At 39.9% G+C, this 115,343-nt stretch carries 113 protein-coding genes (2 of these 113 cut by a window edge); 43 read left to right on the top strand and 70 right to left on the bottom strand.

All coding sequences use genetic code 11. The features are described from left to right. Together ffh and IL356_RS08040 are read right to left on the bottom strand one after the other, a co-directional pair. Positions 1–91, bottom strand: partial view of a signal recognition particle protein gene (ffh, locus tag IL356_RS08045; RefSeq protein ID WP_121849964.1) — the 5' portion only. The gene continues 1,247 nt to the left of window position 1, outside the view; only the first 91 of its 1,338 coding nucleotides appear in the window; its start codon is at positions 89–91; its stop codon lies beyond the left edge, outside the window. A 213-nt stretch (positions 92–304) separates the two neighbouring features. After that, a complete protein-coding gene (locus tag IL356_RS08040; RefSeq protein ID WP_162987937.1) occupies positions 305–1,684 on the bottom strand; it encodes a hypothetical protein in 1,380 nt (459 codons plus the stop codon). 109 nt (positions 1,685–1,793) lie between these two features. Between IL356_RS08040 and IL356_RS08035 the strand changes: the two genes are divergently transcribed. The 4 genes from IL356_RS08035 to IL356_RS08020 all read left to right on the top strand — a co-directional run bounded on the left by IL356_RS08035 (position 1,794) and on the right by IL356_RS08020 (position 6,497). Continuing rightward, a complete protein-coding gene (locus IL356_RS08035) occupies positions 1,794–2,306 on the top strand; it encodes an RNA polymerase sigma factor (RefSeq protein WP_225621412.1) in 513 nt (170 codons plus the stop codon). A gap of 100 nt (positions 2,307–2,406) precedes the next feature. Further along, entirely contained in the window at positions 2,407–3,309 is a 903-nt protein-coding gene (locus tag IL356_RS08030; protein ID WP_121849967.1) for a FecR family protein, read from the top strand. Next, positions 3,299–5,821: a TonB-dependent receptor gene (locus IL356_RS08025; protein WP_121849968.1), complete on the top strand. Its 2,523-nt coding sequence runs from the start codon at positions 3,299–3,301 to the stop codon at positions 5,819–5,821. The genes IL356_RS08030 and IL356_RS08025 overlap by 11 nt, the downstream gene beginning before the upstream one ends. 52 nt (positions 5,822–5,873) lie before the next feature. Further along, positions 5,874–6,497 carry a class I SAM-dependent methyltransferase gene (locus tag IL356_RS08020; protein ID WP_121849969.1) on the top strand — a complete coding sequence of 208 codons (624 nt, stop codon included), beginning with the start codon at positions 5,874–5,876 and terminating at the stop codon, positions 6,495–6,497. 48 nt (positions 6,498–6,545) lie between these two features. Here IL356_RS08020 and argS read toward each other — a convergent pair whose 3' ends face one another. After that, positions 6,546–8,330 carry an arginine--tRNA ligase gene (argS, locus tag IL356_RS08015; RefSeq protein ID WP_121849970.1) on the bottom strand — a complete coding sequence of 595 codons (1,785 nt, stop codon included), beginning with the start codon at positions 8,328–8,330 and terminating at the stop codon, positions 6,546–6,548. A 166-nt stretch (positions 8,331–8,496) separates the two neighbouring features. Between argS and IL356_RS08010 the strand changes: the two genes are divergently transcribed. The 7 genes from IL356_RS08010 (at position 8,497) to IL356_RS07980 (ending at position 14,945) form a co-directional block, all read left to right on the top strand. Then, a complete protein-coding gene (locus IL356_RS08010; RefSeq protein WP_121849971.1) occupies positions 8,497–8,922 on the top strand; it encodes a hypothetical protein in 426 nt (141 codons plus the stop codon). Between the two features lie 36 nt (positions 8,923–8,958). After that, positions 8,959–10,395: an SDR family oxidoreductase gene (locus tag IL356_RS08005; protein WP_121849972.1), complete on the top strand. Its 1,437-nt coding sequence runs from the start codon at positions 8,959–8,961 to the stop codon at positions 10,393–10,395. A gap of 6 nt (positions 10,396–10,401) precedes the next feature. Beyond that, on the top strand, positions 10,402–11,883 hold the full coding sequence (locus IL356_RS08000; protein ID WP_121849973.1) for a BCCT family transporter: 1,482 nt from the start codon (positions 10,402–10,404) through the stop codon (positions 11,881–11,883). 186 nt (positions 11,884–12,069) lie between these two features. Further along, positions 12,070–12,561, top strand: coding sequence for a MarR family winged helix-turn-helix transcriptional regulator (locus IL356_RS07995; protein WP_121849974.1), 492 nt, complete (start codon positions 12,070–12,072; stop codon positions 12,559–12,561). Between the two features lie 4 nt (positions 12,562–12,565). Next, entirely contained in the window at positions 12,566–12,868 is a 303-nt protein-coding gene (locus tag IL356_RS07990) for a CBU_0592 family membrane protein (RefSeq protein WP_192466537.1), read from the top strand. 285 nt (positions 12,869–13,153) lie between these two features. Beyond that, a complete protein-coding gene (locus IL356_RS07985) occupies positions 13,154–13,945 on the top strand; it encodes a DUF3050 domain-containing protein (RefSeq protein WP_121850781.1) in 792 nt (263 codons plus the stop codon). Between the two features lies 1 nt (position 13,946). Continuing rightward, a complete protein-coding gene (locus IL356_RS07980; protein WP_121849975.1) occupies positions 13,947–14,945 on the top strand; it encodes a phosphotriesterase family protein in 999 nt (332 codons plus the stop codon). A 9-nt stretch (positions 14,946–14,954) separates the two neighbouring features. Here IL356_RS07980 and IL356_RS07975 read toward each other — a convergent pair whose 3' ends face one another. From IL356_RS07975 to metE, 4 genes are all read right to left on the bottom strand, one after another. Continuing rightward, positions 14,955–17,120 carry a xanthine dehydrogenase family protein molybdopterin-binding subunit gene (locus IL356_RS07975; RefSeq protein ID WP_121849976.1) on the bottom strand — a complete coding sequence of 722 codons (2,166 nt, stop codon included), beginning with the start codon at positions 17,118–17,120 and terminating at the stop codon, positions 14,955–14,957. 1 nt (position 17,121) lies between these two features. Continuing rightward, on the bottom strand, positions 17,122–17,613 hold the full coding sequence (locus IL356_RS07970) for a (2Fe-2S)-binding protein (protein ID WP_121849977.1): 492 nt from the start codon (positions 17,611–17,613) through the stop codon (positions 17,122–17,124). A 3-nt stretch (positions 17,614–17,616) separates the two neighbouring features. Beyond that, a complete protein-coding gene (locus IL356_RS07965; protein WP_162987938.1) occupies positions 17,617–18,222 on the bottom strand; it encodes a hypothetical protein in 606 nt (201 codons plus the stop codon). Between the two features lie 131 nt (positions 18,223–18,353). Further along, positions 18,354–20,660: a 5-methyltetrahydropteroyltriglutamate--homocysteine S-methyltransferase gene (gene metE, locus IL356_RS07960; protein WP_192466536.1), complete on the bottom strand. Its 2,307-nt coding sequence runs from the start codon at positions 20,658–20,660 to the stop codon at positions 18,354–18,356. Between the two features lie 155 nt (positions 20,661–20,815). On the opposite strand from metE, the gene IL356_RS07955 reads away from it, so the two are divergent. Then, the gene (locus IL356_RS07955; RefSeq protein WP_121849980.1) at positions 20,816–21,277 is read left to right on the top strand and encodes an Lrp/AsnC family transcriptional regulator; all 462 of its coding nucleotides are present in this window, start codon (positions 20,816–20,818) and stop codon (positions 21,275–21,277) included. A 10-nt stretch (positions 21,278–21,287) separates the two neighbouring features. On the opposite strand, the gene ctlX is transcribed toward IL356_RS07955, so the two are convergent. Continuing rightward, the gene (gene ctlX / locus IL356_RS07950; protein ID WP_121849981.1) at positions 21,288–22,223 is read right to left on the bottom strand and encodes a citrulline utilization hydrolase CtlX; all 936 of its coding nucleotides are present in this window, start codon (positions 22,221–22,223) and stop codon (positions 21,288–21,290) included. Positions 22,224–22,320: 97 nt separating this feature from the next. Here ctlX and IL356_RS07945 point away from each other — a divergent pair, with 97 nt between their 5' ends. Beyond that, positions 22,321–22,719 carry an ACT domain-containing protein gene (locus tag IL356_RS07945; RefSeq protein WP_121849982.1) on the top strand — a complete coding sequence of 133 codons (399 nt, stop codon included), beginning with the start codon at positions 22,321–22,323 and terminating at the stop codon, positions 22,717–22,719. A 2-nt stretch (positions 22,720–22,721) separates the two neighbouring features. On the opposite strand, the gene IL356_RS07940 is transcribed toward IL356_RS07945, so the two are convergent. The 37 genes from IL356_RS07940 to rpsL form a co-directional block, all read right to left on the bottom strand. Beyond that, positions 22,722–23,633, bottom strand: a complete 912-nt coding sequence (locus IL356_RS07940; protein WP_121849983.1) for a dimethylarginine dimethylaminohydrolase family protein — start codon at positions 23,631–23,633, stop codon at positions 22,722–22,724. 97 nt (positions 23,634–23,730) lie between these two features. Further along, the gene (locus IL356_RS07935) at positions 23,731–25,017 is read right to left on the bottom strand and encodes a citrate synthase (protein ID WP_121849984.1); all 1,287 of its coding nucleotides are present in this window, start codon (positions 25,015–25,017) and stop codon (positions 23,731–23,733) included. Between the two features lie 120 nt (positions 25,018–25,137). Next, on the bottom strand, positions 25,138–26,673 hold the full coding sequence (locus IL356_RS07930) for a glycogen synthase (protein WP_121849985.1): 1,536 nt from the start codon (positions 26,671–26,673) through the stop codon (positions 25,138–25,140). Between the two features lie 125 nt (positions 26,674–26,798). Then, a complete protein-coding gene (gene eno, locus IL356_RS07925; RefSeq protein ID WP_121850782.1) occupies positions 26,799–28,091 on the bottom strand; it encodes a phosphopyruvate hydratase in 1,293 nt (430 codons plus the stop codon). Between the two features lie 116 nt (positions 28,092–28,207). Beyond that, the gene (carA, locus tag IL356_RS07920; RefSeq protein ID WP_121849986.1) at positions 28,208–29,329 is read right to left on the bottom strand and encodes a glutamine-hydrolyzing carbamoyl-phosphate synthase small subunit; all 1,122 of its coding nucleotides are present in this window, start codon (positions 29,327–29,329) and stop codon (positions 28,208–28,210) included. Positions 29,330–29,423: 94 nt separating this feature from the next. Continuing rightward, on the bottom strand, positions 29,424–29,969 hold the full coding sequence (gene rplQ, locus IL356_RS07915; RefSeq protein ID WP_121849987.1) for a 50S ribosomal protein L17: 546 nt from the start codon (positions 29,967–29,969) through the stop codon (positions 29,424–29,426). Positions 29,970–30,030: 61 nt separating this feature from the next. Continuing rightward, the gene (locus IL356_RS07910; RefSeq protein WP_121849988.1) at positions 30,031–31,023 is read right to left on the bottom strand and encodes a DNA-directed RNA polymerase subunit alpha; all 993 of its coding nucleotides are present in this window, start codon (positions 31,021–31,023) and stop codon (positions 30,031–30,033) included. 18 nt (positions 31,024–31,041) lie between these two features. Next, positions 31,042–31,647 carry a 30S ribosomal protein S4 gene (rpsD, locus tag IL356_RS07905; RefSeq protein WP_121849989.1) on the bottom strand — a complete coding sequence of 202 codons (606 nt, stop codon included), beginning with the start codon at positions 31,645–31,647 and terminating at the stop codon, positions 31,042–31,044. Between the two features lie 95 nt (positions 31,648–31,742). Then, entirely contained in the window at positions 31,743–32,147 is a 405-nt protein-coding gene (rpsK, locus tag IL356_RS07900; protein WP_121849990.1) for a 30S ribosomal protein S11, read from the bottom strand. 13 nt (positions 32,148–32,160) lie between these two features. Beyond that, positions 32,161–32,535, bottom strand: coding sequence for a 30S ribosomal protein S13 (gene rpsM / locus IL356_RS07895; RefSeq protein WP_121849991.1), 375 nt, complete (start codon positions 32,533–32,535; stop codon positions 32,161–32,163). A 2-nt stretch (positions 32,536–32,537) separates the two neighbouring features. Then, positions 32,538–32,654 (bottom strand): type B 50S ribosomal protein L36, encoded by a 117-nt coding sequence (ykgO, locus tag IL356_RS07890; RefSeq protein ID WP_013305171.1) that lies wholly within the window; start codon positions 32,652–32,654, stop codon positions 32,538–32,540. A 20-nt stretch (positions 32,655–32,674) separates the two neighbouring features. Then, on the bottom strand, positions 32,675–32,890 hold the full coding sequence (gene infA / locus IL356_RS07885) for a translation initiation factor IF-1 (RefSeq protein ID WP_013305172.1): 216 nt from the start codon (positions 32,888–32,890) through the stop codon (positions 32,675–32,677). Positions 32,891–32,892: 2 nt separating this feature from the next. Continuing rightward, positions 32,893–34,236 carry a preprotein translocase subunit SecY gene (gene secY / locus IL356_RS07880; RefSeq protein WP_121849992.1) on the bottom strand — a complete coding sequence of 448 codons (1,344 nt, stop codon included), beginning with the start codon at positions 34,234–34,236 and terminating at the stop codon, positions 32,893–32,895. Between the two features lie 12 nt (positions 34,237–34,248). Continuing rightward, a complete protein-coding gene (gene rplO, locus IL356_RS07875) occupies positions 34,249–34,701 on the bottom strand; it encodes a 50S ribosomal protein L15 (RefSeq protein ID WP_121849993.1) in 453 nt (150 codons plus the stop codon). Between the two features lie 14 nt (positions 34,702–34,715). Continuing rightward, positions 34,716–34,898, bottom strand: a complete 183-nt coding sequence (gene rpmD / locus IL356_RS07870; RefSeq protein WP_121849994.1) for a 50S ribosomal protein L30 — start codon at positions 34,896–34,898, stop codon at positions 34,716–34,718. 11 nt (positions 34,899–34,909) lie between these two features. Further along, positions 34,910–35,434 (bottom strand): 30S ribosomal protein S5, encoded by a 525-nt coding sequence (gene rpsE, locus IL356_RS07865; RefSeq protein ID WP_121849995.1) that lies wholly within the window; start codon positions 35,432–35,434, stop codon positions 34,910–34,912. Between the two features lie 8 nt (positions 35,435–35,442). Then, positions 35,443–35,799 carry a 50S ribosomal protein L18 gene (rplR, locus tag IL356_RS07860; protein WP_121849996.1) on the bottom strand — a complete coding sequence of 119 codons (357 nt, stop codon included), beginning with the start codon at positions 35,797–35,799 and terminating at the stop codon, positions 35,443–35,445. A gap of 9 nt (positions 35,800–35,808) precedes the next feature. After that, entirely contained in the window at positions 35,809–36,351 is a 543-nt protein-coding gene (gene rplF, locus IL356_RS07855; protein ID WP_121849997.1) for a 50S ribosomal protein L6, read from the bottom strand. 22 nt (positions 36,352–36,373) lie between these two features. Beyond that, positions 36,374–36,772, bottom strand: a complete 399-nt coding sequence (gene rpsH / locus IL356_RS07850) for a 30S ribosomal protein S8 (protein ID WP_121849998.1) — start codon at positions 36,770–36,772, stop codon at positions 36,374–36,376. Positions 36,773–36,832: 60 nt separating this feature from the next. Then, the gene (gene rpsN, locus IL356_RS07845; RefSeq protein ID WP_121849999.1) at positions 36,833–37,102 is read right to left on the bottom strand and encodes a 30S ribosomal protein S14; all 270 of its coding nucleotides are present in this window, start codon (positions 37,100–37,102) and stop codon (positions 36,833–36,835) included. A 1-nt stretch (position 37,103) separates the two neighbouring features. Beyond that, positions 37,104–37,655 (bottom strand): 50S ribosomal protein L5, encoded by a 552-nt coding sequence (gene rplE, locus IL356_RS07840; protein ID WP_121850000.1) that lies wholly within the window; start codon positions 37,653–37,655, stop codon positions 37,104–37,106. Positions 37,656–37,657: 2 nt separating this feature from the next. Next, positions 37,658–37,972 carry a 50S ribosomal protein L24 gene (gene rplX, locus IL356_RS07835; protein ID WP_225621411.1) on the bottom strand — a complete coding sequence of 105 codons (315 nt, stop codon included), beginning with the start codon at positions 37,970–37,972 and terminating at the stop codon, positions 37,658–37,660. A gap of 11 nt (positions 37,973–37,983) precedes the next feature. After that, a complete protein-coding gene (gene rplN, locus IL356_RS07830) occupies positions 37,984–38,352 on the bottom strand; it encodes a 50S ribosomal protein L14 (protein ID WP_121850001.1) in 369 nt (122 codons plus the stop codon). A 2-nt stretch (positions 38,353–38,354) separates the two neighbouring features. Continuing rightward, positions 38,355–38,615, bottom strand: a complete 261-nt coding sequence (gene rpsQ / locus IL356_RS07825; protein ID WP_121850002.1) for a 30S ribosomal protein S17 — start codon at positions 38,613–38,615, stop codon at positions 38,355–38,357. 13 nt (positions 38,616–38,628) lie between these two features. Continuing rightward, positions 38,629–38,820, bottom strand: a complete 192-nt coding sequence (gene rpmC, locus IL356_RS07820) for a 50S ribosomal protein L29 (RefSeq protein ID WP_121850003.1) — start codon at positions 38,818–38,820, stop codon at positions 38,629–38,631. Positions 38,821–38,828: 8 nt separating this feature from the next. Next, a complete protein-coding gene (rplP, locus tag IL356_RS07815) occupies positions 38,829–39,257 on the bottom strand; it encodes a 50S ribosomal protein L16 (protein WP_121850004.1) in 429 nt (142 codons plus the stop codon). Positions 39,258–39,276: 19 nt separating this feature from the next. Next, entirely contained in the window at positions 39,277–39,996 is a 720-nt protein-coding gene (rpsC, locus tag IL356_RS07810; RefSeq protein ID WP_121850005.1) for a 30S ribosomal protein S3, read from the bottom strand. A gap of 1 nt (position 39,997) precedes the next feature. After that, positions 39,998–40,405: a 50S ribosomal protein L22 gene (gene rplV, locus IL356_RS07805; protein WP_121850006.1), complete on the bottom strand. Its 408-nt coding sequence runs from the start codon at positions 40,403–40,405 to the stop codon at positions 39,998–40,000. A gap of 7 nt (positions 40,406–40,412) precedes the next feature. Then, on the bottom strand, positions 40,413–40,691 hold the full coding sequence (gene rpsS, locus IL356_RS07800; RefSeq protein ID WP_121850007.1) for a 30S ribosomal protein S19: 279 nt from the start codon (positions 40,689–40,691) through the stop codon (positions 40,413–40,415). A gap of 13 nt (positions 40,692–40,704) precedes the next feature. Further along, positions 40,705–41,529, bottom strand: a complete 825-nt coding sequence (gene rplB, locus IL356_RS07795) for a 50S ribosomal protein L2 (protein ID WP_121850008.1) — start codon at positions 41,527–41,529, stop codon at positions 40,705–40,707. Positions 41,530–41,538: 9 nt separating this feature from the next. Beyond that, entirely contained in the window at positions 41,539–41,829 is a 291-nt protein-coding gene (gene rplW / locus IL356_RS07790) for a 50S ribosomal protein L23 (RefSeq protein WP_121850009.1), read from the bottom strand. 3 nt (positions 41,830–41,832) lie between these two features. Then, positions 41,833–42,465, bottom strand: a complete 633-nt coding sequence (gene rplD / locus IL356_RS07785; RefSeq protein ID WP_121850010.1) for a 50S ribosomal protein L4 — start codon at positions 42,463–42,465, stop codon at positions 41,833–41,835. Next, on the bottom strand, positions 42,465–43,088 hold the full coding sequence (gene rplC / locus IL356_RS07780) for a 50S ribosomal protein L3 (RefSeq protein WP_121850011.1): 624 nt from the start codon (positions 43,086–43,088) through the stop codon (positions 42,465–42,467). Before rplC ends, rplD begins: the two co-directional genes overlap by 1 nt. A 201-nt stretch (positions 43,089–43,289) precedes the next feature. Continuing rightward, positions 43,290–43,595, bottom strand: a complete 306-nt coding sequence (gene rpsJ, locus IL356_RS07775; RefSeq protein WP_007094989.1) for a 30S ribosomal protein S10 — start codon at positions 43,593–43,595, stop codon at positions 43,290–43,292. A gap of 11 nt (positions 43,596–43,606) precedes the next feature. Further along, complete coding sequence (fusA, locus tag IL356_RS07770; protein ID WP_121850012.1) at positions 43,607–45,736, bottom strand: elongation factor G; 2,130 nt, start codon at positions 45,734–45,736, stop codon at positions 43,607–43,609. A gap of 6 nt (positions 45,737–45,742) precedes the next feature. Next, complete coding sequence (rpsG, locus tag IL356_RS07765) at positions 45,743–46,219, bottom strand: 30S ribosomal protein S7 (protein ID WP_121850013.1); 477 nt, start codon at positions 46,217–46,219, stop codon at positions 45,743–45,745. A 44-nt stretch (positions 46,220–46,263) separates the two neighbouring features. Then, entirely contained in the window at positions 46,264–46,638 is a 375-nt protein-coding gene (gene rpsL / locus IL356_RS07760) for a 30S ribosomal protein S12 (RefSeq protein ID WP_010519393.1), read from the bottom strand. A 656-nt stretch (positions 46,639–47,294) separates the two neighbouring features. Between rpsL and IL356_RS07755 the strand changes: the two genes are divergently transcribed. The 4 genes from IL356_RS07755 (at position 47,295) to rlmB (ending at position 54,335) form a co-directional block, all read left to right on the top strand. Beyond that, on the top strand, positions 47,295–50,558 hold the full coding sequence (locus IL356_RS07755) for a SusC/RagA family TonB-linked outer membrane protein (RefSeq protein ID WP_121850014.1): 3,264 nt from the start codon (positions 47,295–47,297) through the stop codon (positions 50,556–50,558). 11 nt (positions 50,559–50,569) lie between these two features. Continuing rightward, the gene (locus IL356_RS07750) at positions 50,570–51,988 is read left to right on the top strand and encodes a SusD/RagB family nutrient-binding outer membrane lipoprotein (protein ID WP_121850015.1); all 1,419 of its coding nucleotides are present in this window, start codon (positions 50,570–50,572) and stop codon (positions 51,986–51,988) included. 911 nt (positions 51,989–52,899) lie between these two features. After that, positions 52,900–53,577, top strand: coding sequence for a hypothetical protein (locus tag IL356_RS07745; protein ID WP_121850016.1), 678 nt, complete (start codon positions 52,900–52,902; stop codon positions 53,575–53,577). A gap of 23 nt (positions 53,578–53,600) precedes the next feature. Next, on the top strand, positions 53,601–54,335 hold the full coding sequence (gene rlmB, locus IL356_RS07740; protein WP_121850784.1) for a 23S rRNA (guanosine(2251)-2'-O)-methyltransferase RlmB: 735 nt from the start codon (positions 53,601–53,603) through the stop codon (positions 54,333–54,335). Positions 54,336–54,365: 30 nt separating this feature from the next. Here rlmB and IL356_RS07735 read toward each other — a convergent pair whose 3' ends face one another. Then, positions 54,366–55,112, bottom strand: a complete 747-nt coding sequence (locus tag IL356_RS07735; protein ID WP_121850017.1) for a rhomboid family intramembrane serine protease — start codon at positions 55,110–55,112, stop codon at positions 54,366–54,368. Positions 55,113–55,231: 119 nt separating this feature from the next. Here IL356_RS07735 and IL356_RS07730 point away from each other — a divergent pair, with 119 nt between their 5' ends. Continuing rightward, the gene (locus tag IL356_RS07730) at positions 55,232–56,515 is read left to right on the top strand and encodes a replication-associated recombination protein A (protein ID WP_121850018.1); all 1,284 of its coding nucleotides are present in this window, start codon (positions 55,232–55,234) and stop codon (positions 56,513–56,515) included. Here IL356_RS07730 and IL356_RS07725 read toward each other — a convergent pair. The 8 genes from IL356_RS07725 to IL356_RS07690 form a co-directional block, all read right to left on the bottom strand. Then, positions 56,505–57,452 carry a hypothetical protein gene (locus IL356_RS07725; protein ID WP_162987939.1) on the bottom strand — a complete coding sequence of 316 codons (948 nt, stop codon included), beginning with the start codon at positions 57,450–57,452 and terminating at the stop codon, positions 56,505–56,507. The genes IL356_RS07730 and IL356_RS07725 overlap by 11 nt on opposite strands. An 88-nt stretch (positions 57,453–57,540) precedes the next feature. Beyond that, positions 57,541–58,974: a DUF5723 family protein gene (locus IL356_RS07720; protein WP_121850020.1), complete on the bottom strand. Its 1,434-nt coding sequence runs from the start codon at positions 58,972–58,974 to the stop codon at positions 57,541–57,543. Then, positions 58,971–59,516: a hypothetical protein gene (locus tag IL356_RS07715; RefSeq protein ID WP_121850021.1), complete on the bottom strand. Its 546-nt coding sequence runs from the start codon at positions 59,514–59,516 to the stop codon at positions 58,971–58,973. Before IL356_RS07715 ends, IL356_RS07720 begins: the two co-directional genes overlap by 4 nt. A gap of 52 nt (positions 59,517–59,568) precedes the next feature. Further along, positions 59,569–60,258, bottom strand: a complete 690-nt coding sequence (locus IL356_RS07710; RefSeq protein ID WP_121850022.1) for a YjjG family noncanonical pyrimidine nucleotidase — start codon at positions 60,256–60,258, stop codon at positions 59,569–59,571. Further along, positions 60,251–61,549: a polysaccharide deacetylase family protein gene (locus tag IL356_RS07705; RefSeq protein WP_121850023.1), complete on the bottom strand. Its 1,299-nt coding sequence runs from the start codon at positions 61,547–61,549 to the stop codon at positions 60,251–60,253. The genes IL356_RS07710 and IL356_RS07705 overlap by 8 nt, the downstream gene beginning before the upstream one ends. Positions 61,550–61,582: 33 nt before the next feature. Then, positions 61,583–62,281, bottom strand: coding sequence for a RadC family protein (radC, locus tag IL356_RS07700; RefSeq protein ID WP_121850024.1), 699 nt, complete (start codon positions 62,279–62,281; stop codon positions 61,583–61,585). 76 nt (positions 62,282–62,357) lie between these two features. Beyond that, a complete protein-coding gene (locus tag IL356_RS07695; RefSeq protein WP_162987940.1) occupies positions 62,358–62,498 on the bottom strand; it encodes a hypothetical protein in 141 nt (46 codons plus the stop codon). Positions 62,499–62,578: 80 nt separating this feature from the next. Continuing rightward, the gene (locus IL356_RS07690; RefSeq protein WP_121850026.1) at positions 62,579–63,937 is read right to left on the bottom strand and encodes a UDP-N-acetylmuramate--L-alanine ligase; all 1,359 of its coding nucleotides are present in this window, start codon (positions 63,935–63,937) and stop codon (positions 62,579–62,581) included. A gap of 259 nt (positions 63,938–64,196) precedes the next feature. Here IL356_RS07690 and IL356_RS07685 point away from each other — a divergent pair, with 259 nt between their 5' ends. From IL356_RS07685 to IL356_RS07660, 6 genes are all read left to right on the top strand, one after another. Next, a complete protein-coding gene (locus tag IL356_RS07685; RefSeq protein ID WP_121850027.1) occupies positions 64,197–67,076 on the top strand; it encodes a gliding motility-associated C-terminal domain-containing protein in 2,880 nt (959 codons plus the stop codon). A 20-nt stretch (positions 67,077–67,096) separates the two neighbouring features. Further along, complete coding sequence (locus IL356_RS07680) at positions 67,097–68,041, top strand: PorP/SprF family type IX secretion system membrane protein (RefSeq protein WP_121850028.1); 945 nt, start codon at positions 67,097–67,099, stop codon at positions 68,039–68,041. 1 nt (position 68,042) lies between these two features. Further along, a complete protein-coding gene (locus tag IL356_RS07675; RefSeq protein ID WP_162987941.1) occupies positions 68,043–70,202 on the top strand; it encodes an OmpA family protein in 2,160 nt (719 codons plus the stop codon). Between the two features lie 98 nt (positions 70,203–70,300). Next, entirely contained in the window at positions 70,301–70,618 is a 318-nt protein-coding gene (locus IL356_RS07670; protein ID WP_121850030.1) for a cupin domain-containing protein, read from the top strand. Between the two features lie 15 nt (positions 70,619–70,633). Further along, on the top strand, positions 70,634–71,419 hold the full coding sequence (locus IL356_RS07665) for an SDR family oxidoreductase (RefSeq protein WP_121850031.1): 786 nt from the start codon (positions 70,634–70,636) through the stop codon (positions 71,417–71,419). A 319-nt stretch (positions 71,420–71,738) separates the two neighbouring features. Continuing rightward, positions 71,739–77,777: an alpha-2-macroglobulin family protein gene (locus IL356_RS07660; protein ID WP_121850032.1), complete on the top strand. Its 6,039-nt coding sequence runs from the start codon at positions 71,739–71,741 to the stop codon at positions 77,775–77,777. 25 nt (positions 77,778–77,802) lie between these two features. On the opposite strand, the gene IL356_RS07655 is transcribed toward IL356_RS07660, so the two are convergent. From IL356_RS07655 to IL356_RS07635, 5 genes are all read right to left on the bottom strand, one after another. Next, entirely contained in the window at positions 77,803–78,165 is a 363-nt protein-coding gene (locus tag IL356_RS07655) for a hypothetical protein (protein ID WP_121850033.1), read from the bottom strand. 221 nt (positions 78,166–78,386) lie between these two features. Next, complete coding sequence (locus IL356_RS07650; RefSeq protein WP_121850034.1) at positions 78,387–78,911, bottom strand: DUF4136 domain-containing protein; 525 nt, start codon at positions 78,909–78,911, stop codon at positions 78,387–78,389. Between the two features lie 7 nt (positions 78,912–78,918). Continuing rightward, complete coding sequence (obgE, locus tag IL356_RS07645; protein WP_121850035.1) at positions 78,919–79,938, bottom strand: GTPase ObgE; 1,020 nt, start codon at positions 79,936–79,938, stop codon at positions 78,919–78,921. Positions 79,939–80,055: 117 nt separating this feature from the next. Continuing rightward, a complete protein-coding gene (locus tag IL356_RS07640) occupies positions 80,056–80,766 on the bottom strand; it encodes an SIMPL domain-containing protein (protein ID WP_121850036.1) in 711 nt (236 codons plus the stop codon). A gap of 12 nt (positions 80,767–80,778) precedes the next feature. Then, the gene (locus IL356_RS07635) at positions 80,779–81,885 is read right to left on the bottom strand and encodes an adenylate kinase (protein ID WP_121850785.1); all 1,107 of its coding nucleotides are present in this window, start codon (positions 81,883–81,885) and stop codon (positions 80,779–80,781) included. 108 nt (positions 81,886–81,993) lie between these two features. Between IL356_RS07635 and IL356_RS07630 the strand changes: the two genes are divergently transcribed. From IL356_RS07630 to IL356_RS07600, 7 genes are all read left to right on the top strand, one after another. Continuing rightward, positions 81,994–83,166, top strand: a complete 1,173-nt coding sequence (locus tag IL356_RS07630) for a 5-(carboxyamino)imidazole ribonucleotide synthase (protein WP_121850037.1) — start codon at positions 81,994–81,996, stop codon at positions 83,164–83,166. Between the two features lies 1 nt (position 83,167). Beyond that, a complete protein-coding gene (purE, locus tag IL356_RS07625) occupies positions 83,168–83,656 on the top strand; it encodes a 5-(carboxyamino)imidazole ribonucleotide mutase (protein ID WP_121850038.1) in 489 nt (162 codons plus the stop codon). Positions 83,657–83,679: 23 nt separating this feature from the next. Next, the gene (locus tag IL356_RS07620) at positions 83,680–84,081 is read left to right on the top strand and encodes a hypothetical protein (RefSeq protein WP_121850039.1); all 402 of its coding nucleotides are present in this window, start codon (positions 83,680–83,682) and stop codon (positions 84,079–84,081) included. 18 nt (positions 84,082–84,099) lie between these two features. Further along, positions 84,100–86,127, top strand: coding sequence for a M3 family metallopeptidase (locus tag IL356_RS07615; RefSeq protein WP_121850040.1), 2,028 nt, complete (start codon positions 84,100–84,102; stop codon positions 86,125–86,127). 156 nt (positions 86,128–86,283) lie between these two features. Beyond that, positions 86,284–90,798: a PAS domain-containing protein gene (locus tag IL356_RS07610; RefSeq protein ID WP_121850041.1), complete on the top strand. Its 4,515-nt coding sequence runs from the start codon at positions 86,284–86,286 to the stop codon at positions 90,796–90,798. Between the two features lie 11 nt (positions 90,799–90,809). Beyond that, positions 90,810–91,226, top strand: a complete 417-nt coding sequence (locus IL356_RS07605) for a response regulator (protein ID WP_121850042.1) — start codon at positions 90,810–90,812, stop codon at positions 91,224–91,226. 285 nt (positions 91,227–91,511) lie between these two features. Continuing rightward, the gene (locus IL356_RS07600; protein WP_121850043.1) at positions 91,512–92,033 is read left to right on the top strand and encodes a 5' nucleotidase, NT5C type; all 522 of its coding nucleotides are present in this window, start codon (positions 91,512–91,514) and stop codon (positions 92,031–92,033) included. Here the strand turns inward: IL356_RS07600 and IL356_RS07595 are convergent. Further along, positions 92,025–92,387 carry a rhodanese-like domain-containing protein gene (locus IL356_RS07595; protein ID WP_121850044.1) on the bottom strand — a complete coding sequence of 121 codons (363 nt, stop codon included), beginning with the start codon at positions 92,385–92,387 and terminating at the stop codon, positions 92,025–92,027. The genes IL356_RS07600 and IL356_RS07595 overlap by 9 nt on opposite strands. A 119-nt stretch (positions 92,388–92,506) precedes the next feature. Here IL356_RS07595 and IL356_RS07590 point away from each other — a divergent pair, with 119 nt between their 5' ends. Further along, positions 92,507–93,061 carry a sigma-70 family RNA polymerase sigma factor gene (locus IL356_RS07590; protein ID WP_121850786.1) on the top strand — a complete coding sequence of 185 codons (555 nt, stop codon included), beginning with the start codon at positions 92,507–92,509 and terminating at the stop codon, positions 93,059–93,061. Positions 93,062–93,358: 297 nt separating this feature from the next. Here the strand turns inward: IL356_RS07590 and IL356_RS07585 are convergent, their stop codons facing one another. After that, positions 93,359–94,183 carry a UbiA prenyltransferase family protein gene (locus IL356_RS07585; RefSeq protein ID WP_121850045.1) on the bottom strand — a complete coding sequence of 275 codons (825 nt, stop codon included), beginning with the start codon at positions 94,181–94,183 and terminating at the stop codon, positions 93,359–93,361. 125 nt (positions 94,184–94,308) lie between these two features. Here IL356_RS07585 and gcvP point away from each other — a divergent pair, with 125 nt between their 5' ends. The 3 genes from gcvP (at position 94,309) to IL356_RS07570 (ending at position 98,718) form a co-directional block, all read left to right on the top strand. Beyond that, positions 94,309–97,161, top strand: coding sequence for an aminomethyl-transferring glycine dehydrogenase (gcvP, locus tag IL356_RS07580; protein ID WP_121850788.1), 2,853 nt, complete (start codon positions 94,309–94,311; stop codon positions 97,159–97,161). Between the two features lie 132 nt (positions 97,162–97,293). Beyond that, positions 97,294–97,821 (top strand): methyltransferase domain-containing protein, encoded by a 528-nt coding sequence (locus IL356_RS07575; protein WP_121850046.1) that lies wholly within the window; start codon positions 97,294–97,296, stop codon positions 97,819–97,821. 42 nt (positions 97,822–97,863) lie between these two features. After that, the gene (locus tag IL356_RS07570) at positions 97,864–98,718 is read left to right on the top strand and encodes a glycosyltransferase family 2 protein (protein WP_121850047.1); all 855 of its coding nucleotides are present in this window, start codon (positions 97,864–97,866) and stop codon (positions 98,716–98,718) included. Between the two features lie 49 nt (positions 98,719–98,767). Here IL356_RS07570 and IL356_RS07565 read toward each other — a convergent pair whose 3' ends face one another. From IL356_RS07565 to IL356_RS07535, 7 genes are all read right to left on the bottom strand, one after another. Further along, positions 98,768–99,277 (bottom strand): OmpH family outer membrane protein, encoded by a 510-nt coding sequence (locus tag IL356_RS07565; RefSeq protein ID WP_121850048.1) that lies wholly within the window; start codon positions 99,275–99,277, stop codon positions 98,768–98,770. Between the two features lie 119 nt (positions 99,278–99,396). Next, positions 99,397–100,230 carry an OmpH family outer membrane protein gene (locus IL356_RS07560; protein WP_121850049.1) on the bottom strand — a complete coding sequence of 278 codons (834 nt, stop codon included), beginning with the start codon at positions 100,228–100,230 and terminating at the stop codon, positions 99,397–99,399. Positions 100,231–100,319: 89 nt separating this feature from the next. After that, positions 100,320–102,932: an outer membrane protein assembly factor BamA gene (gene bamA, locus IL356_RS07555; RefSeq protein WP_121850050.1), complete on the bottom strand. Its 2,613-nt coding sequence runs from the start codon at positions 102,930–102,932 to the stop codon at positions 100,320–100,322. A gap of 4 nt (positions 102,933–102,936) precedes the next feature. Continuing rightward, positions 102,937–103,680 carry an isoprenyl transferase gene (locus tag IL356_RS07550; RefSeq protein WP_121850789.1) on the bottom strand — a complete coding sequence of 248 codons (744 nt, stop codon included), beginning with the start codon at positions 103,678–103,680 and terminating at the stop codon, positions 102,937–102,939. 51 nt (positions 103,681–103,731) lie between these two features. Continuing rightward, positions 103,732–104,430 (bottom strand): type IX secretion system protein PorG, encoded by a 699-nt coding sequence (gene porG, locus IL356_RS07545; protein ID WP_121850051.1) that lies wholly within the window; start codon positions 104,428–104,430, stop codon positions 103,732–103,734. 151 nt (positions 104,431–104,581) lie between these two features. Then, positions 104,582–105,463 carry an NAD kinase gene (locus IL356_RS07540; protein WP_121850052.1) on the bottom strand — a complete coding sequence of 294 codons (882 nt, stop codon included), beginning with the start codon at positions 105,461–105,463 and terminating at the stop codon, positions 104,582–104,584. Between the two features lie 103 nt (positions 105,464–105,566). Then, on the bottom strand, positions 105,567–106,223 hold the full coding sequence (locus IL356_RS07535; RefSeq protein ID WP_121850053.1) for a CBS domain-containing protein: 657 nt from the start codon (positions 106,221–106,223) through the stop codon (positions 105,567–105,569). Positions 106,224–106,317: 94 nt separating this feature from the next. Here IL356_RS07535 and IL356_RS07530 point away from each other — a divergent pair, with 94 nt between their 5' ends. The 6 genes from IL356_RS07530 to clpX all read left to right on the top strand — a co-directional run bounded on the left by IL356_RS07530 (position 106,318) and on the right by clpX (position 111,767). Continuing rightward, positions 106,318–107,034 carry a pyridoxine 5'-phosphate synthase gene (locus IL356_RS07530; protein ID WP_121850054.1) on the top strand — a complete coding sequence of 239 codons (717 nt, stop codon included), beginning with the start codon at positions 106,318–106,320 and terminating at the stop codon, positions 107,032–107,034. After that, entirely contained in the window at positions 107,031–107,804 is a 774-nt protein-coding gene (locus IL356_RS07525) for an alpha/beta fold hydrolase (RefSeq protein ID WP_121850055.1), read from the top strand. Before IL356_RS07530 ends, IL356_RS07525 begins: the two co-directional genes overlap by 4 nt. 82 nt (positions 107,805–107,886) lie before the next feature. Continuing rightward, entirely contained in the window at positions 107,887–108,237 is a 351-nt protein-coding gene (locus IL356_RS07520) for a phage holin family protein (RefSeq protein WP_121850056.1), read from the top strand. Between the two features lie 96 nt (positions 108,238–108,333). Further along, entirely contained in the window at positions 108,334–109,656 is a 1,323-nt protein-coding gene (gene tig / locus IL356_RS07515) for a trigger factor (RefSeq protein WP_121850057.1), read from the top strand. A 98-nt stretch (positions 109,657–109,754) separates the two neighbouring features. Beyond that, positions 109,755–110,435 carry an ATP-dependent Clp endopeptidase proteolytic subunit ClpP gene (clpP, locus tag IL356_RS07510; protein WP_121850058.1) on the top strand — a complete coding sequence of 227 codons (681 nt, stop codon included), beginning with the start codon at positions 109,755–109,757 and terminating at the stop codon, positions 110,433–110,435. A 96-nt stretch (positions 110,436–110,531) separates the two neighbouring features. Continuing rightward, positions 110,532–111,767, top strand: a complete 1,236-nt coding sequence (gene clpX, locus IL356_RS07505) for an ATP-dependent Clp protease ATP-binding subunit ClpX (protein WP_121850059.1) — start codon at positions 110,532–110,534, stop codon at positions 111,765–111,767. Between the two features lie 46 nt (positions 111,768–111,813). On the opposite strand, the gene IL356_RS07500 is transcribed toward clpX, so the two are convergent. Together IL356_RS07500 and IL356_RS07495 are read right to left on the bottom strand one after the other, a co-directional pair. Further along, positions 111,814–112,383, bottom strand: coding sequence for a hypothetical protein (locus tag IL356_RS07500; RefSeq protein WP_121850060.1), 570 nt, complete (start codon positions 112,381–112,383; stop codon positions 111,814–111,816). Positions 112,384–112,456: 73 nt separating this feature from the next. Further along, positions 112,457–113,971, bottom strand: coding sequence for a GH3 auxin-responsive promoter family protein (locus IL356_RS07495; protein WP_121850061.1), 1,515 nt, complete (start codon positions 113,969–113,971; stop codon positions 112,457–112,459). 67 nt (positions 113,972–114,038) lie between these two features. On the opposite strand from IL356_RS07495, the gene IL356_RS07490 reads away from it, so the two are divergent. Both IL356_RS07490 and IL356_RS07485 read left to right on the top strand, forming a co-directional pair. Then, entirely contained in the window at positions 114,039–114,833 is a 795-nt protein-coding gene (locus IL356_RS07490) for a DUF2797 domain-containing protein (RefSeq protein ID WP_121850062.1), read from the top strand. 97 nt (positions 114,834–114,930) lie between these two features. Next, positions 114,931–115,343: the 5' end (the start) of an NADP-dependent oxidoreductase gene (locus IL356_RS07485; RefSeq protein ID WP_121850790.1), read on the top strand. The gene runs 583 nt beyond the window's last position; only the first 413 of its 996 coding nucleotides appear in the window; the start codon lies at positions 114,931–114,933; the stop codon falls past the right edge of the window.

Raw genomic sequence — 115,343 nt, 5'->3', positions numbered from 1 at the left:
TAGTCTCGGCGACATTGATTTCTGTAATCTGACCGTGACCACGTAGCGTATGTAAGGCCTTATCTAATTTCTCGCTTAAATTATCGAACATGATTCATGTACATTTTGAAGAAAGGCAAATTTAATAATAACTAGGGGAAAGACAGGAGAATTGGAAGAAAAATAAGCCTCGTTAAAGACCTTTGTTGAACTGCCATAAATAACTAGAGACCATCTATAAAGTAAAAGAGCACCCATTGATCAATGGGCGCTCCTTCGTTTGTGGGGTGAACTACCGGACGCTCCGGCAATTTTTGTAAAAACTCTAGTCCTCACATTGCATAACAAGTAGGATAACTTCAGTATTTCTTTTTAATTTAAATCGTCCTTCGCCGCATTCAATTACCTGCCACTCTCCGATGTAATTGGCCAAGGTCATACTTAGACCTTCAAAAACAACCACATTGCCAGAAATAGACCAGCGACCTTCGTCTACAACGGTTCCATTTGGGTTTTTAACGTACATAACCAATTCCGAATCGAAATCAATGGTCAACTCTTCAAAGAAAGTACCGTCTTCGTTTAGAATTTTATAGGGGCATTCTTTTAGATATTCAGATATATATTCATCTGAGCATTCTATGGGCTTATAATCACAAGCCTTTTCAAGAGTAATCTTGTCTTTGTTCTCATTGAACAGATTAATAATACCCTCTACAATTTCGTAGACATACCAAGTACCATTAAATTCAGCCGAATCTTCGAATTCTAAATCGACTACTACCCTATAATCTGAAATTCTCGTTTGCCATTCACCTTCCATTTTAAAACCGAAAGAGTTCGATGCGGTTACTTTTCCATCCTCAAGAAAGGTAAGGTAATAGTTCTCATATTGCCCGGAATCGTCTTGTTCATTGCGTACTAACCTGCCGATACTCCAAGGGCATTTAACCAAAGTTTCATCTAGACGCTCTTCGGTAAAATCGTCATCATTGTGATCATTATCGTCGTCTTCATCACATTGAGTCTGCGACTTGCGAATGATATCGGTCAGTTCTGAATTGCTGTTGACAGTGACTTGGGTACTATCTTTATATTGAAAGGAAACAGGAAAGTTCAATCCCATCAAATCTTGTTCTGCCAAGCCTGCAAAAAATCTTCTAAACTGAAAATCGTTCTCTACCTCAATGGTGTTCGTAAGCTGAAAATTAGGGTTGTAGGTGAATACCGTCACCGGATAGACAATGTCAACACACTCTATATCATCATCTTCTCCGCCTTCGACACAAGTATCGGCCAGTTCGTATAAAGAATCATAGCTGTCTACGGTTACTTCAGTATAATCGGCCATGGTCACCGTAAGCGGAAAGTTCAATTGAAAGTCATAATCTTCATCTTCCAAAACATCAAGGCTTTCTTCTACCAATAGTAAATCGGCACTTGTCTCGACCATGATTTCGCTATCATTGACTACAACAGAATACGGAAAAGCGATATCAAAACAACTAGCGCCATCAATAATATTATCGCCCGATCCATCGTTCGCCACTACTTTTTTAATCAAAGTAAGCCCCTCGGCATCGGTAGTCAATGTCTGTTCAGGATCAAAGCTCTCTTCCAAAGGGTCTTCATCTTGACAGGACGCCAAGATTAGCGCTGCACCCAGTAGGAAGGCATACAGCGACAGTTTTAAATAATTCTTCATATCGATTTGGATTTTCATGCTTACTTCTAAGCTTAAACAACATTCTTTCAAAATACCCTACTTCACGAATGTCGTAATTTTAAAATATCTTTGGAAAAAACCGACTCTCTTGAATATCGAAAAGACTGATAATGTTTGTAACGAGCAGGTATTCGGCTCAATTTTCACGGCTAATTCAAAAACGATCTTTAACTATATATATTATAAATTCGGTAATGAGGAAAAAGCCTATGATGCAGTTCAAGAGGCTTTTGTAAAACTATGGGAAAACTGTTCAAAGGTACCCCCCGAAAAGGCAAAATCATTCGTTTATAAAGTTGCCAACAATTTATACCTCAACGTTATCAAGGCCGAAAAGATTCGGTTGAAGTATGCTGACAAAAGCGCCAAAACGACCAATGAAACTCCCGAATTTATTATGGAGGAGACTCAATTCAAAGAAAAGCTCGATAGGGCGCTTGAAAGCCTTCCTGAAAACCAAAGAACCACCTTCTTATTGAATCGAATCGATGGAAAAAAGTATGCAGAAATAGCTGAAATGGAAGGCGTTAGCGTGAAAGCAATAGAAAAGAGAATGCATTTGGCACTCAAGACCTTACGAGATAAAATAGATGGTATTTAGACAATGGCTGTAAAGGCCGTCTCTGAAATAAACACATAATAAAATAGCAAAAGTAGGGTTTTATCATAGTTGATTGTTATACAGCATATAAGCTAAAAAAATGCAAGAGAATTATTTGGCAAAATGGTTGAACGGTGAATTAACGCCTTCTGAATTGGAAGAATTTAAGAATTCTGACCAATATGCCACCTATGTGCGAATTTTAGAAGCTTCCGAAAATCTTGAAGGTCCTGATTTTGATAGCGATAAGGCACTAGAGGCCATCAATAACCGAAAGACCTTGACCGAGCCTAGGGTGGTACGACTGAACCCGTTCAAGAATTTCTTACGCGTAGCTGCGGTAGCCGCAATTATTATGTTCGGTGCGTTTTTATACCTAAAAACCCTTGACACTACAATCGATACCGGCTTTGCCCAGAACAAAGAATTGGTGTTGCCCGATGAATCAATAGTAATACTTAATGCCGATTCACATATTTCTTACAGTGAAAGTAATTGGAAAGACAATCGAAAAATTGATTTAAAGGGAGAGGCTTTCTTCAAAGTGGCCAAAGGTCAAAAATTTACGGTGAATACGAAGGCCGGAGATGTATCTGTTCTAGGCACACAGTTTAATGTAATACAACGTGATGGGGTCTTTGAAGTTACTTGCTATGAAGGCATGGTGAACGTAAATTTCAAGAAAGTCGAAAAGAATCTGTCTGCCGGCGATTCATTCAAGGTACTAGAGGGCCAAATAGTTGAGACTGGTAACACCATAACACAAAAACCCTCTTGGCTAAACGATGAAAGCACTTTTAACAGTGTACCGCTAAAATACGTTTTAGCTGAGTTCGAAAGACAGTATAATATTGAAATTGAAGTGAACAATATTGATACCGATCAATTGTTCACCGGCACCTTTACCCATACCGATAAAGACCTTGCCTTAAAAAGCATCAGTGTTCCTTCACAAATAAAGTTTAAATTAGAGGGCGGCAAAGTGCTCTTCTATGGCGAATAAAATCCGTTTATATTTTCTTTTTTGCCTTAGCCTTTTTCTTTTCTTAAATCCAACCTCCTTTTTGGGCCAAGAGGCAGGTGCTCAAATACGCCTGAGTGATTATCTGCAAGAACTCGAGCAGACTTTTGAGGTTAAATTCTCGTATGCCGATGAGCAAATCAACCAAAAGCAAATAGCCCCTTCCAACTTTGAAGATCTTGATGAAATTCTCACCTATATTGAGTCTAAGACCCAACTTAAGATTCAAAAACTCAGTGAGCGCTACTATGCGTTAAGCTTAAAGGAAACGCTTAATATATGTGCCACGGTTTTAGATAATTTTGAGCAGAACACTGTAATGGGAGCAACCGTTGAAGTTCTCAGTAGCAAAATTTTTAAGGTTACTGATGAAAACGGAGGTTTTTATATCGAGAACGTACCAAAAGATGCGGTACTTAGAATATCATATCTTGGTTATAAGAACCTCATCGTAGCTGCTTCAGACCTTACTCACGACCAGCCCTGCAAAACCCTATTATTAAGTCAATTTTATCAACAATTGGAAGAAGTAGTTGTTTACGAATTCTTGACCAAGGGGATTATAAAACAGACCGATGGCAGTTTTCAGATAAACAGTGAAGAATTCGGGGTTTTACCAGGTCTTATCGAACCCGACGTACTTCAAACCGTACAAGCTCTACCAGGCATAGAAAGTGTTGATGAAACCGTATCTGATATAAATATCAGAGGAGGAAGCAACGACCAAAATTTGATTTTATGGGATGGTATAAAAATGTATCAATCGGGGCATTTTTTCGGTCTTATTTCTGCCTTCAACCCTTATCTGACGGATGAAGTAACATTAATAAAAAACGGAACCAGTTCAAGATACGGCGACGGGGTTAGCGGAATTATAGACATACGTACGAAAGACAATATCGAAGACCAGTTATATGGGGGTGCCGGTATCAACCTCATAGGTGGCGACGCCTATGCACATGTTCCTATTTCTGACAAACTGGCCGTTCAGTTTTCGGCCAGAAGGTCGATAACAGACCTTATTTCAACCCCTACTTATGAAAAATTCTTTACTAGGGTTTTTGATGATAATGAAGTTTCGCAAGATGGTAATTTTTACTTCTATGATTTTACGGGAAAATTACTTTATAACCTGAACGACTCACAAAAAATCAGGTTTAGTTTCATTAACATAAATAACTTATTGGACTATTCGGAAACGGAAATGGAGTCGAACGAAAAAACCCAAAGTTCACTTGACCAGACCAACCTTTCTTTCGGTGGTAGCTGGCAGAGTAATTGGAACGATGTTTTGACCAGTAATTTAAGCACCTACTACACACGATATGAATTAGGCGCCAAAAACATAACTTCCAATGCACTTCAAGTACTTTTTCAGAACAACGAGGTAGAAGAATTGTCAGCAAAGCTAAGTGCAGATTATAGCCCGAACGATTTCTTTCAATGGTCAAATGGTGTTCAATATACCGAAACAGGCATTAGTAATACTACCGATGTTACCCAACCGCCATTTCAAAGCAATGTTCGAAATGTGGTTCGAAGCAGTGCCCTGTTCAGTGAGGCTCAGTACCGCTCAGAAAACCAAAAACTATTTTTACGGGGTGGCGTGCGCCTTAATTATCTCGAGAACCCGAATAGTTTTAAAAAGTTTATTCCTGAACCGAGATTCAGCATGAATTATTCCATTACCAGGGAATTTAAAATTCAAGCTTTGGGTGAATTTAAAAGCCAGGCTACCAACCAAATCCTTGATCTTGAGCAAAACTTTTTGGGTATTGAAAAACGAAGATGGATCGTCTCAGATGGAGAAACCTTGCCCGTTACCAAAAGCAAACAAGGGTCTTTCGGTTTTAATTATGATGCTCAAAATTTCTATGTGGGTGCAGAAGCTTTTTATAAGCTGGTCGAAGGCATCAGCACTTCTACACAAGGTTTTCAGAATCAAAACCAGTTTAATGGCGAAATTGGTGAATATGAAGTAAAGGGGTTGGAATTTCTCATTAACAGAAAAACCGACATCTACAGTATCTGGGCAAGCTATACCTACAACCTGAACAATTATAGGTTCGACGAAGTGCTTCCTCCCGAGTTTCCGAACAACCTTGATATACGGCACACAGCCACTTTTGCGGGCACCTACAATCTAAATCAATTGAAATTTGGCGTTGGCCTAAATTATAGAAGTGGCAGACCTTTCACCGAACCCGATGCTTCTGACCCCATAGATTCTACCTTTTTTCCGAATAGAATCAATTATAATACCCCGAATAGCAGCCGACTGCCAGAATATTTAAGGGCCGATGCATCGGTAATCTATCAGTTCGACCTATCTAGATCGCTAAAGGCTTCAGCGGGTATTTCAGTACTCAACATTACCAGTCGTAAAAATATTCTCAATACCTACTATCAATTAAATGAAGAGAACGAAATAGAAACTATCAGTACAACCTCATTGGGTATAACCCCAAATGCCAGTTTTAGAGTAAGGTTTTAGTAATTACGATAACTATGATAATTATAAATTTCAATCAAAAGCAAAAATTATAATGAACGATCCGTGGCAAAAAAAATGGAATGAACGATACAGTCAAAAGGCATATGCCTTTGGCACTGAACCCAATGTTTTTCTAAAAGAACAATTAGATGAACTCAACCCTGGCAGTATATTGTTTGCTGCTGAAGGAGAAGGTCGTAATGCTATATATGCCGCCACGAACGCATGGGAGTCCCATGCTTTTGACATAAGTGAAGAAGGCCAAAAAAAGGCTTTTCATTTGGCTAAAAGTCATGATGTTTCTTTAGACTACCGTTTGGGCCAACTTCCCGATTTGGGATATAAAGAAAATAGTTTTGATGCGGTTGGACTGATATACGCCCATTTTCCTGCGGAAATAAAGTCGGAGTACCATCAAATTATTGGTAATCTGGTCAAAAAGGGTGGGCACATAATTCTGGAGGCCTTTGGAAAAAACCACTTGCCCTATCGGGAAGCCAATCCGAAAGTAGGCGGACCAAGAAATCTTGAATCTCTTTTTTCAATCGAGGAAATAAGGTCTGATTTTCATGACTTCGAAGCAATCATTCTTGAAGAAACAGAAATAGAACTTAGTGAAGGAGCTTATCACAACGGAAAGGGTTCTGTAATTCGGTTTGTGGGCAGAAAGCGTTAAAGTCCCTCTTCCTAACGATAAAATTTGAACATGCTGCCAATGCTCTATTTACATTCTATCAGGCACCCCTATACCGAGTAATTTAAAGGCCGATTCGATTACCTCGCCTACCTTTCTAGATAGTTGAATTCTAAAAAATCTTTGGTTCTCATCAGACTCTCCTAAAATCGAGACTTGCTGATAGAACGAGTTAAACTCTTTCACCAAATCATATGTGTAATTGGCAATCAATGCTGGGCTGTAATTTTCAGCGGCCAATTGAATCGTTTCCGGGTAAAGCATCAATTGTTTGATAAGCTCCTTTTCTTTGGGATGGAGGTCTGTAATCTTTGCAGCACCTTCACCCGAGGCCCCAATTTCTTCCGCCTTTCGCAAAATTGATTGAATGCGGGCATAGGTGTATTGAATAAAGGGCCCTGTATTACCTTGAAAATCTACAGATTCTTCAGGGTTGAACAAAATGCGTTTTTTAGGGTCTACTTTCAGAATGTAATATTTCAATGCCCCCAGACCTATCATGTGGTAAAGCCCTAGTTTTTGTTCTTCAGAATAGTCTTCGAGTTTACCCAGTTCTTCGGCTATTTCTCCAGCGGTCTGGGCCATTTCATTCATTAAATCGTCGGCATCAACCACGGTACCTTCTCTACTCTTCATCTTTCCGCTAGGCAAATCGACCATGCCATAGCTAAGATGAAATAGATTACTAGACCAAGAATAACCCAACTTCTTTAAAATTAAGAACAGAACCTTGAAGTGATAATCTTGTTCGTTACCAACGGTATAAACCATACCGCCGACATCTGGATAATCTTTGACTCTCTGAATTGCTGTTCCGATATCTTGGGTCATATATACGGCAGTGCCATCTGACCTTAAGACAATTTTTTCATCAAGCCCCTCATCAGTAAGGTCGATCCAAACACTACCATCTTCCTTTTTGAAGAAGACCCCTCTAGTAAGTCCGTCTGCAACGACATCCTTTCCTAAAAGATACGTATCACTTTCATAATAGAGCGTATCGAAATCGACTCCCATATTTTTATAGGTTTCGGCAAAGCCTTCATAAACCCACGAGTTCATCGTTTTCCAAAGTGAGACGACTTCTTCATCACCAGCTTCCCATTTCTGAAGCATTTCTTGGGCTTCCAAAAGAATAGGCGCTTCTTTTTCCGCCATTTTTTTATCGACCCCTTGGGTGACCAAATCTTCAATTTGCTTTTTATAGGCCTTATCAAAAGCAACATAATAATTGCCTACGAGTTTATCTCCCTTCAGACCAGATGTTTCCGGCGTTTCCTGATTTCCAAAACGTTTCCAGGCGAGCATACTTTTGCAAATATGAATGCCCCTATCATTGATAATTTGAGTTTTATATACTTTTTTACCGGCAGCCTTTAATATTTCGGCCACGGAATAGCCCAAAAGATTGTTCCTGACATGCCCAAGGTGCAAAGGTTTATTGGTATTTGGCGAAGAATATTCTACCATAACCGCCTCGTTACTCAATTTTGAGGCAATACCATAGTTTTCGGAAGAGGCTATCTCATCAAATTGATTGGTGTAAAATTGATTACCGATGACAAGGTTTAAAAATCCTTTAATGACATTGAATCCTGAGACCTCATCTACTTTCTCCTTTAGATACTCCCCTATCTGCTCTCCAATTTGCGCCGGGTTTCCCTTAACATAACGCAGCATCGGAAAAACCACCACGGTCACATCTCCCTCAAAATCTTTACGGGTAGGCTGAAATTCTACTTGAGGTAGTTCAGTTGAAAATAATTCGGCCACAGCCTCTTTAACCTTTATCTCTAAAATTGATTCAATGCCCATTTGACTTTGCGTATATAAGGCTGCAAAATTAATCAAATTTTATACTTTACAGGTGCGTAAGCGTTCATATATATTGCCAAACAGTCAACCGATTAAGAAGCCTTTTGAGTAATTTTGTACTGTAATTTTTCAAATTGCCCATAAACACCAAATAAAGGTTCTAACTATGCTTCTCAACGTTTCTTACTCGGATAAGGAAATGACCCGCAAGATTGATCTGTTGGTGGGCAAACCTTTTTCTTTGAAACAACGTTGGGCGTTGGGCGGAATCGGATCACCTCGACTTTTCATTACCGAAACAAGCACAGGCATTAGAAACCTGTTGATTTTAGATAATAACCGTGACCAGTGCAACATTGAATTGAGACCCTCCGGAATCATAGTGCGTTTCCGTTCTTTGTTAGAAACCTATGCCCTGGTCATTCCTTTTTACAAATTAACCGTCTATAAAGGCGATTTAGGTATTTATTCAATTCATAAAGACCATCACTTTATAAAGGTAAATGCCGAAACTAAAGCTGTTCAAAAGTTTTTCAAAAAGCTTTTAGATTACAAAGTTGATAATGCCCCTACTACTATAGAAGACCTCTAGAAATGTTGTGCGTTTAATAAGGTAGCACGATAGAAAATGAAAATACTGCTTACCGGCGCAAACGGTTATATAGGTATGCGACTGCTTCCGCAACTGTTGGAAGACGGGCACGACGTTATTTGTACGGTACGTGATGAGAGCCGTTTTTCAGTCGCCCCAGAAATAAGGTCTCAAATTGAAGTATTAGAAATTGATTTTCTTCAAGAAGTCATTCCCAAAAAGATTCCGAAAGATATTGATGTCGCTTACTTTCTCATTCATTCGATGAGTGCCTCGACCAAAGATTTTAGCGACATGGAGGCCAAAACGGCTAGAAATTTCAATAAATACATGTCGCAGACCCAGGTCAAACAGGTCATTTATCTAAGTGGCATCGTAAATGAGGATAAGTTATCGAGGCATTTAGAATCCCGTAAAAATGTAGAGAACATTTTATACAAGGGCCCTTTCGCATTAACAGTTCTAAGAGCCGGTATTATAGTGGGTTCGGGCAGTTCAAGTTTTGAAATTATCAGGGACCTATGCGAAAAACTACCTGTAATGATAACACCTAAATGGGTGCTTACGAAAACGCAACCCATCGCCATACGAGATATCATCGTATTCTTAGTGGGGGTCTTGGGCAATGAAGAAACGTATGACGATTCCTTTGATATTGCTGGCCCAGATGTTCTCAGTTATAAAGACATGCTAGAACAATATGCAGAGGTACGGGGTTTTAAGAATTATATTTTGACGGTGCCCGTTATGACACCAAAACTATCGAGTTATTGGCTCTATTTTGTAACCTCTACTTCTTACAAATTGGCCATGAACCTGGTCGACAGCATGAAAATAGAGGTCATCGCCAAAGACCGAAGATTACAAGAGCTTCTTAATATTCGCACGCACACGTATCGCGAAGCCATCGACCTAGCCTTCAAAAAAATAGAACAAAACTTGGTTATCAGTAGCTGGAAAGACAGTATGATAAGCGGTAGGTTCAGAAAAGGCTTGGAGAAATACATTCAGGTACCTCAATACGGTGTTCTCACCGATAAGCAGAAAATAGCTGTGGATAATCCAAAAGAGGTACTGGATAATATTTGGAAAATTGGCGGAGATAATGGCTGGTACTACGGCAACTGGCTATGGAAGGTACGGGGTTTTCTGGATAAACTTTCGGGAGGAGTCGGTTTGAGACGTGGGCGAACACATCCCGATAGAATGTTCGCAGGCGATTCGCTTGATTTTTGGAGGGTTCTTTTGGCCGACAGGGAGGCTAGACGATTATTATTGTTCGCGGAAATGAAACTTCCTGGAGAAGCATGGCTTGAATTCAAGATTGAAAAAAACATACTTTATCAAACGGCTACCTTTAGACCACGTGGCCTCAAGGGCCGGTTGTATTGGTACAGCCTTCTCCCCTTTCATTATTTTATCTTTGGCGGTATGATTCGTAATATTGCCAAGACGCCTACCAATGGAAGTTAACTACGAATGGAGCTTATAAAGAACAGATTACTGACCATCTCTACTGGCATTCTGCTTCTTTTTACCGTATGGGTCTTTATTTTCACCGAGTCTGCCTACGAAACTATTGAAACAACTTCTCTATGGGTTCGTAACTATTTTGGCTATTTCTATCTTTATTTAGGTCTGGCTTGTGTTGTTCTTCTCTTGGCGGTTGCCGTTTCTCCTTACGGAAAAATAAGATTGGGCAAAGAGAACTCCCGACCTGAACATAGTCTATGGGCATGGTCAGCGATGCTTTATAGTGCGGGCATGGGTGCTGGTATACTTTTGAGGGCGGTTCAAGAACCGGTTTACATGCAACAGAACCCGCCGTACAGTTCACAATTATCAGCAGATATTCTGGCTCTCGAATTTACCTTCTATCAATGGGGTTTCACCGCTTGGGCATTCTATGGCCTTTTTGCAGTGGTTGTCGGTTATGCCCTTTTTAGGCAAAACAGAAAGGTTAGAATAAGTAGTAGCGTCTTTGAAAATAGGGCCAGTAAAAAATTTAGGGCAGGTATTGACGTTGTCACGATTGTGACCACAGTTTTTGGTCTGATTGCTGCCATAGGTTTAGGAACCACTCAAATTAAGGGCGGGCTTAATCATATCTTCAAGGCTTCTTTTGGCCTTTCTGTAACTTTGTTATTGACACTTTTGGTATCTGCCATTGCCTTTTACTCTGCTTGGCAAGGATTGAACAAGGGAATCAAGGTGATTTCTAAAATCAATATTTTGGTTACCCTTTGCATTCTCCTTTTTATCTTTTTCACGAGCGACATAGCGCACATATTAAAATCATTTGTAATAGCAACGGGCCATTACATTTTAGATTTTATCCCCATGAGTATAGCTTACGGAGAGTATAATCCGGGAATAGCTTTTCTAACGGATTGGACTTTCTACTATTGGGCATTTTGGCTGGCTTGGGCGCCCTTTACGGGCATATTTATTGCTCGAATATCGAAAGGGCGAACTCTTCGGCAATTGATTTTAGGTGTATTGATTTTACCGTCATTAGGAACCTTCTTTTGGTTTTCGGCATTTGGATCTTCAGCTTTTCAGGCCATCGAAGCATGGGGAAGTTATAATGGGGAATTCGACAATATTTTCTCATCACTCTTTATTTTCTTTGAAAACTACCCGATGGCTACTTTTCTAAATTTCATTACCATATTTCTTTTAATTAGCTTTTTGGTCACATCGGTAGATTCGGCGGTTTTCGTTTTAAGTATGTTTACAGATAAGGGTAAGAAAGAACCAGATAAAAAACATCGACTTGTTTGGTCGGTCTTTATACTATTGGCAACGATGGCACTTTTACTCTTAGGAGATGCCAAACCCGAAATAGATGTGCTTATTGCCGTACAAAAACTTCTTATCATCACCTCATTGCCCTTTGCCCTATTCATATTGATAATGAGTGGTATGTTTATTTACAACCTGAAAAAGAACCATAGCTAAGAGTTAATATATCAATTACTTGACCCGTAAAATTAGGTGTTCTTTTTACTTGAATAGGAGTTTCATTAGTTCTCATAGCTACTGTTTTCACTTAAAAATAAAGTTGAATTAACCATAATTTTATCTTTTATGTAACTAGTTACCATTTTTTCATTTACATTTGCGTAACCAGTAACATATATATTTATGAGCAATGACTTTTTATATGAAATGGGGTACCCCGGTATCACTGCGCGGCTTAAGCGTTTGAACGATTTGTTTGTTGTTCAAACAAAGCAATTTTATAAAGAGTTTGATATTGATATAGAACCCAATTGGCACATGATTTTTGTTCTTCTGGAAAAGGAAGAAAAATTATCAATTACAGAGATTGCCGATTTTCTCCAGATAAGCCATCCAGGAGTGATAAAGCTGGTCAAAAAGATGAAAAAAAATGGTTATCTAAAATCTCAACAAGACCCCAATGATAGCAGAAAACATCTATTAATGCTTTCGGATAAGGCTATTGAGAACCTGCCTAAATTCCATTTTTATTGGAATGCCGCTACCGAAGCCCTGGAAGACATGATGGATAACAACACCCGGTTGCTTGAAGAAATGCGTATTGTAGAACAGCATATGATAGAATCTGATTTTAAGGAAAGAATCGTTCAAAAATTGAACGAGAAAAAAGAATGATCTTATGGCACTAAAGTTTTTTTTGGATTTCTCAGGATGGACAGGCTCTATAATGGTGCTTGTTTCCTATGCGCTAACCTTGCGAAAAACAGGCGATTTCTCCCGTCTATGTAGCTATCTCAACCTCATCGGGGGCTTCCTTATCGCCCTTAATTGCCTGTACTACAATGCCATGCCGTCTTTTTTTACTAATATAATTTGGACATGCATTGCCGTCATATCCATTTATAGGGCCAGAAAACACATGGAGAAATCGGCACTTAAAAAAAAGACCAAGATTCGAAAGACCAAAAGTAGTGTTACCTGATCAATTTTTTAGAACTTCTTAAATAGGCCTTACTTTCAGACCAACAAAACTCATTAAATATTCCTCCCTAAATCCATTTTAAAGATGGGGGCGCCTGATTAAAAGTTATATCTAAATTATAGATATGACTATCAACAGATTCAATAACCATTTGTCGAGCTTAACTGGTCAAACTATTTACAATTGGCTACTTTTGCACATGATACTTTCGACTTTGTTTCAATGCTATAGAAAGAAATAGCGCTTTGAAATTCAGTGATTGCATTATATGAAAAAAGGAAATTTATGATAGGAATAGCCCCCATTGAAAAAGAAATTAAAGGTCTTCGAGAAGAACTAACGAACCATCGTGTCTACGCCCTTCTCACCGAAATGGAAGACGTTCGCATCTTTATGCAAAAACACGTTTACCCGGTTTGGGATTTTATGTCACTCTTAAAATCGTTGCAAAACCACCTAACGTGTACCCAATTACCCTGGAAACCTGCCAAAAACACCAAAACAGCACGGTTTATCAATGAAATTGTTTTTGGCGAAGAAACCGATATCAATGAGAAGGGTGAGCCAAAGAGCCATTTTGAAATGTATCTAGATGCCATGCAAGAGGTAAACGCCGATACAACCCGGGTACTCACTTTCATTAATGATCTTGACGGTATGAACGACATTAAGAATCAGCTAGAAAATGCCGATTTAAGACCTGCCGAAAGAGCCTTCTTGCAATTTACCTTTCAGACCATTAATGAAAATAAAGTACATAAAATTGCATCTGCATTTACTTTTGGCCGTGAAGATTTGATTCCTGATATGTTCTTAGAAATTATTCAGCAGTCGTCAAAAGAGAATAAAGCTAGTTTTCCAAAACTAACCTACTACCTTGAAAGGCATATTGAGTTAGATGGTGACGAGCATGGCCCGCTTTCGTTGGAAATGATCAAAGAATTATGCGGCACTAGCGAACTGAATTGGTTGGAGGCCCTAGATGCTGCCAAACAAGCACTACAGGTTCGAATCAAACTTTGGGACGAAATTGCCGATGAAATCGAGGTAAGAAAAAACCAACTACAAACCATTTAAGATGAAAACTAACATAGCATGGTGTTTTCTTTTTGGCATCATGGTATGCCCTTCGGTTCTTCATTCTCAAAATGATTCTATTGCAACGGTAAGAGGTACTATTAGCACCAATGACCTGAGCCTGTCACTTACGCATGAGCATATCATGTCAAACTACGGGGTCTCTATGGACTCTACCGCTTTTTATGATGAGAAAGCTCTATTTGAACAAGTGGTACCTTATCTAAAAAGTCTAAGGCAACAAGGGGTTCGTTCCGTATTTGACTGTACCACCGCTTATTTCGGAAGAAGGGTCGATTTACTTGAAGAAATATCGAAACGCACCGATATACATATCATTGCAAACACGGGTTTTTATGGCAGCGCCAACGACAGATACATACCCCAGTTGGCATATGAACAACCAGTAGAGGAAATCGCCCAAATTTGGACAAATGAATTTGAAGAAGGTATAGATGGGACGAAAATTAAGCCTGGGTTCATAAAGCTTGCTTTCGATTCGGGTTCACCATCGACAATTGATTTAAAACTGGTGGAAGCAGGTATATTGACCCACTTAGAAACTGGTCTGACTATGGCCATTCATACGGGAGAAAATAGAGATGCTGCTCAGAAAACCCTTTCCCTTTTAAACAAACACCAAGTTTCACCATCGGCATGGGTCTGGGTCCACGCCAATAAACAGGAAGACAATGAAATGCTTTTTGAAATGGCAAGACTTGGAACGTGGATATCTTTGGATGGGGTAAACCCATCTAATTATAAAGACTACGTTGACCGACTACAAAAGTTCAAGAATGACGGTTTATTGAAAAAAGTGCTGCTTTCCCATGACGGAAACGGATTTCCGGCGGGTGGTGCAATTAGAAGTTTTGATGCAATAACCCAATTTCTGATTCCTGAATTGAAAACCGAAGGTTTCACAGAGAATGAAATCGAACAACTTACCATTGAAAACCCTAAGAAAGCATTCACACCAGTCATTCGCAGGTCTGAATAATACGGTTTACTACGAATTTAAATAATGCTGCAGGGGCATTTCCCTTAAGCGCTTTCCGGTCAGTCTAAAAACTGCGTTGGCTATAGCCGCCCCTATAGGACCCAATGGGGGCTCCCCAACTGCTCCTGGAGTTTCAGAACCCTGTAATAGAGTGATATCAATCTCTTTAGGCGCATGCTTCATAAGGGCCATTTGGTAAGGACCGTAAATTGTTGGGGTTAGCTCCCCTTTCTCTACCTCCATCTTTTCAAATAGAGCTGCGCTCATACCCATGATTATAGCGCCTTCACATTGTGCCCTTACCTGATCGGGATTCACTACCAACCCTGGATCCATAGCGCAGAAAACTTTGTGTACTTTGATTTCCTCATCAGTAATAGAAACCTCAACTACCTGTGCACAGGGCGTACTGGCATCGGTAGAGGCAGCAAAGCCCATAGCTCTTTCTTTCACAACCGCATCCTTATAATTAGATTTTTCTACTACGGCTTTTATAACTGATGACAAGCGGTCTCCCCTATCATCTTTTTGAATATGTTCCAATCTAAATTGAGCCGGGTCCTTTCCTGTTTTAACGGCGAGTTCATCCATAAAACTCTCTATGGCAAAAGTATTGGCCAAAAGCCCTAAACTACGCCACCAACTGGTAGCGAACGGTAATTTTATACGCCAAGAGACAGCTTGATAGTTCGGTATCGCACCATACTGAACCATTCCCCCTCTCCAAGCACCCAAATCGGCCCCTAAAATAGGTTCGGCAATACTCGGAACCATGGGAGAACCAAAAGCGACATCCCCACTCGATACATTGTGTTCGAATGCCTCAATAGCCCCTATATCATTCAAACGGGCCTTTAGAACGTGATGCGTGGGCGGCCTAAACGTGTCATTTTGAAATTCTTCCTTACGTGAAAAAAAACATTTCACGGGTCTTCCTACCGCCTTTGACATCAGAGCTGCTTGAATACCATTTGGGGTGTGCAATCGCCTGCCAAAACCACCTCCTAAAAAGGTAGGTACTATGTTCACTTGATTTTTATCCTTACCAAGACGGTCGGCAATTTCGTCGCGGGTAATCTTTACGACCTGTGTAGACATGTATATGGTGGCCTTATCCTCTTCTACATGAGCAAGAGCACCATTCGGTTCAAGCTGGGCGTGGGCACCTATCGGGCTCCAATATTCAGATACAATTACCTCAGTTGATTCAAAGACATCTTCAACATCACCCTCTTTCTGAATGGTGAACGGTTTGCCCTTACCGACCGTCAACATCGATTTTATTGCAGAGGTGTTCCAATCTTCACCCGTTTCCCATTCAACTTCTATGGCAAGCTTCGCATTTTCGGCCTCTTGATAAGACTTGGCAACGACCCCAACAAAATCCTTTTCCAGAACTATTTTAATAACTCCAGGCATTTTCTCCGCTTCCGAAAAAGTAGCATTCTTAAAAGTTGAGCCAATTTTAGAGGGTCGAACAACCGAACCAAAAAGCATGTTCGGTAAAGAAGCATCCATACCAAAAATAGGCGCCCCAAAAACTTTATCCTTCAAATCGACTCGGGGTACCGGTTTACCGACCCATTTCATTTCAGAAGTAGGCTTCAGCTCCGGTGTATCAGGAATCTCCCATTCAGAAACACCATTGGTTACTTCGGCAAAAGTCATAGTGTTCTCTCCCAAGTAAAAACTTCCCTCAGAGAACCTTATTTTATCTCTATCAACCTTCCATTTCTCAGCAGCCTTGATGAGCAGCATTTCCCTCATGGTCGCCGCCAACTCCCTCAACGGAACCCATAGCGCCGAAATAGAAGTACTGCCTCCCGTGGCAAAACCATCCATATTACCTGTGGCAGATGGGGCATGAACGACTTTTATCTGTGATACATCGACCTCTAATTCTTCAGCTGCCAATTGCGCCAGACCGGTAAAAGTACCCTGCCCCATCTCCACTTTAGGGCTATAGAGTATGATCTGATTATCATCGGTAATCTCAAACCAAATCAAAGGAGTCGAAGTATCGCCCATATAGGGAGCATCTGCCGAATTCAACTTTTTCGCAATAACCCTTCTAATCGAGCCCCTGAACACATAAGTACCAAGGGCCAGAACGCCGACAGTACCCAATGCACCTCGAACCAAGAACTTTCTTCTCGAAACTCTTTTTTTTGCCATTTTAAGAGTTTTCTGTGGATTGCAGGTTCGTTTCTCGAGTCAATTCAGCCGCTCTATGTATGGCTTTTCTCATTCTGTAATAGGTAGCGCATCGGCAGACATTGATTATGTTGGCATCGATTTCTTCATCGGTAGGATGGTCATTCTTGGAAAGGAGTGCAGCTGTCGCCATCATAAAACCAGGTTGGCAATAGCCACATTGCGGCACAATTTCTTCAACCCACGCCTGTTGCACCGGATGTGGACGTTCAGGAGTTCCAAGGCCTTCTATTGTCACTATATTTTTTCCTTTTGCGAATTTGACTGCATAAGAACACGACCGTACGGCTTCACCATCTACATGCAATGTACAGGCACCGCATGCCGCTTTTCCGCAGCCAAACTTCGTTCCTTTCAAATCTAAAACATCTCTTACCACCCATAAAAGCGGTGTGTTTTCATCTTCAACTTGAACAGACCGGTTTTCGCCATTTATTTGAAATGAAATTTCCATAAGTTATTTTTCGGAAGGTATTATAGCTCCTTCATCAAACCATTTCTTTACTGCTATTTTAAAATTTTCTTCTGAGACAGGAGGTACCTCCCTAGGCTGCCCATTTGCATCTATTCCCGGGTCCCAGGCCCATAGCACCAGTTCGTCTTCCGTCATATGCTCTACCAATTCTTCATGTGATTTGCCCCCATTGGTAGATGGATTAAGTAAGCGTTTTGCTATTTCAGTTTTACTCAGCCCTTGCCAGCCCATACTAGCAGGAGCCAAAGCCCAGTGGGATGCCCCCGGTACACCTGAATAATCATTGTTTTCTTCTTGGTGACAGGCAGCACATTTGGTAGCGGAAAACCCCTTATCGTTTTCGCCTCTAGCCATATCAAAATAGTGAGGATGCCTTTCATCGCCCTGCTTAGGTACGTTATCGGTTGGATGACAGTTCATACACCGAGGATGCATAAGGACCTGCATTACCTGATCATAAGCCTTCTCTGTAGTTATGTTCGAATCTCTCTCTAAAGGCTTATATTTTTTCATCGAAGCCACCTCATTACTCTCCATAAAAATGACCGAAGCAATTAACCCTATAAAAAGCATGAAAGTGTATTTCATAATAGAATCCAATAAAAAAGGTGGACATCCTTAAGATAAATCTTTAAGGAGAATCCACCTAATTTATAATTTATTGGATTAAAACTAACCTTGACTATATCAAAAAAGGCATAATCCGTTCCAACTATCCGCTAAACCGATTGCAGCTGCTTTTGACGAAGTTTTTGCGCCGCTCGAACCATGTTTTCCAAAGCTAATTTAGTTTCTGGCCAATCCCTGGTCTTTAAACCACAATCAGGGTTCACCCAAATATTCTCGATAGGAAGTAGTTCAGACGCCCTCTCCAACAAATTTTCTATCTCTTCGGTTGTTGGCACTCTTGGGGAGTGAATATCATACACCCCAGGGCCTATCTCATTAGGATATTTAAAATCAACAAATGCCTGTAAAAGTTCCATTTCAGAACGTGACGTCTCAATAGTTATGACATCGGCATCCATCTCTGCAATATCATCAATAATGTCATTAAATTCAGAATAACACATGTGGGTATGAATCTGAGTGCTATCATCTACCCCACTTGCCGAAATTCGAAATGCCTTAATGGCCCAATTTAGATAAGTAGCCCAATCTTCTTTTCTCAGGGGAAGCCCCTCTCGTATCGCAGGCTCGTCTATTTGAATAATCTTAATACCCGCCTTTTCTAAATCACAGACTTCATCTCGAATGGCTAAAGCTATCTGATTGCAGGTGGCCGACCTCGGTTGATCGTTACGTACAAATGACCATTGAAGAATCGTTACAGGGCCGGTCAACATTCCTTTTACATGTTTCTTCGTTAAACTCTGGGCTACAGATGACCATTTGACCGTCATGGGTTTCGGTCTTGAGACGTCACCATAAATAATGGGTGGCTTTACGCAACGTGTGCCATAGCTTTGAACCCAACCAAATTGAGTGAACGCGAAACCGGATAAATGCTCACCAAAATATTCAACCATATCATTTCTTTCAAACTCGCCGTGAACCAAAACATCAAGACCAATAGCTTCCTGAAATTTGATGGCCTCATGAGTTTCGTTGAAAAGAAATTCGTCATAGGCTTTTGAAGATAATTCGTTCTTCTTGAATTTTCTTCTTTGGATTCTTACTTCTTTTGTTTGCGGAAAAGAACCGATTGTTGTTGTCGGATATAAAGGCAATCGGAGATGGTTACGCTGCTCTAGTTGTCGCTGGGTAAACGGAGATTTTCTTTGCGAATCACTTTCTTGCAGGTTTTCTAGCCTTTTCTTAACCTCACCATTGTGAACTAGTTTCGAAGAACGCTTTAATGAATGTACCCTCTTATTATCTGATAACCTTTCAAGTATGATTCCTCCTTCCTCACCGTTCGCCAAGGTTGTTAGGTCTATAACCTCACCTAATTTTTGTTCGGCAAAAGCCAACCATTGTTTAACTTCATTCGGAATCTTTTCATTATTTGATTCAAGTTCTAGATTTACCGGACTGTGCAGCAAAGAGCAAGAAGTACCGATCCAAATTTGAGAACTATCTAACTTTTCTTTGGCCTTTTCGACTAGCCTTAACGATTGTTCATAATCGTTTTTCCAAATATTTCTACCATCGACTAGACCTAAAGAAAGAATCTTATTACCATTGAATAATGGGTGTGCTAATATATCATCTAACTGCAACCGGCATCTAACCAAATCAAGATGCAATACCTGAACAGGCAGGTCAAGGGCCAAGTTGAGGTTTGCTCCGTAACAATCAAAATAATTGGCTAAAATGATTTTCAGCTTTGTGGAATTGTTCGCAAAAAACGAGTATGATTTCTTAATCGCCAATTGTTCTTCACGGGATAAGTCTTTAGCCAAGATGGGTTCGTCGATTTGTACAAATTCGACACCTTCACTTGCAATCAACTCCAAAAGCTCTTGATAACAAGGAAGAAGGCTTGAAAGAAGGTCAAGTCGATTAAAACCATCCTCTTTTTCTTTTCCTAGTAGAAGAAAAGTTACCGGACCAATAATGACAGGTTTAGTCTGTATACCAAATTTCTTTGCTTCCTTTATTTCTCCAAGAATTTTATCAGGATTCAACGGAAATTTGGTTTCACTTGTAAACTCTGGAACGATATAATGATAGTTGGTATCGAACCACTTGGTCATTTCCATAGCCGTTACATCGACCTCCTTATTTTGAAGGCCTCTGGCCATGGCAAAGTATTGATCTAAACCATCAAGATGTTCGAATCTTTGCGGAATGCAACCAAGTGTAGTACACATATCTAAAACTTGGTCGTAAAGCGAAAAATCATTGGAACTGATCAAATCGACACCTAAGTCGTGTTGTAACTTCCAATTTTCCGATTTGATTTGCCTACCGACGTTTAGGAACTCATCTTCTGTGGCATCGCCACGCCAATACTTTTCTATAATCTTTTTCAGCTCTCTGTTAGCCCCAATACGAGGGTAACCTAATACGATTGACTTCATAATTTATTTAACTATTACACCATCAAAAGTAAATTTTAAAGATTATTAAACCTTATTTAAGTTTAAATACAGAATATTTAACTAATATTACATCTTTTCAAAGCGCAAAAAACTTTAAGAGATTCATTAAGACTGGCTAAGCAGATAATTATTCTATGGAACTATTGGACGAAATTGATTTAAAGCTCTTAACTATTCTTCAAGAAAACGGAAAACTCACCACAAAGGAAATTGCCCAGCAAGTACATTTATCGCCGACCCCCGTTTACGAACGGATCAAACGTTTGGAAAGAGATGGCGTCATTGAGAAATATGTGGCCATTGTAGAAGCCGAAAAGGTAGGAAAGTCTTTTATCGTATTCTGTCAAGTTACCCTAAGAAGACATACCAAAGAAATCGGAAATCAATTTGTTGAGGATATAGTGTCTCTAAAAGAAGTAACCGAATGTTATAATGTTTCGGGCGATTATGATTTTCTACTTAAAATTTTGGTGAAGGATATGAAGCATTACCAATCTTTTGTCATTAATGAACTGGGGCTAATAGACAACATAGGTAGCGTTCATAGCACTTTTGTCATGGGTACCATCAAACATTCTTACGCAGTACCCATTTAATTTCAATAGATCAATTCTCGAACTTTGGCAAGAACACTTCAGCCATCATACAGCGAGCACTGCCACCGCCACAAGTCTCTATGGTATCTAACGAACTATGAAGAATACTGCATTTACTTTCAATCTGCTTCAACTGCTGTTTTGATAGGCTCTTATAGGCCGATGTGCTCATCACCAAGAAACGGGTACCATTTGAACCTATGACTTGAAGCATGTTACCCGCAAATTGATGCATTTGTGATTCACTTATAGAAATTACTTCCCTACCATCTTGTTTTAGATGAAACAATACGTTCTTCTTCTCTTTTTTATCATCTATAGCATCTAGACAGATGACAGCGAAATCTTCTGCAAGGCACATCATTACATTGGTATGATAAATAGGCATACGCTTGCCATCTACCGATTGATTGGCAGTAAAAACTACCGGGGTAAACTCAAAATCTTCACAAAATTCAATAAATAGCTCTTCATCGGCACGGTCGGACAAGGCACAGTATGCCTTTTTATTTACCCTATCCAGAATCATACTACCCGTAGATTCCAAAAATAAATCATCTTCTTCGGCCGAGGTATAATCAATGATGTTATCGATTCGGTATCCGTTATCCTCTAAAAAATCCAAAATATCCTCGCGCCTCTCTTCTCTGCGGTTTTCGGCAAACATGGGGTATAGGGCTACCGTGCCATCTTCGTGAAAAGATATCCAGTTATTCGGAAATATAGAGTCAGGTGTATTCGGTTCGAGCGTATCGTCTACCACAACCACGTTTACACCCTGGGCTCGAAGTTTGTTTACAAAACCGTCGAACTCATCTTGTGCCTTTTTATTGATAACAGCATTCTTGAGCTCTAAATCTTCTTGAAAAAAGTTGTTGATGGCGGTCTGCTCGTTCATTCTAAAATTTACTGGCCGAACCATCAATATCGTATTTGTAATCTGCATAGACATTTCAAAATTGATAAGGCAAAATTAGTTTTTTTGACGAGCGATTAAAGGCTTTCTTTAAAATCTTATTTTAGTCAATTTAAAAGTCCATTGAATGTCAGGAGAAAATAATTTAGAGCATCTTTTAAAGAATTTAAAGCCTGTTCTCCACCCTGGAAAATATGTTTTTACCTCCCAAAGCTCAGATAAATCTGTGCCTATTGAGTCTGTTATCGGCACCTTTACCGAGAAAGAAGGAACCACCCTTATCTTATCTCTTGAAAATGCCGTTAAATTAGGAATGAACTATGAATTTGTTGCCGCTTGGATAACGCTGGAGGTACACTCTTCACTTGAGGCGATTGGCTTAACTGCCGTCTTTTCAAATGCCTTGACCAGCCACCAAATTAGCTGCAACGTAATTGCAGGTTTTTATCACGATCACCTTTTTGTTGACTACACCGACGGACCTAAGGCCGTAAAAATACTAAAAGAGCTTTCGAAAAATAGATAACCTCACTCCCTCACCAATGGCAGCGTACTACATCTCAACAAGCCTTCTTGTTTGGCAATTTCCGAATAAGGTATTTCTTCTACCGTAAAGCCATTTTCCCTAAGCCAATTGTTCAGTCTCGTAAAATTTCTTTCGGAAACGACCACATCAGGTGAAATAGAAAAAACATTACTGTACATATGGTACATCTCTTCAGCCGAGATTTCAAAAATATTTTCCTTTCCAAAAAAGTCTACCAGCCACCGGTACTCGTCTTCTACCAAAAAACCGTTTCTGTGCAAAATAGCTTTACCCTTGCCCAATGGTTGAAAACAGCAATCTAAATGCAAGGCATTTTCACGCGCATTCTTCGATTTTCTTAATTCGAAAGGCCTTATCTTTTTTTGAGGAAATAGCTGAGAGATAAATTCGACCGCCGCTTTGTTAGTACGCGCCGTAATATGGGTCGCATAGTCATCTGCGGTGTAGGTACCTATAAAAATATAATCGTTCCAAGGCATCACATCTCCTCCTTCAACATGCACTTCCTCTGGCGGACGAATAATGTTCTGCTCGTCAATTTCTTCCAAAACATGCAAAATAGCCTCTACCTCTTGTTCTCGATCAGGTAAAATATTGGCAATAATTAGTTTATCGCCGATGACAAAGGCAATGTCCCTAGAAAAAATTTGATTGCAATTTTCAATTACCTCAGGACGAAAGACCTCAACATCGTATTTTCTGAAAACTTTAGCAAAAGCTTCCATTTCTTTAACCATTTCTTCTTCTAAAGGATAGGTTCCGGCCAAAATATGTTCCAATGATTTGGGATCATAGGCTTCATCGGGCTTAGGCACCGGACCACAACTTTTGGCCGTACCTAGCACTACCGAACGTAATCTTGAAATCTCATCGTTCACATTTAACTGCAACATACCTTGGTGTTTTAAATGTAACAAAGGTAGTATTTGGCCAATAAAAAACGCCCTTTCAAATTAATGAAAGGGCGTAATAATTTTTAAGTTATTCTTATTATCGAAGGTCAACTTCAACGAAAGGTCTCTGTTTTTCACCGATGTAAACCTGTCTAGGCCTTCCTATCGGCTCACCTCTTAATCTCATTTCTCTCCATTGGGCAATCCAACCTGGTAGACGGCCCAAAGCGAACATTACAGTGAACATTTCAGTTGGAATACCTAAAGCACGGTAAATAATACCTGAATAGAAATCGACGTTGGGATATAGTTTTCTATCAACAAAATATTGATCCTCTAAGGCTTCTTTTTCCAAACCTTTAGCAATATCAAGAATTGGGTCTTCGATACCTAAATCACCAAGAACCTCATCAGCTGCTTTTTTAATAATCTTGGCTCTAGGATCAAAGTTTTTATATACTCTGTGACCAAAGCCCATCAATCTGAAAGGATCCTCTTTATCCTTCGCTTTCGCCATATATTTTTTAGTGTCGCCACCGTCTGCTTCAATAGCCTCTAACATTTCTAGAACGGCTTGGTTAGCACCTCCATGTAAAGGACCCCAAAGTGCAGATATACCAGCTGATAGAGAGGCAAAAAGACCAGCATGTGAAGAACCTACGATTCTTACTGTAGAAGTAGAACAGTTTTGCTCGTGATCTGCATGCAATATCAACAACTTATCTAAAGCGTTGATAACAATTTCATTCTTTTGATAAGTTTGGTTAGGTCTCTTGAACATCATTTTGTGAATGTTCTCAACATAACCTAAGGTATCATCACCATAATCAAGTGGAAGACCCTTTTTCTTACGAAGCGTCCAAGCTACCAATACCGGAAATTTTGCCAATATACGTACGATGGCGTGGTACATATCTTTTTCGGAAGAGATATCTACCGTAGACGGGTTGAAAGCTATCAAGGCACTGGTCAAAGAAGAAAGAACCCCCATTGGGTGAGCTGACTTTGGAAAACTGTCCAAAATCTTTTTCATCTCCTCATCTACATGAGATTCATCCTTGATATCTTTATGAAATTTGGCCAACTCTTCCTTATTTGGAAGTTCACCAAAAATCAACAGATAGGCTACTTCAAGAAAATCGGCCTTTTCGGCCAACTCTTCAATAGAATACCCTCTATATCTTAAAATACCCTTTTCCCCATCTAAAAATGTAATAGCACTAGCACAAGATCCCGTGTTCTTATAACCAGGATCAATCGTAATCATGCCACCCGTTACCGAGCGTAAAGTTTTTATATCTATGGCAAGCTCATTTTCAGAACCTGTAATAACCGGGAATTCGTATTTCTGACCTTCGTACTCTAAAGTAGCTTTATCTGACATTTGTAGTTTTTACTAAAATTTAAGTGAACCGTAAAATTAATAAAAAAGGGTAATCTTAACAATTATACCCTCGGCTTTCGCCCATTATTAACAACACTTTTTGATAGTAATTTGTAGATATTACAACAGATACAATTTATTGTAGTATTCATCTAAAGATTTCTCCCAGGTGAACCTCATTTTTTTGGCGTTTGCCTTAATTTTCTTCCAGGTCGCTTGATCATGCTCCCAGACATTCAGGGCCTCATCCAACTTATTCACCATATCCTCAAGTTTGGCATTGAAAGTTTGACCGTCAAAGGCAAAACCGGTTTTCATGTGCTCAACAGTGTCTTTTAATCCTCCTGTATGATGTACCAAACATGGGTTGCCGTTTCTCATGGCCAACATTTGACTAATACCACATGGTTCAAATAGGCTGGGCATGAAATAAAGATCAGTTTCTAAATACATAGAATCGATGAGATCTTCTGATTGCCCATTGGTAAATATGAAGTTTTTATGCTTGTAGCTCATCTCTCTAAACAAGTGCTCATAATCGGGATCGCCCGTACCCAAAAGCATAAAAATGCCATCAACTTCTTTTAGCCTGTCCAGTATTTTTTCAAAAGACTCAGGAGAACGCATTAGAAAATAAAACTTCTGCTCCGTCAACCTAGCTACACTCGACACAATAAACTTAGGTTTGTTGGATACATACTCCATGATTTTCTCACCGGTATGCGCCAAAAAGTCTGCTTTATACTTTTTTGATTCGTCTTGAAGCCAACGAAACAAGGCCTTGACCGTATTTCGATACAATAGTCCCTTTTCTGCCTGACGAACGTTGGCATAGTTAGAGGCATTTAAGATTCCGAACAAGCGACCTTCATTATCGGCATTTCTTAAATCAACCTCAAGACTTTCGCCGCCTACAAATTCAGGCCTTGCACTTGGTAATAATATATCTTCTTTATAAGCTTGTGAAACGGTATGAACGGCATCAGCCAAACGAATGCCCACCGCCATAAGATTAATGCAATCTTGGTAGCGCGGGTCTTGCAAATTTTGGTGGTCGAGTTGAATTTCGGGAAAGAAGTTATGTACCGAAGCATAATTATCATAAAATGGTCGAATACCCTGAATGGCCAAATTATGTATGCTATATACATACCGCATTTTCTTTAAAACCTGATAATCGGGGTGATAAGTTTTCAAGAACAACATGGCACTGGAATGCCAATCGTGCATGTGCACAATATCCAATTCTCCAAAAGCACCCATCTTAACCGCTTCGGCAACAGCGGTGTTAAATATTATGAATTTTATATAGTCATTAAAAAATGGCTCCGTAGGATCATCATGATAGATATGGGCAATACCTCCTTCAGTAATCTCAGGATGGTGTATTACATAATGAATGATATTTTCAATGTTCTTTTTGGGAGGAACAGCATAGAGTTCGGCCGAATAGTCAGTACCGCGCAACCGGAAATTCAACTGGGTTCTAAATGTTCCGGTCTTGTGAATTCTCGAATAAGACGGGACGATCACATGAACCTTATCACCTCGTTTGGCAATCTCTCTGGGTACATCACGTACTACATCGCCCATACCACCTGCCTTGCAATCGGGGATTGCATCATTCTCAGCAGCTACAAAAAGAAAATTATTCATTGAAAATCTAAAATTATCCGTTACTGGAAAAAGGTAAGTAAAGTTTACGAATGAACCAAAAAAAAGCCTTTCTCTTCGGTTATTTCTGAAAAGAAAGGCTTTTTTATTAGGAAAACATTAAAATTCTACTGAATCTTAAAAGCTTTTTCTTTTGGATAATATGCTGTATCACCTAATTCTTCTTCTATTCTCAAGAGTTGGTTGTACTTGGCCATTCTATCGGAACGGGAAGCAGAACCGGTCTTAATCTGTCCGGTATTAAGTGCCACGGCCAAATCGGCAATGGTATTATCTTCGGTTTCTCCTGAACGGTGGCTCATTACTGAAGTATAACCAGCATTCTTGGCCATATTGACCGCCGCTATAGTCTCGGTAAGAGTTCCTATCTGGTTTACCTTGATAAGAATCGAATTGGCGATACCTTGCTCGATTCCCCTAGAGAGACGCTCAACGTTAGTCACAAACAAATCGTCACCTACCAATTGAACTTTATCACCTACTATTTCGGTCAAAGTTTTCCAACCATCCCAGTCGTTCTCATCCATACCGTCTTCGATAGAGATAATCGGATATTTAGAACAAAGCTCTGCCAAATACTCAGCTTGCTCTTGTGAAGTTCTTACAACCCCTTTATCGCCTTCGAATTTTGTATAATCGTACTTACCATCCACATAGAACTCTGCAGAGGCACAATCCAGGGCAATCATCACTTCGTCACCAAGTTTGTAACCCGCTTTCTCAACCGCCTTCGCAATCGTATCTAAAGCATCTTCGGTACCGCCTGCCAGATTAGGGGCAAAACCACCTTCATCACCTACAGCAGTACTCAAACCTCTATCGTGTAAAACTTTTTTAAGATTATGGAAAATTTCAGTACCCATCTGCATGGCGTGGGTGAAATCTTTCGCCTTAACCGGCATAATCATAAATTCTTGAAATGCAATCGGCGCATCTGAATGCGAGCCACCGTTAATGATGTTCATCATAGGCACCGGCAATGTATTAGCACTTACACCGCCTACGTAGCGATATAGTGGCATGCCCAATTCATTGGCAGCAGCCTTTGCTACCGCAAGAGAAACACCAAGTATGGCGTTGGCACCTAATTTTGATTTATTTGGTGTACCATCTAAATCTAACATTACCTGATCGATCAAGTTTTGTTCAAAGACCGACATGCCTAAGATTTCTTCAGAAATCAAAGTGTTGACATTTTCAACTGCTTTACTAACACCCTTACCCATAAAAGTGTTACCGCCATCACGCAATTCTACGGCCTCATGTTCTCCAGTTGAAGCACCGGATGGAACTGCAGCCCTTCCCATTACACCATTTTCGGTAACTACATCTACCTCTACGGTAGGGTTACCCCTAGAATCTAAAATCTGTCTTGCGTGAACGCTTAATATAATACTCATAAAAATATTTTTAGTTGGAAAAGTATTGCTTTTCAAGGTGAACAAATATACAAAACCCTAATAGCATAAAGCTTAGAGAAACCGCTCTATTTATCAGGAAATAACGATTGCTTAACCTAAACTGTTTGTACCGATTTACTTTTGATCAAATCGAAAAACTGGTCGAACAAATAATCAGCGTCATGTGGCCCAGGACTAGCTTCTGGGTGGTACTGCACCGAAAATACATCTTTATCTTTCAGCTTAATACCGGCTACGGTATTGTCATTAAGGTGAACATGTGTGATTTCAACATCACTATTGGCTTCGGTTTCTTCTCTATTAACAGCAAAACCATGGTTTTGCGAAGTAATTTCACCTTTACCGGTTACCAAATTTAAAATTGGATGGTTGATGCCTCTATGCCCATTGTGCATTTTATAGGTCGATATACCCTTTGCCAAGGCTATGACTTGATGGCCCAAACATATACCGAACACCGGCTTACCACTATCAATCATTTTTTTGGCAGCCGCTATCGCATCGACCAAAGGCTCAGGATCACCAGGTCCGTTAGAAATGAAATAGGCATCCGGTTCCCAAGATTGCATTTCATCAAAAGAAGCGTCAAAAGGGAAAACTTTTATATAAGAATCTCTTTTTGACAGATTTCTTAAAATATTCTTCTTAATGCCTATATCCAAGGCAGCAATTTTAAAGGTTGCAGATTCGTCGCCTATGAAATATGGCTCTTTCGTAGAAACTTTTGAAGCCAATTCAAGACCTTCCATACTAGGCACTTCCGCCAATTGTTTTTTGAGACCATCAATATTGTTCACATCGGTCGATATAACCGCATTCATTGCGCCATTATCACGTATATAACTGACCAAAGCCCTAGTGTCTACATCAGATATGGCAAATAATTTATTATCATTCAAAAAATCCTCTAAACTTTTATCAGCTCTTGGACGCGAATATTCGTAACTGAAATTTCGGCAAATAAGCCCGGATATTTTAACAGAATCCGATTCCACTTCTTCAACATTGGTACCATAGTTACCGATGTGGGCATTGGTAGTAACCATCAATTGACCAAAATAAGATGGGTCGGTAAAAATCTCTTGATAACCGGTCATACCCGTATTAAAACAAACCTCACCAAATGCGGTACCCTCTTTGTCTCCAACCGACTTGCCGTAGAATATAGTGCCGTCGGCCAATAATAATAACGCTTTTCTTCTTGATTGATACTTCATATATGCTACTCTTTCTTAATTTTCAAAATTAAACATAAAAAAAGGATAAACTATTAAGTTTATCCTTTTCAATTTATTATGAGTTATGTACATCTTATTCTTCTGAATCGTCTGTTACATTTTCAACATCGGCTTGAGCTTCAGCTGCCTCTTCTTTTGGAGCTGCAGGTGCATCTACCTTAGCTTCTTCCTCTTTTTTGCCACCACTTCTTCTACTTCTTCTCGTAGATTTCTTCTTAGGCTTACCAGCATTGTAAAGCTCATTGAAATCAACTAACTCAATCATTGCCATATCAGCGTTATCACCAAGACGGTTACCTAATTTTATAATTCTGGTATAACCACCAGGCCTATCGCCCACCTGTTCAGCAACTGTACTGAACAATTCAGTTACCGCATATTTGTTTCGCAGGTTCTTAAAAGCGATACGACGATTGTGCGTTCCTTTTTCAGCAGAAATATTGTTCTCTGCCTTCGCTTTGGTTATCAATGGCTCAACGAATTGTTTCAATGCCTTTGCCTTTGCTACCGTAGTGTTGATTCTCTTGTGCTCGATCAAGGAACATGCCATATTGGCCAACATCGCCTTTCTGTGCGCTGTCTTTCTTCCTAAATGATTGACCTTTTTACCGTGTCTCATTTCTCTTGTCTATTATATTTCTCCAACTGAGGGTGTATCCCTATCCTGTAAGAAATATCGATTAATCTTTATCTAACTTATATTTTGAAAGGTCCATTCCAAAACTTAGACCTTTATTGATTACCAATTCTTCTAATTCGGTCAATGATTTTTTACCGAAGTTTCTGAATTTCATCAAATCGTTTTTATTGAACGAAACCAAATCACCTAATGTATCTACTTCAGCCGCCTTCAAACAATTCAAGGCACGAACTGAAAGATCCATATCTACCAATTTAGTTTTCAACAACTGACGCATATGCAAAGATTCTTCATCATATGTTTCAGTTTGAGCAATCTCATCAGCCTCTAATGTAATTCTCTCATCAGAGAACAACATAAAGTGGTGTATCAAAACTTTGGCTCCTTCTGTAAGTGCATCTTTAGGATGAATCGATCCATCGGTCACGATTTCGAAAACCAATTTTTCATAGTCCGTCTTCTGCTCTACACGAAAGTTTTCAATGCTATACTTTACGTTCTTGATAGGAGTAAAGATAGAGTCGATTGCAATACTACCTAGTGCTGCGTTCGACTTCTTATTCTCTTCAGCTGGAACATAGCCACGACCTTTGTCGATAACAATCTCCATATTTATACTCACTTTTGGATCCATGTTGCAGATTACCAAATCTGGGTTCAACACTTGGTATCCAGAAATGAATTTCTGAAAATCACCAGCGGTCAATTGTTCTTTACCGCTAACAGATATAGAAACTACTTCAGCTTCTGAATCGTCTATTTGCTTTTTGAACCTTACTTGTTTAAGATTCAGGATGATTTCGGTAACGTCTTCAACAACACCCGAAATCACGGAAAACTCATGCTCGACACCATCGATTCTGACGGATGTAATTGCATGACCTTCCAAAGAAGAAAGCAATACTCTTCTTAGTGCGTTCCCGACAGTCAATCCATAACCAGGTTCCAATGGACGGAATTCGAACTTACCTTCGAAATCCGAGGAATCGATCATTATAACTTTATCAGGTTTCTGGAAATTAAATAATGCCATGTGAATTAGTGTTCTATGTTATTTAGAGTAAAGCTCAACTATTAATTGTTCTTTGATATTCTCTGGAATTTGGATTCTCTCAGGTACTGAAACAAAAGTACCTTCTTTCTTTTCAGAGTTCCAGGTAATCCACTCATAAACATTGCTTTGGGCGTCTAATGAATCGCCGATCACCTGAAGTGACTTTGATTTTTCACGAACACCAACTACATCACCTGCTTTCAAGGTATATGAAGGAATATTGACCAACTCTCCGTTTACAGTAATATGTCTGTGCGACACAAGTTGTCTAGCACCTCTTCTTGAAGGAGCGATACCCATGCGGTAAACAACGTTATCCAACCTGCATTCGCAAAGTTGTAGTAAAATTTCACCGGTAACACCTTCTTTTCTTTTGGCGTTGGCGAAAATGTTTCTAAACTGCTTTTCTAAAATACCGTAGGTATACTTAGCTTTTTGTTTCTCCATTAATTGAACGGCATACTCCGATTTTTTACCTCGGCGTCTGTTGTTTCCGTGTTGTCCTGGAGGGTAATTCTTCTTTTCGAATGACTTATCGTCTCCGAAGATAGCTTCGCCGAACTTACGGGCGATTTTACTTTTAGGTCCTGTATATCTTGCCATTTTCTTTTAATTTGGAAGTGTGATTATGAATTAAGGCTTATCCTTCGATAATCGTTAACTACACTTCCCGTGAAATTTATAGTGAATAAAACGAATTAAACTCTTCTTCTTTTTGGTGGTCTACAACCATTGTGCGGCATTGGAGTAACATCAATGATTTCTGTTACTTCGATACCAGAGTTGTGTACGGCACGAATAGCAGACTCTCTACCGTTACCAGGCCCCTTAACATAAACTTTCACCTTTCTAAGACCGGCTTCGTGTGCAGTTTTAGCACATTCTTCAGCTGCTACTTGAGCCGCGTAGGGAGTATTCTTTTTTGATCCCCTAAAACCCATCTTACCTGCAGAAGACCAAGAAATTACGTCTCCTTTTTTATTGGTAAGCGAAATAATGATATTATTGAAAGAGGCGGTCACGTGGGCCTCACCCACTGAGTCAACGATTACTTTACGTTTTTTAGCCGCTTTTGCACCTGCTTTTGAAGTTGCCTTTGCCATAATAACCTACTTATTATTTAGTTGCCTTTTTCTTGTTAGCAACCGTTTTTCTTTTTCCTTTTCTGGTTCTAGAATTGTTCTTGGTACGTTGACCGCGAAGTGGAAGACCAGCTCTATGACGAATACCACGGTAACAACCAATATCCATTAAACGCTTAATGTTCAACTGCGTTTCTGAACGAAGCTCACCTTCAATGGTATAACCTGATACAGCCTCTCTAATACGGCCTATCTCATCATCATTCCAATCAGATACCTTTGCGTCTTCACTCACATTGGCTTTTTCCAAAATTTCTTTAGCCCTACTTGTTCCAATACCGTAAATGTAGGTCAAGGCAATTACACCTCTCTTTTGTTTTGGTATGTCTATACCCGCAATTCTTGCCATAATTATCCTTGTCTTTGTTTAAATCTAGGATTCTTCTTGTTGATTACATACAACCTGCCCTTTCTGCGTACAATTTTGCAGTCGGCACTTCTTTTTTTAACTGATGCTCTAACTTTCATCTCGCTATCTTTCTCTCTTATTAATACCTATAAGTAATTCTAGCCTTGGTCAGGTCATAAGGGCTCATTTCTAACTTAACCTTATCACCTGGAAGCAATTTTATATAATGCATACGCATCTTACCGGAAATGTGAGCAGTAACTACATGCCCGTTTTCCAATTCAACACGAAACATTGCATTTGACAATGCTTCAATTATAGATCCGTCTTGTTCTATTGCAGCTTGTTTAGCCATACTTATGCTACTTTTCTGTTTTTACCGGTTTTCATCAAACCATCATAATGCCTGTTCAATAGATACGCGTTCACTTGCTGAACTGTATCGATGGCAACACCGACCATAATCAAAAGTGAAGTTCCACCATAAAACAGGGCCCAATTGGCCTGAAGGTCCATCAACTTTACGACCAAAGCTGGCAAAACTGCCAATAAGGCCAAAAAGATAGAACCCGGCAAAGTTATTAAAGACATAACCTTATCCAAAAAATCTCCCGTTTCTTTTCCAGGTCTAATACCCGGAATAAAACCTCCACTTCTTTTCAAGTCATCGGCCATCTTATTCGTTGGTACCGTAATGGCGGTATAGAAGTAAGTAAATATGATAATCAATACGGCAAAAAGAACATTGTATGCCAGACCAAAAATATCTTGGAACTGAACTTCCATCCATTGCCCTGCCGCAGTATCATTAAATGTCTTACCAATTAAGCTTGGAGCGAACATAATTGCCTGGGCAAATATAATCGGCATTACACCAGAAGCATTCAACTTTAGCGGAATGTACTGACGCGAACCCATTATATTCTTCTCATACCCACCAGAAGCAGTTCTTCTTGCATATTGAACTGGTATCTGACGCGTAGCCATTACCAAAAGAACACTTGCAAGAATAACCAAGAACCAAAGAATGATTTCAATTAAAATGAACATCAAACCACCTGTGTTGTTGGTTGTTCTAGAGTAAAACTCTTGAACGAACGACTGAGGCATTGTTGCAATAATACCAATCATAATCAAAAGTGAAATACCATTACCGATACCTTTATCAGTAATTTTTTCACCTAACCACATTGCAAACACACAGCCCGTCACCAAAATCACAACGGCAGGAATCATAAAATCAAGTCCTTTACCCAATAAGAAGGCACTATCCTGTACACCAAAGGCTTCAAGACCGTATAGATAAGCCGGAGCCTGAACAACACAGATACCAATCGTTAACCAACGGGTAATCTGATTTTTTGTTTTTCTACCACTTTCACCCTCCTTATCCAACTTTTGCAAATATGGAATGGCGATACTCATCAACTGCACCACAATCGATGCAGAGATATATGGCATGATACCCAACGCAAAAACCGAAGCATTTGCAAAAGCACCTCCGGTAAAAGCATTCAATAACCCAAAGATACCTTGATCGGTACCTGAGGCCAATGCAGCCAATTGTGTTGAATCGATACCCGGAAGAACAATCTGGCAACCAAAACGGTACACCAAAAGCAAACTAAGTGTTACCAATATGCGGTTTCTTAGTTCTTCAATCTTCCAGATGTTGGATATGGTCTCGAAAAATTTCTTCATAGTAGGGTATGCTTATAAATTTATTGCTTCTCCGCCAGCAGCTTCTATGGCCGCTTTGGCACTAGCCGTAAATTTATGCACGGAAACTTTAAGGGAAGACTTAAGTTCCCCACCGCCCAATATTTTTATTAGCTCGCTTCTTTTAGCCAAACCATTTTCAACTAAAGTATCTACGGTAACCTCGTCTTTGATAATCTTATTATCGACAAGCTCTTGCAACTTACTCAAGTTGATACCTTTGTATTCTACACGGTTGATGTTCGTGAAACCGAATTTTGGAACACGACGCTGCAAAGGCATTTGACCACCTTCGAAACCGATTTTCTTAGAATAACCAGATCTAGATTTTGCCCCTTTGTGACCACGGGTAGCGGTTCCGCCTTTTCCAGAACCTTGTCCTCTACCGACTCTTTTACCCGCTTTACCTGTTGAACCTTCCGCTGGTTTAAGATTGCTTAAATCCATTATTATCTTCTATATTAGGCTTCTTGTGTAGAAACCAAATGTTTAACTTTATCTATCATACCAAGAATGTTGGGGGTAGCTTCATGCTCCACAACCTGACCTATTTTCTTAAGACCTAAGGCCTCAAGAGTTCTTTTCTGGTTTTGAGGTCTCTTGATACTGCTCTTTAGCTGCTTAACCTGTAATTTCTTAGCCATCGTATTGTATATTATCCTTTAAAGACTTTGTCTAGGGAAACACCTCTTTGCTTAGCTACGGTACCAGCATCCCTAAGTTGCAATAATGCATCGAAAGTAGCCTTAACTACGTTATGAGGGTTCGACGATCCTTGTGATTTTGAAAGTACGTCTTGAACTCCAACAGACTCCAATACCGCACGAACGGCACCACCGGCAATAACCCCGGTACCATGAGATGCTGGTTGAATATATACTCTTGCACCACCATATTTACCTTTTTGCTCGTGTGGAAGCGTACCTTTGTTCAATGGTATACGAATAAGGTTCTTCTTTGCATCTTCGATTGCCTTGGCAATAGCTGTAGCAACTTCTTTAGATTTACCCAAACCGCTACCGACAACACCATTCTCGTCACCAACAACAACTATGGCCGAAAATCCAAAAGCTCTACCACCTTTGGTCACTTTGGTAACACGCTGAATACCTACCAATCTATCTTTTAAATCTAAACCGCCAGGTTTAACAGTCTCTACGTTTTTGTATTTCTGGTACATAGTATTATTTAAAAATTTAGTCCTGCTTCACGGGCCCCTTCAGCCAATGCTTTAACTCTACCATGATAAAGGTTTCCGCCCCTATCAAAAGCAACTTTCTCTATACCTGCCTCTTTGCATTTCTCGGCAACCGTCTTACCTACCTCAGTAGCTATTTCAGTTTTGGTGCCTTTAGCATCGGCAAATTGTTTATCTCTAGAAGAAACAGACAAAAGGGTTTTTCCTTCGTTATCATCTATAACCTGTGCATAGATGGCACTGTTACTTCTAAATACAGAAAGTCTTGGTCTCTCTGCAGTACCTGAAGAAACTTTTCTGATTCTTCTACGTATTCTTTGTTTTCTTTCGCTCTTTGATAATGCCATGATATACTATTAAGCTGATTTACCTGCTTTTCTACGTAATTGCTCGCCCACGAACTTGATACCTTTTCCTTTGTAAGGCTCTGGCTTACGAAATGATCGTATCTTGGCTGCTATCTGACCTACCAATTGCTTGTCGTGAGATGTCAATTTAACTATAGGGTTCTTACCTTTTTCCGAAGTAGTCTCTACCTTGATTTCAGGAGCTAGGTCTAACACAATGTTGTGAGAAAACCCTAAAGCCAAATCAAGCTTCTGACCTTGGTTACTGGCACGATAACCCACACCAACTAACTCCAGCTGTTTGGTCCACCCAATCGACACACCTTTGATCATGTTATTGATCAATGCGCGATACAGACCGTGCTTTGCTTTATGATCTTTTAAGTCTGAAGGTCTTTCCACTACTACCTGACCATCTTCAACCTTGATATCGACTGAAGAAAAATCTTGAGTAAGCTCTCCTAATTTCCCTTTAACGACGACCTCGTTTCCTTTTATATCAACTGTCACTCCCTCAGGAATCACTATCGGATTATTACCTATTCTTGACATGTCTTAAATACTTTATTCCTTATTAATATACGTAGCAAAGTACCTCACCACCTACATTCTCGTTCTTGGCCTGCTTACTGGTCATCACTCCGTGAGAAGTAGAGACTATAGCTATACCCAAACCATTCAAAACCCTTGGCAAGGTATCGGCACCGGTATACTTACGTAAACCTGGCTTACTTACCCTTTGAATTTTTCTGATAACAGGCTCTTTGGTCTCCTTGTCATATTTCAAGGCGATTTTAATAGTACCCTGAAATTTATCCTCTTCAAACTTATAACTTAAAATATAGCCCTGATCGAACAATATCTTAGTTATTTCTCTTTTTACTTTAGACGATGGAATCTCCACCACTCTGTGACCAGCCCTGCTGGCATTTCTAACTCTAGTTAGATAATCTGCAATAGTATCTGTGACCATTTCTATATAATTTGGTAACGGTTTTCGCTTTATTGCGAACCTGAAACCAGTTAAACTCTTTTACCAGCTTGCCTTTTTAACTCCGGGAATAAGACCTTGGTTAGCCATTTCCCTGAACATAACCCTAGAGATACCGAATGTTCTCATATACCCCTTTGGCCTACCTGTCAACTTGCATCTATTATGCATACGAACGGGAGAAGCATTTCTTGGCAACTTTTGCAATGCTTCGTAATCACCGGCTTCCTTTAAAGCCTTACGCTTTTCAGCATATTTAGCAACTGTTTTTGCCCTTTTGCGCTCACGCGCTTTCATTGATTCTTTAGCCATTCTAGTTCTTTTTAAAAGGTAATCCTAATTCAGTTAATAGAGACTTCGCTTCTTTATCGGTTTGGGCAGAAGTAACGAAAGTAATATCCATTCCGTTAATTCTATTAATTCTATCAATATTGATTTCAGGGAAAATAATTTGCTCAGTAACACCCAAGCTATAATTACCACGACCATCAAAACCTGTAGCCCGTATACCTTGAAAATCTCTTACGCGAGGCAATGCATAAGTAATCAAACGATCTAAAAATTCGTACATTCTCTCACCTCTCAAGGTTACTTTAGCGCCAATTGGCATACCTTTACGCAATTTAAAGGTAGCAACATCTTTCTTAGACATCGTCGCTACAGCTTTTTGCCCAGTAATAGTTGTAAGTTCATCAACCGCATGGTCAATTAACTTTTTGTCTGCCACAGCAGCTCCAACACCTCTACTTACGACAATTTTCTGAAGCTTCGGTACCTCCATAATATTGTTGTAACCGAACTCTTCTTTGAGCGCATTAACGATACGCTCCTTATATTCCGTTTTTAATCTTGAAACGTAAGCCATAACTATATTACTTCATTGGATTTCTTGGAAAAACGTACTTTCTTTCCGTCCCTTTCTTCGTATCCTACCCTCGTAGTCTCACCTGTCTTCGCATCGATCAAAGCCAGATTAGAAATATGAATAGGAGCCTCTTTCTTTACGATACCACCCTGAGGATTCTGTGCGCTAGGCTTCTGATGTTTAGAAACCAAATTAGCACCCTCAACGATAGCTTTATTCTTTTCACGGTCTACGGACATTACTTTACCTTCGGTACCTTTATGGTCTCCGGCAACGATTCGAACCGTATCTCCTGTTTTTATTTTCAACTTTATCATGATCTACTATATTAAAGTACCTCAGGGGCCAATGAAACAATTTTCATAAACTGCTTGTCACGCAATTCTCTTGCAACAGGACCGAACACACGCGTACCTCTCATCTCCCCACTTGGGTTCAATAATACACAAGCGTTGTCGTCGAAACGGATGTACGAACCATCAGGCCTTCTTACCTCTTTTTTAGTTCTTACAACTACCGCTGTAGAAACAGCACCTTTCTTAATACCACCATTCGGTGTAGCCTCTTTAACGGCAACAACAATCTTATCACCTACAGAAGCATATCTTCTTTTGGTACCACCAAGCACCCTAATGGTCAAAACCTCTTTGGCACCGGTATTGTCTGCTACCTTTAATCTTGATTCTTGCTGTAACATAATTATTTAGCTCTTTCTAAGATTTCTACTAATCTCCAACACTTAGTCTTACTCAACGGACGGGTCTCCATAATCTTAACGGTATCACCTTCGTTGCAGTCATTCTTCTCGTCATGAGCCACATACTTCTTGGTCTTCAATACGAATTTACCGTACATAGGGTGCTTTACTCGCTTCACCTCTGAAACAACAATGGATTTCTCCATTTTGTTACTGGTTACCACCCCGATTCTCTCTTTTCTTAAGTTTCTTTTTTCTTCCATAAAGCAGAACCAATTATTGGTTTTCCCTATTAGTTAATTCCGTTGCCAATCTAGCCACCGTTCTTCTAGCTGTTCTTATTTGAAGAGGATTTTCTAACGGTGTAACAAAATGTGCCATTTTAAGGTCTGCATGTTGTTTCTTATACTCGGCAAGCTTTTCTTTTAGCTCTTCGACAGACAGTTCTTTAATTTCTTTATTTTTCATGATACACCTTAAATTGTTTCTTCAACATAATCACGAGCTACGATAAACTTAGTTCGCACAGGTAACTTTTGAGCAGCAAGTCGCAACGCTTCCTTGGCAACTTCCATAGGAACACCGGATACTTCAAAAAGAACTCTTCCCGGTTTAACAACTGCCACAAAATATTCTGGAGCACCTTTACCTTTACCCATACGCACCTCAAGAGGCTTTTTAGTGATAGGCTTGTCCGGAAAGATTTTGATCCAAAGCTGACCTTGACGTTTCATATATCTAGTGGCTGCGATACGCGCCGCCTCTATTTGACGTGATGTTATAAATTTAGAATCCAATGTCTTGATTCCGAACATGCCGTTCGACAATTGAAACCCTCGGCCCGCAATACCTTTCATGCGGCCTTTCTGCATCTTTCGGAACTTGGTTCTTTTTGGCTGTAACATTGCTTACTACTTTTTTAAATTACTTTCTACGACGTGGTTTTCTACCACTATCTCGTTTATCACCTCCTTTAGACTGGCCTTTTGTCATACCCACTAATGGAGACAAATCTCTCTTACCATAGACCTCGCCTTTCATTATCCATACTTTGATACCCAGCTTACCATAAGTAGTCTGTGCCTCTTGTAAGGCATAATCGATATCGGCACGAAAAGTAGAAAGAGGAATACGGCCATCTTTGTAAGATTCGGAACGCGCCATTTCAGCTCCGTTCAAACGACCAGAAATCTGCACTTTAATACCCTCTGCATTCATTCTCATTGCAGCAGCGATAGCCATTTTAATTGCCCTTCTGAAAGAAATTCTACTTTCAATCTGTCTTGCGATACTCGCAGCAACCAAATTAGCATCTAATTCAGGTCTCTTTATCTCATAGATATTGATCTGAACCTCTTTGTTCGTGATTTTCTTAAGCTCTTCTTTAAGTTTATCAACTTCTTGACCACCCTTACCAATAATAATACCTGGTCTTGCAGTAGTCACGGTAATCGTAATCAACTTAAGAGTTCTTTCAATAATCACCCTAGACACGCTAGCCTTTGCCAAACGCGCATGGATATACTTACGAATTTTATTGTCTTCAGCTAGTTTATCGCCGTAATCATTTCCACCATACCAGTTAGACTCCCATCCTCTGATGATTCCAAGACGATTTCCTATTGGATTTGTTTTCTGTCCCATTCTAGCTCTCTATATTATTATTAGACCCTAAAACCAAAGTAACATGGTTTGAACGTTTTCTGATTCTGTGTGCTCTACCCTGAGGTGCAGGACGCAACCTTTTCAACATAGTACCACCATCAACACGAATTTCCTTTACGAAAAGACCAGCGTCTTCAACACTTGCTTCTTCATTTTTTGCTTGCCAGTTAGCCAAAGCAGACAACAATAGCTTCTCTAACTTACGTGATGACTCTTTAGGATTGAACCTAAGAATAGCCAAAGCCTTTTCAACTTCTACACCACGCACCAAGTCTGCAACCAAACGCATTTTTCTTGGTGATGTCGGGCAGTTATTCAACTTGGCAAAAGCCAATTGCTTCTTTTCAGCCTTTAACCTTTCGGCCATTTGTTTTTTTCGAACTCCCATAGCTTACTTACTTCTTTCCTTTATTCTTAGCTCCTGCATGCCCTCTGAAAGAACGGGTAGGAGAAAATTCACCTAACTTATGACCTACCATATTCTCGGTAACAAATACTGGAACAAATTGTCTTCCATTGTGAACCGCGATAGTAAGACCTACAAAATCAGGGGTAATCATCGATGCTCTTGACCACGTTTTGATCACACTCTTCTTACCTGAAGATACATTTTGTTGGATTTTCTTCTCCAAGCTATAGTGAACGTATGGTCCTTTTTTTAATGAACGTGCCATTTTTCTTTACTTTTTATTTCTTTCTACGTTCTAAAATATATCTATTCGTTTTCTTGGTCTTGATCCTGGTTCTATACCCTTTAGCAGGAATACCATTTCTAGACCTTGGGTGACCTCCGGAAGCCCTTCCTTCACCACCACCCATTGGGTGATCAACAGGGTTCATAGCAACCGGTCTTGTTCTAGGCCTTCTACCCAACCATCTACTTCTACCAGCTTTACCAGAAACCAACAATTGATGATCCGAATTGGACACAGCCCCGATAGTAGCCATACATGTAGACAAAATCAACCTGGTCTCGCCAGATGGCATTTTAACGGTGACGAATTTTCCATCTTTCGCCATTAACTGAGCAAAAGTTCCAGCACTTCTCGCCATTACAGCACCCTGACCAGGACGCAATTCAATACACGAAATAATGGTTCCTAAAGGAATAGCACTCAAAGGCAGCGCATTCCCGATTTCAGGAGCCACAGAAGAACCAGCACTTATCTCTTGACCGACCTGAAGGCCGTTCTGGGCAATTATATATCTTTTCTCACCATCGGAATACTCCAATAATGCAATAAAAGCTGTTCTGTTAGGATCATACTGAATCGACTTTACGGTAGCAGCAACATCTTGCTTATCCCTTTTAAAATCGATAACACGATACCTTCTCTTATGACCTCCACCTCTATGGCGCATGGTCATTTTTCCTTGACTGTTTCTACCTCCCGACTTTTTTAACGGAGCGAGCAAGCTCTTCTCCGGCTTATCAGCAGTAAGCGCGTCAAATCCGTTTACTACTCTAAAACGCTGTCCAGGAGTGATAGGTTTTAATTTTCTAACTGACATTTTGCGTCTTTATAGATTACTGTAAAAATCGATGATGTCACCTTCTTCAACATCAACAATAGCTTTCTTGACCGAATTGGTCTTACCATGCTGTATACCAGTTTTAGTATAACGCGTCTTTCTAGTAGGACCATAATTCATGGTTCTCACTTTTTTGACCGCCACACCATAAGTAGCCTCTACAGCTTCTTTGATCTGAATTTTATTGGCTTCAGGATTCACAATAAAGCCATACCTATTATACAACTCGCTTTCTGCGGTCATTTTTTCGGTAATTATCGGTTTTATCAACACGCTCATGGCTTATTTTTTATTTAGGTTTGACTCCAATCCTTCTAAAGCACCTTCAACAAACACTACATTATTAGCGTTCATTATTTTGTAAGTGCTTATTTCTGAGGAAGTTACAACTTCTGAGCCCTTCAAATTTCGCGAAGACAAATATACGCTATTATTTGAATCACCCAAGACAATCAAAGACTTTTTATTGTCTATGCCCAGAGACTTCAAAATCTCTTTAAAATCTTTTGTTTTCGGAGTCTCAAAATTGAAATCTTCAACAACTAGAATGGCATTCTCTTTTGACTTTATACTCAAAGCAGACTTTCTAGCCAATCTCTTAACATTTTTGTTAAGTTTTTGGACATAATCTTTTGGTCTAGGACCAAAAATTCGTCCACCACCTCTAAATACAGGCGACTTGATGCTACCTGCACGAGCGGTACCTGTACCCTTCTGCTTCTTTATCTTACGTGTACTACCAGCAATCTCGCCACGTTCTTTGGCCTTGTGAGTACCTTGTCTCTGATGGGCCAAGTACTGTTTTACATCTAAATAAACAGCGTGATTATTTGGCTCAATACCGAAAACAGAATCTGAAAGCTCAGCTTTTCTACCTGTTTCTTTTCCTTTAATATCTAATACTGCTACCTTCATTACTCCCACCTTTGAATAGTTACGTATGAATTTTTATGTCCCGGAACAGCCCCTTTTACAACTAAAAGATTCTTTTCAGGAACCACTTTTAATACACGCAGGTTCTGAACTGTAACACGCTCACCACCCATTCTACCGGCCATTTTCAAGCCCTTAAAAACACGAGCAGGATACGAGGCAGCACCAATAGAACCAGGTGCTCTTAACCTGTTGTGCTGACCGTGCGTAGATTGACCGACACCACCAAAACCGTGACGTTTTACTACACCTTGAAAGCCTTTTCCCTTAGAAGTACCGACGACATCGACAAATTCACCTTCGGTGAAAAGATCGACACCTACAGTGTCACCTAATTTGAACTCCCCCTCAAAACCTTGAAATTCGACAACTTTCTTTTTAGGCGAAGTACCAGCTTTTTTAAAGTGGCCTGTTTCAGCCTTGTTGGCACGTTTATCTGCCTTGTCATCGAAACCAAGTTGAAGTGCATTATACCCATCAACTTCTTCGGTTCTGACTTGGGTAACTACGCATGGTCCTGCTTCTATAACGGTGCAAGGAATATTCTTCCCATTCTCGTCAAAGATGCTGGTCATGCCCACTTTTTTACCTATTAACCCAGACATACTTGATTTAAATTATGGACTTTTAGATTACCAAGAACCCTAGTCCGTTCATATTTATTTAATTACTCTATTCAACTTTCAGACAAAAAAACAGGGTCAAAAATTATTCGACCCCGAATTAATTTTTGTTTCCGTTTTTCCTTTGCACGCAGCGCAGGACATGTCTACCGTCTATTGAAGACAGCTTTCAGTAAAATCTACTTAAACCTTAATCTCAACTTCAACACCACTAGGAAGCTCTAACTTCATAAGCGCATCGATAGTTTTTGACGAAGAGCTGTAAATATCCAACAACCTCTTGTAAGAACTAAGTTGGAATTGCTCTCTAGATTTCTTATTTACGTGCGGCGAACGCAACACTGTAAAGATTTTTTTATGCGTTGGTAAAGGAATAGGTCCAGTAACCACTGCCCCGGTAGTCTTTACCGTTTTTACGATTTTCTCAGCAGACTTATCCACTAGATTGTGATCGTAAGATTTTAGTTTTATCCTAATTTTTTGGCTCATCTTTCTAACAATTAAGCGGTTACTCCTTTAGCTGCCTTAATAACTTCCTCAGCAATATTCGATGGTGTCTCAGCATAGTGAGAGAATTCCATAGTTGACGTTGCCCTACCTGAAGACAATGTTCTTAATGACGTTACATAACCGAACATCTCCGATAATGGCACTTCACCTTTTACAACTTTAGAACCTGCCCTATCACTCATATTGGAGATAGTACCTCTTCTACGGTTAAGGTCACCTACGATATCACCCATGTTTTCTTCAGGCGTCAATACTTCAATCTTCATAATAGGCTCCATCAATACGGCACCAGCAGCTTTTGCAGCAGACTTATAACCTAACTTAGCAGCCAATTCGAAAGATAGAGAATCAGAATCCACAGCATGGAAAGACCCATCCTTAAGAACTACTCTCATACTATCCATCTCGAACCCGGCCAATGGACCATTTTTCATAGCCTCTTTAAAGCCTTTTTCAACAGCAGGAATGAATTCTTTAGGAATATTACCACCCTTTATCTCGTTAACAAACTCAAGACCCGTCACTTCTTCGCTATCGGCAGGCCCCATAGTAAATACAATATCTGCGAATTTACCACGACCACCAGACTGCTTCTTGTAAACCTCTCTATGGTCAGCACCTCTTGTTAGCGCTTCTTTATACTCTACCTGAGGTTGACCTTGGTTCACCTCTACCTTAAACTCTCTTCTAAGACGATCAACGATAATATCTAAATGAAGCTCGCCCATACCAGATATAATAGTCTGACCTGAAGCCTCATCGGTCTTCACCTGGAAAGTTGGATCCTCCTCAGCCAATTTAGCCAAAGCCATACCCAATTTATCTACATCAGCCTTTGTTTTAGGCTCAACAGCGATACCGATTACCGGATCAGGAAAATCCATACTCTCCAAAATAATTGGAGCATTTTCGGCAGACATGGTATCACCAGTCTTAATATCTTTAAAACCTACCGCAGCACCTATATCACCAGCTTCAATATATTCGATAGCATTTTGCTTATTCGAATGCATCTGATAGATTCGAGAAATACGCTCTTTTTTACCCGAGCGGTTATTCAATATATAAGAACCGGCATCAAGTCTACCAGAGTAGGTTCTAAAAAACGCTAATCTACCAACAAAAGGGTCTGTAGCAATCTTAAATGCCAAAGCCGAGAAAGGCTCTTTAACATCTGGCTTTCTACTAATTTCCGCTCCCGTATCAGGATTAGTACCTACAATATCATCTTTATCTATAGGTGATGGCAGATATCTACAAACGCAATCCAACAAGAACTGAACACCCTTATTCTTAAAAGAAGAACCACAAACCATTGGTATAATAGCCCTATCCATAACGGCAGCTCTTAAGGCAGCGTGAACTTCTTCTTCAGTGATAGAATCTTCATCTTCGAAGAATTTCTCCATCAATTCCTCATCATATTCTGCAACAGCCTCGATAAGAGCAGCTCTGTACTCCTTTACTTCAGCCTTCATATCCTCAGGAATATCGACCACATCGAACGTAGAACCAAAATTCTCTTCGTGCCATACAATAGCCCTGTTCTTGGCCAAGTCAACTATACCTTTAAAATCAGCTTCATCCCCGATAGGAAGAACGATCGGCACAGCATTAGAACCTAACATCTCGCGCACTTGCGTACAAACGTTTAAGAAGTTAGCTCCTTGACGGTCCATTTTATTAACAAAACCAATTCTAGGAACCTTATAATTATCAGCTAAACGCCAGTTAGTCTCAGACTGAGGCTCAACCCCATCAACCGCACTGAACAAGAAAACCAAACCATCCAAAACACGAAGGGAACGGTTAACCTCTACCGTAAAATCAACGTGACCAGGAGTGTCAATAATATTAAAGTGATAATCTTTGGTATCAGGTAACGGCTGAGCGTTTTCCATCGGAAACCTCCAAGTACAAGTTGTTGCAGCTGAAGTAATGGTAATACCACGCTCTTGCTCCTGCTCCATCCAGTCCATAGTGGCCGCACCATCGTGCACCTCACCAATTTTATGACTAACACCAGTGTAAAAAAGAATACGCTCAGTAGTAGTCGTCTTTCCGGCATCAATGTGAGCAGCGATACCTATATTTCTAGTATATTTTAAATCTCTTGCCATTTCTGATTAAAATCTAAAGTGGGAAAATGCTTTATTTGCCTCTGCCATCTTGTGCGTATCAACTCTTTTCTTAACAGCAGCACCTTCTTCCTTCGCAGCAGCTAAAATTTCAGCCGCTAGTTTTTGAGCCATACCCTTTTCATTCCTTTTTCTCGCAAAACTGATCAACCACTTCATAGCGGTAGAAATTTTACGGTCAGGACGAATTTGCATTGGAATCTGAAAAGTAGCACCCCCAACCCTTCTACTCCTAACTTCGACATGGGGCATTACATTTGAAAGAGCGTCTTTCCAAAGTTCCAAGGCCGACTTCTCCTCGTCAGTCTTCTTTTCTTCTACAATATCCATTGCATTGTAGAAAACATTAAAAGCTATAGATTTTTTACCATCCCACATCATCATATTGACGAAACGGGTGACCAATTGATCACCATACCTTGGATCCGGTAAAAGCGGTCTCTTTTTTGCCTGTTTTTTTCTCATTTTGTTCGTTTTCGGCGCAGATCACCCCACACCTTTTAAATCATTTACTTCTTGGGTCGTTTTGCTCCGTACTTAGATCTTCTCTGAGTTCGGCCCGCAACACCAGCTGTGTCCAAAGCCCCTCTCACGATATGATATCTAACACCAGGCAAATCTTTCACCCTTCCGCCCCTTACTAATACTATCGAGTGCTCTTGGAGATTGTGTCCTTCACCAGGTATGTAAGCGTTCACCTCTTTACCATTGGTCAACCTTACCCTAGCCACTTTTCTCATGGCAGAGTTAGGTTTCTTAGGTGTAGTTGTGTAAACACGCGTACAAACACCTCTTCTTTGAGGACAAGAATCCAAAGCAGCCGATTTACTCTTCTTAGTAATCGTGGACCTTCCTTTTCGTACTAATTGTGAAATTGTTGGCATACTATATTATATGTGTATATAAATAACCCCTCATTTAAGGGTCGGCAAATGTAAGACTATTTCGCAATAATTCAAATTCTTATCCATTAAATTTCAAAGATTTAAAAAAAAGGCAACATTGATACACCGCACCCCTTACTAGAACAGCAGTGAAACATTAACAACCACTTAGTGAAAACCCAGTTTTTTATAAAAATAAAACAAGGGGATTTACAAAAGAGCAAGACTAATTTCAGAGCTGAAAGGGTTTCTGTGAGAATAACATAAAATTCAAAACAAGAAGGTTCAGGAAAAACAGCATGGAAAAACGAAAAAATCAAATGAAATGAAATAATTACGACCTAATTTATAGGCTAAAACTTGTATTTTAACATGTATTTACTTATTAATTATTAAAAAATGGTTTGTTTCATCGATTATTAATAAATCGTAAATATTTTAACAAATTCAATCATCGATTTCTACTTTCAGATGAAAAAACACAGCATTTCCATAACATGAAGCCAAAAATCTGTGGAATTTTGACAAAAATTGAAGCCATATGTCGCATTTCTAACAGAAATAATATTATGCATGCATAAGTTTTAGTTAAAAATAATTGCATTATTAACGTTAAATTATGATTTTTGCCATCAGCTAATTCAAATAATTATAAAATGAGAGCAAAACACAAAGGATTGTTGACGCTATTTTTGGCGTTATTCGTGCAAATCTCTTTTGCACAAGACAAAACCATTACTGGTACGGTCTCCGATGCGGACGGATTACCACTACCAGGGGTTAACATCGTGGTGCAGGGAACCACAAATGGTACCCAAACCGATTTCGACGGAAACTATGCTATTTCAGCTAGTCAAGGTCAAACACTTGCCTTCTCCTATCTTGGTTATAAAACAGAGACTAGACCAGTAGGCGCTTCTAACACTATTAACCTTCAAATGGCCGAGGATGCTGAATCATTGGAGGAGGTAGTAGTTACCGCTTTAGGTGTTAGTAGAGAGAAAAAATCTCTCGGTTATGCTGCCCAAGAGCTAGAGGGCGATGCCGTTTCTACTGTTAAGGTAGATAACGTTGTCAATTCACTTTCAGGTAAAGTTAGTGGTGTTCAAATTAAGGCTAACAACAACTTTGGAGGTTCCGCAAACTTCTTGATTCGAGGCGTAAGTTCTTTGACTGGAAACAACCAGCCTTTATTCGTTATTGACGGTATTCCTATTTCAAACCGTTTAAACAACACCTCTGCTCAGCAGGGTGGTAGTACAGGTTATGATTACGGTAATGCCGCGTCTGATATTAACCCTGATGATGTAGCGTCTATCAACATCCTTAAGGGTGCTGCTGCTTCAGCCATCTACGGTTCTAGAGCGTCAAACGGTGTCATTATTATTACTACTAAAAAGGGTAAAGCAGGTTCTGCAAAAGTTCAAATCACCTCAGGAGTAACTGTGGGTAAAATTGACAAGAGTACATTTTTGGAGTATCAGGATGAATATGGTGCAGGGTACGGACCTTATTATGGATCGACCGGATATTTTGAAGATATCGATGCCAATGGTGACGGTAACCCAGACTTAGTCGTACCAACCTACGATGATGCGTCATACGGTGCTCCTTTAAATGGACAATTGGTGTACCAATGGGATGCCTTTGTTCCAGAACATCCGAACTACCAAACTGCTACCCCCTACATAGCGGGCGCTCATACTCCAGTAGACTTTTTTGAAACAGCTTTCCAATTCAACAATAGTGTTTCTGTTTCTGGAGGAAATGAAAAAATGACGTACCGACTTGGTTATACCAATTTTGAACAAAGTGGTATGCTTCCTAACTCCAACCAGAATAGGAATATTTTCAATATTAACGGTACTTTTAAGGTTAGCGAAAAGTTCAACGTAGGTGCCAATGCTAACTTCTTCGTTCAAAGAATGATAGGTAGAAACAGTACTGGTTATAGCGACAACCTAATGTCTCAGTTCAGACAGTGGTGGCAGGTTAACGTTGATATTGAAGACCAAAGAAGAATTTATGAGCAGACAGGGTTGAACTACTCTTGGAACCATGAAGGCGGCTTTTTTCAGGGAGGATCTCCTCTTCAACCACATTACTGGGACAATCCTTACTGGACACGTTACGAGAATTACCAGTCGGATAGAAGGAATCGTTTTTTTGGCAATCTATTCGCCACATACTCTCTTGCTCCTTGGTTAGATATCACTGCAAAAGGTGCGGTTGATACTTATACTGAGCTTCGTGAAGAAAGAAGGGCACCAGGTTCTGTTGCTGCACCATTCGGGGTTCTTAGGGACGATGAGTCATCTGGTTACGACAGAAAGGACATTACCTATTCTGAGTACAATTATGACTTGATGTTCAATGTAAACACTAGTCTAAGTGATAATATTACTTTAGCCGGTGTTGCCGGTATAAACAACAGAAGGGAAACCTATAGTTTCTATCACCAAGCAACTGCTGGTGGTCTAGTTGTTCCAGGTCTTTTCGCTTTAAGGAATTCAGTGAATGCTGTGCCAAAACCAGTAGAGACAGTAGACGAAAAGCAAGTTGTAGGTTACTACGCTCAAGCTTCCCTAGGGTTTGGCAATACCTTCTATCTTGATTTGGTTGATAGATATGATATCTCTTCTGCCCTACCTGAAAACAATAATAAGTACAACTATTACGGTGCGAGTGGAAGTTTGGTTTTCTCAAGCTTAATCGATGCAAGTTGGTTAAATTTTGGTAAGCTAAGAGCGGGTTATGCTGAAGTTGGTAACGATTTGCCTGCCAATAACGTGTACGACACTTATACCATCAATAACAACTTTGGCAACTCAGTATTGGTATCTTTCCCAGGAACCAAACAAAACGATCAGTTAGTTCCTGAAAGAACCAGTGAAATTGAAGTTGGTCTAGAAGCGCGTATGTTCAACAGCCGAGTTGGGTTCGATATTACTTATTATAAAAAGAACACTGAAGATCAATTACTTCCAGTGTCAACAACTACGGCAACCGGTTTCAGCAGCCGTTGGGTTAATGCCGGTGAAATTGAAAACCGTGGTATAGAAGTTGGGTTGAACCTTACACCTGTACAAACAGATAATTTTGCGTGGAATGTAAATGTAAACTGGTCTAAAAACGAAAACGAAGTACTTAGTCTACTTGGTGACCAACAAAATTTACAATTACAGTCTTTCCAAGGTGGTGTTTCTATCAACGCCTCTATTGGTGAACCTTATGGTGCAATCAGAGGATCTGGTTTTGTTTTTGACGATAATGGAAACAAAGTAGTAAACGGTAGTGGTTACTATCTATCTCAAGCAGATCAGGTTTTAGGAAATGTAAACCCTGATTGGGTTGGTGGTGTAAATAACAGATTTACTTACAAGAATCTAACCCTTAATTTCTTGATTGATGTTCAAAAGGGTGGTGATGTTTTCTCACTAGACACCTATTATGGTCAAGGTACCGGTTTACCTTATTACACCGCAGGATTGAACGAATTGGGCAACCCTGTTAGAGACCCTGTAACCGATGGTCCTGATAGTGGTGGTATCTTGAATGAAGGTGTTACTGAAGATGGTCAACCTAATACCACTAGAGCAACGGCAGACTTTTATGGAGGTGTTTTCTACTGGGGTAACGCTAGCAGAAACCCTGCTGCTCTAAATGTTTATGACGCCTCTTATGTCAAACTAAGAGAATTGGCCCTTACCTATAAGATGCCTGTAACTAAATGGATGAGCAATAGCTTCTTTAGTGCTGCCAGCGTTAGTCTTGTAGGAAGAAACCTATGGATAATTGACAAAAATGTACCTTTTGCTGATCCTGAGTCAGGTCTAGGTGCAGGTAACGTTCAAGGTTATCTATCTGGTTCTTACCCAACCCTTAAGACAGTAGGCCTTAACTTAAATCTAGAATTTTAAAAAAAAAAGTAATGAAAAAGTATTTCATAACATTCATAAGTATAGCCCTCATTGCTGTCTCATGTGAAGTAAATGAGGAATACAATAGGGATAGTAAATATCCAACCATTGTTCCTGGAAGTGGACTTTTCACTAACGCAGCTAGAAACCTATTTGATTTAATGAACTCTGCTAGCGTTAATGATAACGTTTTTAGATTGTATGCACAATATTGGGCGCAAACAACATATCCAGATGAGAGTCAGTACAACCAAATTACCCGTAATATCGGAGGTAGTATCTGGAACACTCTTTACAGAGATGTATTGCAAGATTTAAAGGGTGCTAGAGCAAATCTAATCGAAGAAGAAGCAGATAACCTAAACAACAAACTTGCCATCATTGAGTTCATGGAAGTTTATGCTTACTCTGTTTTGGTCGATACATTTGGCGATGTCCCTTACTCCGAAGCACTGGATTTCGAAAATTCGACACCGGCCTATGATGATGCCGGTACTATTTATGCATCTTTAATTGAAAAGTTAAATGGTGCTATTACCTCTATGGGAAGTGGTTCTGGATTTGAAGCCACTCAAGACCCAATCTATGGTGGAGATATGACCAAGTGGAGAAAGGCTGCCAATTCTTTACGTTTAAGAATGGCATTGCGCCTTGCCGATGTGAATGCTTCTTTGGCTCAATCAACTGCCGAAGCTGCAGCCGCAGCCACGCTTATAACTGAGAATGCAGATAATTTTGGAATTCAGTATTTAGGAGCTGCACCTAATACCAACCCGGTATGGGTTTCATTGGTTCAAAGTGGTCGTAATGACTTTGTTGCAGCCGATACCTTTATTGATGTTCTTAATGGTCTCGAGGATCCAAGAAGACAATTCTACTTTGAGACTTTAGATGGTGAGTATGTGGGCGGTATTTATGGAAGTGCAAACTCTCCTGCTAGCGCATCTGCTATTTCTGACCTTTTAAAAGCTCCGGATCTTATCGGAAATATATTGACGGCTTCTGAAGTACACTTCTTATTATCGGAAGCAGCGGCTAGAGGTTATGCCGTAGGGGGTACTCAAGAGGAATTTTACGCTGGAGGAATTGAAACATCAATCTTGGAATGGGGAGGAACCCAAGAAGAAATTGATGCCTATTTAGCCCAACCATCTGTTGCTTATGCTACTGCAGAAGGAGACTGGAAACAGAAAATAGCTACCCAAAAATGGATTGCTATGTTCAACAATGGCATGGAGGGATGGACTACTTGGAGGTTGTTCGATCAACCGACCCTAAATGTTCCTGATGGTTTCACCGCTGAAGATATTCCAACAAGATTTCTATATCCAATTTCTGAGGCTACTCTTAACGGTGAAGAGTTAGATGCCGCTATTTCAGCTATAGGTGGCGATTCTCAAACTACGAAATTGTTTTGGGATGTTAATTAAACTGATCTAAATAAGTTGATTAAAGGGCCTTTGTAAATTTCGAAGGCCCTTTTTTATTTTATGAAATTAGGATTTTTGCATTTTTTCTGAGTCAGTCTTTTAGAACGGACAAGCTTATAGAAATGCTTATCCGTAATAAGGAGGTAGAAGTAAAGTAATCAATTTCAAGCCTCTAAATTTAAAGCCTCCCCATTTCGTGGCCATTAACTAATTTTCAATGTACCACTATCATAAATGAATTCTTTCCTTGGTTATCAAAGAGTAAGAATCCAATCCTTTATATTATCTTTTTACAACTTATAGAATAATTGTGATTCAAATTATTAACCCTATTCCTTGATCTTGCGACAAACATTTTAATATTAGAATTAGATGCAAACCTCGAACCAAGATTACTGCTTAATATCAAAAAGGAAAGATTTAGTTGAAATAATAGAAAAGATTTAGGAAAAGAATAAAATAGATAGGCCTTATTCATTATAAGCATAAATTTGAATAATCTTCACCCTCTTCTTCATATATTTTCCTTAAATTCAATCGATAGAGTTTAATTCTATTGTACTTTTGCCTAAAGTCAAATGGTAAGTAATAGAATTAAAATTTTTCTCTAATTTATCCAATAAATAACTCTTGGTGAACGAGACAAACTTAATTTAATTAATGATTTAAAGCCTTTACAACAAGAATTCAAGTGAAACGGATTTTGACTTCTGACCTGAGGTAAAACCCGCTTAAAATGATAAACAAAAAATTTCAGATGGTAGCCTAGTTGCTTTCAATCTTTTCAAAGACCGTAATACATAAGATATTCTTCCCCAAACAAAGTACGGTATATTCTGATAAAATAGCATATAGTTGAATCGACCAACTTCAGTATATATTAAAAATAGAAACCATTAAACCATAATAAAATGAAAAAAAGAATTTTAATTTTAACCCTAATAACCCTAGCAGCAAGTCACATGGTCGGGTACAGCCAATCACGGATTCCCAGTGCCACAAATGGACTTTTCAGTAACAACCTAGATTTTTTCGCTATTCAAAAAGTGAGTGACGTCTATACCGGTGGAGTAAATGAAGATATCAAGGGTTCGATTTATCTTTTCGACCAATGGACAAAACTTAGAATAACTTCCACCTACAAAGACAATTACACCTACTCTATTCTTGCTAACTACAACATCATGGCAGATAGATTCGAAATATTTGTAAAAGGGGAAAAGTACATTTTGAATCCTGAATCTGTAGTGAAAATCACAAAAGGCAATAGAACTTTTAAGGTCTCAGAGGAAGATTTAGAAAAAAATTATTACGAAGAAGTTGCAAGTGGTGATAATGTTAGCCTAGTAAAGATTTATGAGAGTAAAGTTGTCGAGGTTCCCACTAAAACTTTAGGGTTGATTGAAAGAAAAATATCTAAATCTGAAAAAGAGTTTTTAGTATTTAAAGATGGTTCTATGACTAAAATGCCTAAATCAAGGGGCAAACTTTTTAAAGCTCTTAACCTTACCAGTGAAAAACGTGATAAGTTCAAAAAGTATGACATTAAAAATGATTATGAACTTGCTGCAATTATAAAAGACGCTTAATTCATCTTTGAGCTTATTTGACCTTGGAAAAATCATCAAGAGTTTACGGTATTAGGGCTGTTATGGAGGCTATTAAGGCCAATGAACCAGTAGACAAAGTATTCATTCAACGTGGACTCAAGGGCACACTTTCTCGTGAACTCGAGACCATTTTGAGAAAAAACGGAATCAAGGCCACTTATGTGCCGGTTGAAAAGCTCAATAACCTTACTAAAAACAATCATCAAGGGGTAGTTGCACAAATATCTCCTGTGAGTTTTTATGAACTAGAAGATTTGGTCGAGCAAGTGAATAATGGACAAACAAAACCATTATTTCTATTGCTCGATCAATTATCAGACGTCCGTAATTTTGGTGCTATAATTCGAACTGCCGAATGTACCGGTGTCCATGGTATTATTATTCAAAAGAAAGGCGCGGCCCCGGTTACGGCCGACACTATTAAAACATCGGCTGGAGCAGTGTTTCGTGTTCCTTTGGTTAAAGTAGACCATATTAAGGACGCCGTGTTTTATTTACAGGCCAGTGGAGTTACTGTTGTTGCTGCAAACGAAAAAACCGATAAGGAAATCTATAATGTTGACTTATCAGGCCCCACGGCGATAGTGATGGGTTCTGAAGACCGTGGAATCTCTCCTTCTACTTTAAAAGCAGTTGATGAGATAGCAAAGATTCCGTTATTGGGAGAAATTGGTAGTTTAAACGTTTCCGTAGCATGTGCCGTGTTTTTGTACGAGGCCGTGAGACAACGTCAGTAACTAGAGAAATCAATTTTTGTACTGCAAGAATCAAATATTTTCTCTGTTCTTGTTGCTTTCATCCTCTTTCCAATCATGAATGATTTTAATATCATTTCTTTCCTGCTCCCCTACCCTACCTCCAATGAAATTACCTTCATCATCGAACTGCTGTAAAAATTCATCCGATTCCTCATCATAATCCTCTCTTTCCCAATCGTATTTTTTTTTTAGGGGCAAGGTTCCCTTTAGCAAAAGCGCAAAGATAAGCCCCATCAAAAACCCACTCAAGTGGCCCTCCCAAGATACACCTTCCTTTATCGGAAAAATATACCATAGCATACTGCCATATATAAACACAACTACCAATGACAAAGCCACCAAGCGGTAATGCTTGGCGAATATTCCTTTAAAAAATATAAAACTTGCCAGTAAATAAATAATTCCACTAGCGCCAATATGAAATGAAGGTCTTCCGATAACCCAAGTTAACAATCCCGTTAAAATCGTTCCAAGAAGTAAAACTCTGAAAACCATGTCTCGATAAAAATAACTGAGAGCAGCTGTGAGCACCGCCAACGGAATTGTATTATTATAAAGATGTTCGACCGAACCGTGAATAAACGGACTGAACAACACACCTCTTAAACCTTCAAGCTTTAAAGGGTAAATACCATATTCATTGAGATTGATATGTAATTTAAGCTCTAAGTAGAAAACCGACCAAATGAGCAGAACACTACACAGTGGAAGTATCACTACCAAATTGGTATACCTAAAATCAGTGGTATTTGTCATACTACAACTATAGCAATAATTTCGCCACTTTCAGCAGTATGAAGAATTGTCAGAATTTAAATAAATACTTTAGTTCAGATAAGATTTGAAATCGATTATACAATTTATAATTTCACCAAATGAACGAACCTTTAGCAGAAAGAGTTAGGCCCAAAACGATTACTGACTATATCAGTCAAAGACATTTGGTTGGTGAAAATGGTTCCTTAACACAACAGATTAAGAGAGGAATCATTCCCTCTTTAATATTTTGGGGGCCTCCTGGCACTGGAAAAACAACCTTGGCCAATATCATTGCCTCAGAGAGTGATAGACCTTTCTACACGCTAAGCGCAATCAATAGTGGTGTTAAAGATGTACGCGAAGTTATAGACAAGGCAAAACAAAGTGGGGGGCTTTTTACCTATAAAAACCCCATTTTATTTATCGATGAAATTCATCGTTTCAGTAAATCTCAACAAGATTCTTTATTGGCCGCGGTAGAAAAAGGTTGGGTCACCTTAATTGGTGCGACTACCGAGAACCCAAGTTTTGAAGTTATTCCTGCCTTGCTCTCACGTTGTCAAGTATATGTATTGAATGCTTTTGGAAAAGAAGATTTAGAAAATCTTCTTAACAGAGCTATCAAAGAGGATTCGTTTCTCAAAAAGAAACAGATCGAATTAAAGGAAACCGAAGCGCTTCTTCGCCTATCTGGCGGTGATGGACGAAAGCTACTTAACATATTTGAGTTGGTTATCAATTCTGTTGATGGAGACAAAATTCTAATAACAGATGAACTTGTATTGGGCAGAGTACAAAAAAATACCGTTCTATACGATAAAACTGGGGAGCAGCATTACGACATCATTTCAGCGTTTATCAAATCGATTAGGGGCAGTGACCCAAACGGAGCTGTTTATTGGCTCGCCAGAATGATCGAAGGGGGCGAAGATGTAAAATTTATAGCCAGAAGATTACTGATTTCGGCATCTGAAGATATTGGGTTGGCCAACCCTACCGCATTGGTCATTGCCAATAACGCCTTTCAGGCGGTAAATACTATTGGCTACCCGGAAGCAAGAATTATTCTTAGCCAGTGCGCCATTTATCTGGCAACTTCACCTAAAAGCAATGCGAGCTATATGGCCATAAACAAGGCTCAGCAGGCTGTTAGGGAAACCGGAGACCTTTCGGTTCCGTTACCGCTTAGAAATGCCCCAACCAAACTTATGAAAGATTTAGGTTATGGGTCTGGATATCAATATGCGCATGACTACACTAATAATTTTGTAGAAATGGAATTTCTGCCGGAAGAATTAAAAGGAACTGCCTTCTATGAACCTGCTAACAATGCCCGTGAGAAAAGTATAGATGAGTTTCTCCAAAAAAGATGGAAAAACAAATACGATTCTAAAACTTAATCTCTAAACTTTCGGTCACTAGTTGGTCATTCTCATAGTATTCAAAAAACCACTTACCGTTATTCTCAAATACTACCCCAGACTCCGTATCGCTTTCTGCTAAATAATAGTCGGGAATGGAGGTTCGATAGATTTTTAGCCTAATCTTTGGAGTACTGTCTACCAACTGATATCCGTTATCCAAACCTTGAGCATACAAAACCCCTTCACTCGGTCTTGTATTTTTAATCTGAGCTCCTGAAACGGATTTATTTATGGAGGAAGATTTAGGCGTATTATCCTTATACTTTTGCTCTTCTTGAGTGGCCACTTGACTAACAACCTCCGCATTGGTAGCAGGTTTGGTGTAATTTGATGGTTTCGGTGTATTGTCTTTATACCGCTGTTGCTCTAATGTAGCTTCCTGCTCCACGGCACTATTCAAATTCTTTGGCTTTTGACTATTGTCGGCTGCCACCGTCTTTACATCATTTTGCATATTAACGCTAATCGGTTCGTTAGTCTTGCTCTTTCCTGAATATTTATAGTTGAGACTACTTATGGAACGAAAAGATTCACGAATCGCCTCGTTATAGGAGTCTTTATAATTCTTCTCTTTACTTCTTCCCTCCTGTGAGGTGTAAACTTCTTTTCCTTGGCAATCTTCTAACTTTATGGCCGCCTTTGTTGTGAACATGTTGGAACCATCAACTATATGGGCCGTTAAGGCCATGCAGCGGTTGGTGTTGACCTCCATGGGAAGTTCGTCTTCATATGCCGTTTCAAAACCTATCTCAGAGAATAGGTGTTTAACCAATGTGCTGGTCTGGTACTGATTGGGTTCTTTAAATGCGTCGAACTTTTTAGGAACGATAACATATTTATAGTCGTTCAATTCTGTCTGGGCCATGCTCGGCAACCCTACCATTACAATCAATACCAATAATAAATTCTTCACAATCAATCAGATTTAGCAATTCTCAATTCATGATGAAAAAAGCATGCCAAAAAAGACTCTGTAAAATTTTTCTAGGCAAAAGACTTCGTCATCGTTTGCCCCAAGATATAATATTTAATCCTAATTGAAAAGAGGCGTAATTGCTAGCTGCGATATTGCGATATGCTAACAAATTATCGGCCATTGCGTAGAAATTTACCGGTCCTGCTTGTAGATTAATACCTAGACCGACATTCGAATATGTGAATTTATCTACAGTGTAAGTAGCTTTCAAAGCCATAAAATTACCAAAGCGGCGATGATAGAATGCGGTCAGGGCCGCCTGTGGACCTCTTGGTCTGTTAATGGCATACAACTGTGCACCCAAACCATTGACATATTTGGCCCTGTTAGATGGAGACCTTCCGGCTTTGATTCCACAATCACAGTTGGCCATTCCGGAAACAGGCTCACCAAAATTATAGCGTATGGATCCATATAGTTTAGTAGGCCGAAATGAAACGTAGCTATTACTATCGTCTTCAAAGGGAAGAAACTCTTCTACCTCATCTACCAAATCTTCCCAGAAGTCGGTATCGGGATCATTAAAAGCATCTGGAAGGATTACTTCTAACCCTTCTACAGTATTTCTTCCATTAAGAGAAAAGGTTTTTACATCATTAGCGTGGTATATAAAACCTAAATCAAGTAAACTACCTGTCACCACGAGTTGATCGCTCAAATGGTACGTAAAGCCTAAATCGAAACCTAAACCTAAATTACCGCCCAAAAGCGCTCTTTTAAGTATAGTGCTTCCGGTGGTCTCATCATCAAAAGAATCGCTTATGGAGTTTATTCCCGATGTTCTAAGTTGCATATTGGCTTCCAAGGTGCTAACATAAATATTATTTTCACCTGGGCTTGTAACGAAGTAACCTCTGTTCTTAGTAGAATTAAAGTCAAAAATACTGGAATAGATTTTTGCCCTTCCGCCAATGGTCAGACCATCACCAACGTTTTTATTTAACCCAAAATGCAGAACATTCACCAACTCGCCCCTAGTTTTCAAGTGACTTAGATCAAAGCGCTCATTCAATCGATCCGCATTGCCTTCATAGGCCAAAATGGCATAATCTCTAAACCAATAGCCGATAGCATCTCCTTCGAGGTACATACCCCCTGTATAGAACAAATCCGGGTTTTTTCCGCGAAAGCCAAGATTCAAAAATTCAACTTGAAACGTACCACTAAGTTCGTCTTTGATATCCATTCCATAAATGGCCCTGTCTCTTATCTTGTCATTGATATCGATACCATCGTTTGCAAAAATGTCGTCAACAGCAATGCCGCTAGAACCGGCCTGTAACATAACACCGGACAATACTGGAATACCCGCATACCATTGAAAATCGATCTCAACACCCGGATTGACCATTGCCGACTGAGGAATTTCAGAGAAATCGTAGAGAATTTGTTTGTTCTGCCCATTTACGACAAAACTGGCCAAAAATAAGCCTAAGAAAACTAATTTTTTTAGGTTCATTTTAACTGGACTCTAAATTTAGCGCTTGATTTTACCACTATTTTTGGGTCTGGCTGATTTGACACACTGGTTGTGTCACCAAGATTCGTAGTGCTTACCCTTATACTCGAGGTATTTTTTATTATTTCAATACTGCGGCCTGCGTCGCCGTATGAAACATCTAATTGAGAAGTACTATTGGGGTCAACCGTGATATTATCTGCTTGCCCTAAAAGGTTATCTTGATCATCTAAAAATTCTATGGTGATAGACAATGTTTTGCTTGTTGTATTCTCTACCAAATAGGTGATGGTGCCATCTAACACCCTTTCAGAAAAGGCGTCATAACTAAAGGCATCAAAATTAAAGTTTTGGGTAAAAACGACATTTGATGGTGCAGAATTAACCATGTCTTCAGGCGCTTCTACATATAACATACTGGCTTCTAGAGTAGGCGTTACCTCGATTTCATCGTACTGGTCGAAATCCTGTTCTTCTACACAAGAGAAGAGCGTTGCCGCCAATAAAAAGACAACGGAACAAATTGAAAGAATCCTTTTCATAGTATCACCTTTAAAGGACCTATCTGGCCTCAGGGGTCATACCTATATAACTCTATAAGAAAGATTTTATTTCAATAAGGTCATGAATCATTTTGCAGTGTTCGTGCAGGGGTTCGTTATGGGCGTTAAAATGAAGCGCGTGATAGCCTACAGCCATAGCGCCTTGTATATCGGCCTCTAAATTATCGCCAATCATCAAAGATGTCTGGGCTTCCACACCTGCCCTGTTCAAAGCCAACTGAAATATATAAGGATTCGGTTTTTTTACCCCTGCCATTTCAGAGTTGATGACCTGATCAAAAAATCTTTCAATCCCTGAATTTTTAAGCTTTCGGTTCTGCACTTCCTCGAAGCCGTTCGTAATGATGTGTAACCTGTACGATGAGCTTAAATATTCCAACACCGGTAGTGTATTAGGAAACAGGTGGTTAAAATTCGATAGATTTTCAATATAATCGACCGACATTTGATTGATGACCGAATCGGATACCCTGTAGTGCAACTTATCAAATACCGTTTTCAATCGTTGGTAGCGTAATTCTTCTTTGGTAATACGCTCTTCGCGATACATCTTCCAAAATTCAAGATTGGCCGGCACATATACCTGTAAGAAATCATCAAGGCCAATTGAAATATGATGGTCGACAAGAATTTTTTCAAAGGTTAGGGCCGAATTTCTTTCGAAATCCCATAAAGTGTGGTCGAGGTCAAAAAATATGTCGGTAATGGTCTCTCTATACATGAAACTTTCTTAAAAATTGGGAATAAAACTCTTTCCAAACGACCTTGTTTACCGAATCGCCTAACAGCTCATTAGAAAAAATTGATATGAAATGACCGTTGACCTGCTTTACCTGTTCATAAAGTTCACTGGCACATCTCAACATTTCTTCTTGCCTTCTGAAATTTTTTAACGCGTAATCATGAACCGCAAAAGGGTGTATTCGTATAGGCTGCTGTATCTCAAGACTAATATCGTAGAAATAAAAAGAGCTGCAAGTACCTGCCCTAAAACCTGGTTCATGGGTATAGCCCATGGTATAATCGTCGGTAAATTCAGCTTCTATCAAATTGCGATAAGTTTGCGGCAGGTGCAATCGGTTATACCGCATACGGGAGGCATCAACAGATCGATTGATTACCCCTTTTAGATTCTTCCTTTCTTTTTTTAATAACTCTACATCTTCAAAAGAACTATAAGAAGCCGCTAGGGCAATAGTACTGTAGTCTGCTATCGACTTGATTAAAAATCTGAATTTGTTGTGGTTGGGAGAAACATTCTTATCAAAGGTAGAGTAAGTGGCAAATTGAAAGAAAAAAACACTTTTTATATTGAGCTCTTTATGCAAATCTACAAGATGGCCAAAATTATCGTAAGGGTCTTTTTTAGGGTCGAACCAAACTTTGATGCGCTCTATTACCCTCTTAAACTTCAAAGACCCCAAATCATACAATAAGCCAGCGGCACTTCTGACCAAACCTCGGTGGGCGTAACAATGAGAACTGGTCACGTCGATAAGAGACGTAAAGTCATAAGAGCCCAGATTATATTCTAAATCAGGAAACTTTTCCTTCAGAAGCTCTAACAATTTATTTGCCCAAATATCAACGACCGGCAGTTTGAGAAAATCATTGCGAAAGGCAAGACTATCTTTTGGTTGAAACCTACCGTGAACATCCTTTAAATGTGGCAAATACTCTTCGTAACGGCTCAATAGATAAAAACTGGCCGAAAAAATGTCAAAAGGCACATTGCTTCTTTCCCCAGCACTGAAAAAACACGGCGTATCATCCCATTTCTTGACGGTTATATGAAAATCATTGATTCCCTGTTCAAACAATAGGTCATTACTTCGAATAAAGAATTCATTCTGTAACGCCTGTTTGGTATAGGTAATTTTAGGACCTGTATGCTTTATAAAATCTTCGACCTTAATGGTAAAAGAAATTTCTATACCTAAAATGCGAGTGAATATTTGCCTTGTAATATAGGTAAGCCTCGGTGTAATCTTGTGAGAGTAAATCAGAAGCATAGTATACCAAATATTGTTTTCAGGGAGTTTTATTTATAATATCCCTTCATCCGCAAAGCTATAATAATCCTTTTGGGTAATGATCAAATGGTCCAAAACTTTAATGTCCAAAGCTTCTGAAGCCACTTTAAGTTTTTGGGTTATCTTTCTATCTTGATGACTGGGCTTCAATGTCCCTGACGGATGGTTATGGGCCAATATCAAAGCCACGGCTCCTATCTCTAGCGCTTGCTTCATAACAATACGTACATCAACCAGCGTACCTGTCAACCCGCCTTTGCTCAATTGTGATTTATGAAGCACCTTATTTGAGTTGTTCATATAAAGAATCCAAAATTCTTCGTGCTCAAGTTCTCCTAAAATGGGTTGCAGTATCTCGAAGGCATCTCTACTACTTCCTACTTTTGAAGTCTTCAAGGCGTCTTCTCCCCTTCTTCTTCTACCAATCTCCAGTGCGGCAGCAATCGTAATGGCCTTTGCTTCACCAATTCCCTTAAATTCCATCAATTGCTTTATGGAAAGTTTACCCAATTCGTTCAAATTGTTTTGGGCGGATGCCAATATGCGTTTCGATAAGTCGACAGCACTTTCGTTTCTACTACCGGAACCGATTAGAATGGCTATGAGCTCGGCATCCGATAAAACCGACCTCCCTTTCTGCAACAATTTTTCTCTGGGCTTATCATCATCTGACCAGTTTTTAATAGAAAATGAAGTGTTATCCTGTGCCATTTTATAAAGATAGCGAACTAAAGCTTGGATTATGTTGGCCGAATTTCAAAACAATATAAATCCTGTGCAATGAATATTATAAAGTGTCGTCATCAGCGGGTATCTCAGTTCTCTTAGGATACAGTCTAGAGTCGGTTAAAGTCCTGTTTTCTTCCAAAATAGCATTTGACATGCCAAGCATGACGGCCAATAAGACCATCGATAGTTTCTTGAACATAATCTCCAATTTAGAAAACAACGTAACACGTACTATGCCAACCAATTGTAATGTGACATATTTTCTTACAACAAATGGACTTAAGGGGCTATCCTCCTTTTTAACTCTTCCAGATCGAGTCCGCCATAATTACCTGAACTCATTAATAGCAATACTTTATCAATAAAATTTTGGTCCAGTATAAATTCGTGAAAATCGCTTGAACTAGTAAATATGCGCAAATCACTTCTTTGAAATGCTTCTCTTATCTGTTCTGGCGATACAGGGTCTAGTTTCTTTATGGCTACCGATTCGGGCAAGTAAAATACGATGGCCTCGTCAGCTGCATCTAAAGCGCCTCTATATTCTTTCAAGAATTCAGGATTAAAACTGCTGTATGTATGTAGTTCTAGGCAGGCAACCATTCTTCTATCGGGGTATTGCTCTTTTACTGCCCGTGTGGTAGCCGCCACTTTACTGGGAGAATGCGCAAAGTCTTTAAATGCTACGGAATCACTGCTTTCAGCCAGTTTTTCCAATCGCTTCGAAGCCCCTTTAAAAGTGGCTATAGCCTCGTAGAAATCATCTTCATCGACTCCCATATTCTGACATATCCATTTGGCACCGGCCAAATTATTGAGATTATGTTGGCCAAAGACCTCTATTGGCATTGGTCCATCTGGTGTATGCAAAAGTGTAGTACCGTTTTCAACTTCATATTCAGGTGTACTATAAGGCAACTTACGAATGGGGTTTTCAGATGCTTCTACCACTTTTTTGAGGATATCATCTTCAGAGTTATAGGTTATGCTGCCACCCTTTACGATGGTATCTACAAAAATCTGAAACTGCTCTACGTAATTTTCAAAAGTCGGGAATACGTTAATATGGTCCCATGCTATACCGCTTAAAAGGGCAATATTGGGCTTATAGAGATGAAACTTAGGTCTTCTATCAATTGGTGATGATAAATACTCATCGCCTTCAAGTACGATAAAGTCGTTATGCTCGGTCAAATGAACCATTCTGTCGAAACCCTCTAATTGGGCGCCTACCATAAAATCTACTTCTATATCGTGATAGTTCAGAACATGTAAAATCATTGATGTAATGGTGGTCTTGCCATGGCTACCTCCGATTACGACCCGTGTTTTATTTTTTGACTGTTCATAGAGAAACTCAGGATAGGAATAAATGGTCAAGCCCAATTCTTGGGCGCTTAATAACTCAGGGTTATCAGGTTTGGCATGCATACCTAGAATAACAGCATCCAATTCTGCATGTATTTTCTCAGGGTACCATCCAAACTCCTTTGGTAACAACCCCTCTTTTTTCAACCTGCTTTTAGAAGGTTCATAAATTACATCGTCACTACCCGTTATTGTATATCCTTTGTGTGCCAAGGCCAGCGCTAAATTATGCATGGCACTACCTCCTATAGCTATAAAATGAATCTGCATCTATGAATTGTTTGCCACAAATATAGACATTGATTTCATGAACAAATAGACCTACAACTAATTCAAAGCCTTTCTGAAAAATGTAATAAAACCAGTGCCTTTATCGACCAAATGCAGCATTTTTCAGACCACAAGCTACTTAAAATGTAAGATTCACCCTTCAAAACGGTAGCTACACAACAAATATTCCCATAGGGATAGGGGTAAAATTACATTTGCCACAAGTAGGTTGGAGAGATCCAACTTAAAACGACCTACCATGACAAACCTACAGCAGAAGAGATTCTTGGTAAATGGCATATTGCTTTTACTGGCAGTTCTCTTCACTTCTGAAATGTATTCTCAATGTGCGGGAACCGATAACTCGGTAACCGTTTGTAATAAAGATTCCGATGAGAATAACAAAACCTTTGATTTATTCGCGCAATTAGGCGGCACCCCTACCCTCGGAGGATCTTGGTCTACCAATGACCCAGCTAACTTTTTTGCCTTGGATAGGAATACGGGTATCGTAAACCTTTGGGATGTAAAGAATTCAGGGTTTCACGAGTTTACCTATACCAATGATAATTGTGGGGAATCGGCCGTTGTTACGGTCATTCTTGGGGGTTACCCCGGCGAGGACAATATCGACGGAAGTGCCGATGCCTGTGGCGACGACCCCGCTGTAAACCTTCATAGCTTTATCGGTGATGAAACAGAGGGCAAATTTCAAGATTTCAATGGGTCTTGGGCCGCTGTAACACCTGGTGCCGGAGACCATCTTACACAAAACTTTTTCAATGCTGCTGATGCCGGTGTAGGAATTTATGAATTCACCCATACCGTACCTTCGGTAGGCACGTGCCCTAGCAGACAGGTTAGCCTCATTTTAGAAGTACAAAGACCGGCCAACTCTGGGGTTGGCTCAGCGTTGACCGTATGCACCTCTGACGACCTTTCGTCAATGACCAATTATGACCTCAATACGCTGCTGGTTGATGAGGATATCAATGGTACTTGGTCAGAAGGGCCTTCCACTAATCAATTAGATGATTTGACCGATAGTACGGTAGACGTTCAGGCCATAAGGGACAATAACGGACCCGGCACCTATACTTTCACCTATACGGTGTACCCTTCACATGCCGTTTGTACCATCAGTCAGACATCTGTAGATATTATCATTTTGCCCACCTTGCAAGGAACGATGGAGGCTACTAATTTCTGTTCTGGCCCAAATACCTATAGAGTTGAACTAAGTTCTTACAATACGACCCTTATAAGTGATGGCACCTACGGGGGCAACTATTCATTATCCTCCCTTAGTGGAACTTTTAGCGCTACCACATCAATAGTACTGGCAAATGATGGTACGGGTTATTTTGATATTGACGCAAGCACGGTACCGATGAACGAGATTGTTACCATTTCAATAGAATCTTTAGGTGCCGAAGTATGCCCTGACATTCAAGTACCACCTGTAGATTTTATTGTTACAGACCCTAATGCCACAGCTACCGATAGCTGCTTGGGTTCTGACGTACCTATTTCCCTTACCAATATTCATGATGCTTCTTTAAGTCTAGCTAACGGAAGTTATAATGTCGATTATACAATTACCGATACCGATGGTATTGAGTCGAATTTCAGTATCTCGGATGTTGCTTTCAATTCTGGAAATGGAAGCTTTGAGATTCCAGCTTTGCAACTACCGGAAGCAGGTTCGTACGATATTTCTTTAACGGTTCAAAGCGGATTTACCCTCGGCTGCGATATCACTACAAGTTTTACGGTAATTCCACCTCCTGCTGATATAGTTCTTGACCTGCTGGTTGATAATTCATGTAACGCAACACAAATCGAGGTCCAAATTGACGCACCCAATCTTGCGGATGGGAGTTATGACATCACCTATGATGTTGTTAGCCAAAGCTCAGGTCAGGTGGTATTGGAAAACACTATCAATTTTAAGGGTGGTACGGCATCTTACGATTTGGACGTTGCATCATTAGAGCAAGGAAACTATACCGTTAGTGTGAGAAGTACACAAGACGATACCACCGCCTGTAGAACGACTTTTGAATTTGAAGAAAGTGAAAATTTCGCTATTGAAGGAATACCAGCCTTACCTATAGCCGAACTCAATCAAAATTTCTGTCTTAGTGATTTTGCTAGCAATCCACCTTCTTTAGCCGATATTCAAGTAACTGCCAACGGGGAAATCCTCTTTTATGCTACCGAGTCCGATATGGACATATTACCATTAGATACGGAATTGGTAGATGGAGAAGATTATTTTATCTCGAATACAGACCCCAACAATAATTGCGAGGGATCCAATAGAATAAGGGTGATTACCACCCTATCCAATCCCGAGGGACCATCCGCCTTAAATACAAATCCTACCTTCTGCGCTTCTGAACAAGCAACCGTTTTAGAACTGAACCCATCGGTTTCTGCAAATGGTACGGTAACATGGTACGACAATGCTACCGGAGGCAACCCCTTGGACAATAGCACCCTTCTGGTCGATGGCACCAGCTATTTTGCCGCCAATACCGAATCGACCGGTTGTAGTAGTACAGAGAGGGTAGAAATAATTCCTACCGTATACGGATTGGAACCAGTTTCCCTGGCTTTTAGTACCATCGCACTTTGCGGTTTAGATAACCCAACTATTTACGACCTGCGTACGATAGAGGGAGACAACCCTTATGAAGTGCTTTGGTATGACACACCCGAAGAAGGTAATCCGCTTGATGACCAAACACTTTTACAATCGGAAACAACGTATTACGCCGTAAGCTTCAACCCTGATACCGGTTGTATGAACCCCGAAAGAATGGCCGTTACGGTAGACCTTACCAATTGCGACCCCGAAGATTACGGGTTTTTTATTCCTGATGGGTTTTCACCGAATGCCGATGGCAGAAACGATACATTTTTTGTTCCCAACATAGAAATTATTTTTCCTGATTTCACCTTGGAAATCCTGAATAGATATGGCGCTTCACTCTTTAAAGGAGACCGCTCCAACCCGGCTTGGGATGGTTCTGAAGGAGGAAAAACCGCTCCGAACGGGGTCTATTTCTACGTTATTAACTACAACAAAGATGGCCACCAACCAATTCAAGGAAGGTTATACCTCAACCGCTAACCTTCTAAAAAACCGATTACATGTTTAAAAAACACATCATAAAGATAGTTGGCCTCTTGATTCTCGCACAGTCATGGGCGTTTGCACAGCAAGATCCGCAATACACGCAATACATGTATAACATGAGCGTGGTTAACCCGGCCTATACGACCAATGACTTGGGCCGTCTGAATTTTGGAGGCCTGTACCGTTCGCAATGGAAGAATGCCGTGGGCGCCCCCGAGACTTTGACCTTTTTTGCACATGCCCCGGTAAGTTCCAATATAGAAATGGGTCTCTCACTAGTTAAGGATGAGATTGGCGATGGCGCCTTAAAGGAAAACAACATTTATGCTGATTTTGCCTATATCTTAAAACTTACTGAAAAGAGCAACCTCTCTTTAGGCTTAAAAGGAGGGTTCACCACCTTTGAGACCAATTTCAATGGTTTTATGCTGCCGGAATTTCAAGATGACCAAGCGTTCAACGAGAATCTGAACAACACCTACCCTAATATTGGTGTGGGCGCTTTTTATAACAGGCAGCAATTCTATTTCGGGCTCTCAGCTCCCAATTTACTCACTTCAAAACACTTGGAAAACAGGGATGGTATCAACCGAATAGGTTCTGAAAAAATACACTTGTTCGCTATGTCCGGTTACGTTTATGAACTCAATAGCGATATCAAACTGAAACCTTCGGTATTGGCAAAAATAGTTGAAGGTGCTCCGCTAACGGTAGACTTTTCGCTTAATGCCCTTTTTTATGACCGTATTGAAGGCGGACTCTCTTATCGTTTGGAAGATTCGGTAAGTGCCATGTTCAATATTGCCGTGCTTCCGTCTTTGAGAATTGGCTATGCCTATGATTATACCTTATCGAACTTGAGCGATTATAGTTCTGGTTCCCACGAAATATTCGTGCTTTTTGACCTTGACCTTTTAGGTCTTGGCAAAGGCTATGACAAATCCCCCAGATTTTATTAATATGAAGAAGTTATTGTTCTTACTAATGGTTCTGGGTTCTTTTAAAAGTGTATGCGCCCAGGCAGATATCAAGCGAGCCGACCTGTATTTTAGCAGGGCCTATTATGCAGATGCCATTCCGTTGTACGAAGAACTCTTGCCAAAAAACAAAAGTTCGCAACTGATTAAAAACCTCGCAGATTCGTATTACCATACTTTTCAGATGAAATCCGCTGCTCGCTGGTACCAATATTTAGCAAATCACTATGGTGATAAGTTGAATGATTCTTACTACTTCAAACTCAGCCAGTCTTTAAAAGCAATTGGTGAGCACGAGCAGGCAGACGATGCATTAATTGCCCATTACAGCAAAGATAGGCACCCTGAAAAGGCTTCACTAGTTAAGACTCAGAGAACCTATCTTGATAACATAGCGGCAATTGGCGACCGTTTTGAAATCGAAAGCCTTGCCTTGAATACCGAATCATCAGAATTTGGTGCGGCAGTGGTTGATTCCTTATTAATTTATGCGGCCTCTAAGAAAAGTGATCAAATGCTGTCTAAGTTGTACCGATGGAACAATCAAAGCTATTTAGATCTTTACAGTCATCCCTTAGGGCAATTAACTTTAGGTGACACCATAAGTAAAAGCTTTTCTAAAAGAATAAATACCAATTTACACGAAGGCACTTTTGCCATAACAAAGGACAGAAAGACCATTTATTTTACCCGAAACAGCAAACATAAAACAGATGAAAAAATAAGTCATCTAATGCTTTACAAAGCGGAATGGGTAGAGAACGAATGGAAGAATATTGAAGAGCTTCCTTTTAACGGAAAAGACTTTTCAACAGAGCATCCTGCACTAAGTCCAGATGAAACCAAACTCTATTTCTCGTCAGATCGTGAAGGTGGGCAAGGAGGTTTTGACCTATACTATGTTGACATTCAAAAAGACGGTTATGGCAACCCCGTCAACTTGGGAGCTAACATCAATACCGACAAAAAAGAGCAGTTTCCGCATATAGATGCTGAGGGCAACCTATATTTCGCCTCCAATGGGCATCCTGGGTATGGACTTTTAGATATTTTTAAATCGGAAGTAAAGGATGGAGAATTGCAAAAACCAAACAACTTAGGGTTTCCGGTAAACAGTGGCTATGACGACTTTTCATTGGCCCTAAACACCGACGGAAAAAGCGGTTATTTCTCTTCCAACAGACCTTCAGGCAAAGGAAGTGATGATATCTATTCTTTTAAAGAAGCCAAACCTTTGGTTATAGAGGATTGTATGCAATTCATTGCAGGCATCATTACAGACAAGACCACCAATCAACCATTAGCAAATGCCAAGGTAGAACTGGTAAACTCAGTAACAGCTTCAATTGAAAGTATTTCAACCTCATCGGATGGATCCTTTAAATTTTCGGTAGAATGCGCATCGAACTATAAAATTACGGCGACAAAAGCAGGGTACGAAACAGCCTCTAAAACCGTCGTAACAGATAAAGAGCGAAAAGCGGTAAAAGATGCTTCGCTCTCATTGTTATCAGAAGAGGAGATTGCCAAGCAAGAGGCTATCGCCCTTCAAAAAGAAAAGGAGGAGGCAGAAAAAAAAGCAATTGCTGAGGCCAAACGATTAAAAGAATTAGAGCTTAAGGCCGAGCAAGAAAAACTTAGAAAAGAAAAAGTGCGCCTTCAGAAAGAGGCGGAACAAAAAGAAAAACAGGCGATAGCTAAAGAGAAGGCCAAGCAGCAAAGAAGAAAAGAAATAGAAAAAATCATTGCTCAAGAAGAAGGTATCGTAAAAGATAAAGAGCGTACCCTTCTACAAACCGGTGAAATCCATTTTGACTATGGCATGTGGTATTTGAGAAGGGAAACCAGGGCCCGTTTGGATAAGGTGGTGAAAATAATGAAAGACCACCCAGGTATGGTGCTAGAAATAGGCACCCACACCGACATACGAGGTAATAGCAATTACAACCGCGAACTATCACAAAAAAGGGCCGATGCCGCAAAGGAGTACTTGGTCAAAAATGGAATTGACAGTTCAAGAGTCGTCTCAAAAGGGTACGGAGAATCGCAACCCATCGTCCATTGCGATACAGAAAACAGTTGTACCGAAGAAGACCATGAGTGGAACCGTCGCTGCGAACTGGTAGTCGTTCAATGGAACTAAAAATTTAGTCATGCTTAAAAAGACCCCGGCGATAATATCGTTGGGGTTTTTCGTTTTTGGTAGGGCATTCACGTATCTTAGTTGCATAAAACTTAGCTATGCATTTGAACGTCGACCACATACCTGTAAAAGAAATTATGCCGGGCTACCACGCCAAAATGATTCATGGTGAAAAACTCTCCATCGCATATTGGAATGTGGAAGAAGGTGCTCAAGTTCCAGAGCATTCACACAAGCATGAACAAGTGATGCAAGTATTGGAGGGTGAGTTTGAATTTACGGTTGATGGCGTTACTAAAATTTACACAACTAACGATGTCGTTGTTATTCCGTCATTTGCCGTTCATAGCGGTAAAGCCATAACGCCCTGCAAACTAATGGACGTGTTTAGTCCCGTACGTGAAGAATACAAATAAATTCCAGATTAGATTATGAAGATATCCCTTATAAATAAAAAAGCTTTGGTTGGTGGTAGTAGTGGTGGTATTGGTAAAGCTATAGCACAACAATTGGCCGAAAGCGGTGCCAGTGTTACCCTAATGGCACGTAGTGCAGATAAATTGGCCCAAATCGTTTCCGAGTTACCCACAGACCAAGGACAATCGCATCAATTTTTAAAAGTTGATTTTTCAGATTTGGAAGGATATAAGAAAACGATTTCCCAATATTTTGCGAACAACTCCGTAGACATATTAGTAAACAACACCCAAGGGCCTGCTGCCGGAAATACGTTAGAGAAAAATACCGACGACTACCAACAAGCCTTTGACCTCCTGTTTAAATCGGTAGTTTTTACCACAGAATTGGCTTTGCAAAAGATGAAAGAAAACAAATGGGGCCGAATTATCAACGTAGCTTCAGTGTCGGTAAAGGAGCCTCTCTCCTACCTAGCACTATCAAATACAATACGTGCCGCCGTAGTAACCTGGGCCAAATCATTGGCTTCTGATGTGGGAAGCTTTAACATAACGGTAAACAGTGTTCTAACGGGTTATTTTGATACGGAAAGAATATCTCAGCTCAATGCCAAAAAAGCACAACAACTTGGCATAGATCAGAGTGAGGTCAGGGCCGACATGGAAGAAAAGGTTCCTGTTAAACGCATTGGAGACCCGAAAGAATATGGGTATTTAACCACTTTTCTAGCCTCTGAAAATGCCGCATACATAACGGGCACCCAAATTCCGATAGATGGCGGATTGCTTAAGAGTTTATAGGTTTATGACGCTATGAAAAGTAACGAGATAAGTAAGAAGAGTAAAACGAAAGTTGATTTTAGCGAAGAAGCCCAAGTATCTAAAAAATGATTATTCATTGTATCGGGGGGATTTATGTTTAAGGCAAAACTAAACCCTCGGTTGTGCTCTAATGAGTTTATTTGCCCTTTTTCTTAACTCATTTAATTTTCGGTCTGTTCATGATTGTCGCTATGCGCTAACTTACAGGCCAATTTCCCTAACCAAATCGCACCGTTCGCTCATTATGAATTCTGATTGGCATCGATTTTGAGCAACTTTATCCCGTAAATTTATTCGCATGAAGAAACTATCATTCATATTGATGACCCTACTTTTTTCACATATGGCCCATTCTCAAAGCGGCAACTCTTATGACAGTCTTTGGAAGCAAATTGAAAAGCTTGAAACGCAAGATTTGACACAATCTGCTTTGAAAGTGGCCCAAACCATTCAAGAAAAAGCCAAAAAAGAGTCCAACACGGCGCAAACGGTAAAGTCGTTACTTTTTATATCGAAATATGCAATGGTGTTAGAAGAAAATGCCCAATTCAACATTGTAGAAGATTTCAAAAAGGAAATAGAAAACACCGATTCACCTACCAAAAATATATTGCATAACTATTTGGCCAATTTGTATTGGCAGTACTTGCAACAAAACAGATATCGGTTCTACGGCCGTACTGAAATTATTACGAGGGTCGAGCAAAACGACTTCAGAACATGGGATGTAGCTACCCTATTTTCAGAAATCAACTATCATTTTCAGGAAAGCCTAAAAAATGAGGAGTTGCTTCAAAATAGCCCGTTAAAGACCTATGAAACGCTTCTTAGCAAACAAGAAAACTCGGAAAAATACCGTCCGGCGCTTTTCGACCTTCTGGCACATAACGCTCTTGATTTTTATGAAACGAGCGAAAACAGCATCAATCAACCGGCCTATAAATTCGAGATTTCAGATGAAGGATTACTGTGTGAAGCATATGATTTCACACAAAAAGAACTGGTTGCAAAAGATTCTACTTCCCTTCAGTTAACGGCCTTACAAACTTACCAAGACCTGATAAAATTTCATTTTCAAGACCCTGAGCCTTTCGCCTTGACCCATGTCGATATCGACCGGTTAAAATTCACCTTGCAAAATGCCGTTTTTGAAAACAAAAATGAAATTTATATTGAAGTCTTAAAAAATACCGCCGAGAGCCTAAAGCACCATGAGGTTTCTGCACTCTACCGATATGAAATAGCCCAACAACTTCATAACGAAGGAAATAGTTATGACCCGAAAAACCAGGGTGAAGTTCAATGGAAGCAAAAAGAAGCACTGCAAATTTGCGAAGAGGTTATTGCCAATTATCCGGATAGTTACGGTGCCGAAAAGTGCAAAGCCTTACAATCACAAATTCAGGCTCAGAGCCTTCAGCTAACTACAGAAAAGTTCCTTCCTATTAACCAAACAGCCCGCCTGTTGGTGAATTATAAAAATGTAGACGGACTACAATTGTCTGCCCATGCCGTTTCGGCTCAAGAGCTGGAGCAGCTTAATAAAATCCATCCTCAGGAAAAGAGATTGGCCTTTGTTCAAAACTTGAAGTCGATTATGAGTTGGTCTGCTGATTTAAAGAATGAAAGAGACTTTCAACAGCACGGTATCGAGGTTAAAATACCCCCAATGCCCAACGGAAGATACCTGTTGTTGGCCAGGCCGTCATCCAAAAAAAATGAGACGTTTGCCTATAGCGAATTGCAAGTAACCGATTTAGCCATAGTTGAAACCAAAAACAATACGGAAACCACCTACCAACTAATTGACCGAAACAATGGTCAACCAGTAAAAGGGGCCGAAGTAAAAATTAGCTATCTCAAAAACTATAATAAGCCTAGAAAACAAGTAACTGAGGTAACCAATGAGTTAGGTCTAGTAACCATTTCTCTGGCCAATGAAAATTGGAGCAGTGTAAAAATTGAAGTAGATAGCCAAGGAGAAAAAGCGGTGTTTGGAGATTATTACGTAAGTGAGAAATATATAAATTATAATAGCCCAAAAGACAATAGTTGTTTTCTTTTTACAGACCGAAGCATCTATAGACCTGGGCAACCCCTTTACTTTAAGGGCATCGCGACGACCAATACCAAAGAAAGTTCTAAAGTATTGCCCAATACTGTGGTCACCGTAGAATTGATTGATGTCAACGGTCAGGCTATTGGCTCCCAAAAACTAAAGACCAACGAATTTGGTTCTTTTTCAGGAGAGTTTGCCTTACCCAGTTCGGTTTTAACAGGTGATTTTAGCTTACAAGTCGACAGTGAAGCCGTAAATCTTGACGGATATGCCTCGTTCTCGGTCGAAGAATATAAAAGGCCGAAATTCGAGACCTCTTTTAATCCCGTAAAAGAAACCTTTCAGGTCAATGATAGCATAACGGTTACCGGCAAAGCGCAATCTTATGCCGGAAGCAACATCACACAAGCTAAGGTGAGTTACAGGGTTAAGCGGGTTGTCAACCTACCACGATGGTATTCTTGGTCATGGCCCAGGTATCCGATTTCTGAACAGGAAATTGTTCACGGAGAAACGGAGACCGATGCTAATGGCAAGTACAGTATTACATTCAGGGCCATTCCCGATTTGAGTATTTCAAAAGAGGCTCTACCTACTTTTGAATATGAAATCACAACCGATGTAACGGATATTAACGGAGAGACACAGAGTACCTCGCAAACAGTAAAAGTAGGCTATCACTCAATAAACGCACAAATTCAGGTTGCTGAGAACCTTCAAAAAGACCAAAAAACAACCAATTTAACCATCAATACTACCAATCTAAATGGAGAGTTCGTGCCCGTGAAAGGGATTATAAAGATTTACAAATTGTCTGCGCCCAACTACGTTTTAAGGCAGAGACCTTGGCCAGCACCTGACTATCAAAATTGGAACAAAGAAGATTTTAAAGAGCTTTTTCCTCACGACGCCTATAAAAATGAACAAGATTTCAGAAACTGGCCACTGGGTAAAGTGGTTAAAGAACTGAATTTTGATACTGAAAAAACCACCGAGATTCAATTGGAAGGCATTCAAAAATGGCCCTCGGGAAAATATCTATTACAGCTCGAAACCAAAGATAAATTTGGCAACGAAGTAAAAGATAAAGCATTTACAACTCTACATAGCGAAAAAGATAAAGTTCTTGCGGACAATCAACTTTTTGATATAAGTACTGACCAAGAAAATTACGAAATAGGTGATACCGCAGAAATCACTCTTTCGAGTAATGCCGATCATTTGAGCGTTTCTGTATTTGTAGAAAAAGACGGAAAAAAAGTTGATGAACGTATCATTACGCTGAACGGAAATAGCAAGACCTTCAAAGTGAAGATTGATGAAGCTGATTTAGGCGGATTTGCCATTAATTACACTTATGCGGCCTATAATTCTTTCGAATCTGGCTCTTTACAGATTTCGGTTCCTTATCCAAAAACGGATTTAGAAATAGAAACACTGACCTTCAGGGATAAAATTGCTCCGGGAAGCGAAGAAACATGGTCCTTCAAAATAAAAGGACCTAATGGAGACCAAATAAGTTCGGAACTATTGGCCAGTATGTACGACGCTTCGCTGGATGCTTTCAGACCACATTCGTGGAGTTTTAGCCCGCTTTACAGGCCCATTTACTATTCCCAATCGTATGCCAACGCTTACACCAGTTTTGGTAGCGGTTCATTTAGAACTCATTTAGATAACACCATTTATAACTATAAGGTTCAATCGTTCGATTCTTTTAACTTCTTTGGCCTTTATTTTGGTGGAGCACAGAATCGACCTTATGGTACCATGACATTAAGAAGGTCTGCGCCAATGACAGCGATGGATGCCGAAGCTGATATGGCCGGTCAAGCTTTGGAAGAAGTGGTTCAAGTGGGGCAAAGTCCGAAAAAAGAAAAGAGCACCGTTGAAAATGCATCTGAACCATCTTCAGAAGAAAAAGAAGGCCCGTCGGTAGTAAGTGCCAGAACCAACCTGCAGGAAACTGCTTTTTTCTATCCTCATTTGCAAACCGATAAAGAAGGTAATGTCAGCTTCAGCTTTACAAGTCCCGAAGCACTCACCCGTTGGAAACTTCAATTATTGGCGCATACCAAGAACTTGAACAGCACGGTTACCTCTATGGAAACCCTTACCCAAAAAGAGTTAATGGTCATTCCTAATGCTCCTCGTTTTCTTCGGGAAGGAGATGAAATTCAAATAAGCACTAAAATTGCCAACCTTACCAATCAATCCCTTTCAGGTAGCGTCTATATAGAACTGACGGATGCCGTTAATGGTAAGGATCTAACTCCGCAGCTTTTAGCCGGAACAACAGAGAGAAATTTCAAGGTAGATTCTAGTGGAAACACTCAAGCATCCTGGCGACTACAAATACCGGAAGGCTTACAAGCCGTACAATACAAAATCGTGGCAAAGGCCGGAGATTATTCAGATGGAGAGCAAAATTTATTGCCTGTTCTTACCAACCGAATGCTGGTCACCGAAACCTTGCCTATGTGGGTAAAAGGTAACGAGACGAAGAAATTTGAATTGACCAAATTAAAGGAAAACTCCTCGAGCTCTCTCGAACATCATAAACTGACTTTAGAGGTGACTTCCAACCCGGCTTGGTATGCCGTGCAGGCCCTGCCCTACCTTATGGAATATCCATATGAATGTAACGAACAGATTTTTTCTAGGTTTTATGCCAATACATTGGCCAGCCACATCATCAACTCGAACCCTAGAATGAAAAATGTTTTTGAGCAATGGAAAGGAACCGGTGCCCTCAAAAGCAATCTGGAGAAAAATGAAGAGCTAAAATCACTTTTGATTCAAGAAACCCCTTGGTTGCGTGACGCCCAATCAGAAAGCGAACAGAAAAAAAGAATCGCACTGCTTTTCGAACTCAACAATCTAAAAGCGCAACAGACCACTACTTTGGCCAAATTGGTTCAAAACCAAAAGGCTTCCGGAGCATGGGCTTGGTTTCAAAATGGTCCTGATAACCGTACAATTACCCAACACATTGTTACCGGCTTGGGCCATCTTAAAAAATTGCAAGTGGCCTTTGCCTTTGAGCAATCAAATCTTGAATCAAGTATTCAAAGAGCCTTTCAGTATCTAGACGATGAGTTTGTAGAAGAATACGAACGAATGAAAAAACATTCGACTGACCTTGAGAAGAACCATTTAAGCCAAAGTCAGATCCACTACCTGTATATGAGAAGTTTTTTCAATGATTATAAAACTTCGGTAAAGGTGGAGAAGACGATGGACTATTATTGGTCTCAGGCCGAAAAATACTGGACAAAACAAAGTCTTTACAGTAAGGGAATGTTGGCTTTGGCCCTTTCCCGACATGGTAATCACAAGACCGCCCAATTGATTCTTCGGTCTCTTAAAGAGAATAGTGTTTTTAATGAAGAACTTGGCCGTTACTGGAAAAACAATACCGCCTCTTGGCATTGGTACCAAGCCCCTATCGAAACCCAATCGCTATTGATAGAGGCTTTTGAGGAAATTACCAAGGACACTCAAACGGTCGATGAGCTAAAGATTTGGCTCCTAAAAAATAAGCAGACCAACCAATGGGCCACTACCAAGGCGACAACGGAAGCCATTTACTCCCTATTGCTAAGCGGAAGTGATTGGGTTTCGGTTACCGACGCGGTAGAAGTAACCGTTGGCAATAAAACGATAGACCCTAGCCAGTTAGAAAACGTAAAGACCGAAGCAGGCACCGGATATTTTAAAACCTCTTGGGAACCTTCCGAAATACAACCAGAAATGGCCCAAGTGGAAATGACAAAAAAGGGTGATGGAATTTCTTGGGGCGCCTTGTACTGGCAATATTTTGAAGACTTGGATAAAATTACCTCTGCGGAAACACCCCTAAAGCTTAAAAAGCAACTATTCTTAAAAACGAACACAGATACGGGCGAAAAACTATCGGAGATTACCAACAGTACCAACCTGAAAGTGGGCGATTTAGTTCGCATAAGAATTGAGTTGTGTTCTGATAGAGAAATGGAATTCGTTCATATGAAAGATATGAGGGCAGCTGGTTTTGAGCCCGTAAATGTTCTTTCTAGCTACAAATGGCAAGACGGGTTGGGCTACTATGAGAGCACTAAAGATGCCAGCACCAATTTCTTCTTTGATCGGTTGCCAAAAGGTGTATTTGTTTTTGAGTATGATTTAAGGGTAAACAATGCTGGTGAATTTAGCAATGGCATTACAACCGTTCAAAGTATGTATGCTCCGGAATTTAGCAGCCATAGTGAGGGAAATAGAGTGAAGGTTGAACAATAACTTCATTCTACAACTACTGAAGTTGTTAGATAGTCTCCGGAGTAAATAGAAGTTGGTAGAAGAAAGAACCGAATATATAGCCGCAACCAACGCCTACAATGATAATAAGAAGTAATATATAAGTTGATTGGCTCTGTTCTACATTGATAAGGGCCACGGGCGAACCATCTTTTTGAATCTCATAGGTATTCATTCGCCCTACTTTGCTATGGTCGCGTCTAGAAATACGGTAATTGTTCTTATTGACACTAAAAACATGCCTTGACCCCGCCGTAGCCTTCGATTCGGATATTTTGACACCATTGAGAAGAACTTGTTCTTTTCCTAAAATAGTCTGAACAATTTCAATTTTATGGTTCTCTACATAGTATAGCGCGAGCCTTGGCATATCAACTTTCAATTTACCTTTATGGAGAACAACTAATCGATTTCTACCATGATAGATTTACCACCATCTGTGGTCGATGGGGCTTCGAACACAACAAAATCTCAATAGAGATAGCTAAAAATATATAATTCGAGAATCGCTAAGATTGAAAGTTTTCAACAGCGGAAGTATTCTTACCTCTATTGAATCTAAAAGACTCACATTGATAAGATTAAACCTACTTATTTAGCTTTAGGAGGGTATTTTGAGAGCACTTTGGCTACTACTTTTCTGATAATTTCTTCTCTCTTTTCTGGCCCGGTATTTTCCTTAAAATTGCTTTCGCTAACGGCATCCCAAAACAGGAGGTCTTTTTTACTATATACAAAGTCGAAGCGAATCTCTCTTTTCTCGTTAGGCTGCCCCACGGGAATACCAATAGAAACGCCGCCGCCCATATTTCGGCCATTACCACCTACCCCAACCCCTACGTTGGAGGTTTGCTGTGGTCTAAAAAAACGAGTTTTTACATCAATTAAAAAGTCAGGATCTTCGGAAAACCGAATTCCCTTTAGTTGAAGTTCTGAATCAATGGCATCGAACAGCCGCCTTTCGTCTAATTGACTTAGGCCTGTCTGTATATCAGGATAGTAATTATAGGTAGTGTAATTAGAAAAATCCGTTTCCTTGTCATAATCGTAATACACCTTTACCGCTTGGCAGGCCGAGAGCAATAAGATGGATATTATGACTACAAACCTTCGCATAGAACCTCTATTTTTCTAAAACCTTGTTATCGTTCAACATAGCCCAAAGCCTATCCTTCAGCTCAGTAATACCCTGTTGCGCTACTGAAGAAATGAACATGTAGGGTACATCATCAAATTCTTTATCCAGCTCTTCGCGCATCTCATCCATCAGCTCTTTATCGAGCATATCACTTTTAGAGATTACAACAAGCTTTTCCTTATCCAATAATTCAGGATTGTACCTGCGCAATTCATCTATTAAGATGTCGTATTCTTTTGAAATATCTTTACTATCGGCAGGAATTAAAAATAATAACGTCGCATTTCGCTCAATATGCCTTAAAAAATAATGACCTAAACCTTTACCCTCTGCGGCTCCCTCGATAATTCCTGGGATGTCGGCCATTACAAAACTCTGAAAATCTCGATGCTGTACGATACCTAAATTGGGCTTTAAGGTCGTAAACTCATAATCGGCAATTTTCGGCTTAGCACTCGTGATTACAGATAGCAAGGTAGACTTACCTGCATTCGGAAAGCCCACCAGACCAACATCGGCCAAGACTTTAAGCTCAAGGGTAACATCTATTTCTTGCCCTGGTATACCCGGCTGTGCGTACCTTGGTGTTTGATTGGTGCTCGTCTTAAAGTGCCAATTGCCTCTACCTCCCATTCCGCCTTCAACGAGCATCTTCTCTTGGCCATGTTCGGTAATTTCAAAAAGGGTCTCTTGAGAATCGGTACTTTTTATCACGGTACCTAAGGGCACATCTACATAAATATCTTCGCCATCGGCACCAGTGCTGCGTTGTTTTCCGCCATGTTCACCATGTCCGGCGCGAAAATGCTTTTTAAACTTGAAACTGACCAGAGTCCATAAATTTTCATTGCCGCGAATAATTACATGTCCGCCTCGGCCTCCATCTCCACCATCCGGTCCACCTTTCGCCACGTACTTTTCACGATGTAAATGAGCGGACCCCTTTCCTCCGTTTCCGGATTCAGCATGTATCTTTACATAATCAACAAAATTGCCCTCAGTCATATCTTAGTATTTCAGATTGCCATCAAAAAAATAGATTACAAAAGTACGTAATATTAGATAGCTCTTGACAGATAAGAAATAGGAGAAAATAGGTACCTTAAGTTTGGATAAAGAGAATTAATCTTCTAATTGAAAATCGATAGTGGACACGACCCGTACCAATTTAATCTGTGGAGTGTTTTGATCACGATCGCTTATGGAGAAGAGCCCTTGCCTAGCCACTCGAATTTCGCCCACCTTCGCCTGACTATCACGCGCAAATTTCTCAGCTACTTCTCTGGCATTTTTGGTCGCCTCTTCAACCATTTCCGGTTTCAGGTCGTTTAGCTTGGTATACATATATTCTATAGGCCTCCAAGAATTCTTTGAACCTAAAAGAACTCCGTCAGAAATTAGTTCTGAAGATTCGGCCAAAGCTTTTTGCAAACGTGGTATATCACTGGTGCGAACGGTTATTTCAATCGTTGCCAAATATCGATACTCGCTAAATTGCGAACTATTGTTATAGATATTCTCCCTTGCATCGGTTACATTAATGGTGCCTCGGGTAAGTTCATCATCGGTGAAACCCTGTTCTTTAAAAAACTGAACTACTTTTTGGTTTTGACCCTCAATATCTTGTCGTAGGGTCACCAAATCGTTTCCTGTAAGTGAAATATTCATGGGCCAAACAGCTAGGTCGGCATCTACTTCACGTTCCGATAGGCCCTTCACCTGAACATATCTATCGTACTTCTTGCCCAAACGATGCATATTGCCGACAAAATAACCGGCTACCATGATCGCTATGGCTAGAATGAGCGTTTTAATCCAGTTCAGGTCTTTCATAAAATATGAATGCTAAAGTTCTTCGATCACCTTACCTAAGCGGTGCGTGACTTCATCTATGGCGCCTATTCCGTTAATGCTATGAAACTTGCCTTGAGCCTCGTAGTAATCCTTCAAAGGCGCGGTCTTTTCATTATACTCATCGAAGCGATTCCTGATTTTTTCTTCATCTTGATCATCGCTTCGACCACTGACCTTACCTCTCTCGAGCAAACGGTCAATAAGCACCTCATCATTGGCTTCCAATGCGATGGTAGCATCAACGCGCATATTCTTTCCCTGTAAAAAATTGTCTAAAGCTTCCGCTTGAGTTGCAGTTCGCGGAAAACCGTCAAATATGAAGCCACTGGCATCGGGGTTCTTCTCTACGGCATCTTCCAACATTTTAATGGTTACTTCATCAGGTACCAAGTCGCCATTATCGATATAAGACTTGGCCAACTGCCCCAACTCGGTATTGTTTTTCATATTGTACCTGAACAGGTCTCCAGTTGAAATGTGCTTTAAGTTGTACTTTTCCTTTAAAAATTCTGCCTGGGTACCTTTTCCTGCACCCGGTTTCCCGAACAGTACGAGATTGATCATATGCTTATGGTTTAGTTGGTAAACTTCTTTAAGATTACGGCCCAATTCTTTATAATCAAGACCATATCCAACAATAAATTTATTAGGTATTTCTATTCCCCAATAGTCGATGGCGTACTCCCCATTATAAACATCTGATTTGTAGAAGAGGCTAGCTATCTTAAACTCTTTTACATTGGCGTTCGAGAAAAGATGCACCAATTCTTTAAGGGTTCTTCCGGTATCGATAATATCTTCAAGAATTACCACGCTTCTACCCTCAATATCTTCAGATACATCAAGCAGGGTTTCTACAATACCGGTAGAGGTAAGACCTCTATAGGAGCTTAGCTTTACAAAAGATACTTCGCAATCGTATGGGTAATGTTTCAAAAAGTCTGAAACGAACATAAAGGCCCCATTGAGTACGCCCACAAAAATAGGCACCTCATCTTTGTAATCGGCCGCAACCTTTTCGGCCACAGCCTTTACCGCATCTTGAATCTGCGATTCGTTCAAAAACGGTTTAAAATGTTTATCGTGTAGTTTTATCAACACAAAATCTATTGAGAAATGCCAAATATAGCACTTTGATTTCTCTTTTTTAACACCCCGACTGCGGTTTTGGGAATTCGCCGTATTTTTGTGCCAACTATCATACACATGCCAACAAAAAACGACAAAAGCTATTTTTCATCGAACTTCACCCTAGGTATTTTGGGTGGTGGTCAATTGGGAAAAATGATGCTCTACGAGACCAGAAAATTTGATATCAAGACCAAAGTTTTAGATGCTTCTGACGAAGCCCCATGTAAAATTGCCTGCAATGACTTTGTCAAGGGTGACCTTATGGACTATGACACGGTAATCAAATTCGCGGAAGATGTCGATGTGCTCACCATCGAAATAGAGAATGTAAATGTAGACGCCCTAGAACAACTTGAAAACAAAGGCAAAACGGTCTACCCGCCCACGAAGGCACTGCGCACCATTCAGAATAAGGCTACCCAAAAGCTTTTTTATGTTGATAACGGTATACCCACTGCTGATTTTAGCCGATTTGCTTACAAAAGCGAGATTAAGGACAGTATTGAAAATGGCGGACTACAATTTCCTTTTATATGGAAAGCTGCGCGTTTCGGATATGACGGGCAAGGAGTCAAGGTAGTTCGTAAAGCTGAAGATTTGGAAAACCTTCCTTCAGGCGAATGTATTGCCGAGAAAATGATCGACTTCAAAAATGAACTGGCGGTTATCGTTTGTAGAAGTGCAAGCGGCGAAGTCAAAACCTATCCCGTGGTTGAAATGGAGTTTCACCCTGAGGCCAACCAGGTCGAATATGTGATTTGTCCTGCTAGAATCGATGATAAGGTTGCTCAAAAAGCTCAAGAAGTCGCTTTGAAGGTTTCTGAAAAAATGAAGCATGTGGGCCTTTTGGCAGTTGAACTCTTTCAGACCAAAGATGATGAAATATTGGTCAACGAAGTAGCCCCAAGGCCCCATAATAGCGGTCACTACAGCATTGAAGCCAGTTATACAAATCAATTTGAACAGCATATCAGGGCTATTCTCGACCTGCCTTTGGGCGATACTCAAAGTAAAGTTGCCGGTATCATGGTCAACTTGGTAGGTGCCGAAGGTCATACGGGTGATGTTGAATACCAGAACATGAGAGATATTTTGGGCCTAAAAGGGGTTACACCTCACATCTATGGTAAAAAACAGACCCGCCCTTTTAGAAAAATGGGCCATGTAACCATCGTTAACCCTGATATTGCCAAAGCAAGGGAAATCGCCCAGCGCGTAAAAGAAACTATAAAAGTCATCAGTAAATAATATGAACAAAGTAGCCGTAGTCATGGGCAGCACAAGTGATTTGCCCGTAATGCAAGATGCCATAGATATTTTAAAAGAATTCGAAATCGATGTTGATGTCGATATAGTATCCGCACATAGAACTCCTGAAAAACTGTTCGATTTCAGCAAAAATGCCCATATTAATGGGTACGCTGTCATCATTGCTGGTGCCGGGGGTGCAGCACATTTACCTGGTATGGTTGCGTCAATGTCGCCCTTACCCGTGATAGGTGTGCCGGTAAAGAGCAGTAACTCTATCGATGGGTGGGATTCGGTCTTATCCATCCTCCAAATGCCCGGTGGCGTTCCTGTAGCAACGGTGGCACTCAACGGTGCAAAGAACGCAGGTATTCTGGCCGCTCAAATTTTAGGAAGTACTAACGAATCTTTACTCAACAAAGTCATCAAGTATAAAGAAGGTTTAAAACAAAAAGTGATTGATGGGGCCAAAAGCCTCAAAAAACAATAATTTATTTCTTAGTCCCCCACGCTATGAACACCCCATCTTTTATCGGATTTATCCTAGGTATAACCGGAATTGTCATTTTGCTCTTTTTGGGCCGAAAAACCAAAGACCCCTACTGGAAATGCGTTTGGCGAAGTTCTTTGTTGTTCTGTTCGATGTATATCTTAATTTTGATTGTTATGGCCGTCAATGCTCAGTATCTTAGCTTTCAACTAGAGGCTATGGATGTTAACGGAAATGGGCAAATCGACCTCAATGAATACACCGAAGAATACAGGGTGGTGAGAGACCGGTTGCTCAAAGACCCTGATAGAAACAATGCCTTCTACACAGGCGCTATTCTATCGTTTGTTATGGCATTGATTGCTTTATCGATAGATTTGTTTACAACCTATTTTCAGTCTAGAACAAATAGTATTAAAATTTAAATTAAGGAAATCTCATATATGAATCCATTATTGGCACCTTTCGAAACAGCACCCTTTTCTAAAATCAAGAACGAACATTTTAAGCCTGCTTTTTTACAGGCTATGGAAGATGCACGAAAAGAAATCAATGCCATAACGGAAAATAACGAAGAGCCAACTTTTGAAAACACTATTGAGGCTCTAGAATTCACTGGCCAACAATTAGACCGTATTTCAAGTATTTTCTTCAATTTGAATTCTGCGGAAACAAATGAAGAAATTCAAAAGATAGCTCAAGAAGTCTCCCCATTACTTTCTGAGTTCAGCAATGATATTACCCTGAACGAAGAATTGTTCAAAAGGATTAAAAAGGTTTTTGACAATCAAAGCAATCTAAAGTTGAGCGTAGAACAGAGCACTCTTTTAGAAAAGAAGTATAAAAGTTTTAGTAGAAATGGAGCCAACTTACCTGAAGACAAAAAGAAGAGACTAAGGGAAATAGACACCGAATTATCAAAACTCAAGCTAAAGTTCGGTGAAAACGTATTGGCCGAAACCAACAAATTTGAACTACACCTCACCGATGAGTCCGATCTTGATGGGCTACCTGAAGGTGAAAAAGAGGCAGCGGCGCAACTCGCAACCGCAAAAGACAAAGAAGGTTGGCTGATCACCCTTGATTACCCGAGTTACATACCCTTTATGAAATACGCTAAAAACAGGCAGCTTAGAAAAGAACTTTCTATGGCCTTCGGCAGTAAAGGTTTTCATAACGACGAGCTCGACAATCAAGAAAACGTTTTGCGTATCGCTAATTTAAGACATGAGAGGGCCAATTTGCTCGGGTATGAAACACACGCCCATTTTGTCTTGGAAGAAAGAATGGCAGAGACCCCTGAGAAGGTAAAAGAGTTTCTAAATGAACTTTTACAAAAGGCAAAACCGGCTGCGGAAAAAGAATTTGAGCAGTTGTCAACTTTTGCGAAAGAAGTAGACGGGTTAGAGCACCTAGAAAAATGGGATGCCAGTTATTATTCTGAAAAACTAAAACAGAAACTTTTTGATCTAGATGACGAGAAACTAAAACCTTATTTCAAACTTGAAAATGTAATCAATGGTGTTTTCAAAGTAGCCGAAAAGTTGTTCGACCTCAAGTTTGAAGAGGTATTTGATGTTGAGAAATACCATGAAGAGGTCAAAACTTATAAAGTTTATGACTTAGATGATAATTATATTTCACTTTTCTATGCCGATTTCCACCCCAGAAAAGGAAAACGAGGTGGCGCTTGGATGACATCTTACCGGCCCCAGTTTCAACTTGATGGTAGAAATTTCAGGCCTCATATCTCAAATGTTTGCAACTTCACGCGGTCAACACCCAGCAAACCATCGTTATTGACTTTCAACGAGGTTACCACTTTATTTCATGAATTTGGCCACGGCCTTCATGGCATGTTGGCGAATACGGTATACCCTAGCCTTTCGGGCACATCCGTTTTTTGGGATTTTGTAGAACTACCAAGCCAGATAATGGAGAACTGGTGCTACGAAAAAGAAGCCCTTGAACTTTTTGCCCATCATTACCAAAGTGGTGAACTTATTCCTATGGAAATGGTGACCAAAATAAAAGAATCGGCCACTTTTCAAGAAGGTATGCAAACGCTCAGGCAGCTTAGTTTCGGTTTGCTTGACATGGCGTGGCATGGGAAAGACCCGACTGATATAAATGATGTAAAGCAGTTTGAGGTCAATGCCTTTGAAGGCACCCAACTATACCCCGAAACGGCTGAAACCTGCATGAGTACGGCTTTCTCCCACATCTTTCAAGGGGGTTATTCCTCAGGTTATTACAGCTATAAATGGGCTGAAGTTTTAGATGCCGATGCTTTTGCCTATTTTAAAGAGAACGGTATTTTCAATAAGGAAATAGGCAGTAAATTCAAAGACAATGTGCTTTCAAAAGGAGGTACCGAAAACCCGATGATACTTTATAAAAGATTTAGGGGGCAAGAACCTAAGGTAGAAGCCCTCTTAGAAAGGGCCGGTCTTTTAGAACTTAAAAGATAGCCTAGTCATAATTGATAGCACCTTTATTTTTTCTTTAACTTTTTAAATAAATTGTAGCCGTTTACGCACATATTTTCTAAATTTACCTGTATCCCCAGTCCCTGATCAGCCACTAATTTCGACCGGTTTTATCAACATAATAGATGGGAGAAAAATATGTTACAGGAAATCGATTTTAAAAACCTGCAAAAAGAAATAAACAAAGTTGCCAAGATTGGTGTGTTCTATGTTGACCTAGCTACCGAAGAATCTTTTTGGGATCAAGTTCTAAAAGATATTTTTGAAATCGCACCCGATTTTGTACCCTACATGGGAGCGAGCGATCAGTTTTTTAACAATCCCACAGAATTGGAAAATAAGCATGCAACTTACAGAAAGAGTCTTTCAGAAGGAACACCCTTTGAGATGGTCAACCAGATTCTTACAGCAAAAGGCAACCGTAAATACATCAGAACCTTCGGATTACCGGTCATGAAAGACGGTCATTGCATCGCCCTTTCCGGAAAAGTGATGGATATCACTAACCAAAAAGAGACCGAACGTGATCTCATTCAAATTAAAGAACAGTGGGATCTGGCCGAAGAGCTTGTGAGCATTGGCTATTGGCAATGGAACGTGCAGAACGATCATTTTCAATGTTCCGATAATTTAAGGGTAATTTATGGTATTGATGTCGGTACCAAAATAAATTTAGAACTTATTCTTGAAAAAGTATGTGATGAAGATAAAGAGCTATTTTCATCTAATATCAAGAACTCTCTAAAGAACAAATATTTTGAAACATTCACTTATACCATTTGCACTACCGAGAAAGAAATCAGATTTCTAAGAGCCAATGGTAAGGTGATAAGTAATGAATCGGGACACGTTATTGCTATGATGGGTACTACCCAGGATATAACTGAAGACGTTACCACACAGAAAGAACTAAAGCTTAAAAACGAACAGTTGTTATTTGCCGAAGAGTTGGCAAAAGTAGGGTATGTTCATTGGAATGTTATAGGTGATGAATCGTACTGGTCAAACAACGTTTATAGAATTTATGGTATAGAAATCGGTGAGAAAATTACTTTCGAAAAGTTCATGTCGATTGTGCACCCTGATGACATTCAACCATTACAGGCACGAGTAGAAAAAATCATTGAAACTGGTAACTTTCAAAGAATTGTTCATCGAACCATTCCCATAAACGGAACTATAAAAACAGTTGAAATTCTGGGGAAGGTCGTAAAGGGTGAAAATGGCGAAACCATTGAATTAAAAAGTTCTATTCATGATATTACCGAACAGGTCGCTCGCGAAAACGACCTTATAGAAAAAACCCAATTAATGGATTTTGGCGAGCAATTGGCGAATATCGCCTATTGGCAATGGGATGTAGTTCGAGATCGTATCACCTGCTCCGACAACCTTTATCATATTCATGGGTACCCCCATGGCATATTTCTCAACAAACAGGCCATTCTCAAGAGCATGCCTCCTGAGGATAGGGATATGGTAGCCGAAAGACTAAAAAAATACTTGGCTACCGGTAACTTTGAAAAGTTCACCCATCGCATACTTCAACCTACTAAAAGGATTACCACGGTTCAGGTAATGGGTAAGGCCTTTAAAGATAAGGCAGGCAAAGTGTTTAAGATTTTAGGCGTGACCCGAGACATTACCGAGCAAATAAAAAAGGAGCAACTTCTTATTGAAAAAAACCAACAACTGCTTTATGCAGAAAAAATGGCAAAAATTGGTAATTGGAGGTGGAATTCCCTTACCAATGAGGTCATCTGGTCAGACAACCTTTATGAAATCTACGGTCATGATAAGAGCGAGCCGGTAACTTTCGAAAAATATATAGGTTATATACATAAGGAAGACAGAGATTATGTTACTGCCAAAATTGACAGAGCGGTCGAATCAGGAGTTTATGAAGAATTAATTTATAGAATTGAATTGACCGACGAAACCATAAAAACAATCAAATCTATTGGCAGTGTCACTATAGACGAAGCAGGTCGAACCATTGAAATGTTAGGTACCTGCCAAGATGTAACCGACCAAATACTTAGGGAGAAAGAGCTCACCGAAAAAAACATGCAGCTCAGCTTCGCCGAAGAAATGGCCGGTATCGGGTATTGGAATTGGAACTTAGAAAATAGCACCGTCAAATGGTCGGACAACTTATACCGAATTTTTGGTTTTGAATTGGGTATTCCCTTAAAATTTGAAGATGTTTTTGCGCCCATTCATCCCGATGACAAAGCGCATGTTCAAAAAGCTACTGAAGAGATTATCTCATCTAGAATTTTTGCACCCATACATTACCGAATTGTTCTTCAAGACGGCTCTATAAGAAATATTGAATTATTCGGAAAGGTGATGACCGACACTAAAAATCAGGTCGTAGAGGTGATGGGAACGGCCCAAGACATCACCGAATCGACAAAAATTCAAGAAGCTTTGGTTCAAAAAAACCAACAACTGAATTCCGCTGAAAAAATTGCAGAGATGGGTCATTGGACTTTAGACCCTTTTACCAAGAAAGCAACTTGGTCTGACAATCTCTATGAAATTTATGGTATAGAAAAAGGAACTTCTATTTCTAATGAGAATTTTATAGACTTCATCCATGAAGATGACCGAGAGGTTGCAAAAGCTAAGATTTTAAAGATTATTGGCACCAAAAAATTTGAGGATCTGGTTTATCGAATTCGGCTAGAAAAGGGCCTTGTAAAGACCATCAGAATGGCCGGTAAAGTAATCACCGACCCAAAAGGCAATATCGTTGAATTGTTAGGCACCTGTCAAGATATTTCAGAACAAATTGCTCGAGAACACGAGTTGATGGAAAAAAACCAGATGATGGCCTTTGCTGAAGAGCTATCCGGTATCGGTTATTGGAAATGGGATATTATTAACGATGTCATGGACAAGTCTGACAACCTTATGAGAATTCTGGATTTTGAGTTGGGCACCCCAATGAACTTCAAGAAGTATTTATCACGTGTGCACCCCAAAGATCAAGATTTGGTGATTGAAAAAAGTCAACTTATTGAAGAAACCAAAAAGTTCGAAAAGTTTACGCATCGAATCATTAAGCTAGATGGCAGTATCAGAACCCTTGAAATCACTGGTGAAATAGTGCTTGACGAAAAAGGCGGCGTTACCGAGTTAATAGGCTCCTCAAATGATATAACCGACAGAATCAATGACGAGCAAGCACTTATTGAACAAAATCAATTGCTCAATTTGGCGGAGGAGCTGAGCGGCATTGGGCACTGGAAATGGAACATGTTAAAATCGAAATTTGAAATTTCAGAAAATTTTTACCGTATTCTCGACCTTGACCCTAACAAACCAATGGACTATGGCAAATTTATGAACTGTCTTCCTCTTGAAGATAGAGAGTATGTTACAAATACTTTATATAAAATACTTCAGAACAAAACCTTCGATAAATTTGCACATCGAATTATTAAGAAAGACGGCTCATTTCGAAACTTAGAGGTCGTAGGGGAAGTACTTACCGACAAAAATGGTATCGTCGAATTAATCGGCACGGCACAAGACGTAACCGAGAGACGAATGGCAGAAAAAAAGTTCAGAGGCTTATTGGACTCTGCCCCCGACGCCATTGTCATTCTAAACAATAGGGGAAAGATAAAAATAGTAAATAAGGAAGCTGAGAAATTATTGGGTTACACTATTAAAGAGTTGCTCAACAAACACATCAGTTTTGTTACACCGACAAAATTTAAAAATCTTCATAAAGAATATGCGGCCAAATTTTTCAATAATCCAAATCAAGGGTTAGTCATAAAGAACCAAGAACTCTATATAAAAAACAAAAGCGGGGGTCAAATTCCTGTTCAAGTGAGCATTGGTCCAGTTGAGACTGCAGAAGGTCTAATGATATCAATTGCAATTCGTGATATTACACTGAGAAAAGAGGCCGAGAGCAAATTGGTTGCGATGAACAACAGATTGAAGGATACGGCCAAAAAGCTCTCTATACAAAACCAACAACTGTCCGATTTTAACCATATAACTTCACATAACCTTCGGTCGCCTGTAAGCAACCTCAACGCTCTGTTGAAACTGTTGCAAGTCGAAAAAGATGATGTTAGGAAATCGTTGCTATTTGAAAAATTCGAAAAAGTAATCGACCATCTATCATCAACGCTTGACACCTTAGTAGAAACGTTGCGCATCAAGAGCGAAACCGCCCAGAACCAAACGAAAATATCTTTTGAAAAAGTATTGACCAAGACCAAAGATATATTGACCGCCCAGATTATGGATTCGGGTGCGGAAATCATTTCAAACTTTTCAAAAGCTTCAAAAATTGAATACAATGAAGTCTACCTAGAAAGTATTTTTCTTAATTTAGTGAGTAATGCTATTAAATACAAGTCACCGCTACGGCCACCGGTCATTCATATTGAAAGTTGGGTGGAAGACGGTAAGACCAAATTAAAGGTTGCCGACAATGGTTTGGGAATCGACTTGAAAAAAAATGGCAAGAAACTCTTTGGTCTCAACAAGGTGTTTCATAGGCATCCGGAAGCTAAAGGTGTCGGCCTATTTTTGACAAAGGCACAAGTGGAGGCCATGGGCGGAACCATTACTGCTGAAAGTGAAGTGAACGTTGGAACCACATTTTTAATAACTCTAGATTAATTGCGCTTATTATGGGTAAGAATGTCAATGTCTGCATTATCGATGACGATGATATTTATCAGTTTACTATGTCAATGACCTTAGAAACCTTCACAGGAGTCGACAAAATAATTGCTCTATACGATGGTGCCGAAGCACTAGACTATATGCTAGACCATCTCAACAAAGAAGAAGAATTGCCCGATATCATTTTCTTGGACATTAATATGCCCATAATGGACGGCTTTCAGTTCATGGAGGAGTATATCAAAATAAAACCTAAGGTCGGCAAGAAAATTACTATTTACATGGTTTCCTCCTCGGTTGACCCTAAGGATATCGACAGGGCAAAAAAAATAAATGAAATTTCAGACTACATTGTAAAACCTATTAAAGAAAGCCAGCTAGAGACCATAATCACGCAGCTTAAAGAAAAAGGTAAGCTTTGATTATTATCTAACACCTCCGCTGATTGTCTGGTTAGGCACAAAAGAGCTAAGAATAATCACTAAAGAGTACAGCTTAAAAAAATATTTAATCTACTTTTACATCTCATAAGTAGGTTAAAAAGGTTATAAAGAACAACTAATTTTTTTGACAGAAAAGAGGGTGTGGGGACACCCTCTTTTTTTTGTTGAACAATACCTTTTCTCCAAATGTTAAGATAAAGGTAAGATTAACTTCAACCTTTATTCTTTGCCTGCATTTTACGAACTTCGCTGAAAATTTTTCGCATGATTATTTTTGTTGATATGGACGAGGTAATGGCAGATACCTACGGCGCACACATTGAAATTTACAATAAAGATTTTGAGGAATGCCTAACATTGGAGACCTGTATGGGTAGAGAGGTTTGGCACAACGTACCTGAAGATCGTCAACTAAGTGTTCGCAACCATGCCAGAAACCGAGGCTTTTTTAGAGACCTGAACCCTATAGAACACAGTCAAGATGTTTTAAGCAGGCTTAGCCAAAAGCATGAAGTCTATATCGCATCGGCCGCCATGCAGTTTCCGAATTCTTTAGAAGAAAAATCAGATTGGCTAGATCAACACTTTCCGTTTATTCCTTGGCAGAATAGAATATTATGTGGCCACAAACATGTTTTAAAAGGTGATGTTCTGATTGATGACCGCACTTACAATCTAGAGAGTTTTGATGGTCGCAGTTTATTATTCACCTCACCACACAACATTCACGTTGAAGGTTTTGAAAGAGTAGACAACTGGAAAGAGATTGAGCAAAAACTACTTTGAGGATTGTTGCCTTTGCAAGTAGGCATCGTAACCACCTTCTAAATTCACGACTTCAAACCCCATTTTTCCCATAGCTTCTGCTGCTTTTGCGCTTCTGCCGCCGGCCTTGCAATACAGATAGATGGGTTTATTTTTATTCAATTTGGTAGCCTTCTCCTTAAAGTCGTCCTCAAACCAATTGAGATTTACGGCACCATCTAAATGACCCTCGGCAAATTCTTCCGGAGTTCTTACATCAAGTAAGATACCCGAATCTCTATCTTTCTGTGAAAGTTCTGTGATAGGTTTCGAGTTACTTTGGGTGCAGCCCAAATTACAGGTAATCAAAAACAAAAAGGTGACCATGTATTTCATATCAAAAGACTTTATTCAAAAATATAAATATGCCCGAAATAAAATATAAAGTACCGAAAGTAAATCATATGAGGTCGGTTAATGTAAATTCACGTAATTTTGGTGACCACGAAACCAACATGGCAGAAAATAGTTTACAGCCCGAAAATTGGGTAGATGCATATGCAGATTACCTTTTCAACTATGCAATTTCCCGTATCTCAGATGCCGAAATTGCCAAAGATTTGGTGCAAGAAACTTTTTTGGCAGGTTTAAAATCGGCCAAGAACTATAAGGGTGATGCCGCAGAAAGAACATGGCTGATTGCGATTCTCAAAAGAAAGGTAATTGATCACTATCGCAAGTCGAATTCGAAAAAGGGCAAGGCTGAAGTTAAAATCAATTATAGTGCCCAAACCGATGCCGAAGGTGATTGGCTTGAAGAGCAAATTGCCGACCCTTTCAGCAATTTTGAGCACGATGACCTAGAGAACGAAGAACTTGGCAATGCTATACAGTCTTGCATCGCCAAATTACCCGCCAAGCAAGCTCAAGTATTTACAATGAAGACAATTCAAGGTATTAGTACTGAAGATATTTGTAATGAACTTGACATTAACCCGTCTAATCTTTGGGTAATGATTCACAGGGCCAGAACGGCTTTAATGGGTTGCCTAAATGAAACTTGGTTTTAAATGAGAAATGAATGTTCGGCAACGGCCGTTTTGCCCAAACTGTAATTATCTTGAAGAATTAATTATCATCGAAATGATATCTTGCGAAAAAGCAGAAATAATTTGTAACAAAAGCCAATATCAAGAAGCCTCTTTTACTGAAAGGCTACAGTTAAAGTTTCATCTTTTCATTTGTAAAAACTGTTGTAAGTACAGCGAGAAGAATTCAAAATTGACCTCTCTCTGCGACAAGGCCAAACTTCAAGGTCTTTCTTCGAAAGAAAAAGAACAGATGAAGCAAAAGCTACATTCAAAAGGTTAAAAAATCTTTTGAAGAATCAAGAACAGACCCCACCACATTATAGGCATACCTTCAACCCAAAAAGAAGCAAAGTATTTTTTCTGTCGCCTTTTCGTAATAAACATTAGCATACCGAGTGCCAAAAAAAGTATCCCCGAAGCGGTAACATCTATAACCGAGACATGGTCTTTAAAAAGCACTAAAAAGAAGAGTGGTATATTGGCAAGGGCCCCTAATACTTTGGTTCTAGCAACCCCATATCGCTGGGGCAAGGTTCTTAACTCCGGAGAATCGTAAATCAAGTCACGAATTTCGAATGGCACCATCAAAATAAAGACGAATAAAAAGCGCCTTAACGTTTCGATTCCAACATCCCACCAATTGATATAGCTTTCTGTCAGCGCAGGTAAAATGACAGTGGTTCCCGCCCAAACCAAGGCCACTACAAAAATTTTAAGCCCGCCCCAACTTCGTAACTTTTTAGAATGCGGCAAAACTGGTAAGGCATATAGCGCAGTAAAGATCAGAAAAACAATGAGTGCCACCCATAATTCTTTGGGCAAAAAGTAAAAATGATAAATAGCCGCGGCGAAAGCTAAAAAACTGGCAAACTGAATATTTTTATGGTACCTGTTAGCCACCAAAATATACTTTTCGGCCTCCACACCATATTTCATAAAATTATAGCAAGTAATAGTGCCAAAAAAAAGAAACCAAGGCACATGATTGTTCAACGAAAAATTGAGACTGATCGCTGTGATATGGGTAAGCGCAAAAACCGACAAAGCCACATGAATACTGGCGTCTAGATAAAAATCGAATATCCTTTGCAACCACCGCATTAAACAAATGTAGCCAAAGTGTTCATAACCTTGGTTTTCGGTTAAAAACTTTATGGGCTATAATCGTCAAATGGCACAAATTCATGCAATTTATACCTAGTTTTGCACATCTTTTATCACAAGCTATGAAGACAGATATTTTTGCGTCAAGACACATCGGAATCAAGGAAAGAGACCTTGAACATATGTTGAAAACGGTAGGTACCGAAACCTTGGATGAATTGATTTATGAGACTCTTCCTGATGATATTCGTTTGAAGAAACCATTAGGTCTCAATTCGCCCATGAGCGAACATAAATTTCTTGCCCACATGCAAGAGCTATCTGAGAAAAATAAGTTATTTAGAAGTTATATCGGCCTTGGATACCACGAAAGCCTCACCCCTTCGGTAATCAAGAGAAATATTCTTGAGAACCCAGGTTGGTATACTGCATACACCCCGTACCAAGCTGAAATTGCCCAAGGACGCTTGGAAGCTTTGCTGAATTTTCAAACCGTAGTAAGTGACCTTACCGGAATGCCTTTGGCCAATGCCTCTCTTTTAGATGAAAGTACTGCGGCCGCTGAAGCTATGACAATGCTTTTTGATGTACGCAGCCGTGAGCAGAAAAAAAATAACGTTAACAAGTTCTTTGTTTCCGAAGAAGTACTGCCCCAAACCTTGGCGTTGCTCGAAACCCGCTCTAAACCTTTGGGAATTATACTTGAAGTCGGTAATCACGAAGAATTTGAGTTTAACGGAGAATATTACGGTGCGATTTTACAATATCCCGGAAAATTCGGAAGGTTAACCGACCTCTTCCCCTTTATATCAAGAGCAAAAGACCACGAAATCAAAGTTGCTGTAGCCGCCGACCTTTTAAGTCTAACCCTTTTAACCCCTCCGGGTGAAGCAGGTGCCGACGTGGTGGTGGGCACCACACAACGTTTTGGCATTCCCTTGGGATACGGCGGTCCGCATGCCGCCTATTTCGCCACTAAGGAAGAATACAAAAGAAATATACCCGGGCGAATTATCGGCGTCACTAAAGATATTGATGGCAAGCCTGCTTTACGAATGGCCCTTCAAACCAGGGAACAGCACATAAAACGTGATAAGGCCACTTCAAACATTTGTACGGCCCAAGTTCTCTTGGCGGTTATGGCCGGTATGTACGCAGTTTATCATGGCCCTAAGGGCCTTCGTTATATTGGCAAAAAAGTTCATTCAACGGCAAAAACACTATCAAACGAACTTGAAAAGCTAGGGCTAGAGCAGACCAATGATTTCTTCTTTGATACCGTTAGTGTTAAAATCGACACTAAAAAGCTTAGACCGATTGCCGAGCAAAACGAGGTCAACTTTTGGTATGTTGATGAAGAATCGGTTTCTATTGCTGTAAATGAGGCAACTTCCATCAATGATGTCAATCAAATTTTAGGAATTTTCGCGAAGACCTTAAACAAAGATTTTAGTCCCATTACTGGTCTATCGGGCGAAAATGCAATACCGGAATCTTTGCAGCGCAGCTCAAGCTATCTAGACAACAGCGTTTTCAACTCTTACCACTCTGAGACTGAACTTATGCGCTATATCAAGAAATTAGAGCGTAAAGACCTTTCTCTCAACCACTCGATGATTTCTCTCGGCAGTTGTACAATGAAATTAAATGCCGCCTCAGAAATGCTTCCTTTGAGTATGCCAAGATGGGCCAACATTCACCCTTTTGTTCCTGTAGATCAGGCGGAAGGTTATCAAACCATTCTTAAAGAATTAGAAAATGATCTTTCGACAATTACAGGTTTTGCGGCAACGTCGTTACAACCAAATTCTGGTGCCCAAGGTGAGTATGCAGGTTTGATGGCCATTAGGGCTTACCATGAGTCAAATAACGAAGGGCATAGAAACATTTGCTTGATTCCTTCTTCCGCACACGGCACCAATCCGGCCTCGGCAGTGATGGCCGGTATGCAGGTAGTCGTAACCAAAACAGATGAGAGGGGTAATATTGATGTAGAAGACCTTCAGGCCAAGGTAGAAAAACATAGTGATCATCTGGCCGCCTTAATGGTTACCTATCCATCGACACATGGTGTTTTTGAATCTTCCATCAAACAAATTACCCAGATGATTCATGACCACGGAGGTCAGGTTTATATGGATGGTGCCAATATGAATGCCCAGGTGGGTCTTACCAACCCGGCAACGATTGGTGCCGATGTTTGTCATCTCAATCTACACAAAACCTTTGCTATACCGCACGGCGGCGGCGGACCCGGTGTCGGTCCTATCTGCGTAGCAGAACAACTGGCACCATTTTTACCCGGTAACCCATTGATTAAAAGTGGCGGAGAAAAAGCCATTAAAGCCATTTCAGCCGCTCCCTGGGGCAGTTCATTGGTTTGTTTGATTTCCTACGGATATATTAAAATGCTAGGAGAGTCAGGACTAAGACACTCAACGGAAATCGCCATTTTAAATGCGAACTATATTAAAAATAGGTTGAGCGGCAAGTTCGAAGTTCTCTATACAGGAGAAAGAGGTCGTGCGGCCCATGAGATGATTGTCGATTGCAGACCTTTCAAAAAGAATGGAATTGAAGTTGTTGATATAGCCAAAAGATTGATGGACTACGGTTTTCACGCACCTACCGTATCATTTCCGGTGGCAGGAACTATTATGATTGAGCCTACAGAGAGTGAAAGCCTATCAGAACTGGACAGATTCTGTAATGCAATGCTTTCGATTAGAGAAGAGATAGATGCATCATCTTCCGACGATACTGATAACTTATTGAAAAACGCGCCACATACCTTAGACTTGGTGACCGATGACGAATGGCCTTATGGGTACAGTAGAAAACAGGCCGCCTACCCATTAGATTACTTAAAGGATAATAAGTTTTGGCCGACCGTTCGAAGAGTAGACGATGCATATGGTGACCGTAATTTGATATGTACTTGCGCGCCAATAGAAGCGTATGCAGAAGCAGAATAAATTCAAGGGAATTGCACCATAACGGTTGGTAACTAAAAATAGGTCGTTTTAAGATTTACGCCCCATGTTATTATATTTGAAATTTATCTTATTGAACAACACCTAGGTAATCAAAAGTTGAATCTTTAATCGATGTACGAGAACTCATACCCAAGCAAACGCTTTCAAAATACGTTATCCTTTCTAAAAAAGCATATTAGCACTGATGAATCCGTACTCGATTTAGGAGTGAAAAATCCCTTTTCGGAAATTATGGTTAAGGAAGGTTATCAGGTTGAAAACACGCAAGGAGAGGATTTGGACTTAGTGTTTGATTCCGTATTAAATTCAGCCTCTGAGGTAGTTACGGCCTTCGAGATTTTTGAACATCTCTTGGCACCGTTTAATGTACTTCGTGAAATAAAGGCAAAAAAGTTAGTGGCGAGCATTCCCCTCAAATTATGGTTTTCACCTGCCTATCGGTCTAAAACCGATGTTTGGGACAGGCATTACCATGAGTTTGAAGACTGGCAGTTCGATTGGCTATTGGAAAAAGCGGGGTGGGAAATAAAGGCTCGTGAAAAATGGACCAATCCAGTAAAAAAAATAGGCCTTCGCCCCTTATTGAGAAGTTTTACCCCTCGCTATTACATCGTATACGCCGAAAAGAAAGAAAGCTAACATATCATGTTGCTATCTTATAGCAACCTACAATGCCAAGTAATGAGATATTACATAGTAATACCGGCTCACAACGAAGAAGACTTTTTAAATGATACCCTAACCTCGGTATTAAGACAATCTCTTTTGCCATCTCAAGTCGTACTTGTCAATGATAATTCTACGGACAGCACTGAGCAGATTATTGATCAGTTCATAGAGCTTAGCCCCATTTTTCAAAAACTCAATACACAATCATCTAACGAGCATATGCCTGGAAGCAAGGTGGTAAATGCTTTTCAAAAGGGACTAGCCTTCTTGGATGATGATTATGATTTTATAGTAAAGTTAGATGCCGATGTCATTCTTCCCGACAATTACTTTGAGAAAATTGCTTACATATTCAAGGGGCAACCAAATGTGGGTATTGCCGGTGGCTTTGTTTATGAGCAAGATGCCAACGGAAAATGGGCATTGAACCACCCGATGGATAAAAAACATGTGAGGGGAGCTTTTAAAGCCTATTCTAAATCTTGCTATAAAGCTATTGGCGGGCTGCGCTGTGCTATGGGATGGGATACCGTAGATGAGTTGTTGGCCGCTTTTCACGGTTTCGAAGTATATACGGATGATTATCTTAAAGTGAAGCATTTAAGGCCTACTGGCGGGGCGTACAATGCTAAAGCGAAACTACTACAGGGCAAAGCGATGTACACCATGCGCTACGGCCTGGCCATTAGCCTTATCGCCTCCTTAAAAATGGCCTTGAAACAAAGGAAGCCTCAAGCCGTCATGGATAATCTGTATGGCTATCTGGAAGCACAGAAAGAGAAAAAACCATTTTTGGTAACTGAGAAAGAAGGAAAGTTCATCAGACAATTGAGATGGCAGAACATTAAAAAAAAATTAATCGGTTAACAAAAAAAGCCCGCTTAATAGCGGGCTTTTTTTAGGTATAGAGTTCCAATTAAATACCTAGTTCCTTTTTTACATCGGCCAAAAGATCCTTACCCTTAGCTACGATAAGTCCGCCTCCCGCTTGTGCATCGATTACATAATCAAAGCCTTGGGCGTTTGCAACCTTTTCAATGGCAGCTTTTGCTTTATCAGAAATTGGGGCAAACAATTCTTGTTGCTTCTTTTGAAGTTCTCTTTGTGCAGCTTGTTGGGCCTCACCTATATTCTTTTGAACCCCTTGAAGTTCTTGGGCTCTCTTTTCGTTTTCTTCTGGTGTCTTTGCAGATGCCTCATTTTCGTACTGTGTATACTTATTTCTAAGCTCTGTTACACTGCTTTCAATATCGGCGTTGTAAGTCTCGGAAAGTTTCTTGAGTTCAGCCTCAGCAGCTTTCATCTCCGGCATTGCGCTCAACAATTGAGTAACATCTATATGGGCCACTTTGCTTTGTGCGTTGACAAACCCGGTAAATGCTACAAACAATACAATAGCTACTGCTATTTTCTTTACGTTTTTCATGATACTGATTCTAGTTAAAATATTTGAGTGTTAATTTATGGTTATTTTACTTCTATATAAAATTCTCGACCTCTTGTTTACACAATCACTCAAAGTTGTGACAAACTGGGCATAAACTATTATTTATTCTCTGTACTATCTTCTTCGCCTTGCTGCTCTCTTTCTTCCAACTTGGCCTTTCTTTTGGCCTCTCTTTCCTCTAACAGCTTCTTACGTCTTTCTTCGTAAGCCTTCTTCCGCTCTTCTCGCAATTTCAGTTGCTCTGCGCGTCTTTCGTCCGCTGTTTTCTCCCTAGCTTCCTGTGCTTGAGCCGCTCTCTCTTGACGCTCTTTGAGAGCATCGCTTATTTCTTCTTCCTCTGGCTCGCCATCTTCAAAATCTTCGATTCTACTTCTGACCTCTTTCTTGGTCGGCTTGCTAACCCTTCTGGTTCGTGCAATGCCCCTCAAGACTAAATCGCTGATATCGTGCCGATTTTCGGAGTACAACATTACGACATCCGCAGATTTATCAAAAATAAAATCATACTTTTTATTCGCTCCGATCTTCTGAACCTCATTGAAGACTTGGTCTTGAATAGGCTGAATCAACTGCCTTTTCTGAAGCACCAAATCACCTTGCGGACCGAACCTGTTCTGCTGATACTCCACCGTCTCCTTTTCAAGAATCTGTATCTCTTCTTCTCTTTCGGAAATCAACTCATCGGTCAATAATACTCTTTCGGCCATCAAGTCTTTTTTCATCTGTTCGACCTGACTTTGCTTCTGTTCAACCTCGACCTTCCATTTTTCAACTTTATTGGCCAGTTGTTCGGTTGCCTCTCGGTATTCCTCTACGTTCTCCAAGATATATTCCATGTCAACGTAAGCAATTCTCACCCCTCTTTGGGCGTAAGTAATGGCTGAGAACAAGGTTACGGCCAGTACTAAAAGAACGTTTGATTTAGTTTTCATTACTTTAATCGTTTTATCCAGTAGAAAATATCGTGCCAAAATTACTAAAACTTTTAAAATGAATGTTTTAGCTATTTCACGATCTCATATTAAAACTGCTGGCCGATTATGAAGTGTGTTTGCCATCCGCTAGGTCCGTTGCCAATTGATGATGGTCTAAGGTCTTCATCAAACCCGTAACCAAAATCGATTCCCAATAAACCAAACGCCGGCATAAATATGCGTAGCCCCACTCCGGCCGATCGTTTTATTTGAAACGGATTAAACTCCTGAAAATTGTTGAAAGCATTACCTCCTTCTAAAAAAGCTAGCCCATAAATGGAAGCTGAAGGTTTTAAGGTCAATGGATATCGAAGTTCCAATGAAAATTTATTATAGATCAAACCACCTTCTTGGGTACCGGTCAATTCACTTACCGGGGTAATTGACTGGTTTTCATATCCCCTAAGCTGTACCACATCTCGACCATCTAAAGTAAAGTTACCTAAACCATCACCTCCTACAAAGAATCGCTCGAAAGGCACATCACCTACGTCATTATTGTAATTACCCAAGAATCCGAATTCCGCATTGGTGCGAAGAACCAAGTCACCGACCAAAGTAGTATACCAGTCACCCTTGAACTTTATCTTATAGTATTCAAGCCATCTAAATCGTTCTTGGTCGATCTGTTCCAGTTCTTGATTTTGAGCAGCGGTCAACCCACCTTGCTCAATTTCCAATTCGGCCAGCTCTTGGCTACGGTCACGAAGCGACTCAAAATCTTTATTACTGAACAATGAATAAGGTGGAGTCAACTTGGCAGTAATCTCGAAGTTAGAACCACCTCTAGGGAAAATTCTACCTCCCATAGTCGCATTCCTCGAAATACCTAAAGTGTATGCAAACGAATTTGACTTACCGTTACCGAAATTAAATAGACCTATATCGTAGTTATTAAATTCGTACAATTGATAACTAAGGGCATGGGAAACCGTAAAGAAGTCATCGGGCCATTGCACCCTTTTGGCCAATCCGGCGGTAATACCGGTAATGGCAAAACCTCTATCCTTATCGACTTCAATTCTACTTCTTGAAGAACTGGCATAATCGACACCAAATTGCTGGGTTCTTGAAAGGTTCAAGCTAAAGCGAACCGGCTTCTTACCCCCGAACCATGGCTCGGCAAAGTTTAAACTGTAAACCCTAAAAGTTCTACTGGCCTGAACCCTCATGGCAAAAGTTTGACCGTCACCCATAGGTACCGGCTTATACGCCTCACCATTTAGAATATTCTTTATGGAAAAGTTATTGAAAGATAGACCAAGCGTTCCAATAAATCCACCGCCACCGTAGCCACCTTGTAGTTCAATCTGACTTGACCCAGATTCTACCAAATTCCAATTGATGTCAACAGTACCTTCGTTAGGGTTCGCATTTAAAATATCCGGTTTGATTTGCTCCGCATCAAAATAACCCAGTTGCTGTAACTCTTGAATCGTTCGAATAATATTACTCTTGTCATATTTGTTACCAGGTCTTGTTCGCAGTTCTCGATAAATCACATGATCATTGGTACGGTCGTTACCAACCACTTCAACATGGTTTAAGTAGGTCTCCTTACCCTCAATAATTCGAATTTCGAAATTAATGGTGTCATTCTGGGCGGAAAGTTCTACCGGGTTAATAGTAGAGAACAAGTACCCATTGTTTTGATATAAGTTTGTTAAGTCTTCTGCATCAGGCTTTGAGTCATCAGCGATTCTTTTACGCAAAAGCACACCATTATAAGTATCTCCCTTTTTGATACCAAGGACAGAAGCTAACTGGCGATCGGTATATACCGTATTACCAACAAAGTCAATATCACCAAAATAGTACTTGTTACCTTCTTCAAGTTTAAACTTGATGTTGATATTATTTTCATCAACCTTGATTACGGAATCAGATATGATACGGGCATCGCGATAGCCTTTCTCGGCATACTTATCGGCTAAAAGGTCTAAATCGTTCTCATAATCTTCCTCAATGAATTTTGATTTTTTCCAGAAACGCCAAAACCTTTTTTCTTTGGTCTTTTTCATGGCCTTACGCAACTTTCTATCTGCAAGTTGCTCGTTACCATCGAAAATCATCTTTTTGATTTTCACCTTATCGCCCTTATCAACATTGATAACCATTTTTTGGGCATTGGTCTGAGCTGTATCGTTGGCCACCGCAATCGCTACTTTTGCATTTAAGTAGCCCTGCTTTTTATACTTATTCTCTAAATAGTTTTTAGTATTTGCAATTAAGCTCTCCGTTATTTTTTTCCCTTTTTTAAGGTCGGTATCTTTAACAATATCATCGACCTTTCTCTCTTTAATACCGTTAATCTTTATATCGGAAAGGGTTGGCCGTTCGGTAATTTCGAGCTCCAGAAAAACCTGATCATCTTTAATATCTACCAAATGAAACTGAATATCTTTAAACAGTTCAAGCCCCCAAAGTTTCTTGATAATTTCACTTAGTTCATCACCTGGCACAGTAATAGGCTGCCCCACACGAAGGCCTGTATAGGTTTTAACGGTTTGTTCGTTATAGCTTTGTAGTCCGGTAACTTCGAGCCCACCTAAAATATACCTTTTTCCATCGTCAAAAGAGAGCTCTTGAGCGCCGACTAAGGATGTAAAAAAAAGTAGTAGGAGAGTAATTACTGGTTCACTGGATATGAACCTCTTCATACCATTATTTGATAAGTTGTTCGCTGGTCTTTCCAAATCTTCGTTCTCTGTTCTGATAACTTTTAATGGCTTCTGCCAAATGCTTGCTGCTAAAATCGGGCCAATATACGTCAACAAAATATAATTCCGCATAGGCAATTTGCCAAAGCAAAAAATTGCTGATCCGATGCTCCCCACTGGTACGAATCAACAAGTCTACATCAGGCAAATCATGCGTGTAAAGATGAGTATTTATAATTGTTTCGTCAATATTTTCAATTGAAATTATATTATTTTTAACTTTGGAGCTTATCTGTTTTATCGACTTAATCATCTCTTGCCGAGACCCATAACTAAGGGCCAAGGTAAGCGTCATATGATCGTTATTCTTTGTTTTCTCCATCACCTCGTGAAGTTCTCTATAGGCCTTTTTGGGCAAAGATTCAATTTCGCCAATCGTATTCAAGCGAATATTGTTCGACATAAAGGTGTCAAGTTCTTTTTTGAGCGATGAAACCAAAAGTCTCATAAGGGTATCTACCTCTAACTTAGGGCGATTCCAGTTTTCGGTCGAAAACGTATACAGGGTTAGATATTTGATACCGATCTTGGCACTGTTCTCCACGGTTTGTCGAACGGCATTCACACCATTCTCATGACCGAATATTCTTCGCTTTCCTCTTTGCTTCGCCCAACGGCCATTGCCATCCATAATAACGGCAAGGTGCACAGGCAAATTTTGTTTGTCTATCTCATTGAGAACATCCATCATAATACGGTAAAACTATACTGGAAAGAAACCTACGCAAAAGCTAGCAACTTATTCAAAACAGTCCATACAAGGCTTTCTACCAAAGGTGTAAGTTAAGGTTAATCCTGAAAAAACATACCAATCATCGCTAAAAATGTTGCCGAACTGAAGGTCTCCCAATTGCTGACTCACATTTAGCTTGATCGGGTTGCTACCATCTAGATTATCAGTAAATGTATATCGCGCACCTATTTCGGCACCCAAAATCAAAAACTGGTTCAATCTTAGCTTAGCCCCAACGGTCATTGGAATTGCAAAGGAACCATCTTTTTGTGAAACACTCAACATTTCTCCCCCATCAAAGTAATCGTAGTCGTATCTAAAATACGTGAGACCTGTATATAAATAAGGAGTGAAAGCAGGGCCCAACTTATGAAGATTATATTCGACGAAGTTAAATTCTAACCCTGCCGAAGCCTCTAAAATAGAATTATCGGCGATATAACCACGCTGCTGTCTAGAAGGGTCGTTAGATTTTGAATCGTCGGCGGTAAACTTACCGTAGATAACGCTTGCTCGCCAGGCATACCTTTTAGCCTTATTCCACTTAAATAATCCACCGAAGGCTATATCAGAAGGAGCAATATAGGTAGTGCGCCCCACATCGCCAATATTATTGGCTCCACCAGCGAAAAGACCGATTTCGTATGTTTGGGAACTGGCCTTGCCAAAGGCAAAAAGCAATAAGACAATAAATAATCGCTTCATACTTAGAAATAGTTTGCGAATATAGCAATTGCCGTTAACTATCATATTCTATCGGTTGAACTTTAAACATACACCAATGAAAGTCCAGCATAGATTCATCAATGCTCTCACATGATAAACAGCGTTTGCAGTTATTTATTGCCCCGGAGGATCAATTGCGACGATCTTCGCCCCAAAGCAATTTATTCCTCAGCGTTTTCAAAAAGCTTTCAGACGCGAATTCAATCATTTTAACGGTAAACCCGGCTTTTCTTATCAGAATTTCCTTCCCGTTTTCTACCGATGCGATACGAGAATCCAGAGAAATCAAATGATGATGCTCTCTACCAGACACCCGTAAACGAATCTCTGTATCATCTGATATGACCAAGGGCCTTGCATTCAGGTTATGAGGTGCAATAGGGGTTAAAACCAACGATTTGGCCGTCGGTTCGATTACAGGCCCCCCACAACTTAGTGAGTAGCCAGTAGAACCTGTTGGTGTAGATATAATCAAACCGTCTGCCCAATAAGCAGTGAGATACTCGCCATTAAGATAGGTCTCTACCGTAATCATTGAAGTAGTGTCTTTTCTACTAATGGTGACCTCGTTGAGGGCAAAGTTCAAATCTGCGAATTCAGCAATATCCGATTCCTTCGCCACCTCGACCAAGCTACGCTCAACTATACTATAATCGCCCTTTACAAACTCTTGCACTACATTTTGAACCTCCTCTTTGTTAAAAGTTGACAAAAAGCCCAGTCGCCCTGTATTGACACCGACTATAGGTATGCCCAAATCTTTAACGAAAGTGGTAGCCCTTAAAATGGTGCCATCACCCCCAAGACTGATAAACATATCAAAGGTTTCATCTAAACCCTTATCATGCGAAAAAGTTTTACAATCGTCGATTAAAGAGGTTGATTTCAAGTAAGCGCACAAATCCTCTTCTATAACCACCTCTGCCCCATTTTTTTCAAGTTCGTTCAGCAGTTTCGATACGTATTCAGTCGTATCATCTTGAAACATTTGGCTATAAATGGCAACTTTCATGGGTTATCTTTATTAGTTCTCTGGCCCTTTTCTTGGGGCTAGGACAAAAATAAAGAATGGGAAATTGCTAAAGGATAGAAATACCTGTTTATTCAAGAAAAATTTAAACGTTCAGATATTTATCTAAATAATCGGAGCGCTCTTTTAAATCTTCCAAAAATTGGTCGTCGGCATTACCAAAAATAACAGTGTAGTTATATCTTCTAAATGTTTGAAGAATATCATTTAGATTAGTTGATGAAACCTTAATGGTGATTTGAATAACATCGTTTCGTGAATCGGTTATAAATGCCCCGATAACTTTGGTATTGTTACTCTCGACAATTTGCGCTATCTCACTAAAAGAATAATCTTTGAGGCCTTTTGCTACGACTATAATTCCGCCAGGTTCAGTAAAAAACGGGGTATCGATGAACACACTTACTATGTCAGTCAAATCATAATAGCCCTCTACCCGACCCTTATCGTCTAAAACCGGAACCAGATTGGCCTCGTTTCTTGCGAAGGTTTCCAAAACATCAAGCCATCCAGTTTCCTTTCGAACAAAGAAAGTATCGAGCTCATAGCGGTATTGATCAATTTGATCTTCACCATCGAAATTTTCGAGATCCTCTTCCCCCAGTAACCCTAGAAAAACATCATTTTCAACTACCGCAATGTGCGAGTGCGTACTTTCTTTAAAAAAAGCAATGACATCGGCTAGCGATTGTTCAACTTTAAAAGCGGGTATGTTTGTAAGAATGTGTGATTGAATCTGCATGGTTACGAGGTATTAGACGCAAAATACTAATTAAAAGTCTCAAAAGGTATGCCTAATTCGTATTTTTGTGCCGAACGGTAAAATACATCGGCCAATGACAAAATTAAGTGTCAACATCAACAAAATTGCAACCCTAAGAAACGCTCGCGGCGGAAATCTGCCCAATCTTTTAAAGTCAGCCAAGGATATTGAAGACTTTGGCGGACAGGGTATCACCATACACCCGAGACCGGATGAAAGGCATATCAGATATCAAGATGCAAGAGACCTTAAGAAAATTGTCACAACCGAATTGAATATCGAAGGTAACCCAGTTTCAAAGTTTATCGATTTGGTCCTGGAAGTAAAACCAGACCAAGTAACCTTGGTACCCGATGCTGAAGACGCTATTACCTCGAACGCCGGATGGGACACTATTAAGCACCTTGATTTTCTTAAGGATGTTATAGAGACTTTTAAAAGTGAAGGTATTCGAACTTCAATATTTGTCGACCCGGACAACGAAATGGTCAAGGCGGCCGCCGATACCGGAACCGACAGAATAGAGCTTTATACCGAAAGTTATGCCTTAGCCTATTCAAAAAACGATAAAGAAGCCGGTGTAGCCCCATTTGCAGAGGCTGCAAAATCAGCACATGAGGTGGGTCTAGGCATAAATGCCGGTCATGATTTAAGCCTTGAAAACGTCAAATACTTTAAGGAGAGTGTCCCCCATTTATTAGAGGTGTCGATTGGCCATGCACTCATCTGCGAATCGTTGTACATGGGGCTTGAGAACGTGGTTAATATGTATTTGAATAGATTGAAATGAGCGAAACCTTACACTCAAAAATTATCGGAGATGGCAAACCGCTATTAATTCTTCACGGATTTTTAGGCATGCTTGACAATTGGAAAACCTTGGGCAGCCAATATGCCGAAAAGGGCTTTCAAGTTCATTTAATAGACCAAAGAAATCATGGAAAAAGTTTTTGGTCAGAAGAGTTCAACTACGATATATTGGCGGAGGACTTAAAAAATTATATGGCCGTTCATGAACTTTCCCAAGCAATTATCATAGGACATTCTATGGGTGGCAAAACTGCCATGCAATTTGCCTGTACCTATTCTGAAAAAGTTCAAAAATTAATAGTTGCAGACATCGCCCCTAAGTTTTACCCACCTCATCACCAACCTATCATAGACGGACTTCAGAAATTGAATCTTTCTGATTTAGGTTCTAGAGGTGAAGCTGATGATGCGCTGGCACAACACATAAAGGATTATGGTACTAGGCAATTTTTATTAAAGAATCTTTATTGGAAAGAGAAAGGCCTTTTAAGTTTTCGCTTCAATCTAGAGGTTTTGTCACAACGTATGCCCGAAATCGGAGAGAACATCGGGTCGAACGAAACCTATGGTGGTCCCACTCTCTTTTTAAGGGGAGATAGGTCTGAATACATTCAAGAAGCAGATAGAGATGCCATAAAAAGACATTTTCCAAAGGCAGAAATTGAAGTTGTAGATAAGGCTGGTCATTGGCTTCACGCCGAAAACCCAAAACAGTTTTTCGAAAAATCGTTGGTGTTCATCGAAGATTAAAATGAAAGCATATTTAATCAACCATGATTCTAATTTTCATTTCAAGCAAAAGTCTTACATTTAGTTAAACAACAACCAAATTATGAAACTGATTTTAAGAATATTGCTCAGCGCTCTAGCCGTAATTATTTTAGCCCAAGTGCTTCCGAATGTTTCAGTTGACAGTTACTTCACCGCAGTAATCGTGGCCATTGTTTTAAGTCTATTGAATTTCATTGTTAAACCTATTTTGGTCATTTTAACCTTACCGGTAACCATATTGACATTAGGGCTTTTTCTTCTAATAATCAATGCGATCATTATTCTTTTGGTCGATAATTTAATCGACGGGTTTTCTGTTGATGGTATATGGTGGGCTTTGCTTTTCAGCCTATTGCTTTCGTTCTTACAGTCGATACTGTTCTCAATTTTGAAAGAGGACAAAACATCTTAGCGAGGCTTTGAACGCCAATGACTTAAAAACTTTGGTGGGGTACATTAATTATAGTATTTTTGCCACCCATTTTAGGGAAATAAAAAGAATATCTAGATGAACATCACTAAAGAACAGATTGACGAGTTAAACGCCGTCGTAAAAGTAGCCATCACCAAGGAGGATTATCAGGATAGAGTGGATGGCATTCTAAAAGACTACCGAAAGTCTGCCAACATTCCCGGCTTTAGAAAAGGTCACGTGCCCATGGGCCTTATCAAAAAGCAATACGGCAAAGCCGTTTTAGTCGACGAAGTGAACAAATTACTTCAAGACAACCTTAATAAATACCTTACGGAAGAGAAATTGGATGTTCTGGGCAACCCGCTTCCGAAACAACAAGATAATTTTGATTGGGATAAAGAAGAACTTAGTTTTGAGTTCGAACTTGGCTTGGCCCCTAGCTTCGAGGTTCCTTTAGAGACCAAAGACCCAATTACACAATATAAGATTATTGCCGATAAAGAAATGGTCGATGAGCAAGTCAAGCGCATTCAAAAGCAATATGGTAAATTGGTCAACCAAGAAGAAGTAGATAAAAACTTCGAAGTAACCGGAACCTTCAAAAATGAAGCCGAGGAAATCGACAACAAGACCACTCTTGAACTTGACAAAATCAAAAGTAAAAAAGCCATCGATAGTCTTTTGGGCAAAAAAGTAGGTGACACTGTTTCCTTAAAGTCAAAAGGTCTTTTTAAAGAAGACTATTTACTTTCAAGTGTTTTCGGCATTTCTCAAGACAAGGCCAAAGATTTGGATATTGAGGCCGACTTCACCATCGAAGAAATCAACAAGAGAGAATTGGCAACTCTTGACCAAGAGCTTTTTGATAAGCTTTTCGGTAAAGACGAAGTGAAGTCTGAAGACGAATTGAAAGAAAAAATCAAAGAAGATTCTGAAAAACAATTCGAACAACAGGCCGATCAAAAGTTATTGAACGACATTACCGAATATTTTATTGATAATACCTCTTTTGAGCTTCCTACAGGTTTTCTTACCAAATGGATTCAGATGACAGGTGAAGAACAGCTTACCGAACAACAGGCCAATGAAGAGTATGAGAAGTCTGAAAAAGGTTTGCGTTATCAACTAATCGAAGGTAAGATCATCAAAGAAAATGACCTTCAGATTCAATTGGAAGAACTAAAGGAATTTGCCAAAGGTTTTATCAAATCTCAAATGGCCCAATTCGGTCAGTTGAATCCGCAGGAAGAAGAATTGGAGAACATCGCCAATAGGGTTTTGAGCAACCAAGACGAAGTGAAGCGTTTGTCTGAACAGCTGATGAGCCAAAAACTTCTTGACCTATATAAAGAGAAGGTAAATCTTAAGACCAAACAGATTACTTACGAAGACTTTGTAAAGGAAGTATACGGTTAATTTTCCGAAAAATAATAAGTATCTTTACAGTGCCGAAAATTAATTTTCGGCACTTTTTTTTATCTTTTACCTACGAGTAAATTAACATTGAAAGAACCATGGATTACGCAAAAGAATTCAAGAAATACGCTATAAAAGACCAAGGTATCAGCAGTACTTATTACGACTCGATAGTAAGTAGCATGTACCCCGTGGCCTTGACACCCAACATCATCGAAGAAAGACAAATGAACGCAGTCGCAATGGATGTGTTCTCTCGTCTTATGATGGACCGTATCATATTTTTAGGTACCGGAATCAATGATCAAGTCGCCAATATTGTGCAGGCCCAACTTCTTTTTCTGGCCAGCACCGATTCGGCAAAAGACATTCAGATTTACATCAATTCGCCAGGAGGCAGCGTTTATGCCGGGTTAGGTATTTACGACACCATGCAGTTCATATCTCCTGATGTTGCGACCATCTGCACCGGTATGGCCGCATCGATGGCCGCCGTGCTTCTTTGCGCAGGGCAAAAGAACAAGCGTAGTGGTCTGCCCCACTCAAGAGTAATGATCCACCAGCCTATGGGCGGTGCGCAAGGTCAGGCTAGTGATATAGAAATTACTGCTCGTGAAATTCTAAAGCTCAAACAAGAACTTTACGAAATCATATCTAAGCATTCAGGCCAAACAATCGACAAGGTCAACGAAGACAGTGACCGAGACTATTGGATGAAGGCACAAGAGGCGAAAGCCTATGGTATGATCGATGAGATTTTGGTAAGGGATAAAGAGTAATTTCGACGGAACATCGAGTAACGATGGTTTTTCATCTAATATGACAAACCAAAACGAAAAACTTTTCGTTTATTCTTCGATGGTAAGCACACACGTATGGCAAAGGAAAATTTAGAATGTTCGTTTTGTGGAAGAAAAAAGCCCGAGACCAATCTTTTGATTGCAGGGCTAGATGCGCATATCTGTGACCGTTGTATTGAACAAGCTCATGGTATAGTCGCAGAAGAGTCACGACAGACTAAAACAAATGATCTTTCTTCTGAACTAACATTAAAGAAGCCTCAAGATATCAAGGCTTTTTTAGACACTTTTATTATTGGACAAGAACGTACCAAAAAGGTAATGTCGGTTGCGGTTTACAACCACTACAAACGCCTTTTGCAACCTAAGTCCAATGATGATGATATCGAAATTCAAAAGAGTAATATTATCATGGTCGGCCAGACCGGTACCGGTAAAACACTTATGGCCAAGACCATTGCAAAAATGCTCAATGTACCGCTGGCTATCGTTGATGCCACAGTATTAACGGAAGCCGGTTATGTAGGTGAAGATGTTGAAAGTATTTTAACGCGCTTGTTACAAGCAGCCGATTACAATCTTGAAAAAGCAGAAAGAGGAATTGTCTTTATAGATGAGATAGATAAGATTGCAAGAAAGAGCGACAACCCTTCCATAACACGAGATGTTTCCGGTGAAGGGGTTCAACAAGGTCTTTTGAAACTTCTTGAAGGCACTGTTGTGAACGTACCACCAAAAGGTGGGCGTAAGCACCCAGACCAGAAGTTTATCGAGGTTAATACCGAAAATATTCTTTTTATTGCAGGAGGCGCTTTTGATGGTATCGAACGTACCATTTCAAAACGTTTGAACATGCAAGCTATTGGGTACAGTGCCGCGAAGACAGATGACAATTTAGATCAAGACAATATTCTTCAGTATATCATTCCAAAAGATTTGAAGGAATTCGGATTGATTCCTGAAATAATAGGTCGTCTTCCTGTATTAACGCATATGAATCCTCTAGATTCGAAAACACTTCGGGCAATTCTTACTGAGCCTAAAAATGCTATAATCAAGCAATATGAGAAGTTGTTCTCTATGGATGAGATTGAGTTCACCATAACTCCTCAGGCTTTAGATTATATCGTTGAAAAAGCAATAGAATATAAACTTGGCGCTAGAGGTCTTCGCTCTTTATGCGAGGCAATCTTTACCGATGCCATGTTCGAAATGCCTAGTAACGAAGAAACCGAGTTCAAGGTTACCAAAGCTTACGCAGAAGATAAACTCTCGCATGAGACCATTAAAAAACTTAAGGCTGTTTCTTAGCTTCTAAAGAGTATTTAAAAAATAGATAGGAATAAAAAAGCGGTTTTTAAACCGCTTTTTCCTTTTTTGTATTTGATTTATCCGCTTTATGCGTAACCGTATTCAACAGGTCTAGACAGACTTTTTGAATTATTTTATCATCGGTGTACATATGATGACCGAACCCTTCAATAAGTTCTGGGTTTATTTTCATCTTTTCATACCAAGCGGTCTTTGGTCTGTAAATATCATTATCGCCAAAAATTAACCGAATTTCACAATTAGGCTTTTCGTCTTCCGATCGTACGCGGGTTGAAGAAACTGCATAAAAAGACTTCATTGGCAAACCTTGAATACCTGCTTTCCAAGCAATCGCACCCCCAATACTAAAGCAAAGGTAATGGGCCGGTTCTTTTTCTTTCTTTAACAAATGCGCCACAGCGGTATCAATGCCCCCGTTCATAAAGGCATTATGAATGTTCTCTTCTGTATTTACAGGAAGTTTTAGATTTGCCAGCTGCTGGCTATCATAAAAAGTAATATTAAAGTATTGCTGAAGATAGCCTAAGTACGATGTAATCCAAAGTCCTTTTTTTGAACCCCACATGTCGGAGATGATCACAAGTCTTTCTGCCATAATTCTTTAGATTAAAATGTCGGTCGGTTAAGTTTAATATCCAATTTGAGTATTAAACGACAATTTTCCTCTTTTATTTGTTCATGTGAAGCAATTCTTCGATATAGTCACGCTTATTTGACAATCGGGGAATCTTATGCTGACCACCCAGCTTGTCTTTTGCCTTCAACCAATCATAGAAAAGGTTTTCTCTCGCCATATGTACTTTAGGGCTCTTGAGAGTAATGTTATTATACCGCTTTGCCTCGTAATCAGAGTTTAAAGATTTTAAGGCATTGTCTAAAAACTCGGTAAAATAAGCTAGATCTTTTGGGGGCGTTCTGAATTCGATTATCCATTCATGGGCCCCTTTTTCATTCCCATCCATAAAAACAGGTCCGGCCGTATAATCCTTGATTTCCGCACCGGTTTTTTTACAAATACTTTTTAGTGCTTCCTCGGCATTTTCTATAATAAGTTCTTCACCGAAAACATTTATATGGTGCTTCGTACGACCTGTAATTTTAATTCGATAAGGGCTGATGGAAGTAAACCGAACTGTGTCCCCAATCTTGTAACGCCATAAACCAGCATTAGTGGTAATTATGATAGCATAATTTACATTGATTTTAACTTCCCATAAAGGTATGGCCTCCTGTTGTTCGGTACCGTAAACATCCATAGGTATAAATTCATAGAAAATACCATAGTCGAGCATCAGAAGTAGGTCATCGGCCCCATTTCTGTCTTGAATGGCGAAGAAACCTTCTGAAGCATTATAGATTTCGTAATACTTGAAACTCTTGCGTGGCAGCAACTTTTTATACTGGTCTTTGTAAGGGCTAAAATTGACGCCTCCATGAAAATAAACCTCTAAATTTTCCCAAACTTGAAATAGATGGTCTTTACCGGTTTCTTGAATCACATTGTTGAGCAAGACCAGCATCCATGAGGGAACACCTGCCAAGCTCGTGACATTTTCTTGGGTACTTTCTTTAATAATTGCCTTTAGCTTACTTTCCCATTCGCTCATCAAAGACACCTTATTACTTGGTGTACTACTAAATTCGGCCCATAAGGGCATATTATCGATGAGAATGGCCGACAAATCACCAAAAACGGAACCGTTATCTTGATACAACTCTTTACTACCACCAAGCCGTAAACTTTTGCCGGTGAACAATTGGGAATCTTCATTATTGTTAAGGTAGAGACACAGAAGATCTTTGCCCGATTTATAATGGCAATCTTCCAAAGCTTCGGTACTTACCGGAATGAACTTACTTTTCGCATTGGTCGTACCACTACTTTTGGCAAACCATTTAATCGACGTGGGCCAAAAGAGGTTCTGCTCACCTCTTCTTGTACGCTCTATTAAGGGCTCAACCTCTTCATAAGTGACTATAGGAAGGCGATTTTTAAAAGTCTTATAATCTTCAATCGACTGAAAGTCATACTTCTTTCCGATTTCGGTATCCTCCGCTATTTCAAGCAACTGATCAAGCACCTCTTCTTGAACTTCGGCCGGGTATTTCAAAAAAAGTTCTATTTGATGATATCTTTTTTTGAGCAGCCACGATGCAATGGAATTAAAAAGCGGAATCGGCATTTTTAGGTATCTTTAACCTGCTAAAATTAGCTTTATTAGTTATCATATTCAAATCGAAAAATCTTTTATGCAGTACGAAGGCGTATTACGAAAAATGCAAACCGAACCCGGAGATCCGATCCAATATTTTATGCTTTTTGAGAACGATTTTCTCAATGTAAATCAAATTCTTGACAAAACACTGCAAATCGATTTTATTAAATATCAATGTCTTAATTGCGGGCAAGACAGGCCTATTTATCGACAAGGCTTCTGTAAAACTTGCTTTTACGAAACACCTGCGGCTGGCGATTGGATCATGAAACCAGAATTAAGCACGGCACATTTAGACCAAGAAGACCGAGATCTCGAGTATGAAAAAAAGGCACAGCTACAGCCACACATTGTTTATTTGGCTAACTCCAGCAACATCAAAGTGGGCGTTACCAGAAAATCGCAAGTACCAACGAGGTGGATCGACCAAGGTGCCCATGAAGCTATTGAAATAGTAGAAGTACCCAATAGATATTTGGCCGGAATCACTGAAGTTGCCCTCAAAGATCATATTGCCGACAAAACAAATTGGCGTAAAATGCTTACCAATGACGTAGAAGACGAAGATTTGGTCGAATGGCGAAACAAGCTAAGAACCTACATACCCGAAGAAGCTCAGGAATATTTTATTGCATCTAATTCAGAGACCAATCTTAACTTTCCTGTACTACAGTACCCAAAGAAGGTTAAAAGCCTTAATTTAGATAAAACACCTTCGTACAAAGGAGTTTTAAAAGGTATTAAAGGACAATATTTCATATTTGAAGACAATACTGTTTTTAATGTTAGAGGTAGCGAAGGTTATTATGTTTCACTGACTATCGCCTAATAAGTTAGGCCTTCGCAGGCAAAATCATCATCTATCCAGTTAAGGCAAAATTTAAGAGGTGACTAAATTTGATTACCTCAATTCTAAAATCATGTTTATGAACAATGTCATCAATTTAGTTAATAGGCCCACTGGAAAACCTCAACTAAGCGATTTCAAATTTACGGAAGAGCCGCAACCCAAAATCGAGGATGGTGAAATTTTACTTCAGTCAAAGTATATTTCCGTCGACCCTTATTTAAGGGGAAGAATGAACGATGAAGAGTCATACATCCCTCCTTTCGAGCTTAATGCTCCAATGGAATCAACGGTAGTTGCGGAAGTAATGGATTCTAAAAATTCAAATTTTGCTAAAGGAGATTTCGTCTTTGGCATGCTTAAATGGAAAGAGTTTCAAACATCTGCAGGAACCGGGTTAAACAAGGTCGACCCCAAGAAGGCGTCTCTATCGGCCTATCTCGGAATTTTAGGGCTTACTGGGCTTACCGCCTATATCAGCCTCGAAAAAAT

Origin of the sequence: Euzebyella marina, from assembly GCF_014855515.1 — a bacterium.
Classification (GTDB): Bacteria; Bacteroidota; Bacteroidia; order Flavobacteriales; family Flavobacteriaceae; genus Euzebyella; species Euzebyella marina.
The sequence above is the reverse complement of the archived record's forward strand: the minus strand, read 5'-3'. Positions and strand labels throughout refer to the sequence as shown.

Excerpts from the sequence above, each read along its gene's own strand:
- IL356_RS08040 (WP_162987937.1), bottom strand. The coding sequence starts at position 1,684 with ATGAAGAATTATTTAAAACTGTCGCTGTATGCCTTCCTACTGGGTGCA.
- IL356_RS08030 (WP_121849967.1), top strand. The coding sequence starts at position 2,407 with ATGCAAGAGAATTATTTGGCAAAATGGTTGAACGGTGAATTAACGCCT.
- IL356_RS08025 (WP_121849968.1), top strand. The coding sequence starts at position 3,299 with ATGGCGAATAAAATCCGTTTATATTTTCTTTTTTGCCTTAGCCTTTTT.
- IL356_RS08020 (WP_121849969.1), top strand. The coding sequence starts at position 5,874 with ATGAACGATCCGTGGCAAAAAAAATGGAATGAACGATACAGTCAAAAG.
- argS (WP_121849970.1), bottom strand. The coding sequence starts at position 8,330 with ATGGGCATTGAATCAATTTTAGAGATAAAGGTTAAAGAGGCTGTGGCC.
- IL356_RS08010 (WP_121849971.1), top strand. The coding sequence starts at position 8,497 with ATGCTTCTCAACGTTTCTTACTCGGATAAGGAAATGACCCGCAAGATT.
- IL356_RS08005 (WP_121849972.1), top strand. The coding sequence starts at position 8,959 with ATGAAAATACTGCTTACCGGCGCAAACGGTTATATAGGTATGCGACTG.
- IL356_RS08000 (WP_121849973.1), top strand. The coding sequence starts at position 10,402 with ATGGAGCTTATAAAGAACAGATTACTGACCATCTCTACTGGCATTCTG.
- IL356_RS07995 (WP_121849974.1), top strand. The coding sequence starts at position 12,070 with ATGAGCAATGACTTTTTATATGAAATGGGGTACCCCGGTATCACTGCG.
- IL356_RS07990 (WP_192466537.1), top strand. The coding sequence starts at position 12,566 with ATGGCACTAAAGTTTTTTTTGGATTTCTCAGGATGGACAGGCTCTATA.
- IL356_RS07985 (WP_121850781.1), top strand. The coding sequence starts at position 13,154 with ATGATAGGAATAGCCCCCATTGAAAAAGAAATTAAAGGTCTTCGAGAA.
- IL356_RS07980 (WP_121849975.1), top strand. The coding sequence starts at position 13,947 with ATGAAAACTAACATAGCATGGTGTTTTCTTTTTGGCATCATGGTATGC.
- IL356_RS07975 (WP_121849976.1), bottom strand. The coding sequence starts at position 17,120 with ATGGCAAAAAAAAGAGTTTCGAGAAGAAAGTTCTTGGTTCGAGGTGCA.
- IL356_RS07970 (WP_121849977.1), bottom strand. The coding sequence starts at position 17,613 with ATGGAAATTTCATTTCAAATAAATGGCGAAAACCGGTCTGTTCAAGTT.
- IL356_RS07965 (WP_162987938.1), bottom strand. The coding sequence starts at position 18,222 with ATGAAATACACTTTCATGCTTTTTATAGGGTTAATTGCTTCGGTCATT.
- metE (WP_192466536.1), bottom strand. The coding sequence starts at position 20,660 with ATGAAGTCAATCGTATTAGGTTACCCTCGTATTGGGGCTAACAGAGAG.
- IL356_RS07955 (WP_121849980.1), top strand. The coding sequence starts at position 20,816 with ATGGAACTATTGGACGAAATTGATTTAAAGCTCTTAACTATTCTTCAA.
- ctlX (WP_121849981.1), bottom strand. The coding sequence starts at position 22,223 with ATGCAGATTACAAATACGATATTGATGGTTCGGCCAGTAAATTTTAGA.
- IL356_RS07945 (WP_121849982.1), top strand. The coding sequence starts at position 22,321 with ATGTCAGGAGAAAATAATTTAGAGCATCTTTTAAAGAATTTAAAGCCT.
- IL356_RS07940 (WP_121849983.1), bottom strand. The coding sequence starts at position 23,633 with ATGTTGCAGTTAAATGTGAACGATGAGATTTCAAGATTACGTTCGGTA.
- IL356_RS07935 (WP_121849984.1), bottom strand. The coding sequence starts at position 25,017 with ATGTCAGATAAAGCTACTTTAGAGTACGAAGGTCAGAAATACGAATTC.
- IL356_RS07930 (WP_121849985.1), bottom strand. The coding sequence starts at position 26,673 with ATGAATAATTTTCTTTTTGTAGCTGCTGAGAATGATGCAATCCCCGAT.
- eno (WP_121850782.1), bottom strand. The coding sequence starts at position 28,091 with ATGAGTATTATATTAAGCGTTCACGCAAGACAGATTTTAGATTCTAGG.
- carA (WP_121849986.1), bottom strand. The coding sequence starts at position 29,329 with ATGAAGTATCAATCAAGAAGAAAAGCGTTATTATTATTGGCCGACGGC.
- rplQ (WP_121849987.1), bottom strand. The coding sequence starts at position 29,969 with ATGAGACACGGTAAAAAGGTCAATCATTTAGGAAGAAAGACAGCGCAC.
- IL356_RS07910 (WP_121849988.1), bottom strand. The coding sequence starts at position 31,023 with ATGGCATTATTTAATTTCCAGAAACCTGATAAAGTTATAATGATCGAT.
- rpsD (WP_121849989.1), bottom strand. The coding sequence starts at position 31,647 with ATGGCAAGATATACAGGACCTAAAAGTAAAATCGCCCGTAAGTTCGGC.
- rpsK (WP_121849990.1), bottom strand. The coding sequence starts at position 32,147 with ATGGCAAAGGCAACTTCAAAAGCAGGTGCAAAAGCGGCTAAAAAACGT.
- rpsM (WP_121849991.1), bottom strand. The coding sequence starts at position 32,535 with ATGGCAAGAATTGCGGGTATAGACATACCAAAACAAAAGAGAGGTGTA.
- ykgO (WP_013305171.1), bottom strand. The coding sequence starts at position 32,654 with ATGAAAGTTAGAGCATCAGTTAAAAAAAGAAGTGCCGACTGCAAAATT.
- infA (WP_013305172.1), bottom strand. The coding sequence starts at position 32,890 with ATGGCTAAACAAGCTGCAATAGAACAAGACGGATCTATAATTGAAGCA.
- secY (WP_121849992.1), bottom strand. The coding sequence starts at position 34,236 with ATGAAGAAATTTTTCGAGACCATATCCAACATCTGGAAGATTGAAGAA.
- rplO (WP_121849993.1), bottom strand. The coding sequence starts at position 34,701 with ATGGATTTAAGCAATCTTAAACCAGCGGAAGGTTCAACAGGTAAAGCG.
- rpmD (WP_121849994.1), bottom strand. The coding sequence starts at position 34,898 with ATGGCTAAGAAATTACAGGTTAAGCAGCTAAAGAGCAGTATCAAGAGA.
- rpsE (WP_121849995.1), bottom strand. The coding sequence starts at position 35,434 with ATGTACCAGAAATACAAAAACGTAGAGACTGTTAAACCTGGCGGTTTA.
- rplR (WP_121849996.1), bottom strand. The coding sequence starts at position 35,799 with ATGGCATTATCAAAGAGCGAAAGAAAACAAAGAATACGTAGAAGAATC.
- rplF (WP_121849997.1), bottom strand. The coding sequence starts at position 36,351 with ATGTCAAGAATAGGTAATAATCCGATAGTGATTCCTGAGGGAGTGACA.
- rpsH (WP_121849998.1), bottom strand. The coding sequence starts at position 36,772 with ATGGTCACAGATACTATTGCAGATTATCTAACTAGAGTTAGAAATGCC.
- rpsN (WP_121849999.1), bottom strand. The coding sequence starts at position 37,102 with ATGGCTAAAGAATCAATGAAAGCGCGTGAGCGCAAAAGGGCAAAAACA.
- rplE (WP_121850000.1), bottom strand. The coding sequence starts at position 37,655 with ATGGCTTACGTTTCAAGATTAAAAACGGAATATAAGGAGCGTATCGTT.
- rplX (WP_225621411.1), bottom strand. The coding sequence starts at position 37,972 with ATGATAAAGTTGAAAATAAAAACAGGAGATACGGTTCGAATCGTTGCC.
- rplN (WP_121850001.1), bottom strand. The coding sequence starts at position 38,352 with ATGTTACAGCAAGAATCAAGATTAAAGGTAGCAGACAATACCGGTGCC.
- rpsQ (WP_121850002.1), bottom strand. The coding sequence starts at position 38,615 with ATGGAAGAAAAAAGAAACTTAAGAAAAGAGAGAATCGGGGTGGTAACC.
- rpmC (WP_121850003.1), bottom strand. The coding sequence starts at position 38,820 with ATGAAAAATAAAGAAATTAAAGAACTGTCTGTCGAAGAGCTAAAAGAA.
- rplP (WP_121850004.1), bottom strand. The coding sequence starts at position 39,257 with ATGTTACAGCCAAAAAGAACCAAGTTCCGAAAGATGCAGAAAGGCCGC.
- rpsC (WP_121850005.1), bottom strand. The coding sequence starts at position 39,996 with ATGGGACAGAAAACAAATCCAATAGGAAATCGTCTTGGAATCATCAGA.
- rplV (WP_121850006.1), bottom strand. The coding sequence starts at position 40,405 with ATGGGAGTTCGAAAAAAACAAATGGCCGAAAGGTTAAAGGCTGAAAAG.
- rpsS (WP_121850007.1), bottom strand. The coding sequence starts at position 40,691 with ATGGCACGTTCATTAAAAAAAGGACCATACGTTCACTATAGCTTGGAG.
- rplB (WP_121850008.1), bottom strand. The coding sequence starts at position 41,529 with ATGTCAGTTAGAAAATTAAAACCTATCACTCCTGGACAGCGTTTTAGA.
- rplW (WP_121850009.1), bottom strand. The coding sequence starts at position 41,829 with ATGAGCGTGTTGATAAAACCGATAATTACCGAAAAAATGACCGCAGAA.
- rplD (WP_121850010.1), bottom strand. The coding sequence starts at position 42,465 with ATGAAGGTAGCAGTATTAGATATTAAAGGAAAAGAAACAGGTAGAAAA.
- rplC (WP_121850011.1), bottom strand. The coding sequence starts at position 43,088 with ATGTCTGGGTTAATAGGTAAAAAAGTGGGCATGACCAGCATCTTTGAC.
- rpsJ (WP_007094989.1), bottom strand. The coding sequence starts at position 43,595 with ATGAGCCAAAAAATTAGGATAAAACTAAAATCTTACGATCACAATCTA.
- fusA (WP_121850012.1), bottom strand. The coding sequence starts at position 45,736 with ATGGCAAGAGATTTAAAATATACTAGAAATATAGGTATCGCTGCTCAC.
- rpsG (WP_121850013.1), bottom strand. The coding sequence starts at position 46,219 with ATGAGAAAAAAACAGGCAAAAAAGAGACCGCTTTTACCGGATCCAAGG.
- rpsL (WP_010519393.1), bottom strand. The coding sequence starts at position 46,638 with ATGCCAACAATTTCACAATTAGTACGAAAAGGAAGGTCCACGATTACT.
- IL356_RS07755 (WP_121850014.1), top strand. The coding sequence starts at position 47,295 with ATGAGAGCAAAACACAAAGGATTGTTGACGCTATTTTTGGCGTTATTC.
- IL356_RS07750 (WP_121850015.1), top strand. The coding sequence starts at position 50,570 with ATGAAAAAGTATTTCATAACATTCATAAGTATAGCCCTCATTGCTGTC.
- IL356_RS07745 (WP_121850016.1), top strand. The coding sequence starts at position 52,900 with ATGAAAAAAAGAATTTTAATTTTAACCCTAATAACCCTAGCAGCAAGT.
- IL356_RS07735 (WP_121850017.1), bottom strand. The coding sequence starts at position 55,112 with ATGACAAATACCACTGATTTTAGGTATACCAATTTGGTAGTGATACTT.
- IL356_RS07730 (WP_121850018.1), top strand. The coding sequence starts at position 55,232 with ATGAACGAACCTTTAGCAGAAAGAGTTAGGCCCAAAACGATTACTGAC.
- IL356_RS07720 (WP_121850020.1), bottom strand. The coding sequence starts at position 58,974 with ATGAACCTAAAAAAATTAGTTTTCTTAGGCTTATTTTTGGCCAGTTTT.
- IL356_RS07715 (WP_121850021.1), bottom strand. The coding sequence starts at position 59,516 with ATGAAAAGGATTCTTTCAATTTGTTCCGTTGTCTTTTTATTGGCGGCA.
- IL356_RS07710 (WP_121850022.1), bottom strand. The coding sequence starts at position 60,258 with ATGTATAGAGAGACCATTACCGACATATTTTTTGACCTCGACCACACT.
- IL356_RS07705 (WP_121850023.1), bottom strand. The coding sequence starts at position 61,549 with ATGCTTCTGATTTACTCTCACAAGATTACACCGAGGCTTACCTATATT.
- radC (WP_121850024.1), bottom strand. The coding sequence starts at position 62,281 with ATGGCACAGGATAACACTTCATTTTCTATTAAAAACTGGTCAGATGAT.
- IL356_RS07695 (WP_162987940.1), bottom strand. The coding sequence starts at position 62,498 with ATGTTCAAGAAACTATCGATGGTCTTATTGGCCGTCATGCTTGGCATG.
- IL356_RS07690 (WP_121850026.1), bottom strand. The coding sequence starts at position 63,937 with ATGCAGATTCATTTTATAGCTATAGGAGGTAGTGCCATGCATAATTTA.
- IL356_RS07685 (WP_121850027.1), top strand. The coding sequence starts at position 64,197 with ATGACAAACCTACAGCAGAAGAGATTCTTGGTAAATGGCATATTGCTT.
- IL356_RS07680 (WP_121850028.1), top strand. The coding sequence starts at position 67,097 with ATGTTTAAAAAACACATCATAAAGATAGTTGGCCTCTTGATTCTCGCA.
- IL356_RS07675 (WP_162987941.1), top strand. The coding sequence starts at position 68,043 with ATGAAGAAGTTATTGTTCTTACTAATGGTTCTGGGTTCTTTTAAAAGT.
- IL356_RS07670 (WP_121850030.1), top strand. The coding sequence starts at position 70,301 with ATGCATTTGAACGTCGACCACATACCTGTAAAAGAAATTATGCCGGGC.
- IL356_RS07665 (WP_121850031.1), top strand. The coding sequence starts at position 70,634 with ATGAAGATATCCCTTATAAATAAAAAAGCTTTGGTTGGTGGTAGTAGT.
- IL356_RS07660 (WP_121850032.1), top strand. The coding sequence starts at position 71,739 with ATGAAGAAACTATCATTCATATTGATGACCCTACTTTTTTCACATATG.
- IL356_RS07655 (WP_121850033.1), bottom strand. The coding sequence starts at position 78,165 with ATGCCAAGGCTCGCGCTATACTATGTAGAGAACCATAAAATTGAAATT.
- IL356_RS07650 (WP_121850034.1), bottom strand. The coding sequence starts at position 78,911 with ATGCGAAGGTTTGTAGTCATAATATCCATCTTATTGCTCTCGGCCTGC.
- obgE (WP_121850035.1), bottom strand. The coding sequence starts at position 79,938 with ATGACTGAGGGCAATTTTGTTGATTATGTAAAGATACATGCTGAATCC.
- IL356_RS07640 (WP_121850036.1), bottom strand. The coding sequence starts at position 80,766 with ATGAAAGACCTGAACTGGATTAAAACGCTCATTCTAGCCATAGCGATC.
- IL356_RS07630 (WP_121850037.1), top strand. The coding sequence starts at position 81,994 with ATGCCAACAAAAAACGACAAAAGCTATTTTTCATCGAACTTCACCCTA.
- purE (WP_121850038.1), top strand. The coding sequence starts at position 83,168 with ATGAACAAAGTAGCCGTAGTCATGGGCAGCACAAGTGATTTGCCCGTA.
- IL356_RS07620 (WP_121850039.1), top strand. The coding sequence starts at position 83,680 with ATGAACACCCCATCTTTTATCGGATTTATCCTAGGTATAACCGGAATT.
- IL356_RS07615 (WP_121850040.1), top strand. The coding sequence starts at position 84,100 with ATGAATCCATTATTGGCACCTTTCGAAACAGCACCCTTTTCTAAAATC.
- IL356_RS07610 (WP_121850041.1), top strand. The coding sequence starts at position 86,284 with ATGTTACAGGAAATCGATTTTAAAAACCTGCAAAAAGAAATAAACAAA.
- IL356_RS07605 (WP_121850042.1), top strand. The coding sequence starts at position 90,810 with ATGGGTAAGAATGTCAATGTCTGCATTATCGATGACGATGATATTTAT.
- IL356_RS07600 (WP_121850043.1), top strand. The coding sequence starts at position 91,512 with ATGATTATTTTTGTTGATATGGACGAGGTAATGGCAGATACCTACGGC.
- IL356_RS07595 (WP_121850044.1), bottom strand. The coding sequence starts at position 92,387 with ATGAAATACATGGTCACCTTTTTGTTTTTGATTACCTGTAATTTGGGC.
- IL356_RS07590 (WP_121850786.1), top strand. The coding sequence starts at position 92,507 with ATGGCAGAAAATAGTTTACAGCCCGAAAATTGGGTAGATGCATATGCA.
- IL356_RS07585 (WP_121850045.1), bottom strand. The coding sequence starts at position 94,183 with ATGCGGTGGTTGCAAAGGATATTCGATTTTTATCTAGACGCCAGTATT.
- gcvP (WP_121850788.1), top strand. The coding sequence starts at position 94,309 with ATGAAGACAGATATTTTTGCGTCAAGACACATCGGAATCAAGGAAAGA.
- IL356_RS07575 (WP_121850046.1), top strand. The coding sequence starts at position 97,294 with ATGTACGAGAACTCATACCCAAGCAAACGCTTTCAAAATACGTTATCC.
- IL356_RS07570 (WP_121850047.1), top strand. The coding sequence starts at position 97,864 with ATGAGATATTACATAGTAATACCGGCTCACAACGAAGAAGACTTTTTA.
- IL356_RS07565 (WP_121850048.1), bottom strand. The coding sequence starts at position 99,277 with ATGAAAAACGTAAAGAAAATAGCAGTAGCTATTGTATTGTTTGTAGCA.
- IL356_RS07560 (WP_121850049.1), bottom strand. The coding sequence starts at position 100,230 with ATGAAAACTAAATCAAACGTTCTTTTAGTACTGGCCGTAACCTTGTTC.
- bamA (WP_121850050.1), bottom strand. The coding sequence starts at position 102,932 with ATGAAGAGGTTCATATCCAGTGAACCAGTAATTACTCTCCTACTACTT.
- IL356_RS07550 (WP_121850789.1), bottom strand. The coding sequence starts at position 103,680 with ATGGATGTTCTCAATGAGATAGACAAACAAAATTTGCCTGTGCACCTT.
- porG (WP_121850051.1), bottom strand. The coding sequence starts at position 104,430 with ATGAAGCGATTATTTATTGTCTTATTGCTTTTTGCCTTTGGCAAGGCC.
- IL356_RS07540 (WP_121850052.1), bottom strand. The coding sequence starts at position 105,463 with ATGAAAGTTGCCATTTATAGCCAAATGTTTCAAGATGATACGACTGAA.
- IL356_RS07535 (WP_121850053.1), bottom strand. The coding sequence starts at position 106,223 with ATGCAGATTCAATCACACATTCTTACAAACATACCCGCTTTTAAAGTT.
- IL356_RS07530 (WP_121850054.1), top strand. The coding sequence starts at position 106,318 with ATGACAAAATTAAGTGTCAACATCAACAAAATTGCAACCCTAAGAAAC.
- IL356_RS07525 (WP_121850055.1), top strand. The coding sequence starts at position 107,031 with ATGAGCGAAACCTTACACTCAAAAATTATCGGAGATGGCAAACCGCTA.
- IL356_RS07520 (WP_121850056.1), top strand. The coding sequence starts at position 107,887 with ATGAAACTGATTTTAAGAATATTGCTCAGCGCTCTAGCCGTAATTATT.
- tig (WP_121850057.1), top strand. The coding sequence starts at position 108,334 with ATGAACATCACTAAAGAACAGATTGACGAGTTAAACGCCGTCGTAAAA.
- clpP (WP_121850058.1), top strand. The coding sequence starts at position 109,755 with ATGGATTACGCAAAAGAATTCAAGAAATACGCTATAAAAGACCAAGGT.
- clpX (WP_121850059.1), top strand. The coding sequence starts at position 110,532 with ATGGCAAAGGAAAATTTAGAATGTTCGTTTTGTGGAAGAAAAAAGCCC.
- IL356_RS07500 (WP_121850060.1), bottom strand. The coding sequence starts at position 112,383 with ATGGCAGAAAGACTTGTGATCATCTCCGACATGTGGGGTTCAAAAAAA.
- IL356_RS07495 (WP_121850061.1), bottom strand. The coding sequence starts at position 113,971 with ATGCCGATTCCGCTTTTTAATTCCATTGCATCGTGGCTGCTCAAAAAA.
- IL356_RS07490 (WP_121850062.1), top strand. The coding sequence starts at position 114,039 with ATGCAGTACGAAGGCGTATTACGAAAAATGCAAACCGAACCCGGAGAT.